The 115,343-nt window shown below is 40.2% G+C and carries 110 protein-coding genes (1 of these 110 running past the window's edge); 13 read left to right on the plus strand and 97 right to left on the minus strand.

The window, feature by feature from the left end:
* Nucleotides 1-127 precede the first annotated feature (127 nt).
* Both DVW06_RS17045 and DVW06_RS06910 read right to left on the minus strand, forming a co-directional pair.
* On the minus strand, nucleotides 128-466 hold the full coding sequence (locus DVW06_RS17045; protein ID WP_148395047.1) for a hypothetical protein: 339 nt from the start codon (nucleotides 464-466) through the stop codon (nucleotides 128-130).
* A 55-nt stretch (nucleotides 467-521) separates the two neighbouring features.
* Nucleotides 522-749, minus strand: a complete 228-nt coding sequence (locus tag DVW06_RS06910; protein WP_003126328.1) for a hypothetical protein — start codon at nucleotides 747-749, stop codon at nucleotides 522-524.
* Between the two features lie 66 nt (nucleotides 750-815).
* Between DVW06_RS06910 and DVW06_RS17050 the strand changes: the two genes are divergently transcribed.
* Nucleotides 816-1,004, plus strand: a complete 189-nt coding sequence (locus DVW06_RS17050; protein ID WP_231455776.1) for a hypothetical protein — start codon at nucleotides 816-818, stop codon at nucleotides 1,002-1,004.
* A gap of 337 nt (nucleotides 1,005-1,341) precedes the next feature.
* On the opposite strand, the gene DVW06_RS06920 is transcribed toward DVW06_RS17050, so the two are convergent.
* The 8 genes from DVW06_RS06920 to DVW06_RS06955 form a co-directional block, all read right to left on the minus strand.
* Nucleotides 1,342-1,884: a DUF3267 domain-containing protein gene (locus tag DVW06_RS06920; protein WP_003126326.1), complete on the minus strand. Its 543-nt coding sequence runs from the start codon at nucleotides 1,882-1,884 to the stop codon at nucleotides 1,342-1,344.
* A 221-nt stretch (nucleotides 1,885-2,105) separates the two neighbouring features.
* Entirely contained in the window at nucleotides 2,106-3,686 is a 1,581-nt protein-coding gene (locus DVW06_RS06925) for a peptide chain release factor 3 (RefSeq protein WP_029486727.1), read from the minus strand.
* 226 nt (nucleotides 3,687-3,912) lie between these two features.
* Entirely contained in the window at nucleotides 3,913-4,719 is an 807-nt protein-coding gene (locus DVW06_RS06930; protein ID WP_003126324.1) for a MetQ/NlpA family ABC transporter substrate-binding protein, read from the minus strand.
* An 8-nt stretch (nucleotides 4,720-4,727) separates the two neighbouring features.
* Complete coding sequence (locus tag DVW06_RS06935; RefSeq protein WP_003126323.1) at nucleotides 4,728-5,396, minus strand: methionine ABC transporter permease; 669 nt, start codon at nucleotides 5,394-5,396, stop codon at nucleotides 4,728-4,730.
* Nucleotides 5,383-6,105 (minus strand): methionine ABC transporter ATP-binding protein, encoded by a 723-nt coding sequence (locus tag DVW06_RS06940; protein ID WP_005471235.1) that lies wholly within the window; start codon nucleotides 6,103-6,105, stop codon nucleotides 5,383-5,385. Before DVW06_RS06940 ends, DVW06_RS06935 begins: the two co-directional genes overlap by 14 nt.
* 32 nt (nucleotides 6,106-6,137) lie before the next feature.
* Nucleotides 6,138-7,151 carry a lipoate--protein ligase gene (locus DVW06_RS06945; protein ID WP_003126320.1) on the minus strand — a complete coding sequence of 338 codons (1,014 nt, stop codon included), beginning with the start codon at nucleotides 7,149-7,151 and terminating at the stop codon, nucleotides 6,138-6,140.
* Between the two features lie 192 nt (nucleotides 7,152-7,343).
* The gene (locus tag DVW06_RS06950) at nucleotides 7,344-8,720 is read right to left on the minus strand and encodes a hemolysin family protein (RefSeq protein ID WP_003126319.1); all 1,377 of its coding nucleotides are present in this window, start codon (nucleotides 8,718-8,720) and stop codon (nucleotides 7,344-7,346) included.
* Nucleotides 8,721-8,821: 101 nt separating this feature from the next.
* A complete protein-coding gene (locus DVW06_RS06955; RefSeq protein WP_003126318.1) occupies nucleotides 8,822-9,946 on the minus strand; it encodes an AI-2E family transporter in 1,125 nt (374 codons plus the stop codon).
* Nucleotides 9,947-10,085: 139 nt separating this feature from the next.
* Between DVW06_RS06955 and DVW06_RS06960 the strand changes: the two genes are divergently transcribed.
* A complete protein-coding gene (locus tag DVW06_RS06960; protein ID WP_003126317.1) occupies nucleotides 10,086-10,526 on the plus strand; it encodes a GNAT family N-acetyltransferase in 441 nt (146 codons plus the stop codon).
* 207 nt (nucleotides 10,527-10,733) lie between these two features.
* On the opposite strand, the gene ntdP is transcribed toward DVW06_RS06960, so the two are convergent.
* The 3 genes from ntdP to recX form a co-directional block, all read right to left on the minus strand.
* Entirely contained in the window at nucleotides 10,734-11,267 is a 534-nt protein-coding gene (gene ntdP / locus DVW06_RS06965) for a nucleoside tri-diphosphate phosphatase (protein ID WP_003126316.1), read from the minus strand.
* A 93-nt stretch (nucleotides 11,268-11,360) separates the two neighbouring features.
* Nucleotides 11,361-12,506, minus strand: a complete 1,146-nt coding sequence (mutY, locus tag DVW06_RS06970) for an A/G-specific adenine glycosylase (protein WP_021149874.1) — start codon at nucleotides 12,504-12,506, stop codon at nucleotides 11,361-11,363.
* Nucleotides 12,499-13,293: a recombination regulator RecX gene (gene recX, locus DVW06_RS06975; protein ID WP_005471227.1), complete on the minus strand. Its 795-nt coding sequence runs from the start codon at nucleotides 13,291-13,293 to the stop codon at nucleotides 12,499-12,501. Before recX ends, mutY begins: the two co-directional genes overlap by 8 nt.
* A gap of 115 nt (nucleotides 13,294-13,408) precedes the next feature.
* On the opposite strand from recX, the gene rlmD reads away from it, so the two are divergent.
* On the plus strand, nucleotides 13,409-14,785 hold the full coding sequence (rlmD, locus tag DVW06_RS06980) for a 23S rRNA (uracil(1939)-C(5))-methyltransferase RlmD (RefSeq protein WP_003126313.1): 1,377 nt from the start codon (nucleotides 13,409-13,411) through the stop codon (nucleotides 14,783-14,785).
* A 99-nt stretch (nucleotides 14,786-14,884) separates the two neighbouring features.
* Here rlmD and glyS read toward each other — a convergent pair whose 3' ends face one another.
* The 5 genes from glyS to DVW06_RS07005 form a co-directional block, all read right to left on the minus strand.
* Entirely contained in the window at nucleotides 14,885-16,957 is a 2,073-nt protein-coding gene (gene glyS / locus DVW06_RS06985) for a glycine--tRNA ligase subunit beta (protein ID WP_005471223.1), read from the minus strand.
* A gap of 1 nt (nucleotide 16,958) precedes the next feature.
* Entirely contained in the window at nucleotides 16,959-17,873 is a 915-nt protein-coding gene (gene glyQ, locus DVW06_RS06990) for a glycine--tRNA ligase subunit alpha (protein WP_147587160.1), read from the minus strand.
* Between the two features lie 12 nt (nucleotides 17,874-17,885).
* Nucleotides 17,886-18,125, minus strand: a complete 240-nt coding sequence (locus tag DVW06_RS06995) for a hypothetical protein (RefSeq protein ID WP_003126309.1) — start codon at nucleotides 18,123-18,125, stop codon at nucleotides 17,886-17,888.
* Nucleotides 18,126-18,609: 484 nt separating this feature from the next.
* On the minus strand, nucleotides 18,610-20,364 hold the full coding sequence (locus DVW06_RS07000) for a glycoside hydrolase family 35 protein (protein WP_081131596.1): 1,755 nt from the start codon (nucleotides 20,362-20,364) through the stop codon (nucleotides 18,610-18,612).
* Nucleotides 20,361-22,373: a beta-galactosidase gene (locus tag DVW06_RS07005; protein WP_137264521.1), complete on the minus strand. Its 2,013-nt coding sequence runs from the start codon at nucleotides 22,371-22,373 to the stop codon at nucleotides 20,361-20,363. The genes DVW06_RS07000 and DVW06_RS07005 overlap by 4 nt, the downstream gene beginning before the upstream one ends.
* Before the next feature lie 110 nt (nucleotides 22,374-22,483).
* Between DVW06_RS07005 and DVW06_RS07010 the strand changes: the two genes are divergently transcribed.
* Complete coding sequence (locus DVW06_RS07010) at nucleotides 22,484-23,290, plus strand: AraC family transcriptional regulator (RefSeq protein WP_003126306.1); 807 nt, start codon at nucleotides 22,484-22,486, stop codon at nucleotides 23,288-23,290.
* Here DVW06_RS07010 and recO read toward each other — a convergent pair.
* From recO to DVW06_RS07060, 9 genes are all read right to left on the minus strand, one after another.
* Nucleotides 23,281-24,057: a DNA repair protein RecO gene (gene recO, locus DVW06_RS07015; RefSeq protein WP_041119729.1), complete on the minus strand. Its 777-nt coding sequence runs from the start codon at nucleotides 24,055-24,057 to the stop codon at nucleotides 23,281-23,283. The genes DVW06_RS07010 and recO overlap by 10 nt on opposite strands.
* A gap of 115 nt (nucleotides 24,058-24,172) precedes the next feature.
* Nucleotides 24,173-25,072: a GTPase Era gene (gene era / locus DVW06_RS07020; RefSeq protein WP_003126304.1), complete on the minus strand. Its 900-nt coding sequence runs from the start codon at nucleotides 25,070-25,072 to the stop codon at nucleotides 24,173-24,175.
* A 27-nt stretch (nucleotides 25,073-25,099) separates the two neighbouring features.
* Nucleotides 25,100-25,489 (minus strand): diacylglycerol kinase family protein, encoded by a 390-nt coding sequence (locus DVW06_RS07025; RefSeq protein WP_029486721.1) that lies wholly within the window; start codon nucleotides 25,487-25,489, stop codon nucleotides 25,100-25,102.
* Nucleotides 25,473-25,949, minus strand: a complete 477-nt coding sequence (ybeY, locus tag DVW06_RS07030; RefSeq protein WP_003126301.1) for an rRNA maturation RNase YbeY — start codon at nucleotides 25,947-25,949, stop codon at nucleotides 25,473-25,475. The genes DVW06_RS07025 and ybeY overlap by 17 nt, the downstream gene beginning before the upstream one ends.
* The gene (locus DVW06_RS07035; protein WP_005471208.1) at nucleotides 25,949-28,150 is read right to left on the minus strand and encodes an HD family phosphohydrolase; all 2,202 of its coding nucleotides are present in this window, start codon (nucleotides 28,148-28,150) and stop codon (nucleotides 25,949-25,951) included. Before DVW06_RS07035 ends, ybeY begins: the two co-directional genes overlap by 1 nt.
* A gap of 21 nt (nucleotides 28,151-28,171) precedes the next feature.
* A complete protein-coding gene (locus DVW06_RS07040; RefSeq protein WP_003126299.1) occupies nucleotides 28,172-29,146 on the minus strand; it encodes a PhoH family protein in 975 nt (324 codons plus the stop codon).
* A gap of 211 nt (nucleotides 29,147-29,357) precedes the next feature.
* The gene (locus tag DVW06_RS07045; RefSeq protein WP_003126298.1) at nucleotides 29,358-29,807 is read right to left on the minus strand and encodes a GatB/YqeY domain-containing protein; all 450 of its coding nucleotides are present in this window, start codon (nucleotides 29,805-29,807) and stop codon (nucleotides 29,358-29,360) included.
* 33 nt (nucleotides 29,808-29,840) lie between these two features.
* The gene (gene rpsU / locus DVW06_RS07050; RefSeq protein WP_002356740.1) at nucleotides 29,841-30,017 is read right to left on the minus strand and encodes a 30S ribosomal protein S21; all 177 of its coding nucleotides are present in this window, start codon (nucleotides 30,015-30,017) and stop codon (nucleotides 29,841-29,843) included.
* Between the two features lie 168 nt (nucleotides 30,018-30,185).
* Nucleotides 30,186-30,617: a Fur family transcriptional regulator gene (locus tag DVW06_RS07060; RefSeq protein ID WP_003126280.1), complete on the minus strand. Its 432-nt coding sequence runs from the start codon at nucleotides 30,615-30,617 to the stop codon at nucleotides 30,186-30,188.
* Between the two features lie 93 nt (nucleotides 30,618-30,710).
* On the opposite strand from DVW06_RS07060, the gene DVW06_RS07065 reads away from it, so the two are divergent.
* Nucleotides 30,711-31,559, plus strand: coding sequence for a pyruvate, water dikinase regulatory protein (locus DVW06_RS07065; RefSeq protein WP_003126279.1), 849 nt, complete (start codon nucleotides 30,711-30,713; stop codon nucleotides 31,557-31,559).
* A 99-nt stretch (nucleotides 31,560-31,658) separates the two neighbouring features.
* Here DVW06_RS07065 and thrB read toward each other — a convergent pair whose 3' ends face one another.
* From thrB to trxB, 6 genes are all read right to left on the minus strand, one after another.
* The gene (thrB, locus tag DVW06_RS07070; protein WP_003126278.1) at nucleotides 31,659-32,528 is read right to left on the minus strand and encodes a homoserine kinase; all 870 of its coding nucleotides are present in this window, start codon (nucleotides 32,526-32,528) and stop codon (nucleotides 31,659-31,661) included.
* Entirely contained in the window at nucleotides 32,525-33,583 is a 1,059-nt protein-coding gene (gene thrC / locus DVW06_RS07075) for a threonine synthase (protein WP_137264522.1), read from the minus strand. The genes thrB and thrC overlap by 4 nt, the downstream gene beginning before the upstream one ends.
* Nucleotides 33,584-33,586: 3 nt before the next feature.
* Nucleotides 33,587-34,822, minus strand: a complete 1,236-nt coding sequence (locus tag DVW06_RS07080) for a homoserine dehydrogenase (RefSeq protein WP_003126276.1) — start codon at nucleotides 34,820-34,822, stop codon at nucleotides 33,587-33,589.
* A 116-nt stretch (nucleotides 34,823-34,938) separates the two neighbouring features.
* Nucleotides 34,939-35,232, minus strand: coding sequence for an ArsR/SmtB family transcription factor (locus tag DVW06_RS07085; protein ID WP_003126275.1), 294 nt, complete (start codon nucleotides 35,230-35,232; stop codon nucleotides 34,939-34,941).
* 230 nt (nucleotides 35,233-35,462) lie between these two features.
* Nucleotides 35,463-37,190, minus strand: a complete 1,728-nt coding sequence (locus DVW06_RS07090) for a phospho-sugar mutase (protein ID WP_005471201.1) — start codon at nucleotides 37,188-37,190, stop codon at nucleotides 35,463-35,465.
* Between the two features lie 146 nt (nucleotides 37,191-37,336).
* Entirely contained in the window at nucleotides 37,337-38,269 is a 933-nt protein-coding gene (gene trxB, locus DVW06_RS07095) for a thioredoxin-disulfide reductase (protein ID WP_003126271.1), read from the minus strand.
* Nucleotides 38,270-38,455: 186 nt separating this feature from the next.
* Here trxB and DVW06_RS07100 point away from each other — a divergent pair, with 186 nt between their 5' ends.
* Nucleotides 38,456-39,841 (plus strand): MATE family efflux transporter, encoded by a 1,386-nt coding sequence (locus tag DVW06_RS07100; RefSeq protein WP_137264523.1) that lies wholly within the window; start codon nucleotides 38,456-38,458, stop codon nucleotides 39,839-39,841.
* Between the two features lie 380 nt (nucleotides 39,842-40,221).
* Nucleotides 40,222-40,695, plus strand: a complete 474-nt coding sequence (locus DVW06_RS07105; protein ID WP_005471196.1) for a glutathione peroxidase — start codon at nucleotides 40,222-40,224, stop codon at nucleotides 40,693-40,695.
* 104 nt (nucleotides 40,696-40,799) lie between these two features.
* Here the strand turns inward: DVW06_RS07105 and DVW06_RS07110 are convergent, their stop codons facing one another.
* The 3 genes from DVW06_RS07110 to DVW06_RS07120 all read right to left on the minus strand — a co-directional run bounded on the left by DVW06_RS07110 (nucleotide 40,800) and on the right by DVW06_RS07120 (nucleotide 45,174).
* Nucleotides 40,800-42,257: a family 1 glycosylhydrolase gene (locus DVW06_RS07110; protein ID WP_003126268.1), complete on the minus strand. Its 1,458-nt coding sequence runs from the start codon at nucleotides 42,255-42,257 to the stop codon at nucleotides 40,800-40,802.
* 73 nt (nucleotides 42,258-42,330) lie between these two features.
* Entirely contained in the window at nucleotides 42,331-43,764 is a 1,434-nt protein-coding gene (locus DVW06_RS07115) for a 6-phospho-beta-glucosidase (RefSeq protein ID WP_003126267.1), read from the minus strand.
* A 33-nt stretch (nucleotides 43,765-43,797) separates the two neighbouring features.
* Entirely contained in the window at nucleotides 43,798-45,174 is a 1,377-nt protein-coding gene (locus DVW06_RS07120; protein ID WP_003126266.1) for a 6-phospho-beta-glucosidase, read from the minus strand.
* 260 nt (nucleotides 45,175-45,434) lie between these two features.
* Here DVW06_RS07120 and DVW06_RS07130 point away from each other — a divergent pair, with 260 nt between their 5' ends.
* Entirely contained in the window at nucleotides 45,435-46,355 is a 921-nt protein-coding gene (locus tag DVW06_RS07130; RefSeq protein WP_003126265.1) for a MurR/RpiR family transcriptional regulator, read from the plus strand.
* Nucleotides 46,356-46,430: 75 nt separating this feature from the next.
* On the opposite strand, the gene DVW06_RS07135 is transcribed toward DVW06_RS07130, so the two are convergent.
* From DVW06_RS07135 to DVW06_RS07200, 16 genes are all read right to left on the minus strand, one after another.
* A complete protein-coding gene (locus DVW06_RS07135) occupies nucleotides 46,431-48,350 on the minus strand; it encodes a beta-glucoside-specific PTS transporter subunit IIABC (RefSeq protein WP_003126264.1) in 1,920 nt (639 codons plus the stop codon).
* Nucleotides 48,351-48,464: 114 nt separating this feature from the next.
* A complete protein-coding gene (gene licT, locus DVW06_RS07140; RefSeq protein ID WP_137264524.1) occupies nucleotides 48,465-49,307 on the minus strand; it encodes a BglG family transcription antiterminator LicT in 843 nt (280 codons plus the stop codon).
* A gap of 415 nt (nucleotides 49,308-49,722) precedes the next feature.
* Nucleotides 49,723-51,504 carry an ABC transporter ATP-binding protein gene (locus tag DVW06_RS07145; RefSeq protein WP_003126260.1) on the minus strand — a complete coding sequence of 594 codons (1,782 nt, stop codon included), beginning with the start codon at nucleotides 51,502-51,504 and terminating at the stop codon, nucleotides 49,723-49,725.
* Nucleotides 51,504-53,255, minus strand: a complete 1,752-nt coding sequence (locus DVW06_RS07150; RefSeq protein WP_003126259.1) for an ABC transporter ATP-binding protein — start codon at nucleotides 53,253-53,255, stop codon at nucleotides 51,504-51,506. Before DVW06_RS07150 ends, DVW06_RS07145 begins: the two co-directional genes overlap by 1 nt.
* A gap of 414 nt (nucleotides 53,256-53,669) precedes the next feature.
* Nucleotides 53,670-53,888 carry a YneF family protein gene (locus DVW06_RS07155; RefSeq protein WP_029486708.1) on the minus strand — a complete coding sequence of 73 codons (219 nt, stop codon included), beginning with the start codon at nucleotides 53,886-53,888 and terminating at the stop codon, nucleotides 53,670-53,672.
* 107 nt (nucleotides 53,889-53,995) lie between these two features.
* Nucleotides 53,996-54,799, minus strand: a complete 804-nt coding sequence (locus DVW06_RS07160; protein WP_003126257.1) for an ABC transporter permease — start codon at nucleotides 54,797-54,799, stop codon at nucleotides 53,996-53,998.
* 1 nt (nucleotide 54,800) lies between these two features.
* A complete protein-coding gene (locus tag DVW06_RS07165; RefSeq protein WP_005471183.1) occupies nucleotides 54,801-55,709 on the minus strand; it encodes an ABC transporter ATP-binding protein in 909 nt (302 codons plus the stop codon).
* A gap of 307 nt (nucleotides 55,710-56,016) precedes the next feature.
* Nucleotides 56,017-57,540 carry a helix-turn-helix domain-containing protein gene (locus DVW06_RS07170; RefSeq protein ID WP_174784171.1) on the minus strand — a complete coding sequence of 508 codons (1,524 nt, stop codon included), beginning with the start codon at nucleotides 57,538-57,540 and terminating at the stop codon, nucleotides 56,017-56,019.
* A gap of 412 nt (nucleotides 57,541-57,952) precedes the next feature.
* Entirely contained in the window at nucleotides 57,953-58,486 is a 534-nt protein-coding gene (locus DVW06_RS07175; protein ID WP_003126254.1) for a hypothetical protein, read from the minus strand.
* A 309-nt stretch (nucleotides 58,487-58,795) separates the two neighbouring features.
* Nucleotides 58,796-58,867, minus strand: a complete 72-nt coding sequence (locus DVW06_RS17450) for a hypothetical protein (protein WP_229073500.1) — start codon at nucleotides 58,865-58,867, stop codon at nucleotides 58,796-58,798.
* A 128-nt stretch (nucleotides 58,868-58,995) separates the two neighbouring features.
* Complete coding sequence (locus DVW06_RS17060) at nucleotides 58,996-59,301, minus strand: hypothetical protein (RefSeq protein ID WP_029486705.1); 306 nt, start codon at nucleotides 59,299-59,301, stop codon at nucleotides 58,996-58,998.
* A 78-nt stretch (nucleotides 59,302-59,379) separates the two neighbouring features.
* Entirely contained in the window at nucleotides 59,380-60,075 is a 696-nt protein-coding gene (locus DVW06_RS17065) for an Ig-like domain-containing protein (protein ID WP_041119674.1), read from the minus strand.
* A gap of 187 nt (nucleotides 60,076-60,262) precedes the next feature.
* Nucleotides 60,263-62,347: an FtsX-like permease family protein gene (locus tag DVW06_RS07185; RefSeq protein WP_003126251.1), complete on the minus strand. Its 2,085-nt coding sequence runs from the start codon at nucleotides 62,345-62,347 to the stop codon at nucleotides 60,263-60,265.
* On the minus strand, nucleotides 62,319-63,092 hold the full coding sequence (locus tag DVW06_RS07190) for an ABC transporter ATP-binding protein (protein WP_137264526.1): 774 nt from the start codon (nucleotides 63,090-63,092) through the stop codon (nucleotides 62,319-62,321). Before DVW06_RS07190 ends, DVW06_RS07185 begins: the two co-directional genes overlap by 29 nt.
* 90 nt (nucleotides 63,093-63,182) lie before the next feature.
* A complete protein-coding gene (locus DVW06_RS07195) occupies nucleotides 63,183-64,130 on the minus strand; it encodes a sensor histidine kinase (RefSeq protein ID WP_003126249.1) in 948 nt (315 codons plus the stop codon).
* Complete coding sequence (locus tag DVW06_RS07200) at nucleotides 64,127-64,822, minus strand: response regulator transcription factor (protein ID WP_021149913.1); 696 nt, start codon at nucleotides 64,820-64,822, stop codon at nucleotides 64,127-64,129. The genes DVW06_RS07195 and DVW06_RS07200 overlap by 4 nt, the downstream gene beginning before the upstream one ends.
* Nucleotides 64,823-64,980: 158 nt before the next feature.
* On the opposite strand from DVW06_RS07200, the gene DVW06_RS07205 reads away from it, so the two are divergent.
* On the plus strand, nucleotides 64,981-65,598 hold the full coding sequence (locus tag DVW06_RS07205) for an FMN-dependent NADH-azoreductase (RefSeq protein ID WP_005471177.1): 618 nt from the start codon (nucleotides 64,981-64,983) through the stop codon (nucleotides 65,596-65,598).
* Nucleotides 65,599-65,691: 93 nt separating this feature from the next.
* Here DVW06_RS07205 and DVW06_RS07210 read toward each other — a convergent pair whose 3' ends face one another.
* From DVW06_RS07210 to tyrS, 4 genes are all read right to left on the minus strand, one after another.
* Nucleotides 65,692-66,078 (minus strand): cytidine deaminase family protein, encoded by a 387-nt coding sequence (locus tag DVW06_RS07210; protein ID WP_029486697.1) that lies wholly within the window; start codon nucleotides 66,076-66,078, stop codon nucleotides 65,692-65,694.
* A gap of 90 nt (nucleotides 66,079-66,168) precedes the next feature.
* Nucleotides 66,169-67,059, minus strand: coding sequence for a deoxyribonuclease IV (locus tag DVW06_RS07215; RefSeq protein ID WP_003126244.1), 891 nt, complete (start codon nucleotides 67,057-67,059; stop codon nucleotides 66,169-66,171).
* A gap of 101 nt (nucleotides 67,060-67,160) precedes the next feature.
* Nucleotides 67,161-68,072, minus strand: coding sequence for an AEC family transporter (locus tag DVW06_RS07220; protein WP_003126243.1), 912 nt, complete (start codon nucleotides 68,070-68,072; stop codon nucleotides 67,161-67,163).
* 89 nt (nucleotides 68,073-68,161) lie between these two features.
* On the minus strand, nucleotides 68,162-69,424 hold the full coding sequence (tyrS, locus tag DVW06_RS07225) for a tyrosine--tRNA ligase (RefSeq protein WP_003126242.1): 1,263 nt from the start codon (nucleotides 69,422-69,424) through the stop codon (nucleotides 68,162-68,164).
* Nucleotides 69,425-69,617: 193 nt separating this feature from the next.
* On the opposite strand from tyrS, the gene DVW06_RS07230 reads away from it, so the two are divergent.
* Nucleotides 69,618-72,077 carry a transglycosylase domain-containing protein gene (locus DVW06_RS07230; protein ID WP_005471175.1) on the plus strand — a complete coding sequence of 820 codons (2,460 nt, stop codon included), beginning with the start codon at nucleotides 69,618-69,620 and terminating at the stop codon, nucleotides 72,075-72,077.
* A gap of 134 nt (nucleotides 72,078-72,211) precedes the next feature.
* Here the strand turns inward: DVW06_RS07230 and ccpA are convergent, their stop codons facing one another.
* Nucleotides 72,212-73,210, minus strand: a complete 999-nt coding sequence (gene ccpA, locus DVW06_RS07235) for a catabolite control protein A (RefSeq protein WP_003126239.1) — start codon at nucleotides 73,208-73,210, stop codon at nucleotides 72,212-72,214.
* Nucleotides 73,211-73,405: 195 nt separating this feature from the next.
* On the opposite strand from ccpA, the gene DVW06_RS07240 reads away from it, so the two are divergent.
* Both DVW06_RS07240 and DVW06_RS07245 read left to right on the plus strand, forming a co-directional pair.
* A complete protein-coding gene (locus DVW06_RS07240) occupies nucleotides 73,406-74,506 on the plus strand; it encodes an aminopeptidase P family protein (RefSeq protein WP_003126238.1) in 1,101 nt (366 codons plus the stop codon).
* Nucleotides 74,507-74,521: 15 nt separating this feature from the next.
* Nucleotides 74,522-75,298 carry an NAD-dependent epimerase gene (locus tag DVW06_RS07245; RefSeq protein WP_137264527.1) on the plus strand — a complete coding sequence of 259 codons (777 nt, stop codon included), beginning with the start codon at nucleotides 74,522-74,524 and terminating at the stop codon, nucleotides 75,296-75,298.
* Between the two features lie 165 nt (nucleotides 75,299-75,463).
* On the opposite strand, the gene DVW06_RS07250 is transcribed toward DVW06_RS07245, so the two are convergent.
* The 6 genes from DVW06_RS07250 to hprK all read right to left on the minus strand — a co-directional run bounded on the left by DVW06_RS07250 (nucleotide 75,464) and on the right by hprK (nucleotide 80,575).
* Nucleotides 75,464-76,144: a YtxH domain-containing protein gene (locus DVW06_RS07250; protein ID WP_003126236.1), complete on the minus strand. Its 681-nt coding sequence runs from the start codon at nucleotides 76,142-76,144 to the stop codon at nucleotides 75,464-75,466.
* A gap of 14 nt (nucleotides 76,145-76,158) precedes the next feature.
* Nucleotides 76,159-76,584 (minus strand): DUF948 domain-containing protein, encoded by a 426-nt coding sequence (locus tag DVW06_RS07255; RefSeq protein ID WP_003126235.1) that lies wholly within the window; start codon nucleotides 76,582-76,584, stop codon nucleotides 76,159-76,161.
* A gap of 173 nt (nucleotides 76,585-76,757) precedes the next feature.
* Nucleotides 76,758-77,678: a UTP--glucose-1-phosphate uridylyltransferase GalU gene (galU, locus tag DVW06_RS07260; protein ID WP_003126234.1), complete on the minus strand. Its 921-nt coding sequence runs from the start codon at nucleotides 77,676-77,678 to the stop codon at nucleotides 76,758-76,760.
* 18 nt (nucleotides 77,679-77,696) lie between these two features.
* Complete coding sequence (locus DVW06_RS07265; RefSeq protein WP_003126232.1) at nucleotides 77,697-78,719, minus strand: NAD(P)H-dependent glycerol-3-phosphate dehydrogenase; 1,023 nt, start codon at nucleotides 78,717-78,719, stop codon at nucleotides 77,697-77,699.
* 74 nt (nucleotides 78,720-78,793) lie between these two features.
* Entirely contained in the window at nucleotides 78,794-79,624 is an 831-nt protein-coding gene (gene lgt / locus DVW06_RS07270; RefSeq protein ID WP_003126231.1) for a prolipoprotein diacylglyceryl transferase, read from the minus strand.
* 15 nt (nucleotides 79,625-79,639) lie between these two features.
* Nucleotides 79,640-80,575 (minus strand): HPr(Ser) kinase/phosphatase, encoded by a 936-nt coding sequence (gene hprK, locus DVW06_RS07275; protein WP_003126230.1) that lies wholly within the window; start codon nucleotides 80,573-80,575, stop codon nucleotides 79,640-79,642.
* Nucleotides 80,576-80,736: 161 nt separating this feature from the next.
* On the opposite strand from hprK, the gene DVW06_RS07280 reads away from it, so the two are divergent.
* The gene (locus DVW06_RS07280; RefSeq protein ID WP_003126229.1) at nucleotides 80,737-82,437 is read left to right on the plus strand and encodes a M3 family oligoendopeptidase; all 1,701 of its coding nucleotides are present in this window, start codon (nucleotides 80,737-80,739) and stop codon (nucleotides 82,435-82,437) included.
* Nucleotides 82,438-82,664: 227 nt separating this feature from the next.
* On the opposite strand, the gene DVW06_RS17660 is transcribed toward DVW06_RS07280, so the two are convergent.
* The 34 genes from DVW06_RS17660 to DVW06_RS07450 form a co-directional block, all read right to left on the minus strand.
* The gene (locus DVW06_RS17660; protein WP_274543591.1) at nucleotides 82,665-86,510 is read right to left on the minus strand and encodes a bacterial Ig-like domain-containing protein; all 3,846 of its coding nucleotides are present in this window, start codon (nucleotides 86,508-86,510) and stop codon (nucleotides 82,665-82,667) included.
* Between the two features lie 114 nt (nucleotides 86,511-86,624).
* Entirely contained in the window at nucleotides 86,625-87,230 is a 606-nt protein-coding gene (locus DVW06_RS17470; protein ID WP_238696168.1) for a hypothetical protein, read from the minus strand.
* 28 nt (nucleotides 87,231-87,258) lie between these two features.
* On the minus strand, nucleotides 87,259-87,984 hold the full coding sequence (locus tag DVW06_RS07290) for a LytTR family transcriptional regulator DNA-binding domain-containing protein (protein WP_003126227.1): 726 nt from the start codon (nucleotides 87,982-87,984) through the stop codon (nucleotides 87,259-87,261).
* Between the two features lie 603 nt (nucleotides 87,985-88,587).
* Entirely contained in the window at nucleotides 88,588-88,947 is a 360-nt protein-coding gene (locus tag DVW06_RS07295; protein WP_003126225.1) for a phage holin family protein, read from the minus strand.
* Complete coding sequence (locus DVW06_RS07300; RefSeq protein WP_003126224.1) at nucleotides 88,947-89,252, minus strand: PspC domain-containing protein; 306 nt, start codon at nucleotides 89,250-89,252, stop codon at nucleotides 88,947-88,949. Before DVW06_RS07300 ends, DVW06_RS07295 begins: the two co-directional genes overlap by 1 nt.
* Nucleotides 89,253-89,303: 51 nt before the next feature.
* Nucleotides 89,304-90,872 carry a daptomycin-sensing surface protein LiaX gene (liaX, locus tag DVW06_RS07305; protein WP_005471173.1) on the minus strand — a complete coding sequence of 523 codons (1,569 nt, stop codon included), beginning with the start codon at nucleotides 90,870-90,872 and terminating at the stop codon, nucleotides 89,304-89,306.
* Between the two features lie 407 nt (nucleotides 90,873-91,279).
* Complete coding sequence (gene phoU / locus DVW06_RS07310) at nucleotides 91,280-91,957, minus strand: phosphate signaling complex protein PhoU (protein WP_003126222.1); 678 nt, start codon at nucleotides 91,955-91,957, stop codon at nucleotides 91,280-91,282.
* Between the two features lie 12 nt (nucleotides 91,958-91,969).
* Nucleotides 91,970-92,728 (minus strand): phosphate ABC transporter ATP-binding protein PstB, encoded by a 759-nt coding sequence (pstB, locus tag DVW06_RS07315; RefSeq protein WP_003126221.1) that lies wholly within the window; start codon nucleotides 92,726-92,728, stop codon nucleotides 91,970-91,972.
* A 31-nt stretch (nucleotides 92,729-92,759) separates the two neighbouring features.
* Nucleotides 92,760-93,566 (minus strand): phosphate ABC transporter ATP-binding protein PstB, encoded by an 807-nt coding sequence (gene pstB / locus DVW06_RS07320; protein ID WP_003126219.1) that lies wholly within the window; start codon nucleotides 93,564-93,566, stop codon nucleotides 92,760-92,762.
* Nucleotides 93,567-93,579: 13 nt separating this feature from the next.
* Nucleotides 93,580-94,464, minus strand: a complete 885-nt coding sequence (pstA, locus tag DVW06_RS07325; protein WP_003126218.1) for a phosphate ABC transporter permease PstA — start codon at nucleotides 94,462-94,464, stop codon at nucleotides 93,580-93,582.
* Entirely contained in the window at nucleotides 94,464-95,384 is a 921-nt protein-coding gene (gene pstC, locus DVW06_RS07330) for a phosphate ABC transporter permease subunit PstC (RefSeq protein ID WP_003126217.1), read from the minus strand. Before pstC ends, pstA begins: the two co-directional genes overlap by 1 nt.
* Nucleotides 95,385-95,502: 118 nt before the next feature.
* A complete protein-coding gene (locus tag DVW06_RS07335) occupies nucleotides 95,503-96,357 on the minus strand; it encodes a phosphate ABC transporter substrate-binding protein PstS (protein WP_003126216.1) in 855 nt (284 codons plus the stop codon).
* Nucleotides 96,358-96,767: 410 nt separating this feature from the next.
* A complete protein-coding gene (locus DVW06_RS07340; RefSeq protein WP_003126214.1) occupies nucleotides 96,768-97,496 on the minus strand; it encodes an alpha/beta hydrolase in 729 nt (242 codons plus the stop codon).
* Between the two features lie 122 nt (nucleotides 97,497-97,618).
* Nucleotides 97,619-99,289, minus strand: coding sequence for a DNA repair protein RecN (recN, locus tag DVW06_RS07345; protein WP_003126213.1), 1,671 nt, complete (start codon nucleotides 99,287-99,289; stop codon nucleotides 97,619-97,621).
* 12 nt (nucleotides 99,290-99,301) lie between these two features.
* A complete protein-coding gene (argR, locus tag DVW06_RS07350) occupies nucleotides 99,302-99,751 on the minus strand; it encodes an arginine repressor (protein ID WP_003126212.1) in 450 nt (149 codons plus the stop codon).
* A 93-nt stretch (nucleotides 99,752-99,844) separates the two neighbouring features.
* Nucleotides 99,845-100,675, minus strand: coding sequence for a TlyA family RNA methyltransferase (locus tag DVW06_RS07355; protein WP_003126211.1), 831 nt, complete (start codon nucleotides 100,673-100,675; stop codon nucleotides 99,845-99,847).
* Nucleotides 100,675-101,559 carry a polyprenyl synthetase family protein gene (locus DVW06_RS07360; RefSeq protein WP_003126210.1) on the minus strand — a complete coding sequence of 295 codons (885 nt, stop codon included), beginning with the start codon at nucleotides 101,557-101,559 and terminating at the stop codon, nucleotides 100,675-100,677. Before DVW06_RS07360 ends, DVW06_RS07355 begins: the two co-directional genes overlap by 1 nt.
* An 8-nt stretch (nucleotides 101,560-101,567) precedes the next feature.
* Nucleotides 101,568-101,786: an exodeoxyribonuclease VII small subunit gene (locus DVW06_RS07365; RefSeq protein ID WP_003126209.1), complete on the minus strand. Its 219-nt coding sequence runs from the start codon at nucleotides 101,784-101,786 to the stop codon at nucleotides 101,568-101,570.
* Entirely contained in the window at nucleotides 101,767-103,119 is a 1,353-nt protein-coding gene (gene xseA / locus DVW06_RS07370) for an exodeoxyribonuclease VII large subunit (protein WP_003126207.1), read from the minus strand. The genes DVW06_RS07365 and xseA overlap by 20 nt, the downstream gene beginning before the upstream one ends.
* A gap of 1 nt (nucleotide 103,120) precedes the next feature.
* Nucleotides 103,121-103,972, minus strand: a complete 852-nt coding sequence (locus DVW06_RS07375; RefSeq protein WP_005471160.1) for a bifunctional methylenetetrahydrofolate dehydrogenase/methenyltetrahydrofolate cyclohydrolase — start codon at nucleotides 103,970-103,972, stop codon at nucleotides 103,121-103,123.
* 261 nt (nucleotides 103,973-104,233) lie between these two features.
* Nucleotides 104,234-105,874 (minus strand): peptide ABC transporter substrate-binding protein, encoded by a 1,641-nt coding sequence (locus DVW06_RS07380; RefSeq protein WP_003126205.1) that lies wholly within the window; start codon nucleotides 105,872-105,874, stop codon nucleotides 104,234-104,236.
* A 15-nt stretch (nucleotides 105,875-105,889) separates the two neighbouring features.
* Nucleotides 105,890-106,207 carry a cupin domain-containing protein gene (locus DVW06_RS07385; protein ID WP_005471157.1) on the minus strand — a complete coding sequence of 106 codons (318 nt, stop codon included), beginning with the start codon at nucleotides 106,205-106,207 and terminating at the stop codon, nucleotides 105,890-105,892.
* 249 nt (nucleotides 106,208-106,456) lie between these two features.
* Entirely contained in the window at nucleotides 106,457-106,909 is a 453-nt protein-coding gene (nusB, locus tag DVW06_RS07390; RefSeq protein WP_003126203.1) for a transcription antitermination factor NusB, read from the minus strand.
* Nucleotides 106,902-107,327, minus strand: a complete 426-nt coding sequence (locus DVW06_RS07395) for an Asp23/Gls24 family envelope stress response protein (protein ID WP_003126202.1) — start codon at nucleotides 107,325-107,327, stop codon at nucleotides 106,902-106,904. The genes nusB and DVW06_RS07395 overlap by 8 nt, the downstream gene beginning before the upstream one ends.
* 202 nt (nucleotides 107,328-107,529) lie before the next feature.
* On the minus strand, nucleotides 107,530-108,594 hold the full coding sequence (locus tag DVW06_RS07400; RefSeq protein ID WP_003126201.1) for a M24 family metallopeptidase: 1,065 nt from the start codon (nucleotides 108,592-108,594) through the stop codon (nucleotides 107,530-107,532).
* Between the two features lie 108 nt (nucleotides 108,595-108,702).
* The gene (locus DVW06_RS07405) at nucleotides 108,703-109,761 is read right to left on the minus strand and encodes an anti sigma factor C-terminal domain-containing protein (protein WP_137264528.1); all 1,059 of its coding nucleotides are present in this window, start codon (nucleotides 109,759-109,761) and stop codon (nucleotides 108,703-108,705) included.
* Nucleotides 109,754-110,266, minus strand: a complete 513-nt coding sequence (locus DVW06_RS07410) for an RNA polymerase sigma factor (RefSeq protein ID WP_238696169.1) — start codon at nucleotides 110,264-110,266, stop codon at nucleotides 109,754-109,756. The genes DVW06_RS07405 and DVW06_RS07410 overlap by 8 nt, the downstream gene beginning before the upstream one ends.
* Before the next feature lie 80 nt (nucleotides 110,267-110,346).
* Nucleotides 110,347-110,586 carry a GlsB/YeaQ/YmgE family stress response membrane protein gene (locus tag DVW06_RS07415; RefSeq protein WP_005471142.1) on the minus strand — a complete coding sequence of 80 codons (240 nt, stop codon included), beginning with the start codon at nucleotides 110,584-110,586 and terminating at the stop codon, nucleotides 110,347-110,349.
* A gap of 72 nt (nucleotides 110,587-110,658) precedes the next feature.
* Nucleotides 110,659-111,024, minus strand: coding sequence for a DUF956 family protein (locus DVW06_RS07420; protein ID WP_005471141.1), 366 nt, complete (start codon nucleotides 111,022-111,024; stop codon nucleotides 110,659-110,661).
* Nucleotides 111,025-111,137: 113 nt separating this feature from the next.
* Entirely contained in the window at nucleotides 111,138-112,049 is a 912-nt protein-coding gene (locus tag DVW06_RS07425) for a PTS system mannose/fructose/sorbose family transporter subunit IID (RefSeq protein WP_003126195.1), read from the minus strand.
* Nucleotides 112,050-112,069: 20 nt separating this feature from the next.
* On the minus strand, nucleotides 112,070-112,873 hold the full coding sequence (locus tag DVW06_RS07430) for a PTS mannose/fructose/sorbose transporter subunit IIC (RefSeq protein WP_003126194.1): 804 nt from the start codon (nucleotides 112,871-112,873) through the stop codon (nucleotides 112,070-112,072).
* A gap of 29 nt (nucleotides 112,874-112,902) precedes the next feature.
* Complete coding sequence (locus DVW06_RS07435; RefSeq protein ID WP_003126193.1) at nucleotides 112,903-113,892, minus strand: mannose/fructose/sorbose PTS transporter subunit IIB; 990 nt, start codon at nucleotides 113,890-113,892, stop codon at nucleotides 112,903-112,905.
* A gap of 70 nt (nucleotides 113,893-113,962) precedes the next feature.
* Nucleotides 113,963-114,457: a PTS system mannose/fructose/N-acetylgalactosamine-transporter subunit IIB gene (locus DVW06_RS07440; RefSeq protein ID WP_029486684.1), complete on the minus strand. Its 495-nt coding sequence runs from the start codon at nucleotides 114,455-114,457 to the stop codon at nucleotides 113,963-113,965.
* Between the two features lie 226 nt (nucleotides 114,458-114,683).
* On the minus strand, nucleotides 114,684-115,343 hold the 3' portion of the coding sequence (locus DVW06_RS07450; protein WP_005471136.1) for a sigma-54-dependent transcriptional regulator. 2,166 nt of this gene lie beyond the right edge of the window; the window shows 660 of its 2,826 coding nt (coding positions 2,167-2,826); its start codon lies off the right edge, out of view; the stop codon is at nucleotides 114,684-114,686.

The raw sequence follows: 115,343 nt of genomic DNA on the forward strand, positions 1-115,343 counted from the left end.
TGTTCGCTAGAGTCTTTAGAATTTCTGTAGTAAAATCGTTCATAGGGAAGTCCTCTCTTCTGTGAATGTGTTGTGGTAACTCTATTCTACAGAAGGGACTTCCTTTTTTCTATTTACACAAAATATTTTACACTCTCTCCAATTTACCTTCAATTGGTAAGAGTTTTACGTACTTCTTTAAATCATAATCTTTATTTAGCAAATTGTTTGTTTCCGCAACATAAGTCATTGAAGTCCTAGTTGAAACAGCGATACTAGGAAAAACCGATACTTCAATGGCATGACTTTCATGATTAGTAACAGTTGCTGTATAAGTATACTTTTGGTTCAGATCAGGCGAAAATTGAATATCTTTTACTATACTTGAATTCTTGTCTGCTTGGATCTGAACTTCAAAAGAAGAGCCAATCGATTCTTCGGCCAATGCTTCTGGACTGAAAAAAAATATTCCTAAGCACAGGAACAAAAGAAACACCCTAAAAGAATAAGATTCATTCTTGTAGCTAGGATATAACATACGATTAAGGAGTGACGTCTGTCACTTCTGATGCAGTTAGTGTGATTACGTAATCACTTGCCTTAGTGTTGTCAAAAGTTGAAGGATCAATTGTATAATCAAAAGTACCTTCTTCAGTCGTTTCATAGCCTTGACTTGCTTCAACTTTGAATACTTCACTCGTTGCAATCGTTAAACCAGGTGTGAGGTTTCTCCAGGAACTGCTGCTGTTATCACTACTTGCTTTGCTCAAAATGACTTATTCGTTAATGTTCCAGATAACGTGAAAGTACCTGTTAGCGGATTCGCTTTCGTTTCTGTGAAACTAATATCTGCAAAATCTACAGTTTTTGTTTCAACAGGAGTAGCTAAAGTAAATGTTGCTGCTCCTTCTGTGACATTTACAGTAACTACTTCAAACTATTTGAATTCTTACAGAATAGTTTTGCCAAAGAAAGTGCCGGAGCATATGATGCCGGAAACAATCAACTCCTTTCTGAATATTTAAGTGACCATTCACCGGATGGGAAAATCATTTTCTTAGCAGCTAATCCTGATATACCTATCAAAGGGCTCGGAACGCGGCTGCTAAATGAACTACAGAAAAGAGTGCAAGGAAAAGAAATTTATCTTTTTACAGATAGTGCTTGTACGTATCAATTTTATGAAAAGCGCGGTTTTCAACGTCAAAAAGAAAAAAAGATTTCATTAAAATTGCCCAACAAAAAAATTGATCTTCAGTGCATGCTCTATAGCAAAGTGATTGACAAATGATAGCCATGCTACGCAACAAAAACGTTTTTCAAATGAGTGCAAAAAAGCACAGCCCTAATGGCTGTGCTTTGCTAATGATTGGAATAAAAATTTATCCCCTGTTCGGTATCTTCTACATAACTATGCGCTGGAGCTTTAGTCACTAAATAACAAAAATAAAAATCCCCAATACAGGCTGACCCATGAAAAGAAGCCAACCAGACAAATGCATAAGGAGAAATTTCCCTATACGCATACAACAGCCATAAGACCAAAGTGATCAAGACAAAAGGAGCAAGCAAAATAAGTAAAAACTGCCACCTTGAATAAAAGGAATTAGGACTTGTTGCATAGGCCAAACCATTCTTAAAACCAAATTTGACTTTTCCTTCCTTATTGAACAGCTTAAAAAAAATCCCGTGAATCAATTCGTGAACGATGATTAACCCTGCCATTGATAGAATGGCAATAACGAGATACATTAAATCGATAGTGACTTCTTCCGTTAACTTTCTATCTAATGTTAAAAGCGTAAATAAAGCAAAGAAAATAACCAATAGAGGAATCGTTAAGATATTCAGTTTCATGATTAGCTTTTTATCGTCAAGCAAATTGACACGCTTGATTAATTTCATAATGACCCCCTTACTCCTATTTGCAACACTATAAGCGCTCGTCTCACGTCATAAATTATTATATCAGTTTTTTTAGACCAAAACAATTCGATTTTTTACTGATACAAAACAAAAAAACATTCTTATCAAAAACGATAAGAATGTTTTTTTAGACAAGAACCAACTCATTTCTCGCTCCCATCATTTGAGAACACTAGCCGTCACAAGTACTAGCAGTGTTTTCACATCAAACTTTTCAATTCGACATCTGGATATTTGTCGGCGAACCAACGCATCGCGAATTGGTTCTCAAACAAGAACAATGGCTGGTCGAAACGGTCTTTGGCTAAGATGTTGCGACTTGAACTCATCTTTTCATCCAAATCTTTAGGATCGATCCAACGAGCAATCTTATGTCCCATTGGCGACATGATCACCTCTGCATTGTACTCGTTCAGCATTCGATATTGAAATACTTCGAATTGCAGCTGTCCAACCGCTCCAATAATGTATTCATCACTGAGATACGTTTTATACAATTGGATGGCTCCTTCTTGCACTAACTGATAGATCCCTTTATGGAATGATTTTTGTTTCATAACATTTTTGGCTGTTACTTTCATAAAGAGTTCAGGTGTAAACGAAGGTAATTCTTCATAGGCGACTTTCAATTTCCCTTCATATAAAGTATCACCAATTTGATAATTTCCGGTATCATATACCCCAATGATGTCGCCGGCAACAGCTTGCTCAATATTTTCGCGAGTGTCTGCCATGAACTGGGTCACATTACTTAATTTCATTTTTTTGCCTGTCCGCTCAAGCGTGACATCCATTCCCCGTTCAAATGTTCCTGAGCAAATGCGGACAAAGGCAATCCGGTCACGGTGTGCGGGGTTCATATTGGCTTGGATTTTGAAAACAAATCCTGAAAGCTCTTGTTCGTATGGACTAATTTCTTCTCCTGTCCTTGTCTTATGTCCGTAAGGTGCTGGTGCAAATTGTAAAAATGTTTCTAAGAAAGTTTGCACACCAAAGTTTGTTAACGCAGAGCCAAAAAAGACAGGGGTTTGATCACCACGAGCGATTTTCTCTTCATCAAAGGAATCGCCAGCTTCTTGTAATAATTCGACTTCTTCCAACACTTGTTGATAGACACCATTTTGATTCAGCGGATGATCTTGGGGAATTTCACCGTTTTGATTAAATGGAATCAGGCGTTCACCGCCATGAGATTCTGGACGATAAATTTCAACCCGTTGATTGTGAATGTCATAAAGTCCTTCAAGCCCTTTTCCCATTCCGATTGGCCAATTCATTGGGTAGGACTCGATTTGAAGCAACTCTTCTAGCTCTTCTAAAAGTTCTAATGGTTCACGACCATCACGGTCTAATTTGTTGATGAAGGTAAAGATCGGGATTCCCCGTTTTTTTACGACTTGGAAAAGCTTTTTCGTCTGTGCTTCGATCCCTTTGGCACTATCAATAACCATCACGGCGCTATCAACAGCCATTAACGTACGATACGTATCTTCAGAGAAATCCTCATGTCCTGGTGTATCCAAAATGTTCACACGTTTTCCTTGATAATCAAATTGCATTACAGAACTAGTGACAGAAATCCCCCGTTGTTTCTCGATTTCCATCCAGTCGGATTTAGCAAAATTACCGGTTTTCTTTCCTTTGACAGTTCCTGCTTGGCGAATTGCTCCCCCAAATAGCAGCAACTGCTCAGTGATCGTTGTCTTCCCAGCATCCGGGTGAGAAATAATCGCAAAGGTGCGACGACTTTCAACTTGTTGTTTTAAATTTGGATTCTCCATGTTATGTAGTTACTCCATTCCTTGAAATTAGAACTCTCTGTGTCTATACAAAGATTTTCTGACCAAATTAGTATATCATGTATCAAGAGCGGAAAAAAGAAAAATTACAGACAAATGCTCTCTATCATTCAGATTCGAAAGTCTAGAGAGCAACTGTTTAAGCAGCTTGATAGCTATTTGTATTTATACGAGAACTGCTGTGAAAGCATGAAAAACACTCAAAAAACTAAAAGGCTGGAATTAATGTATCACTATGCTCATTTTCCAAAAATTCTTTGACTTTATCGCTGGTCATCGCTTTTCGCAAAACATTGATTTTTTCTGAATCTTGATTGTCCTTACGAGCAACTAAAGAGATCGCAAAACGATCATCTATCGTTTTCTCTAAGAACAAGGCATCGTCAGGCTTTAGACCAATTTTGGCGATATAGGTCGGATAGTTGTAGACAAGGGAGACATTTGGTTCATTATAGGCTTCTGCTAGATTCAATAAGTCCACAGACAACCATTCAAAGTTTTTAGGATTCGCAGTAATGTCTTTGATCGTACCATTGACTCCAACTCCATCTTTTAATTCAATCAATCCTTGCTCAGCTAAGATGGCTAATGCTCGTCCTTCATTAGAAACATCATTCGGCAGAGCAACTTTCGTTCCTTCAGGAATGTCTTCAATTTTTGTATACTCTTTTGAGTAAAAGCCCACTTTAGCATTATAAATTTTGTCTAAAGCCACTAAATCTGCTGATTTTTCCTCATTGTAGCGTTGCATATACGGCTCATGCTGCGCAAAGTTTGCGTCTACTTCCTTATTATTCAACAGCTCATTGTATTGAATATTGTCATTTACTTGTACCAATTCAATTTTCCAGCCATCTTCTACCGCATCGGCTGCTACTTTGACAACATCTGTCATAGGGGTCGTTTGAGAAGCGACTTTAATCACTTTATCCTCTGATTGCGACTCATTCCCTGTTCCACAAGCACCAAGAAACATTACTGCTAGTACTAACCCAAAAAATATTCCTTTTTTCATTCCTACTCCTACTTTCTTTTATCAACTTTTTTTGCTAACCCATTCCCAATCAACTGAATACTAAAAACTGCTACGATCATCACTAAAATGGAAAAATACATGACCCCATATTCGTACCGTTGATATCCATAACGGATGGCAAAGTCTCCGATTCCTCCTCCGCCAACGATTCCCATCACTGTGGAATAAGACACCATACTGACGATCGTTGTCGTCAGAGACAGGATTAACCCGCTTCTTGCTTCCACGAGCAAAAATTCTTTGACATATTGATAAGTGGAGACACCTAATGAGCGTGCCAATAGTCCGACATCTTCTGGGACATCCAACAATACCTGCTCGACTAAACGAGCATAGATGACGATTGACACAATACTCAATGGGATACTTGCTGGGATCGGCCCAAACGAGCTGCCTAACAAAAAACGAGTGACGGGAATCATCGCAACAACAAACAGTAAATAAGGAAACGAACGAATGACCGTGATCAGCAAATTTAATATTTGATACAAAATCGTTCCCTGATTGTTGTTTTCACGACTAATAAATAATAGAATACCTAATGGCAATCCAATCAAAACAGCGGCGAAGATAGAGATACTCATCATGATCAGGGTTTCTTCCATCGCCTGCATCAATTCTGGTAAATAGTATTGAATACTCTCAATTATCGTCATGCTTTAGACTCCTTATCACACGATCGACATAGTTTAATTCTTCTTTTTGTAAAAGATGCGGCGTATTCGCTACTTCCGCTACGATTCTTCCTTGTTCCATAACATAGACCCGCTCACAAACTTGTCGAACCGCTGACAATTCATGACTAACAAACACGATTGTAGGCTGGAAAGTGCCATGAACCTTTTGCAATAACGATAAAACATCTCCCTTAGTATCTTCATCCAATGCACTGGTCGGTTCATCACACAAGAGGATCTTTGGTTCTTTGACCAAAGCACGGGCAATTGCTACTCGTTGCTTTTCCCCTCCACTTAAAGAAGCAGGATAAACCGAAGCCTTTTCAGACATACCTACGAAGTCTAACGTTTCCATCACTTGTCGTTGTGATTTTCCAGCTAATTTTAAAGGCAAAAAAACATTGTCGTAGACAGTCAGATTATGGAGCAGATTAAATTGTTGAAAGATCATCGCAATATCTTGCTGTAGACTTCGTCTCATTTTCTTGGTCAATCCTGTCGTGTTCACGCCATCAATCACGATTTCGCCAGCTGAAGGAGATTCGATCAAATTAATCAGACGCAACAAGGTAGACTTCCCGGAACCGCTTTTGCCGACGATACCGACGATCTCATTGCTGATTGTTAACGATACTCGATCAAGGACATTGTCCTGATATACTTGTGAAACCTCTTTTACTTCGATCATATTTGGTTCCTGACGCTCCTCTGCCTTCAAACTCAATTGAAAAGTAGTGATACAAATTGCTCATTTGTCAGTTGATGGATATATTTCGCGACTTCCATCCCTTGAAAATGCTGCCGCAACTCTTCATTATAAGGAAGACCAATCAGCTGTTTTTCGAGACCAGCGATATCTTCTTCGCCAAAAAAATCTCCAGTGATTTGTGCTTCTGTGATTTTCCCCTTTGCCACTGAAAAGCGTAGTTCAACGATACCAACATTTTCAAAACGTTTGCGTTTCGTCCATTGATAATTCGGGGCTTCCCCATAAATCCATTGATCATTGGCATATCGCAATTGATACAACTGATTAATCTTCCGTTGATCTTCAGCCGTTAATTTGATTTCTTTTTCTTGGATTTCCTCAATGTTGTCGACGTCATAAATATGACAGAGCAATTGATCTCTAAATTCTTTCGTTGACAATTGTTGATATTCTTCAGAAAGATAAGGCTTGATGTTGGTCACACTTTTACGCACTGACTTTGTTGCCTTCGAGTCGATCTTTTCCTGTGGAACGTTCAACACTTTTGTCAAAACGCTTAAGTCAACATCGAACATCAATGTTCCGTGGGAATAGCTTCTGTCATTTTTTGTGTACATGGCGTTACCAGAAAATTTCTTTCCTTCAACAAACAAGTCATTTCTTCCCCGTACTTCAACCTCTTTTGCTCCCATCTTCTGCAATGCTTTCAAAATAGGTTGGGTGGCTCCATGATAATCACCAAAATGAGTCACATCTTTTTTAGTCACAAAGCTAAAACTCATGTTGCCTAGATCGTCATAAACTGCTCCGCCACCAGAGGTTCTCCGGGTTAAAACGATGTCATTATGTCGTAAATAGTCAAAATTTATTTCTTCGTAGGCATTTTGGTTTCTACCGATTATAACACAAGGCTTTTGTATGTATAACAGCAAGCATGGTTCTGAAATATCTACGTTATTCATTAAATATTCTTCAGTAGCTAAGTTCATCCGAATATCATCACTTTTCATTCGGTAAAATCTCATTTTCCCACCCCACAATGATTTCTAGTTATCGCACTCTTATCCTCTCTTTAATTCACAAGAAAAGCAAGAAATATGCTTAGTTATTTTAGTTTTTTTATCTAGCTAAATCTGTATCATTTGATTAACTCATTCTGTTCTATATATTATTTTTAGACAAAAAAATGCTTGAAGCATTTGCTTCAAGCATTCATTTTATCGACGAGGTTCGTCTTCTTCAAAATCTTTTTTGAAATAGCGGCGTTCTTCTTCAGGTTCGACAGCTGTTTCTTCAGGATCATGGAAGATAACGCGGATCTTCAATACACGTGACCCTTCCATTTCTTCTGTAATCAGTGTGACGTTATCCACTTTAAAGGATAATTTCTCTCCTTCATCAGGAATCAACCCTAAAGCTGTGATCAAATATCCGGCCATTGTATCAACATCACTCATGTGCAGGCTCATATCAAATGCTTCATTAAAGTCATCAATCAACATTCGCCCTTGGATGATGTACTCATGATCAGAAACTTGTTCATATAATTCTTCTACTTCATCCGATTCATCGTCGATCTCACCAACGATTTCCTCTAAGAGGTCTTCTAAAGTAACCAGACCTACGACACCGCCGTATTCGTCTAATAAGATAGCCATCTGATTTTGAGTCTTTTTCAACTCATAGAGTAAGTCATCAATAAAAACAGTTTCAGGCACAAATAATGGTTCTTGGAGGATTTGTTTAATATCTAATGTTTCAAATCCATATTTATAGGCACATTTCAGCAGGTTTTTTGTATGTAAAATACCTACGACTTTGTCTTTGTCCTCATTATATACTGGGATTCGAGAATAGTTTTCTGCTAAAATTTCTGTCAAAATTTCATCTACTGAATCATTGATATCGACCATAAATGCAGTAGTCCGCGGCACCATCACTTCACGGGCCACCTTCGTATCCAATGAAAAGATTCCTTGTAGCATTTCCAATTCATCTTCTTCAAAGACACCTTCTGTTTCTAACATATACCGCATTTCATCACGAGTCATTTTTGTATCTTCATCATCAAATTCCATTGGTGTGATTCGAGCTAACAAACTAGTTGAAGCGGAAAGCAACCACACAAATGGTTTTGCGATCGTACCAATCACACGTATCACACCTGAAGTAAATTGAGCAACTTCTTCAGATTTGTTCATTGCGATTCGTTTTGGATACAACTCACCAAATACGATCGAAACATAGGTCAAAATCGCTAATACAATGATATTAGCCAGGCTTTTTGCTGCAGCTCCGCCACCTAGAACGGGTGCTAAGCGGGTAGATAGCGTATCTGCCAGTGAGGCCCCTGATAAGATATTGACTAATGTGATCCCAACTTGGATCGTCGACAAGAAGTTGGTGGGATTGTCAATGATTTTCAATAATTTTTGTGATTTGACATTTCCTTCCTCAGCCTTCTGTTCTACACGGTTCTTATTAACTGAAACAACCGCGATTTCTGAAGCAGCCAAGAAAGCATTGATCAATGTCAAAACGATCAATAATAAAATTTGCGCTAATAGCGACTGACTCTCGGGGTCAGCATTCATAATAGCATTCTCTCCTTATTTTTACATTTTCTAAAAAAAATCGTGGGCTATACCCACGATAAAATCGTATCATAAAGCTTTTTTCTTTGCAATAAAAACCATCAGTTATCTAGTTCGATCAATTTCTCTTGGTTTTTCTTGCTTTTATCGTCACGAATCAAACGAATCACAAAAATCACAATCGTACGACAAATGGCGTAGAAAGGTACTCCTAAGAAAATACCCAGTAATCCAGCGATGTTCCCTGCGACTAGCAACACTAAAATAATGGTTAGCGGATGAATCGCCAATGACTTTCCGATTACATTAGGATAGATCACATTACCATCTAATTGTTGAACGACTAACACGACTACACCACATAACAGAGCCCGGAAAGGATCATCAAAGATTGTCACTAAAACTGCCGGAATCAAGCCGAGGTAAGGGCCTAAATAAGGAATCAAGTTAGTGATCCCTGCAATGACACCAAATAAAAAGGCGTAATTGACACCCACTAGCCAGTAGCCGATAAAGGTAAAGGTCGCGACAAAAATACATTCAATCGCTTGTCCGCTAATGTAATTGGACAATGTTTTATTCAGATCACCCAATAACTCGATGATTTGATTTCGTCTTTTTTCAGGTAAAACTGATTGAATATTTGGCACAAGTTTCTCGCCGTCTTTCAGCATATAAAACAAGATGAATGGTACTGTAACAATGATCATCGTTGCTGAAGCAATCGTTCCTACGATCGATCCCAAACTTGTTGACAGCCCACTTAGAAATTGTTGCAGCAATGAACCATAGGAAAGATTGAGATTTTCTAACTGTTGCGCAAAGTCGATCTGTTTAAATACTGGGTCATCTGCTATTTTAGAAATCCAAGTCTCCATATTTTTAGCAAAAGTAGGAATATTTTCTGCAAGTTGTGAAATTTGGTTGATCAGATTTGGAATCACGCTTACGACTGTTAGGACAATAGCTGCTACTAATAAGAGTAAAACTAAAATCACAGCGTAGATTCTTTTGATCTTAGTGGTCTTCATCAGAAAAACGACGATCGGATTAAGCAGATAGTACAAAAAGCCTGCAATTAAGACCGGCGCAAATAATGTCGAAAAAAATGTTCCTACTGGTGCAAATAAGAAATTGATTTTGCTCAATACCAGAGCTAACGTGGCAAGAACGAGAATTTCTAATGACCAGAAGAAAAGTTTTGATTGTTTGAATTTGTCGAACAAACGATTCCCTCCTTTTTTTCACTATTATAGAGTATTTTGCAAAAAAAAGCTTGCGACTTTAGCCGCAAAAGCAATTTTTCTTTTCGTAAAAATGGTATACTTAGAAAATAATTGATGAAATAAGAAGGTGGTTGATTTTATGTTCGTCGCACAAACCAAAGATACATTAAGCGAAATTTATCTGGACTCGTTGAAAATTCGTAATGATGTCTTCGTCAAAGAACAAGGCGTGCCCTTAAGTCTTGAGATCGATCAGGACGAAGCAAACGCGGTCCATTTTGTTCTCTACAATGAACAAAAAGAAGCAACAGCAACTTTGCGGCTGCTTCCTATAGATAGCCACACATTGAAACTTCAGCGTATGGCCGTACCCGTTTCCCATCGCAAAAAAGGCTTCGGACGAATTTTGATCCAAGGGGCGGAGGATTTTGCTCGGAAACAAGGGTTTCAAAAAATCACTTTAGGTGCTCAGCTAACCGCAAAAGGTTTTTATCTTTCTCTAGGCTACCAACCTGAAGGGGAAGAATTTCTTGATGCGGATATGCCCCACATCAAAATGAGTAAATATCTGCAGAACTAAGTATCTTAAAAGCTGTCAATCACTTATAACTCACGTGATTGACAACTTTCGCTTCTTTATAGAACTGGATGAATCTCCTTTAAAGAAGCCCCGCCTTACAAATCAATCACTCGATGACAGGCACTATTTTTTGATACAAAAAGACTCGACTTCGAATTAAAGTCGAGTCTTTTGCACATTGAAGTGACCCTTTACGGCTACTCCTTGCTATTTCTGAGACAACTGCTTGTAGCGATCATACCAAATGTCCACATACCCCTCAGAAAATGGTCCTTTGCCATTATTGATCCAATCTACTAAAATTTTGACATTTTCTTTTAAAATAAAATCAATGTCCTGCGGATAATGCATGATCTTGCTATGAAGCTCATATTCATCCACATCTAGTAAACGTTTCTCACCATCAGGAAATACTTTGATATCAAGGTCATAATCAATATATTTCAAGGCCTCTTCATCAAGCAAATACGGTGAAGCGAGATTACAATAATAGGAAACCCCCTTTTCTCGGATCATTGCGATTACATTAAACCAGTATTTTTTATGAAAATATACAATAGCTGGCTCACGGGTAACCCAGCGTCTTCCATCCGATTCAGTCACCAATGTATGATCATTGACACCAATCATTGAGAATTCGCTCGTCTTTAAGACCATAGTATCCCGCCACGTTCGATGCAAATTGCCGTCATGTTTGTAGCTTTGGATGCTGACAAACTCTCCTTCTTTTGGAACTCGCATAGCAACCCTTCCCTCAGCAAGAAAACTTGCGTTTTGTTTGGGTGTTCATTACACCGATATCGTAAATATTATAGCAATAAAACAACCCTTTGCCTAGAAATGTTTATCGACTTTATGATTTTTCTTCAATTGTTCGACTAATTTCAACTGAGGTTTGGGAAAGACATACTGTTCAAATTCTTCTGGCGCAGCCCATTGACTGTGTTCTAAAGAGAATTCCGACGGTGTGCGTCCATAAAAAAGCAGTATGTGCCATTTCAAATGACTAAAGATGTGAGTAACCTCACCAAGATGTCTTTTTTGCCAAACGACGGGAAATTCAGGGAAAATCGGAGCTGGTTCTTCTGCAACTGCATCCAATGTTAACTGTTGGTCTTGCCAATAAGCCAATAATTGCATATAGGTCGCCTGATCCACTTCCAAAAGCGGAAAATGCCACATTTTGGCTAACAAGCCAGTTTCTGGTCGCTGCACCAATAAAAAGCGGCCATCTTCTTCAATAGCTCCAGCAATGTAATACATATCTTTTGGCTTCGCTTTTTTTGATTTTACGGGAAAGTCGGTTTGTGTTCCCTGCTGATAGGCTAGACAATATTCTTGCAGTGGACATTCCTCGCATAATGGCGAAGTCGGCGTACAAATACTTGAACCAAGATCCATCAAAGCTTGATTGAATTCTCCTGGCTCATCGTGAGAAATGATTGTACGCATTGCTTTATCAAAGACTCCGCGAGAACTTGCTTTAGCTATATCTGCCTCAATACAAAACAAACGACTCACTACACGCATCACATTGCCATCAATTGCAGGTTCCGGCAATCCAAAAGCGATACTGCCGATCGCCCCGGCAGTGTAAGGACCAATCCCCTTTAACGAACGAATATCAGTGATGGTCTGTGGCATCTCTCCATCGAACTCTGCCATGATTTGTTGAGCGGCAGCTTTTAAATTGCGTGCACGAGAGTAATAACCTAATCCTTCCCAAGCCTTCAAAAGCTTCTGCTCTTCTGCACCAGCTAAATCTTTGATGGTTGGAAATTGTTCCATAAAGCGGTAATAATAGCCAATGACGGTGTCCACTCTTGTTTGCTGGAGCATGATCTCCGAGATCCAGATTGCATAGGGATCGTTGGTTGCTCTCCAGGGGAGATTCCTTTTTTCATCATGGTACCAATTCAAAAACTTGTCTTGGAAAGAACGAATGTCCTCTTTTGACCACTTTTCCCACTGTTTATTCATCCATAACTTCCTCATCTAAAAATTGTTGGATCGCATCCAGAGCGAAACCTTTTTGGTAAAGACCTTGTTTGATTTTCATTTTTCTTTTATTCAAAGGCAACCGCTGATGTCTTCGCAAAAGTCGTTGACCCTCTTTTTGCAAAGCTGCGTTTTCCTCTTCGTCGCCTCTATCTGTAGGCAGTTCATCTAAAATTAATTGGATAACTGGTTGTCTAAACCCTTTTTGCATTAGGTGCAGCGATAGTTTCTGCATCATCTCTTTGTGACTTTTCCCTTGGAACCGACGCAATGCTTTTTCGGCAGTATGATAGCCGACATCAAATTGCTTTTCTTCTGTATATAACGGCATCACTTCTTGAATCACTTCTTCAGACAGCCCTTTTTGTTTTAGTTGCTGACTGATGACTGATGGCCCTTTGTCTCCTAAACGGATTTGTGTCCGCAAGTAGCTTTCTCCGTAGGTACGGTCATCAAGTAAATTTAGTTCTTTCAATCGCTGCACGACCAAATGGCGATCCTCTAAATTGATTTCTTTGTCTTTTAGATAGGTACGAACTTCTTTTTCGGAACGTAGTTGGTAGCTAATGTAATTCATTGCTTGCTGCAGCCCAATATCAAAACCGGAGCTTTTTTTGATTTCGGTCAACTCTTCTTCCGTCACTTCTTTTCCTTTTAGAAGACGGAAACGAACCAGAAGATCCTCAGAAACCCGCAAAGATTCTCCATTGGAGCAGTCTACTTCGTAAAAGGGACCTTTTCCCTTACTGATACGAATGATCGTTATCATTTTCTTCACCTCACGAACGTATATTCTAGTTTATCACAAAAAAGGGGAAATTCCTTCAAAAGAGCTATAAAAAGTATGGTAAAATAGAGAGACTATTTATCGATAAGGAGCAATCATGGCAAACGTACAACTTAAAAACGGTCAAAAACTACAACTGACGATCAAACGTTTAGGAATCAACGGAGAAGGAATCGGCTATTATAAAAAATTGATCGTCTTTGTCCCGCGAGTTCTTCCGGGAGAAGAAGTGATTGCAGAAGTGACCAAAGCAACTCCGAGGTTTGCAGAAGCGAGAATGACCAAAATCATCAAGAAAAGCAGCGACCGTATTCTCCCCCCCTGCAAATTTTATGATCGTTGTGGGGGCTGTCAATTACAGCATCTTGTTTATGAAAAGCAGCTAGACTTTAAGAAAGACTTATTAAAACAAGCATTAACCAAATTTAAGCCCAAAGGTTATCAGAAGTATATCTTAAAAGATACGATTGGCATGGAAGAACCATGGCACTATCGCAACAAAGCGCAATTTCAGTTGCGATATGATACAAAATCAAAACGAATCGAAGCTGGTCTTTACGAAATGGATTCTCATCGTTTAGTGGCGATCGATGATTGTCTCGTTCAAGAAAAAGCAACCCAAGATGTGATCAATGGCCTTGTGCAGTTACTGAACAAGTATCAACTCCCAATCTATGATGAAAGAAAAAACAGCGGCATCCTGAGGACTTTGATGGTTAGAGTGGGCAGAGCGACCGGCGAAGTACAAGTCGTTTTTATCACGAACTCTAGCAAACTGCCACAGAAAAATGCGTTGATTCGAGAAATCAATCAACGCATGCCTCAAGTAGTTTCGATCATGCAAAATGTCCAAAGCAAGAAGACCTCGGTGATCATGGGGGATGAAACTTTACATCTCTGGGGAAAAGAAGCGATTGAAGAACGATTGCAGGAATTAACATTCGACCTTTCACCTCGTGCATTCTTCCAACTGAATCCGCAACAAACTAGTATACTTTATGACGAAGCAATCAAAGCACTGGCATTGACAAAAAATGAAACCGTCGTTGATGCCTATTGTGGTGTTGGAACGATTGGACTAAGCCTCGCAAAACATGCAAAGGAAGTCCGTGGGATGGACATCATTCCGCAAGCAATCGAAAATGCCAAAGAAAATGCCCGCCGAATCCAAGCAAATAATACGCATTATGAAACAGGAACTGCCGAAGACTTACTCCCTAAATGGTTTGCTGCTGGTTTTAGACCCGACAGTATTGTGGTTGATCCCCCTCGAACTGGATTAGATGACCACCTGTTGCAAGCGTTAGTTGCTCAGCCCCCAAAGAAAATGGTTTATATCTCTTGTAATGTTTCAACATTAGCCCGTGATTTGGTCAAATTAGCGTCTGTCTTCAAGATTGAGTATTTACAGTCTGTTGACATGTTTCCTCAAACTGCTCGTTGTGAAGTTGTCGTTAAATTGACGCGTATATAAAAAGCCTAGCCATCTTCAAGTAAATGAAGATGGCTAGGCTTTTTTAGGAATTCAGCTAGTATCCAAACACACATTGTTGGACACTAGCTGGATCAAATCTTATTTTGTGACTAAAGCATCAAGGCTGGCTACTGCCAAACTCATTTTGGCGATCTTATCCAATAATGCAAAACGATTGCGACGTATTGCCTCGTCATCTACCATGACCATTGTCTGATCAAAATAAGCTTCGATTAATGGTCTCAATGAAACTAGGCTTTGATAGTTTTGTTCCATCGTTTGTTGCGGGAACTTATCTTCAATGGCGACCACTGCCTCATAAAGCGTATTTTCTGATTCGTTCTCAAACAATTCAGGATTGATTTGTTTGTGTTCAAGATCTGCCTTTTTCGCAAGATTAATGACCCTTGTCAAAGCTTCCATCGAAGGTTTGAAATCAGAATCATTCAAATGTGCTCTCAACATTTGAGCAGCTTCAAACAAAAGACTGATATCGCCTTGACGAGAGTTGATCACTGCTTCGATCACATCATGACGAATGTTTTTCGTTGCTAAGAATTGACGCAGACGTCCGTCAACAAAATCAATGACTTGCTCTTGTCCTTCGTTCAATTGAATGCCATAGACTGATGGCTGTTCATTGATTGCTGTGCGGATTTTTTCCTGTAAACGGGCTAACGGGAAGTACCAACGTTTCTCAGCAATAATCCGAATGATGCCATAAGTTTGTCGGCGCAATGCGTATGGATCGTTCGATCCGCTTGGAATCATGCCCACTGCAAAGAATGACAGTAAACTGTCTAACTTATCAGCAATTGCTAAAATTGCTCCAACGCTTGATTCAGGTAACGCACCTTCAGCAGAGACAGGCATATAATGTTCACGGATCGCTTGTGCCACTTGCGGTGTTTCTCCTTGCAAGAGAGCATACTTTTCACCCATGACTCCTTGTAATTCCGGAAACTCACCGACCATATTCGTTACTAAATCAAACTTATAGATTTCTGATGCACGTTTCAATTCTGTTCTTTCATCTTCAGACAATTCGACGGTTTCTCCAATGATTTGAGCAATAACAGCTACCCGTTGCATTTTTTCATATAAGCTACCGATTTTTTCGTGGAAAGTGACTTGTTTTAGTTTCTCCACACATTGATCGATGGTAAGTTTCTTATCCTCATTGTAAAAGAATTCCGCGTCTTCTAGACGCGCTGTCAATACTTTCTGATTTCCTTTGACTACATTATCGATTTTTACCCGATCGCCGTTTCTTGCTGAAATGAAATGGGGCAACAAAACACCTTCTGGGGTGCGCACATCAAAATACCGCTGATGTTCTTTCATCGAAGTGACTAAGACTTCTTCTGGAACTGAAAGATATTTTTCATCAAAGTCACCGACAAAAGCAGTCGGATATTCTACCAAGTTGTTCACTTCTTCTAAAAGATCTTCATCAAGATCGATCCGCCAGTTGTTTTCTTTAGCAATTGCGTCAATTTGGTCTACGATCAATTGCTGTCTTTTGGATGGATCAGCGATCACGAATTGGCGTTCCATTTGACTCAAATAGTCATCGGCAGTTTCAAAGGTGACTTCTTCTCCAAGGAAACGATGGCCACGGGATTTCCGATCTGTTACTACGTCAAGGACTGTAAATGGTACGACTTCAGCGCCAAACAATGCTACGATCCAGTGGATTGGCCGGATATACTCAAAATCGAAATTTGCCCAGTGCATTGTTACTGGGAACACCAAACTAGTAATGACCTCTTTCAAACCAGTTAAAACTTCAAGCGCTGGTTTACCTTGAATATGCTTGGTGACATAGACATACTCCACACCATTTAATTCTTTGAAGGTAATTGCATCTGTGGTCAATCCTTGTCCACGAACGAACCCTTGGGCTGCTTTTGACCAATTGCCATCGGCATCGATTGCAATTTTTTTGGCAGGTCCTTTCACTTCTTCTTGCGTATCAGCTTGACTTTCCGGAATCCCAGTCACATATACAGCTAAACGTCGAGGTGTAGAATAAGCTTCGATCGAACTGAATTGCAGTGCATGAGCTGTCAAAAACTCCGCCGTTTTTTGTTGTAGCTGTTTCATGCTTGGCGTGACAACATGTGCTGGCATTTCTTCTAAACCGATTTCTAATAATAGGTTTTGTGCCATTTTATTTCCCTCCCGCAATCAATTTTTCCGCTTCTTCTGGTGCTAATAATGGATAACCTAGTTTTTCCCGTTCAGCGACAAATAACTTGGCAACTTGTCGTGCTAAATTACGGATACGAGCCAAATATCCAGCACGTTCAGTTACCGAAACAGCTCCTCGAGCGTCTAACAGGTTAAATGTATGACTGCATTTCAAAATATAGTCATATGCAGGATGAACGAGGTTTTCATCGATACAGCGTTTTGCCTCTGCCTCAAAGCGGCCAAAATTGCTTAACAATAACTCTTGATCGCTGACTTCAAAGGAATATTTTGAATGTTCAAATTCAGGCTGACGGAAAATCTCGCCGTATTTGACCCCTGTCGACCATTCCAGATCATAGACACTTTCAACTTCTTGGATATAAGATGCTAAACGTTCTAGTCCATAGGTGATCTCTGAAGTAACGGGTTTGCAGGCCAATCCTCCAACTTGTTGGAAGTAAGTAAACTGAGTGATCTCCATGCCGTCTAGCCAAACTTCCCAACCCAGACCAGCACAACCCATAGAAGGATTTTCCCAGTTGTCTTCTACAAAGCGAATATCATGTTCTAGCGGATCGATCCCTAGCAAACGCAGACTTTCAAGGTATAATTCTTGAATATTTTCTGGAGAGGGCTTCATCACCACTTGAAATTGATGGTGCTGATACAAACGGTTGGGATTTTCTCCATAACGGCCGTCAGCCGGTCGGCGAGACGGCTCCACATAGGCGGCGTTCCAAGGCTCCGGTCCAATTGCACGTAAAAAAGTATACGGACTCATGGTTCCTGCTCCTTTTTCGGTATCATACGCCTGCATTAGCATACAGCCGTTATCAGACCAGAACTTCTGTAAAGTCAAGATCATTTCTTGAACGGTTAATTTACTCATTATTTTCTTCCTTTCTTACAACGCATTGACTACTGGATAAAATTCAACAACATGACCTGGAATCAATTTTACTTCAACAACATGGTCATCCGTCAAAACATCTGACAAATCATACAACATTTGGTCCGGTTTTGTTGTTAACTCTTTGACTAGTTGATCATCTTGCTTGACTAAGATTTGCAATGGAATACTTGCTAACACTTTTAATTTTTTTTCTTTGAATTCTGATGCAGCAATCGTCATATCAAATGGCATGAGAGTCCCCTCCTTTTCTAAGTCATTGATTCTACCGCAAAGGTTGAGTTTTTCATGAAATAGGACACAGGTACTACGTTCTCCCTGCGAGCCTACTGTTTCACATCTGCTCGTCTCTTCTGTGTTACTCCTGCAGTCACTTCTACCAGCAGGGTTCGCTAACAAGGACTTGTATGTCCTGTTTTACAGGTCGATCACAGTGATTCGAGCAATGGTGAACCACACCAAAAAATCCCTATACCTATACTTGCGCATAGATATAGGGACGATATTCTCGCGGTTCCACCCTACTTCCGATTACTCGGCAGCTTCATTGAGTCATACTCCCGGATGCCTGCGAAAAAAGGATTCAACTTGGCTTTCACTATCCCAAGCTCGCTGGATGACTCTGGCTTCTTTCTTTTTTCCGATCAACGTATTTATTTGATTATCCTTATCATAGTAGCTGTATAGGGACTTTGTCAATCAAAAAATATAAAAGCAATTAATTAGGGCCTAAGTCCGGCTGATCGTGAAAGATGATCATATCTGATACCCGACCGTCACTTTCAAAAATCACAGCCTCGTTGTTTCCTTCTCGTAAATAAGGAGCTGGAATATATAACCGTCTTTGCGGTCCTCTCTCCCAGAAACGACCAATATTATGCCCATTGATCACAATAAATCCTTTGCCCCAGCCCGGCAGTTCTACAAATGTATCTGCGCATTCATCCACTTGAAAGCTCACTTTGGAGAAACTCGGTTGTCCCGTTTGCCAGTGACCGGAAAAATCTACTTGATCAAGATTATCCATCGGTAGACTGTATATTTCCCATTCACTTTGAAACGCACCGTTGACGATCACTCCGTCTTTGATACCTTTGTATTGATGATTCATTTGGACGGAGTAATTGACCCGTCCCATGTTCTCAACCAAGATCCCTAACTCATTTGACTCCTCCGTCAGTGTGAGAGTCTTCTTTTGTCCGATTTCCTGATCATATTGAATAAATTGCAGCTGATTATTAATAAACGTATGGGCTCGATCCTGACAATGGATCAGTCGATAGTCTTCGATCACACGCGATTTGCCAATTTGCGAACGATAATAGACATAGCCAGTAGCTTGATCTAACAGTTCCATCGTTAAAGGATAATTGTGCTTGACTGGTTGACTGATGCTAGCTAGTGTCTCAAAGAGAGAAACTCGCTGACTAACTTTCCAGCTACCATAAGCCCGTTTGGTGATTTTTGTAGTCAAAGGAAAGGATGGGATTTCGGTAATTTCACCTATGACTTGTTGAAATGCTTCATACTTAGGTGTCACATCGCCCCATTCCGATAACAACGCATCATAGTCATAGCTAGTAACGTCTGGTGATAATTTCTCATAATAGTTGGCACCATTCATAAAGCCGAAGTTCGTGCCACCATGGAACATATAAATATTGACGGAGCCAGCTTCTAAGCAGTCCCGCAATTCATTAGCAGCGTCGGTTACCGATGTGGTATGGTGCTTGTCATCTCCCCATGCATCAAACCAGCCTATCCAAAATTCCATGACCATCAATGGCTGCTTCTTCCCATGGAATTCTTGAAGTTTTCTAAAATTCTCCTGAATGTCTGATCCACAGTTGATGGTTGGCAGTGCGATGTCCTTGATCGAACCGTTCTCTAACATATCCAGCCAAGGACCATCTGACGTAAATAAGGGCACGTCAATGCCATTGTGACGCATTAGTTCAGCAGACTTTCGCAAATAACTTTTGTCATTTCCATAACTGCCATATTCATTTTCAACTTGCATCATCAAAATTGGTCCTTCTTGAGTGATCTGTAAATCACTCACTTGAGAAAAAAGCTGTGTAAAGTATCGAGCGATCTTTTCCATAAACGGTGGATAGTCAAAGCGAATCTTCATGAAGGGATCTTTTAACAGCCAATAAGGAAGGCCCCCGAATTCCCATTCCGCACAAATATAAGGTGCTGGACGAAGGATCACATACAGCCCTACCTCCTGTGCAAGCTGAATAAAGCGCCGCAAATCAAGATTATCGCTAAAGTCAAACTTTCCTTCCTGCGGTTCATGCATATTCCAAGGCACATACGTTTCGACTGTATTACAACCCATCAAACGTAATTTTTCTAAGCGATCCCGCCAATATGCAGGCACAACTCGAAAATAGTGTATCGAGCCAGAAATAATTTTCATGGGCTGATCATTTAAATAAAATTCGTCTTTGATTACAAAAGCAGTCATTCGCTTCTTCCTTCCTTGATTACATATACACTGTATTGATTTGCAACGGAGTCTTCAGTCAAATGCTTACCGGACAGTAGGTCCTTCTTTCCTACAAATTGTGCCGGCACCTTTTGCGCTTGCTTCTGAAAATTGATGATAAAATAGTAAACCACTTCTTCCGTACGACGACAGCTGATTTCTAGATTTGTTTCTCCTTCAATCACAGCAGTTAGATTTGCGCTATTGGTTGCCTCATCCAAGATCGTATCTAAAAGATCTTTTTCAAGTTGAGTCCCAATATAATAAACGACACCTTGACCAAATCGATTTTTGGTCACTGCTGGTGAACCGGCATAGAAGTTACTCGTATAGTCCGCTACAGATTCAGCGGTCTCCAAATGGATGATCTCACTGACTAAGTTACTTTCTCCCTGTCTTCCCCCCTTTAATTGGATAACGTTCGTCTGCTCTGGTGCTAATGCATCAATCTCTTCTATCCAGATTCCTGCTAGCTCTCTTAAAGGCCCAGGGTAGCCGCCTAGATGGACATTGTCTGACTGGTCAACAATGCCACTCATATACGTTGTGATCAAGGTGCCTCCTTGTTCCACAAAGGATTCAAGAGCTTCTTTCACACCTGCTTTTACCATGTACAAAACCGGTGCTACCAGCACTTGGTACTTGCTGAAATCTGCATCAACTGACACCAAATCTGTTGCGATATTCTTTTCATAAAAGTAACGATAATATTGATGGATTTGTTGCACATAAGTCAAATCAACTGTTGGTCCGCTCGTATATTCCAATGCCCAATAATTATCCCAATCAAATAGAATACCAACTTCAGCCTTTGTTTCACTACCCAAAACTTCGTTCAGTCGGCTCAATTCTTCTCCTAATGCTGCAGTTTCTTTAAATACACGGGTGTTCTCATGCCCAACATGTTCTATCACCGCACCATGAAACTTCTCACAAGCACCAATGGAGCGGCGAAGTTGGAAAAACTGGATTGTATCTGCTCCATGAGCGATCGTCTGATAGCTTTGCGCGCGCATTTGGCCAGGTTTTTTCAATGAATTATATGGTTGCCAGTTTTGTTGGGATGGTGTTTGTTCCATCAACATAAACGGCGCTTGCTTCAATCCCCGCATCAAATCATGAGTCATTGCAACGAAACTCCATGGTGTATTATACGAAGGATAGTTGTCCCAAGAAACAATATCCATTTCTTTTGCCCATTTGAAGTAATCGAGTCCTTTAAAAGTTCCCATCAAATTCGTGGTAATCGGTGTTTGACTATCGAATTGACGAATAGCGTCCCGTTCTAACTTAAAGTTTTCTAAAAGACTGTCAGAATTGAAACGACGATAATCGATAGAAATTCCTGCAAATGCGGTTTTGTCATGACCGATTCCTTCAGAAAGAGCATTCGGCAGAACGATTTCGTCCCATTCATAAACAGTATGCCCCCAAAATTCCAGATTCCACGCTTTATTCAATGCCTCAAGGGTTTGATACTTATCTTTTAGCCAGACCCGAAAAGCTTTCTCACAGTTTTCGCAATAACACTCACCTCCATATTCATTATTGATATGCCAACAAGTGACTTGCGGGTTACCACCATAGCGTTGTGCCAATTTCCCAGCTAATCGTTGTGCATATTTTTGGTAGACTAAGCTGTTAGGACACGCATTGTGCCGCTGTCCAAATTTATGGTGCCGCCCTTCATAGTCAGTTCGAGCCACTTCTGGATAGCGCTTGAACATCCATGCTGGCAACGCCGCTGTTGAAGTCGCTAATACAATGTCGTAGCCTTCTTCACTCAACATATCAATCATCTCATCCAACTCATTAAAGTAATAATTGTGCTCTGAAGGTTGGATTTTTGCCCAAGAAAAGACATTGATAGTCGCACTATTGATGTGTGCATTTCTAAAAATTCGCATATCTTCTTGCCAGATTTCTTGCGGCCACTGATTAGGGTTATAATCGCCACCGAATAAAAACCGTTCAAAAACTTTTTTCATGTTTGACGCTCCTTTTTCTCATTGATAATTATTATTGTAAGGCTTTTCAAAAAGTTGTAGTATAATAGGATTGTCATGATTCTATAATATTTCGAAACAAGGAGAATTCAATGTCTATCTATTTCTATCAGAACAACCCTCGGCTCCCTGTCAGTATCGAGAGCATTGGGAATCATTGGGCACAAGATGAAGTGGTTCGCCCCACTGGTTATCCATATTATCACTGGTTGCAAACTACCGCTGGCCAAGGGACCGTCCTTTTTAACGATCAATCCTTTGTGTTAACTCCTGGGGCTGGCATTTTGATTTTGCCATTCATCCCTCATCGTTACCATCCTCATAGAGACTGGCAGACAAACTTTGTTACGCTGCAAGGAGATTTAGTACAGGAACTGTTGAAACCTTTTGGCGGAAAGCGCTACTTGATGGGGCAAGATAGCCCTTTATTTTCTTACAGTGAGTGGATCAATCAACGAATCAGCGACGATCAAGAAAAAATATTAGACCCATTGCGCTCTTCCAGCAGTTGCTATCACTTTCTTTTGGCATTGATCCAACAACAAAATGCTGACGCAAATGAAAAGCATCATTTGTACCAACGCTACATTGCGCCTGTACTACTAGAAATCGAAACCAATTATGCTCATCCATTGACCGTCGCTGAACTTGCGGAAAAAATTTTTGTAACTCCGCAGTATTTGTCGCGTCTCTTTCAGCGCTTTTTGGGGCAGTCAACCTCCCAATTTTTGCTGAATTATCGCCTGAATCGTGCCAAAGAATTATTGGTAGGCGAGCCTCATCTGGATATCCAAGATGTCGCTTTCTTGGTAGGAATCCCAGATGCAAGTCATTTCACTGCTCTTTTCAAAAAAAAAGTTGGCGCTACTCCAAAGAAGTTTCGCCAACTTTATCGTTGATCTTTGGGTTTCAGGATATCTTGCCACTGTCCCATTTGATCAATAAATTTTTTGCTTTTCAAATGTAAGCCAACATATTCATCATACAATAAATCAATTACCTGACGAATGGCTTGCTTCGTTTCTGGTTTTAACTTGATCGATGCGATTTGTTCATAAGAGATTTGTGCAAACAAACGAATAAAATGGATTGCCCTTGGATCACCGTGATAACGATGGTCATCTAAGGCCCAATGCTTTTCGCATATGACGCCATTGTATTTCGAGGAGTAATCAAAGCGGCCTTCTGTTTGTCCGCAGACCGCACAGTGGGTCCATATCGGTGAGACCCCAAAACGCTGCAGCAACTGAATCTCAAAAATATTAGTGATGATCTCTGCATCATTATCAGTATCCATCAACTGCAAAGCTTCATGTAAGAAATGATAGAGATTTGGATCGTACACGCGGTCATCGATCGCAGAGTCAGCCAGATTCAATAGATACGTAGCATAGCCTGCAAGAAAAATATCACCTTGGATTTTGCGAAAAGAATGGATATCTTTGGCATTATTCAAGAATGACAAGCCCTCAGAACGAATATTTCCAATATAGGTCGCTTCAGTGTACGAAAGCAAAGCTGGCGTTAAAGGATTATTCTTGCGGTGGGCACCTTTTACATAGAACATTTGCTTTCCAGCCGATTCAGTGAATATTTTGACCAGTTTATCATTTTCTTTATGGTCCCTAGTAAATAACAAGATCCCTTTTGTTTCAACTAAATTCATGAACAACGCTCCTTTCTAAACCAGAAAGCTGAAGCAGCTCAATCCCCTTCGCTTGCTCCAGCTTTCTTTGTCTTTTCTCTCATCAAACTTCTTAGCTGATCTTGTTTAGAGAAGATCAGTAATCATCGTTCCGATAACCGTAGTCTGTCAGGAAGGTTTGTTTGTCTCGCCAGTCTTTTTGAACTTTGACCCATAATTCCAAGTAAACTTTATCGTCTAACAAATGCTCGATATCTAATCGTGCTTTTGTTCCGATTTGTTTCAGCATTTTGCCGCCTTTCCCAATAATGATTCCTTTTTGGCTATCCCGTTCAACGACGATCGTTGCTTGAATATGAATTTTATCATTTTCATCCCGTTTCATCGAGTCAACCACCACAGCGACTGAGTGAGGCACTTCGTCTCTAGTCAGTAACAGCACTTTTTCCCGCACTAATTCCGAAACGATGAAATATTCTGGATGGTCTGTGATTTGATCCTCAGGAAAATATTGGGGACCTTCCGGCATTTGATCAATGACTAATCTCATCAATGTCTCAAAATTATTTCCTTCCGTTGCCGAAATCGGCACGATCTCCGCAAACGTCATTTGAGCCGCATAATCTTCGATAATAGCTAAAAGTTCGTCTGGATGTACTTTATCGATTTTATTGATGACTAGAAAGACCGGTGTCTCGTTTTTCCGCAGCCGCTCGATAATGAAGTCATCGCCCTTCCCCCGTTTTTGATCGGCACTGATCATAAATAAGGTCACATCGACTTCACGAAGTGCACTATAAGCAGTTTCCACCATGAAATCTCCTAAGCGATGTTTTGGCTTATGGATTCCAGGTGTATCGATAAAAACGATTTGTGCATCTGGTGTTGTGTAAACCCCTTGGATTTTATTTCGGGTCGTTTGTGCTTTGTCGCTCATGATAGCGATTTTTTGACCTACTACGCGATTAAGTAATGTGGATTTACCAACGTTGGGCCGGCCAACAATGGCAGCAAAGCCTGATTTATGTGTTGTCATAGGTGATCTCCTCTGTGTATTATCTTTCTAAAAGAACGCTAAAATTTTTGGTATAAAAATGATTGCCGCAACGATCAATGCAAAGAATGCTGTCATCAGGACTGCTCCTGCCGCCATGTCTTTGATTTTTTTGCCAATGGGATGGAAGTGAAAATCGGTAAACATATCAACGACATTTTCAAAGACTGTGTTGACGATTTCCACGATCCAAACCAAAAATACCGACAACAACAACCAGAGCCATTCCATTTGATTTAATCTAAAGACAAATCCCGCAATGATTGCAACGATGCCTAACAAGACATGTTTGCGCATATTGCGCTCTTCGTCAAAGACGGTCTTGATTCCTGTAAAGGCAAATTCAATGGATGTGATAAATTGTTTGTTTTTTTCTGTATTCTTATCTTTTGAGTCCATAGGCATCCAATATTTCCTTTTGCAGACCGAACATTTCTTTCTCATCTTCTGGTGTCATATGATCATAACCATTGATATGCAAAAATCCATGCAGCGCTAAAAAGCCCAATTCCCGATCATAGCTGTGTCCATACTCACTAGCTTGCTCTTTTGCCCGCTCGACTGAAATCATGATATCCCCAAGATTTCTCGGCATAGCTGGCATTTCATCATCAAAGATGATCGGCAACTCTTCTTCCGTTTCTTCTTCCAAAGCAAAACTGATGACATCCGTCGGTTGATCTTTATCACGATAGTCCCGATTGATGACTTGGATAGCGGCATTGTCCATGAAGGTGACAGACATTTCCGTATCCTCAGGCAGCTTCAAATAGTCTGCCGCATACTGCAGCAGTTCATCAATTTCATTGATTTTCTCTTGACTCACTGTATTTGTTTCATCTAAAAAAGCAATCTCCATTACCGATCTCTTCTTTCTTGTTCTTCTTTCATTTTTTCCGCTTCGGACTTCATTTTCGGATATTTGATCCGTGAATGGAATGTACTACACAATCCATTGACTAAGGACTTTTCAATGATACGAATTTCATGCAATGTCAGTCCGGACTCATCTAATTGTCCATCAAGAATCCGATCATTGATCAAATTCGAAACAAATTCCTTGATTTTCTGATCTGTGGGATTATCCATTGCCCGCACAGCAGCTTCACAACTATCCGCGATACTAACGACCCCTGCTTCTCTTGTTTGTGGTTTTGGTCCAGGATAGCGAAAATCGGCTTCTGTCACTTCTGGATTACGTTCTTTCGCTTTGACATAGAAATAACGCATCAAGGTTGTTCCATGGTGCTGGCGACAAATATCCACCACCATCTGAGGCATTTTCTCATTTTCTAAAAGAACCGCTCCATCGATCACATGTCCGAAAATGATCTGCTTGCTGTCTTCCGGAAGCAAAAAGTTATGGGGATTTTCAGCCCCTGCGGGTAAATTCTCAACAAAGAAATTCGCATGCTTTAATTTACCAATATCATGATAGTAACAAGCGACCCGTGTCAGTAAACTTTGTCCGCCGATCTCTGCTACAGCATTAGCACTCAAATTGGCGACCATCATACTATGATGATAGGTTCCTGGTGCTTCTTCCAGTAATTGTTTAAGTAACGGGTGATTTGGATTACTTAGTTCGTTCAGAACGATCATGCTATTGTCTGAGACCAATAACTCAATGTATTGATGCAAACCAATCGTTAGTAGATAGCTAAGTAATGAACCCGCTAAGGCACAAATGATCGTCGTCCAGGTATTGCCTCTCGCGAAATCCATCCCTTGGAAAATCACTAACATGACACTTAATAAGAACGGAAAGACGATGACCCACATAATGGCTGTTCGTCCTTGACTGGCGATTCGTTCCCTTCTGATCATCGTTCCCATCAATCCAGAGAACAAATAGGTTACCAAGACAGTAGTCAGCATATTCGTACCGCTGGAATTAAAATAAATGAAAATCGCATTGATTACTTGAAACATCGCAGCTAAAATTCCCAAACGCCGACTTGAGAATATATTCAAGATCAGCGGGGTAAAGGCAGCTGGAAAGAATAACGGAATGAACGCGATGAGTTCAGACTGAAATAGTTGGAAAAACTTCATCAATAAAATACTAAAAATCATCGCAATGACATAAAAGGTCACAGCATTCATCCGTTTGTCTTCGTTTTTTGTCTGCCGTGTGTAATAAAAGAGCATGAGCATCTGTAAAGCAGCAGTAAAAACTAAAGCAATCAACGGAAATACAGAGAAGGTTTGACTCGTCAGACCGAGAAGCTGCAATTTTTCTAATGCATTTGAATCAATCTGCGAGCCTTCCCGGACAATGATCTCACCTTGATAGATCATAACAGGCTGAACAGCGTCTTTGGCAGCCTGCCGAGCTTCTTCCGTTCGTTTCTCATTAGGAAAATCGTTGACAACGATCCCTTGATTGACTAAAAAGCGTAATGCTGTTGCCATTTCAGAAGTTACATCCAAAAACTGGATCTTTTCTTCGGCTTCTGATCGAAAAGTACTCAATTCAGATTGGCGGATCTGTTTAGCCATTTGTTCATCAACAAGCTGCAGCGCATAATCTCTTACCGTGTTCAGCTGATCACTATTCAATGAAAACAATGTCGACAAAAAATTATTGGTCAGCGCTTGATAAAAATCAAGTTCATCATCACTCATTTTTTCAAATTCTTTTTTTAAAGTGGCGATATACTCTTCTGTATCCGGTTTAGGAACATTTTCATTTTCACCAGCAGCTTTGACCGCAGCTTCATATTTCGTATTGACAGTCTTGTTGACTGTATCAATCAATTCAAACAAATGATTGATCCGTTCATGTTGAACTTGTGCCAAATCGTCTTGATACGTGTATTCAGGCGAGACGGCTTCAGCGGCTAGCGTACGTTTTTGTTCAGTAGCAGTTGTGTTTTCAATCGTTTTGTTGGCTCGGATATTTTCTTCCGCAACCTGCCCCTCGCTATAGTCGACATTGTTTTGTTTTACACTGGAAAACATGATCCCAATAGATAAAACAAAAAAGAGCACCATAAGCAGCGGCAGGTAAAAGCGGCCTAATTTTTCTCGAAAATTCCGTAACGGTTGTATGATCATTTTACCCCTCCTGTCCGACAATCAACGTTGTTCTTTACTATCGGATTCCTCATAGGCACGTATAATGTCTGCAACGACTGGATGACGAACGACATCTCCTGCTTCAAAGTGCGCAAACGCAATTTTAGGAATTGCTTCTAACGCTCGTTGCGCATGAATCAGTCCGCTCGTTGTTCCTTTTGGTAAATCAATTTGACTTGTATCGCCATTAACGATCATTTTTGAATTAAATCCTAGGCGGGTCAAAAACATTTTCATTTGGGCAATAGTGGTATTCTGTGCCTCATCAAGAATCACAAAAGCATCTTCCAAAGTCCGCCCCCTCATATAGGCTAGCGGAGCAATCTCGATCACGCCGCGTTCCATCAAACGATTGGTATGATCCATACCAAAGATTTGATAAAGGGCATCATAAACGGGACGCAAATAGGGATCGACTTTTTCTTTCAGATCACCTGGTAAAAAGCCAAGATTTTCACCTGCTTCAACAGCGGGTCGCGTCAAGATGATTTTTTGAACTTGTCCTTTCTTCAATGCCGCAATGGCCATGACAACGGCAAGAAACGTCTTTCCGGTTCCTGCTGGTCCAACGCCAAAAACGACATCATGGGTTCTGATGGCTTCAATATATTTCTTTTGTCCGGCATTTTTTGCGCGGATCGGCTTACCGTTACGATCTTTGATGATTTCTTCTTCATACATATCTGTGAAATAATCTAAGTTTCCTTTATTTGCCATGTTCAATGCCGTAATAACATCTGGCGTACTGATATTGATCCCTCGTTTGATCAACTCTTGCAACGCATGGATCACGGATTGGGCTTTTTCAGCGGCTGTCTTTTCACCAATGATTTGGATCATTTCTCCGCGGGTATGAATCGTTGTTTGTGTAGCATCTTCGATGACTTTGATATGTTTGTCATGGGAACCCAACAACAAACTAATATCATCATTTTGAGTCAGTTGGATTTCCAAAGAAATACGCTCTTCTGTCAAATAAGTTACAGCTCCTTTTTTAGGCATTCTAGTTTATAATACCACACAATCGCTAAAAGCAAAATTACTTGTAAGCTTCAAGAAGCGTTTTGGCAGCGTTCTTTGCAATTTATTAAAAGTTTGTTTTTCGATCATTGATTCTACTTAAAAATACTCACTAAGAAAGAACAAAAAAGCCGTAAGCATCCAATAAGATGCTTACGGCGTGTCCTTACATTTGCCCTAATAATTCTTTGACGATCGCATTGACTTGGTTGCCGTCTGCTTTGCCTTTTACTTGAGGCATCACAGCGCCCATCACTTTTCCGAATTCCTTCGGAGAAGAAGCTCCTGTTTTTTCGATCGCACCAGCAACGATTTGGCGAATTTCCGCTTCATCAAGTTGTGCCGGCAAGTATTTTTCAACAATTGCAATTTCACCTTTGACTTTTTCAGCCAGATCGGTACGGTCGGCTTTCTCAAATTCAGTCAGAGAATCACGACGTTGTTTCATTTCACGAGACAACACAGTCAATTCTTCCTCTTCGTTCAAGTCGGCACCTTTTTTGATCTGTTCGTTTTGAATCGATGCTTTCAACATGCGAATCACCTGCAACGTTTCCTTGTCTTTGGCTTTCATCGCTGTTTTCATGTCATCATTCAGTGTACTTAGTAGCGTCACACTACCAGCTCCAATTCTCAAAACAGTAGAAAATTAGAATTTTTTACGTTTTCTAGCTGCTTCAGATTTTTTCTTACGCTTTACACTTGGTTTTTCGTAAAATTCACGTTTACGAGATTCCTGTAAAGTACCCGCTTTTGACACGGAACGTTTGAAGCGACGAAGAGCATCGTCAAGTGATTCGTTTTTGCGAACGACTGTTTTTGACATGTAAATTCCCTCCCTCCGAGCTTAAAAAGTAACCGTATTTGTCATTGAAATAAAATCTCAAAAAACAAGACTGTCCTTTGAAAATTATAGCTAACCCCTGAAAAAGTGTCAAGGTATTCTAGTAAAAAAGTCGATGAACTTCCTGATTCAATCTTAGAATCCGAACAATCAGCGACAATCTTCACATCTGCCTAGAATTTCAAAACGATGGCCTTCGATACTGCACCCGGGCAATTGTTCTTGAAAGAAATCCATTGGACAAATATGCAGCTCTTTTGTTTTGCCACAAACCGTGCAAATAAAATGATGATGGTGATGATCTTCCAATTCCACGCAGCAATTATAACGAAATTTCATTTCTCCATTCAATTCAGTCTCTTCCAAGATGCCAATCTCAGAAAAATCATGAAGGTTCCGATAGATCGTGTCATAACTTAGACCCGGGTATTCTTCAGACATGAAATCATGGATTTCTTTTGCCGGCAAATAACGGTTGCGTTTCACTAAATAAGTAATGATAGCTTCTCTTTTTTTGGTATATTTATAGCCATGTTCTTTTAATATCGACATAGCTTGCTCAATCAATGGTTGATTTTTCATCGAATCCCTCCAGTAAATCAAAATCATTCCGATTTTTAGCGATCGTAAGTATGGTATAATGAAATTATCAAAAATGCAAGAGAGGATTTTACTATGAACCCACAAGAAACGATTGTCACGATTTTTGTCTTGTCCGATTCAGCAGGAGAAACGGCCTCCAAATTAGCTCAAGCAACCATGGCACAGTACCCAAGTGTTGAATTCAACTTATTTCGGCGTACCTTTATTCACACCAAAGAACACTTGATCCAGGCGTTGACTGATGCCAAAAAACACGATGCCATTATTTTGCACACACTGATTAACGATGAGCTAGTCTCGCTAACCAATCACTTTTGTGAAGAAGCCGACCTATATCATTTTGATGTATTGACTCCTCCTGTCACCGAGGTAGAAAAACGCACAGGTGTCGCTCCGTCGCGAGAACCCGGCGCATTGCATCATTTAAACAAAAATTATTTCAAACGTATCAAAGCAATGGAATTCGCTGTTAAATACGATGATGGAAAAGACCCACGAGGTTTTCTCGAAGCCGATGTCGTTTTGTTAGGTGTTTCCCGAACATCAAAAACACCGCTAAGTCTTTTCTTAGCCAACAAAAACTTGAAGGTGGCGAATTTGCCTCTTGTGCCCCAAGCACATATTCCTAAGCAGTTGTGGGAAATCGAACCGAGCAAAATCGTTGGGTTAACGAATGATCCCGACGTTTTAAACAGCATACGCAAAGAACGGATGCGTTCTTACGGATTGAATCCAGACACGGCGTATTCAGATATTGAAAAAATCCGGGCTGAATTAGAGTTTGCCAATGATCTTTATCAAAAATTAGGCTGCATCGTCATTAATGTTGCCTCTCTTTCAATTGAAGAGACAGCTTCCATGATTTTGAATGCATTGAATTTGGAAGACCATAGTTACTACACGTCAGAAACAGAAGAATAACCAGCCACATACATTTTAGACAAAAAGATCCCCAGAGTAATGGTCAGCTAGACTGTACCATTATTCTGGGGATTTTTGCTTGTGTCAAATCAGAAAAGTCTAAAAGACTTGGACGCCTTCGCGATCGATCTGCAGCTGTTCGATTGCTGCATTGGTTTCAAGCGCATGGAGAAGGCGGCAGATCTTATCTGCCTTTTCGGGTGGGACAATCGCTAAGACAGTTGGTCCAGCCCCACTCAGGAAGCAGCCATAGCCGCCTTCTTCTTCACAAATTTGGCGGATCGTGGATAAATGCGGAATTAATTTTTCACGATAGTTCTCATGAAAACGATCCGCCTGCATCATTTTACCTGCTAAAGGTAGATTCCCTTTGATCACTGCTGCGATCATCACATTGGCGATTGCACTGGCTTCAACAGCAGTTGAAAAGTCCAGTGTTTTAGGGAGGACATTCCGACTAGCTTCTGTCAACAATTGTTCTTGCGGAATATAAGCAACAATATTGCATTCCGGAAAATGATGTTTAACAACATAAGTTTGTTTATGTTCATGATCAAAGGCCGTAATCAGAAAATCGCCATAAATTGCCGGTGCCACATTGTCGGGGTGGCCTTCAATGGCCGTTGCAATATCAACTTTCTGTGCATCACTTAAGTTCAGGTGTCCTAAACGATTGGCTAATTCGATTCCAGCCACGATAACCGATGAACTGCTGCCTAATCCCCGTGCTAAAGGTATATCTGAGTACATGCGGATTTTACGCGGTGTAAGTGTAGGTGCAAGCTTCAGCGCGACACGTAACAGCAGATTACTTTCATCATTAGGGATTTCACTGCCGAGTTCATGTAAGATCTCCCATCGGTCACTTTCTTCCATAATTTCAATGAATAGATATTTTGAGAGAGCAATCCCGCAAGAATCAAAACCAGGTCCTAAATTTGCACTGGTTGCAGGAACGCGAATCTTCATAGTTGAGACACTCCTTTACGCAGGTGTTGCCGCATTTCTTCTAGATCACTCATCTTATGGATCGCTACTTCGGTAGCCTGAATAGCTGTATCAGGATCTTTCAAGCCGTTTCCAGTAAAGACTGCCACTACGGTTTCACCAGAACGAATTTTCCCGTTTTTCACGTGCTGAATCACGCCTGCTAGTGAAGCAGCCGATCCTGGTTCAATAAAGACACCGTCTTGTGCAGCTACCTTTCGGTAAGCATTCAAGATCTCTTCGTCGGTTACAGCATCGATAAACCCTTTTGATTCATCACGAGCGGCTTCTGCTAGCTTCCAACTTGCTGGATTGCCGATCCGAATCGCTGTTGCGATTGTTTCTGGCTCTTCGATTACCGCGCCTTTTACGATTGCTGCGGCACCTTCTGCCTCAAATCCATGCATTCTTGGTAGTGAAGTCCCTTGTTTGTCATGCCATTCTTTGAATCCTTTCCAATAAGCAGAGATGTTTCCAGCATTTCCTACTGGAATTGCTAGTACATCTGGCGCTTTCTCCAACTGCTGGCAAATTTCGAAGGCAGCGGTTTTTTGTCCTTCCAAACGGTAAGGATTGACTGAATTCACGAGGGCCACAGCTTCTGTTTTGGCAATTTCTCTAACTGCTTTTAGTGCTTCATCGAAATTCCCGGGAATAGAAATAATATCCGCGCCATAAACGATTGCCTGTGCCAACTTGCCCATTGCGATCTTACCATCTGGAATCACCACATAGGCTTTGATTCCTGCTCGTGTCGCATACGCTGCTGCTGCAGCACTGGTATTACCAGTAGAAGCACAAACGATTGCTTTTGCGCCTTCTTCCACCGCTTTGGCTACTGCCATCACCATTCCCCGATCTTTGAAAGATCCAGTAGGATTTAGTCCTTCGTATTTCCCATATAATGTGATACCCAATTCTTCTGATAAGTTATTCAATGGAATCAGCGGTGTGTTTCCTTCTGCTAATGAGATTAGCGGTGTTTTTTCTGTCACCGGTAAATACTCTTTATAGTGCTTTAATAGTCCTTCATACATCTGCTACTCCTCCATTACTTTCATGATTTGGCTAATTCGACCATCTTCAAAAATCGATAATGCTGCTGTTAATTCCGAGGGACTCAATGGCTTCGTCAAAAATGCTTTCTTTTCCAAGATAGATTCTTGGTCGATCCAGTCCAATGTCTGTTGCTGCGCTGCTAATGGTCCAGTCAACGCAATGTAATAACGTTGACGAAGCTCATCTGGTACTGCAATCTGAGTCGGCTGTTCAAAGGTTAGAAATGATTCAGTGATCCCAGCAGATTTATTTTTAGCGATCTCCGTCACATCTGCCAGCACACTCGTTGCAGTAGGACGAGCCCCCGCTCCAGGCCCGTAAAGCATGGAACGATCGATGCCCGTACTTTCGATATACACGCCATTAAACTCATATTTGATTGAGGCTAGCGGATGGGGCTTAGGGACAAGAACTGGACCAACAGAAACAGCGACATGATTTTTTGGTGTCTTTTGTGCCGTACCAATAAGTTTCACTTCATACCCTAGTTGTTGGGCATAAATGATGTCTTCAATTGCTAATCCACGAATGCCGCCGATAGAAACATCTTTCATCTCGATCGTCATACCAAATGCAAATTTTGTCAAGAGGACCATCTTATAAGCTGCATCAATACCGTCCACATCATTGGTCGGGTCCGATTCTGCAAATCCTTTTGCCTGTGCTTCAGCTAGAACTTCCTCATAACTTAAGTTATCTGTTAACATTTTTGTCAGCATATAATTCGTCGTACCATTGACGATGCCAGAAATCGAGGTAATCGTATCGGGTAAATAATGCGTGCTTAATGTTCGCAAGATAGGAATCCCGCCTCCCACGCTGGCTTCATAATACAATGCAACACCGGCTTTTTTAGCAGCGGCAGTCAGTTCTGGGCCATGAGACGCCAAGAGATCTTTATTGGCGGTTACAACATGTTTCTTGTGAGCTAACGCACCAAGAATAAAATCCTTCGCAGGATCGATCTTGCCAATCAATTCCACAATGACATCGATGGACTCATCCTGATAGATTTCCTGAATATCACTAGTCAGTTCAAACCCGTATTTTTGGGCAATTGCGCTTTTATCATCATAAGGAGAGGCCAATGCTTTCGTAATAAAAATCTCGACACCAGTTCGGGCTGCGATTGCCTCTCTTTGTTCCGCTAATAGTTGGCAGACTCCAGTGCCTACGACACCCATTCCTAGTAGTCCTATATTTAATTGCTCTTTCATATAGCCTCCTTACCGAAAACGTTATTAAAAAATCGTTCATCCATTTTTAATTTTCTACTAGCATACCAAAAAGCATAAGAAAAAACTAGGACTTTCGAGAAATTCTCGTCCTAGTTTCAGCGGTGATGGATATGAGCGAATGTTTTTTGTAAGATGTCGACTACGTGCTTGTCATCTAAACTATATAAAATTGTCTTTCCTTGTCGTTCCGATTTTACGATCCGATTATCTTTCAATAGTTTCAATTGATGAGAGACCGCAGATTGTTCCATCATCACTTGCTCTGCGATCGAAGTTACATTACGTTCTCCTTCTTCTAAAGAAAGCAATATCTTCAAACGTGTAGGATCACCAAGCATTTTAAAAATTTGAGTGACTTTTTGGATATCTTCTTGATCTGGTTGAGTCATGCTGGTCTTCCTTTCTTGATGGTGAATAAAATTCTAGCTGGTTCAAGCATTCTTTGTCAAGCCCCATTGAAAACAAGGCGTCAAAATAAATGCAGGATCCACCCAAATACCTGGAAAAGAAGCAGCACATTTTCCTATAATAAGTTCTCCAAGAAGAACTGAATATCAGCAAAATAATCTATCTGATTCTCATCCAAGTATTTGAAAAGGATCTAGCTCTTGTTTATCGCTTAAACTTCTGTAATTTCATTAATGGCAGCTTCAAGTTCAGCAATTTTATTTGCTGCATCTTCAGAAGAGTTTCCTTTGACACCAATGTAAAATTTGATTTTTGGTTCAGTTCCAGAAGGACGAACCGCAATCCAGCTCTCATCTTCAAGAGTATATTTCAATACATCTGACGGTGGTGTAGTCATTTTTTGCATGTGACCATCTAAACCAACTCTTGTCAATTCTTTGAAATCTTCTGTTTGAACGACTGGTATACCCGCGAAAACTGATGGTGCTTTTTCTCGGAATGTTTTCATCAATGCAGTGATTTTGGCTGCACCTTCCATACCGCTCATCGTAACAGAAATCGTTTTTTCGGCATAATAACCATATTCCTCAAAGATATCTTGCAATCCATCATAAAGTGTTTTGTCCGATTGTTTATAAAAAGCAGCGACTTCAGCCAACAAGACAAGTGCTTGGATCGCATCTTTATCTCTCACAAAAGGTTTTACCAAGTAACCGTAACTTTCTTCAAAACCAAACATGAACGTATGGGAATGATCTGTTTCATACTGTTGGATTTTTTCGGCAATGAATTTGAAGCCAGTCAATACATTGACCATTTCAACGTCGTAAGACTGGGCAATCGCTGTTGGCAATTCACTAGAAACGATCGATTTTAGGACTGCTGCATTTTCCGGTAGTGTGCCGGCATTCTTGTGGGCTTCTAGAATGTAACGGATCATCAATGCGCCTAATTGATTTCCTGTCAATACTTGATAGTTTCCATCAGGCATCCGGACTGCAGCACCCAAGCGATCCGCATCCGGATCAGTTGCAATCAACAAGTCTGCGTCTTCTTTTTCTCCCAGAGCAATCGCATATTCAAAGGCAGAATGTTCTTCTGGATTTGGTGACTTGACTGTACTGAAGTTTGGATCCGCAACAGCTTGTGAAGGTTCAATAATAAATTGCTCAAACCCTGCTTGTTTCAAAGCTTTTTCACCAAGCATCCGACCTGTTCCGTGTAATGGTGTGTAAACTAATTTAAGATTTTTCCCTGTTGTCTCGATTAATTTTTGATCGATTGTCACTGTTTTGACTTCTTTTAGATACGCAGTATCGACCTCTTCGCCGATAATCGTGATCAATCCACTATGCTTTGCTTCTTCTTCTGATAAAACTGGAATTTCTAATGGATTTTCAATTTCTCGAACAAAAGCTGTCAAGGCGTCCGCATCTGCTGGAGGCATTTGTCCACCATCTTCGCCGTATACTTTGTATCCATTATAAGCTGCCGGATTGTGAGATGCTGTAATCATGATTCCAGTGAACGTATGCAGATAACGTACCGCAAAAGATAATTCAGGGGTTGGACGTAAGCTTTCAAACACAAAGGCAGGAATATCGTGTTTTGCTAATGTCTTGGCTGCTTCCATCGCAAATTCTGGTGAAAAATGACGAGAATCATATGCGATTGCGACACCGCGGCGACGGGTTTCTGGATCTTGTGTATCCATGAAGCGCGCCAATCCCTCTGTTGCTTGACGGACCGTATAGATATTCATGCGGTTGATCCCAGGTCCTAAGATCCCTCGCATCCCAGCAGTACCAAATTCAAGCGGCATATAAAAAGCATCTTGCAACATTTCTGGATCTTTCTCCAGTTCTGTTAACTGATCCTTCAACCCTGCTTCTAATTGTTGATGATTTTTCCATTGCTCATAAATTTGTTCCCATCCCATACAAAAACCACTCCTTCTAACTTTAAAATGACTATAATTTTAGTATAACACTACTTCTGTTTTTCTCAAAGAATAACCAAACGAAAATGCAAACGCACTGCTATCAAAAACGAATAACGTTTTATAAATAACAGTGCGTTCGATAATTATTTAACTGGTTGCTGGTCTTTTTGTGTTTCTATAAAATCAAATACTTGTTGGCCAGCGATACTGCCGTCCCCGACTGCTGTAGTGATTTGTCGTAAGCCTTTTTCTCGAACATCCCCTACCGCATAGACGCCTGGCATAGTTGTTTCCATCATTTCATTGGTTGGGATCCAACCTGTTTCATTCGTGAGTCCACTAGCTCTGAATGGTTCAGTCAATGGATCTAGCCCAACGTAGATAAAGACACCACCAGCCGCTTCTTCCGTTACTTCATTTGTTTTGACATTTCGCACTTGAACACCAGTTACGACCATCTCGTTGCCTTTGATTTCTTCCACGACAGAATCCCAAATAAATGAGATCTTTTCATTGGCAAATGCTCGTTCTTGGATGATCTTTTGCGCACGTAGCTCATCCCGACGGTGGACAATCGTTACTTCTGAAGCAAATTGTGTTAAGTAGATCGCTTCTTCGACTGCAGAATCTCCACCACCAACTACGATCAACCGTTTGTTGCGGAAAAAGGCGCCATCACAAACTGCACAATATGAAACTCCGCGTCCAGCGAATTCTTCCTCGCCTTTGACTCCTAATTTTCTATGTACACAGCCTGTTGCAATGATCACAGTTTTCCCTTGATAATTCTTGTCTTCTGTGCAGACTTCCTTGTACTCTCCATGATCCGTGATCCCTTGAACGATGCCATAGGCATTCTCCACGCCAAAGCGGATGGCACTTTCATACATTTTAAAAGCAAGTTCTGGGCCTAAGATCGAATCGAAGCCAGGATAATTTTCAACCTCAGCAGTATTATTCATTTGACCGCCAGGAGCTCCCCGCTCAATCATCAGAACAGATAAATTTGACCGTGACGCATACAGCGCTGCTGTCATGCCGGCAGGTCCAGCGCCGATAATAATTACATCATACATAATTGTTCCCTCCATTTTCGACTACCCATACTTTACTTTCAAAAAGAATTTCTGTCGAATGTTCTGCTTACAAAAAATAATAAGATATTCCCGTTTTTTTCTCTGAAAATTACATTGACTTTCTTTTCATTTTTTGTAAAATTTTCACGATACATCTATTATATAGAAAACGGGGAGTCCTTACAATTGAATAAGAAAAAACTTTTGAAAAGATCTGATCGGGAACTATTGTTTCTTAGCTGGCCGATTTTTGTTGAACTATTTTTACGTGTGATTATTGGGAATGTCAATGTATGGATGATTTCCCATTATTCTGAACCAGCAGTCGCTGCCGTCAGCGCAGCAAATCAATTGCTGAATCTGACCGTCTTTATTTATGGTTTCATCACTGTCGGTACGCAAATCATTATTGCTCAACTAATTGGTGCGAAGCAGCGAGATAAAATCCCTACTGTGATCAATACAGCACTTTTTGGTTCTCTATTCTTAGGTATTTTGATCAGCTTGATGTTTATCTTTGGCTCTGATCAATTGCTGCATTTTATGGGATTAGAAGAAGCATTGGTTGATTTGGGTCGCGGCTACCTGCAAGTATATGGCGGAAGCTTGTTTATTTCTTCGCTGACAGCTGTCATTATCGCGGTCATGCGTAGCCACAGCTTTACGAAACCTGCTTTGCTTGTACCGATGTTTGCCATTATCTTAGCTGTTATTGGTAACTACTTTGTACTTTACAGTCCTTTTGGCTTACCTAATTTCGGTGTAACAGGACTAGCTTTCTCCAGTGTCTTCGGCAATACGATTGGCTTGATTGTTGCGGCATTTTTACTGAAAAAACACGTTGGTTTTTCTGTTCTTTCTGCCCGATTGAAGTATTTATCATGGGACGTAATGAAAAATGTCTTAACCTATGGCCTACCTTCCTCAGGAGAATCTTTGTCTTATCAAGGAGCACAAGTGGTAGTAACGATGATCGTTGCGCAATTAGGTTCAAGCGTGCTGATTGCTAAGTCTTATGTTACAGCGATCACTCAATTTGTGTATTTGATCGCCTCGGCGTTAAGTCAGGGAAATCAAATCATGATTGGTCGTCATGTAGGCGCAGGAGAATTTGAGCGAGCACAAAAACGGGGCATGCGCACAATGATCATTGGCATCATCGCTTCTGTTACAATTTGTTTATTGACTTATCTCTTTATCGAACCGATTATGGGAATCTTTACTACCAATGCTGAAGTCATCTCAATCGCTAAAGGCGTATTTCTCGTTGAAATCGTCCTAGAGACAGCACGTGCGGTCAATATGATTCTAGTGGGCTCTTTAAATGCCAGCGGGGATGTTAAATTCCCATTATTCTGCAGTTTGATTGTTCTTTGGGTCATCAGCTTACCATTCTCGTACTCTTTGGCCATCGTCTTTAAATTTGGCTTGATTGGTGTCTGGATCGCTTACGCAATTGATGAAGCATTGCGGAGTATTTTAATGATTTATCGTTGGTATTCCGGTGTGTGGAAAACCAAATCGGTAGTCCATGGAAAAGAAATTGAAGGCGAAGTCGCTTCAGAAATCTAATGACTTGCTAAAAAGGTCATCTTTTCTGCCAATTAGACAATCGAATGTCAAAGCGAATAAAAGAGCGTGAAACAAAAGTAAAAAATACTTTTGTTTCACGCTCTAAACACGTCTAAACAGCGGTAGCCGAAACAATGTCTTCGGAAATAAGTCGAAATACCAAAAAATTGAAAAGCAATTTCCATATATTCCTCCTTATTTATCGAAGTTTAACACTTCTGATCCCAACCTTTTTTTGCTGCCTTGTGTCTATTTACTGCTGAAAGAAAATCAATTATTTTTGGTTTTTCCTCCAGATTGAAATATACTAATTACAAGTTTAGAACTACTGAACAATCAACAATTAGAAAATACTGTCAACTATCGAAAGGAGCAAAAAAATGTCAATTTACGCGTTTCAAGCCACTTTGGAAAACGGTGAAACCTATTCATTAGAACGCTATCGGGGGCAAGCCATCATTGTCGTCAACACGGCGACAAAATGCGGATTGAGCCCCCAATTCAACGAACTTGAAGAATTGTTCCAACGATATCGCGACCAAGGATTGATGGTCTTAGGCTTCCCTTCCAACCAATTCAAACAAGAAGTTCATTCTGCTAGTGAAGCTGCCGAAGCTTGTCGCACAACCTATGGTGTTGACTTTCCGATGCATCAATTGACAGTCATCAACGGAAAAGAAGCTGATCCGCTTTTTCAATACTTGGAGGAAGAAGCCCCAGGAACGATGGGGAAAGCGATCAAATGGAATTTTACTAAATTTTTAATTGATCGCAAGGGACATGTCGTTGAACGTTTTGCCCCTCAGACCAATCCAACCAAAATGATCCCTAGTATTGAAAAGGTTCTTGGCTAATGATCTAACCAGAAAAAACATCCACTCACTCATCGGTTTGCAACAGCAATGAATACTCTCTCACTGCTGTTTGCGCCATGAATGCGGGGATGTTTTCTTATTCTTTAAAGTTGTTCTCCATTTGAAGCAATCACTTCTTTGTACCAATCAAATGATTTTTTCTTTTTCCGGGCCAATGTTCCGTTCCCGTGATCATCCATGTCCACATAAATAAAGCCATAGCGTTTTTTCATCTCACCAGTTCCTGCCGATACAAGATCGATACATCCCCAAGGTGTATAGCCAATCAAGTCTACGCCATCAAGAGTTATCGCATCTTTCATGGCTGCAATGTGTTTTTTGAAATAATCAATTCGATAATCGTCATTGATCGAGCCGTCAGATTCCACTTTGTCTATGGCACCGAATCCATTCTCTACTACAAATAAAGGAAGATGATAACAATCAGACAATTGACACAATGAGATCCGCAACCCTAATGGATCGACCGCCCAGCCCCAATCCGATTCGGCTAAATAAGGATTTTTCACCGCAGGCATTTGGTTGCCGCCAACATACTTGACTGTTTCAGGATTTGCTGAAGAAGCGGTTGACATATAATAGCTAAAACCGATATAGTCAACCGTTCCGTTCGCAATGACCGCGTCATCTCCAGCTTCTTTTTTGATTTCGATCCCTTCACGTTCGAACTCTTTTACCTTGTGGGCAGGATAATAGCCTTTTGCTTGAACGTCAATATAGAATTCTTGTTCCCGATTGAATTGCAATGCAGCTAAAACATCCTCTGGATTAGCTGTCATCGGATAACTTGGAATATACGCCACCATCATCCCAATCATGAAATCCGGGTTGATTCGGTGTCCCATTTGTACTGCTTTAGCACTTGCTACAAACAAGTGATGAGCAGCTTGATACTTATGCTGCTTATCATTTTTATGAATACCAATTTGTGTCCAACTTCTCAAAAAGTTGATCTCGTTAAACGTCATCCAATATTTCACTTTATCTTGGTAACGAGTGAAGATCGTTTCGCAGAAAAACAAGAAATAGTCGATCACTTTGCGATTCGACCAACCATCATATTCATCCGCTAAACACATAGGAATATCAAAGTGATTGATCGTCACCACTGGCTCAATGCCATGCTTCAACAGCTCATCGAAAACTGCATCATAAAAAGCCAGGCCGTCTTCGTTGATCTCTCTGGTTCCTTTTGGACAAATCCGCGCCCAGGAAATAGACATCCGAAAACACTTAAAGCCCATCTCTGCAAACAACGCAATATCTTCCTGATAATGATGGTAAAAGTCTGTCGCCACATGACTAGGATAATACTGCTCTGGATCGATGTACCCAACGGCACCTTCAGGTAATTCGGTATCCCGAGTAACTTTCCCGATCTGGCCGTCTTTTGTTTTATAGGTAATCATTCGCGGCTGATCCATACTGCCTCCTGTAATGGCATCGAGGGTGCTTAACCCTTTTCCGCCAGAAAGATAGCCGCCTTCATATTGGTTCGCAGCTGTTGCGCCACCCCAAAGAAAATTTTTTGGAAACCCCATATTATCCCTCCATCGTAAAGACTATCAGCGGCTTTCTTCTTAGAATTCATCCAAGAAGAAGCCGCAAGCATGATTATTTGTTTGTTAAGTCTTCGCCATTTGAAGCAATGACTTGTTTGTACCAGTCGAAGGATTTTTTCTTTGTCCGTTTCAGCGTACCATTGCCTTCATTGTCGCGATCAACATAGATAAAACCGTAGCGTTTTTTCATCTCACCTGTTCCCGCAGAGACCAAATCGATACATCCCCATGTTGTATACCCTAATAGATCAACACCATCTTGTTCAACGGCGTCTTTCATGGCTTGTATATGTGCTGCAAGATAATCAATTCGGTAATCATCCTCCACATAGCCATCAGCATCTGGTGTATCAACAGCACCCAAACCGTTCTCTACAATGAATAATGGTTTTTGGTAACGATCATAAAGGTCATTCATAGTAATCCGCAAACCTAATGGGTCGATCTGCCAGCCCCATTCGCTTGCTTCCAAATAAGGATTTTTTACTGAAGCAAAAATATTTCCAGAAGTTTGTTCCAATAGCTCAGCATCTGTTGTCGATACCCGAGAAGAGTAGTAAGAGAATGAAATAAAATCAACTGTGTGGGCCTTCAATAACTCTAAGTCGCCTTCTTCCATTTTGATCTCAATCCCGTTACGGGCCATTTCCTTCAATGCATATTGTGGGTATTCTCCCCGAGACTGGACATCAATGAAGAAATAGTTTTCGCGATCTGATTTTCTTGATGCCCAAACATCTTCAGGCTTACTTGTGTAAGGGTAGTAGGCACCTGCAGCCAGCATACAGCCCACTTTATTTTCCGGATCTACTTCGTGAGCGATTTTCGTCGCAATCGCAGATGCCAATAATTCATGATGGGCCGCTTGGTATTTGACCTGCTCCACGTTGTCGCCTTCTTCAAAATAGAGGCCAGCTCCCATAAATGGCGCGTGAAGAATCATGTTGATTTCGTTGAAAGTTAACCAATATTTGACCAATCCTTTGTAACGATTAAAAATAACTCGGCATAAATTCTCATAAAAGCCTACTAATTCTCGTGAACGCCAAGCACCATATTTTTCTACTAAATGCATTGGACAATCAAAGTGCGTGATCGTTACCAGTGGTTCAATACCATATTTATGGCACTCATTGAAGAGATCCTCATAGAATTTCAAGCCGTCTTCATTTGGTTTTTGTTCGTCCCCTTTTGGAAAAATACGACTCCAAGCAATGGACAAACGATAGGTTTTAAAGCCCATTTCTCCAAATAAAGCAATATCTTCTTTGTAACGATGATACATATCGATTGCTTCTTTGGCAGGATAAAAATGATCCTCATCAAAATCAAACATTTTCATCTGTCCTGTGATGACTGGAAAACGATCTTTACCGATCGGTACAACATCGACATTGGCTAAGCCTCGCCCACCTTCGTTGTAACCTCCTTCACACTGATTGGCAGCAGTTGCGCCGCCCCATAAAAAGTCTTTTCTAAATCCCATTATTTCATTCCTACTTTCTTGATATTTTGTTGATTAATTAAGTGATTTTGCCAGTTCGTCTTGAACTTCGATTCCTTCTTTTTCCAAACGCTCAATCGTTGATTTAAAGTTTGGTAGATAAGCTTTGTGAGCAATAAATAATTCATCCATTACGCGTTTAGCTGTTTCTCCTGATGGCACCAATGGGTTAATGGTGAAAGCTTGTAATGCGGTATTGTAATCGCCAGTAACCGCTGCTTCGATCGTTAAAAGCTCCATAGCCTTCATTACTTGTAGCCAGCCTTTTTCTGCAGTCGGCAGCTCGCCAAAAGCCACATTGCGGGCACCTTGTCCCCCAACATACGCGGTAACTTCGACAACACAATCAGCCGGTAGGTCAGGAACAGCTCCCTCATTTTTGGTTGAGACCACGATCTGGGTATTTTTGTTTGCATAAATCGAGGCAATCGTTTCGCAAGCCGCATCTGAATAGTAGGCTCCCCCACGTTGCTGCAGCTGTTCTGGTTTATGATCCAATTCTGGATCTTTATAAAGTTCAAAAAGTTCTGCCTCTGTTTGCTTCACTTGCTGCGCTCTCGTTCCTACAGTCTGATATTCTTCCAGTGCATGCTTCAACATTTCTTCTTGACGATAGTAATAGCGATGATAACCGCAAGGAATCATTCTCATTTGTTCTAATTGTTCACGATAAAACGGCACATCAAAAATATTTTTCGGCAAACCATTATCTTCCTGATACATTTTATCAATAATATCCATCGTCACATCATTTCCGTGTGAGTCAGTGACTTTATGCCAATGGAAATGGTTTAAGCCAGCAAATTTGTAGATTAACTCATCCGGCTCTTTACCGATCAATGCAGGTTCGATCATGGTCGCCATCACAGGAACATTGCAAAGTCCAATCACTCTATCCCATTTCCCATAACGGACAACCGCTTCTGTGACCATGCCGCTTGGATTGGCAAAATTAATCAACCAAGCATTTGGACATAAGCGTTTCATATCTTCTACGATTTCCAGAATAATTGGTACTGTCCGAAATGCTTTAAACATCCCGCCAGGACCGTTGGTTTCTTGACCGATCATGCCATAATAGGCAGGAATACGCTCATCTTTGATCCGGGCATTCAGCAAGCCTACTCGAAATTGAGTCGTAACAAAATCTGCATCTTTCAAGGCTTCTTCTCGATCCAGCGTCATGTGGATTTTCACATCATAAGGAGAAGCATCCCACATTCGCTGTGCCATCGCTCCAACGATTGCCAGTTTTTCTTTTCCTGCTTCGATATCTACTAACCAAATTTCCCGAATTGGCAGTTCTTCATAGCGTTTGATAAAGCCTTCCATTAACTCCGGAGTATAACTACTGCCGCCACCAATGGTAGCGATTTTGATTCCTTTTGTCATTGTATTGCTCCTTTGCTATTTTATTTACACCCTTATTATCATTTATAAAATAATTCGATTCAATGTAAATTTATTATTTAGAAAAAGCGTTTGCAAATCTAGGGATATCTTGCGAGTGATTTGTAAAAAGCATTTACAAATCGAATGATATAAGGAATAATATTTATATCGACAATTATTCAAATACTCAAAAAAGAAAAATTTCCGATAATTTTATTTACAAACAACTATATAAAAATGTAAAAAGGAATGTGGATACCATGTTATTACAAGAAAAAATGCGCCAAATCAAGTTGGCCCCTGCTGAACGATCTTTGATCGATTTTTTATTAGCCAATCCAACTGCGATGGCTGATCAAACCATCAAGGAATTGTCTGAAAAAACCTACGTTCATCCTTCTACTTTTATTCGGATCGCCAAAAAATTAGGCTTCAACGGTTGGCTCGACTTAAAGACAGCCTTTTTGGAAGAGCAAACCTATATGAGCAGTCATTTTACAGATGTTGATGCCAACTTTCCCTTTTCCTCCCATGACGGCATTATGACGATCGCCAAAAAGTTAGCGAAACTCGAACAAACAACAATTGAAGATACGCTTTCCTTGATCCATCACGATGAACTGCAAAAAGCGAAACAATCGCTACTCAATGCCAGCCATATCAAGATTTTCGCAAGTAATGCCAATACCTTGATTTCTCAAGACTTTGTTTTGAAGATGCGGCGTTTAGGAAAAAACATCCATGTTTGTGACACTTTTGGCGAAAGTGCTTATGAAGCATCCAACTGTACTTCTGATACGACAGCCATCTTGATTTCTTATACTGGTGAAAACAAGATGATCAAAGAAATCGGTAAAATTCTTGCCGAACGTCAAGTTTCAATTATTGGAATGACTAGTATTGGCGAGAACGCATTGGCAAAATTAAGTGATTGTGTCTTAAATATCACAACCCGAGAAAGGCTTTACTCAAAGATCGCAAATTTCACAATTAATACGTCCGTTTGCTACCTACTGGATGTGCTGTATGGAATCGTCTTTTCGGAACATTATGAAAAAAATCTTCAGCATTTGATCGATATTGGCATGGCTTATGACAAACGTCCTACTTCCTCAACGATTATCGCTGAACCAACCTACGATAAAAATCTTCAATACAAAGACTCTCTGTTTCCGAATTAAACGGCTGACAAAAAGCGATCGCCCCACATGGCCGATCGCTTTTATGCATATATAGCTCTTTTTAGAAAGTTTTTGCTAAACGAGAGCTGTGATCAAATCATCTGAACAAGCAACTTCATTTTTATCTGATTCAATAATATCTAAGTAATCAGCAGAATTTGTTACCAAAACAGGGGTCTCAATGTTGAAACCAGCTTTGATCAGCGCATCTTTGTCAAAGGTAATCAATTTTTGACCTCGAGTTACTCTATCTCCTTGCTTGACATGCGCTTCGAAGTATTGCCCATTGAGTTGAACGGTATCTAAACCGATATGGATCAACAATTCCAATCCGTTATCTGAGATCAACCCGATGGCGTGTTTCGTTGGGAACAATGTCATAACGGTACCATCAAATGGAGCAACGACTTCCCCTTTTGTAGGATGGATCAAGATTCCTTTACCTAAGATTCCTTGGGCAAAAGCTTCATCTTTGGCACTGCTTAAAGGTGCAACCGTTCCTTCGATAGGAGAACTAATGATTTCTTTACGTACAGACATTGTAGGTTCGCCTTCAGCAATTTCTTCGACTACTGTATTGTCTTTCCAGAATGCCATCGTCAAACCAAAACCAATCGCTGCAGAGATGGCGATAGCAATCAGTGAAGTCCACATGCCACTCGCATCTCCATCCGGTGTGATGAAGTTAAAGATCCCGAAAATACCAAGTCCGCCCATCGTGTAGCCCGTTACACCATTGACCATTAAGAACAGTCCACCGACAGCACCACCGATCATAGAATATATGAAAGGAGTCTTTTTAGGAAGAGTGATCCCATAAATAGCTGGTTCAGTTACACCAAAGATACCAGAAATGATCGCTGGCGGACATAATGCTTTCATCTTTTTGTCTCTTAATTTGAAATACATGGCAACGACAACTGCTGTTTGAGCAAAGCTAGCTCCGAAGGAACCTGTCAACACTTGGCTGAATCCTTGTTGCGTAACTTGCATGATCGCTAGTGGCACAACCGACCAGTGTAAGCCGAAGATAACCAATACTTGCCAGAAGAATCCTAGAATCAATCCATAAACCGCTGGCGAGAAGTCCATTAGCGCTTGGAATCCGGCACTCAAGAGATCTGTCAACATGCTGATGATTGGACCAATGATCAAGAACCCAACAGGTAAAGCAATCAGTAAGACGAAAAATGGTACCAAGAAAGTTTGCACGACACTTGGAATCACTTTTTTAGCAAGTTTTTGAATCTGTGCAGCAAATGCAATAATGAAAATGACTGGTACGACACTACTTGTATAGGTTGCCCCTACCCATGGAATACCTAAGAAAGTTTGATAGGCAGATTGTCCAAGTAAGCTATAAGGTGCTGCTGCTCCTTCTCCGGCAACTGCGGTAAAGGCTGTTTGCAGCGCAGTGCCTTGAATCGTTGGGTAGCATAGAGCGGCTCCAATAACGATACCGACCATCGGATTCAAACGGAATTTTTTTGCAGAAGTATAACCTAAAATAACCGGCATAAACATAAATATTGCATCACCGATCGCATTCAACATTACATATGTGCCTGATTCTGCTGTATAGTTGAACCAACCCTGTGTACCCAAAAAGACTAATAATGCATTAAACCCTTTGATCATACCGGCAGCTGCTAACGCACCTAAGAAAGGCTGGAAACAACCGCTGAGGATATCGATCAGACGATTGAAAATATTCCCTCCGGAACTTTCTTCTTCACTGTTTTCACTGATCCCCGCAACATCCACTACTTCTGCATAGACATCTGGCACATGATTACCGATAACTACTTGGTATTGACCGCCACTTTTCATCACTGTTACGACCCCATCCATATTTTTCAAGATGTCATCGTTCGCGATTCCTTCGTCTTTCAATTTAAACCGCAGCCGAGTGATACAGTGGGTCAAACTATTGATATTTTCTTTTCCGCCCACATTTGCCACGATTTTTTCTGCTAATTCATGATATTTTCCCATTTTTGTTTCCTCCAATTTTTGTTTGATTGAAGGTTTAGCCAACTGAATGTCACTATCCAAAAAATGCTTTACTATTCCCCAGTTTATTCTGGGATGACCTCCTTTCTTTTATGGTTAGCGATTCTTTTGCACCAATCGCGCAATATGAATCGTTAAATACAAACTTTCATCATTGGACATATCGTAACGATAATTCGTTACCAGAAATGATTTGATTTTTTGCACACATTGATAGGCGTTGCGATATTTTATCTTTACCATCTCAAGGAGCTCATCGTCAGTCTCTTCCGCATGGGTAGAGTGGTTCTGCATGCGGGAAACAAAAAAACGCAAATGCGTAGTAAAACGATAAAAATAAACCGATTCTTCATCGAAAGTTGTTTTAAAATAGTATTTGACGATATTGATGATATCTTGCATTGTTTTCGTCAATTCATAAAGATTGCTTTGATCATTGTTTTCTGTTTGAGCGTTTACCAAATGCAGTGCAATGAAACCCGCTTCATCTTCCGGCAACTCAATCCCATAGCGCTCACTAATTTTTTCAATCGTTCGTTTTCCGATTTTGAATTCATCTGGAAAAAATCGCTTGATGTCCCAGAGAAGAACATTTTTGACAACGATCCCTTTTTTGGCACGCTCGATTGCACTATGTAAATGATCAGGTAAAGAAATATAGATCGAATCGTTGATCGGTGAGGACAACTCTTCTCTTGCATATTCGATTACTTGGTTCGAAAGTTCCAAATATTCTAATGGCAAGTCGGCCAATAATTCCTGAAATTGGGAAGCAATTGTACGATTTTCTAAACGATATACTTTATCGATCGTTTGATCACTGATATCGTCACCAACTTTTTTCTTGAATGCGATCCCTCTTCCCATCACAATAATTTCGTTTTGTTTTTCATCAATAGTTATCACGACATTATTGTTTAACACTTTACTGATTTTCATGTTTTACCCCCACTTGATTATTGACGTACTAACCTAGTTTTATACGAGATAGCCATTCAAATCAATTTTGATCCATACTCCTTTTTTCCAGAAAAAAAACCTAATGAGAGCAGACCAAATAGCCTTACTTTCATCAGGTTTAGCTTGTTTTTTCAACAATCACTATCCATACGAATGATTAACTTATCCTTATGATAGCAAACAGAGAAAACGCTATCAATACATTGACCGAAAAAAGGATTCGTTATTTTACTTCCTCCTGATTCCTTTTATAAAATGAATCGATGAAAAACAAGAACCCCACATACCCGCTCCCAAGCCAACACCAACAAAGTGATGGAGTGATGGATACATGGAATTCTAGTAATTAGTTAGTGTCCACTGGAAGGAAACAGCAAAAAATATTCCCGACTAATCACACGTCACTGGACTGTAATTTATACATATCTGCATAAAGGCCTTGCTGTTTTAACAATGAATCATGGTTTCCTCGTTCGACGATACGTCCTTTATCTAAAACTAAAATCAATTCAGCATCCCGAATCGTGGATAATCGGTGGGCGATGGCAATCGTAGTTCTCCCTTGTCGCATATTCGCCAACCCTTCCTGGATCAATCCTTCTGTTTCGGTGTCGATATTGGCAGTAGCTTCATCTAAAACGAGGATTTTAGGATCAGTCACCATCGTTCTAGCAAATGAGATCAACTGTCGTTGCCCGCTGGAGTAGCTAGCGCCCCGTTCAATCACTTTGGCATGATAAGTGCCCTCCAGTTTTTCGATAAATTTATCTGCTTGCACAAATTTCGCTGCTGCTCGGATTTGTTCTTCGCTGATTTCTGGGTTCAATAAACGAATATTGTCAGAAATATCTCCATAGAACATGAAAGCATCTTGTAAAACCAATCCGACTTTTTTTCGTAATTCTTCGATCGTAAAATCGCGAATATCATGATCGTCAATCAAAATTTGTCCCTCACCAAATTCGTAAAAGCGCATTAAAACATTAATGATCGAGCTTTTGCCGCTACCAGTGTGTCCCACCAAAGCGACGGTTTCTCCTGGATAAGCAGTAAAGGAAATATTCTTCAATACATGATTTTCTCCATCATAAGAAAAACTGACATTACGAAATTCAATCTTTCCTTGTTCAATGACTTGATTCGCATCCGGATGTTGTTGTGGGGTAAATTCTTCATTATCCATGATTTTAAGAATACGGCTACCAGCCACCATGCCATCAGTAAAGACGCTGAGAAAATCCATCATCTGTGTCATAGGATTGAAGAAGCCTTGGACATAGGTGGTAAAAGCATAAATCAACCCCACTTCAATCGGAGAATGCAAAGCATCAAACCCAAACAACGTTAATGACATCGCAACTGCAATCGCATAGAGAAAATTGATGATCGGCGATAATAGCAACGAATTAGTACGAATCATTGCATACCTTGTCTTGAGGTATTCATCATTCGTTTCCTCAAATTCTCGGTTCAGACGTGCTTCTTGTCGGAACTGCTGGATAATCTGCATTCCCGAGATCGACTCGTTCAATTTCGTATTCAATTGACTTAATTTTTCTCGCATTTGACGATAGATTCGGGAGCTGAATTTTTGATAATACCAGATGACGATCATCAAGATAGGTAAGAAAATCAGATTCAATAAAGCAATTTTTACGTTGATCTGAAACATGGCGGCAAAAGAAGATAGGACTGCAAAAATACCAGTCAAAACCATCAAAAACACATACCAGAATTCATACAATGTTTCGGTATCATTGCTGACCCGCGACACAATCGAACCTGCTGGAGTCTGATCAAAATACCGCATACCTAAACTATGCAGCTTCTCGAATAACTTGGTCCGCACATATTGATACGTCTGCAAGGAAGCCATCGAGTATAGAAACCATTGAAAAAACCAGATGACTGCTTTGATGACTACCCCAAAGAAATAGAGACCCGCAAAGAAATAGATGATTTGATTGGTTGCTGACTGTTGTGTCAGATAGTTATCCATGAATGTCTGCAGAATTCTAGGCAGGAGAATGTTGACGATTGATAAGAGAAAAGCAAAGAAAATGGCTGCAAAAAATGTCTTCTTGAAGGGTTTTGCAAATTGTAACATCCGCTTGATGATCAATTTTTGCTCTTTAAATGGAATTGATTTTGACCATTCAGATTCTTGACGTTCCATTATACTTCACTCCCTTCAATTTTGGCTTCCAGTTGTTGCTTGTCCCACATTTTTTTGTACCAGCCATTTTTGGCTAACAGGGCTTCGTGGGTCCCTCGCTCGATGATTCTTCCTTCATCGATAACTAAGATCTCTTCGGCATGCTTCACACTACTTAGCCGATGCGCAGAAATAATCGTTGTTTTGTCTTTTCGATAGTCTCGCAATTTGTGCAAAATATCTTCTTCTGTTTTGGCATCGACAGCTGACAAGGCATCATCTAAGATCAGTAATTCTGGATCAACAATCAATGCCCGTGCGATGGACAACCGCTGTTTCTGCCCGCCAGATAATGAGACCCCTCGTTCACCGACCATTGTTTCGTATCCTTCTGGCAATGCTTTGATGTCATCATTGATTGACGCCAAATCAGCAGCCGCTTCAACCGCTTCTTGTGGTGCTTGGGGTACCGCAAAACGGATATTGTCTCGAATCGACATGGAAAAAAGAAAGTGATCTTGGGGAACATACCCGATAGAGCCCAATAACGCATTCAAAGTATAATCTTTGATGCTGTGCCCGCCAAAAAGAATGTCACCCTCATAATGATCATATTCCCGCATCAGCAACTTCAAAATGGAGGTTTTACCTGCACCGGTTTTGCCAACGATTCCTAATGTCTGTCCTTCATGTAAGGTAAATGCTATCTGTTGCAGCGTGATTTCTTCGGCATCATGATAGCGAAAAGCGTCTAACGCCACTTCAATTTTACCTTGAGCCGGCTCTTGGATCGCGTGTTTTTTTTCAACAATATGGGTTCTTTCCCCCAGCAATTCAGATACCCGATCATAGCTGGCATTCCCTCGTTCTAAAACATTGAACAGACGGCCAATGGCGAACATAGGCCAAACCAGCATACCAATATAACTAATAAATGAAACCAATTGGCCAATCGATATCTCTCCTGACATGACAAAACGACCACCCACAATAATCGTTAAGACATATGAGACACCGATAATCAATGTAATGAAAGGATCAAAAAGTGCATCTAAAAAATTGACTTTACGGTTCTTGATGATGGCATCATCAATTTTGGCTTGAAAATCTTGAATATCTTCTGTCTCTTGTCCAAACGTTTTGATGACTTTTATCCCAGTAATACTTTCTTGTGCTTTGTCATTAATCGCTGAAAAAGCTTCTTGCGAATCACGAAAAGCATCATGTAGTTTGCTGCCTAACACTCTAGCCATGACCGCAAGAAATGGCAAAGGAATCAACGCAATCAAGGTCAGACGCCAATCGATAAAAAGGATCATGGCGATGATCGTTGCTCCTCCAGAGATAAACGAATCCGCAAAGGTTAAAATACCCGCCCCAGCAACGTTTTGAATGGCGTTCAAATCATTGGTGGCATGGGCCATCAAATCTCCAGTTCGATGTTTTTGATAGAAAAGATGATCCATTTTGGTGAAGTGATCGAATAATTGACGACGTAAGCTTTTTTCCAAGCGTGCAGCACTCCCCCAAATATTTATCCGCCAGACAAAACGAAAAATATATTGTGCTAATGCAGCGGCAAGCAAAATACCTATCCAAAATAAAATCGTTTCTATCGAAATCTCTTTTTCTGCGATCTCATCAATAATGATTCCAATCACTTTGGGTGGCGCTAATTGAACGAGAGCCACCAAAACCAATGCGGCTACTCCTATATAATAATGTTTCCTTTCTTGTCTAAAAAACCAACCTAACTTTCTAAAAATCGACATAACACCCTCCTATTATTCACTCCTGTTGGCTACGATTTGAATCATCGAAATTTTCGGACTATTTTGGCAATGACTGACCTTCCGATGTAGTTACATTTCAATTCCTCGCGAAACACGTTTTGTTACCTACCCAACGATAGGCACAATTCATTTGCTCATCTACGCTTCGCTTACAGTTCTTCTAAGGGAAAATCACTAAGATGAACTTGCATGCCTCGCTGACGCGGTCAATCGCAGTGACTCGCAACACGAGGTATTCCTCCTCATTTGCTTATCTACGCTCTGCTTCGCTTACAGTTCTTCTAAGCGAAAAGCACTAAGATGAACTTGCATGCCTCGCTGACGCGGTCAATCGCAGTGACTCGCAACAAAAAGCGAGCTGATGGGATCAGCCCGCTTTTTGCGCTAAAAAACCTATTTTTGGTTTTTCATTTGTTGCATCATTTGCCGAATCTTCTTCTCAGAAGGCTTTTGGCCCATTGACATCATCATCGAACGCAACATATCCTCATTAACGGGAGGATTTTTCTTCAGATAATCTTGCATATATTTACGCGCCAAAAAGAAGCCGCCGACAGCGCCTAATAATACCGCGATAACAGCGATCACGATTACAATTCCTAAACTAACCATTTGAAATCTCTCCTTTCTCTTGTACTCTCAATGAATCATTTTACTAGAAAAAAATACAAAAAGAAAGAGAGAAAGCAGGATTTCTCCAAAAACATTCCCTCTATATATCAGCTTAATGCCACATCTCGTTTGTTGAACAACCAGTTTGTCAAAAAGTAGATCAATAAGCTGTATAACAAAAGTCCAATCGTCATTTCCCAATAATTCAAACCCGGATCAATTATTGCATTTTGCATATCCGTTTGATGCAATAATGTGGGAACCGTATCTTTGATATTCATAAAATTAAATGGATTCCACTTCAACCAAGGATATTTTTCTATCGCAAAAAGCATGATGGAGTTGATGATGCTGCTCCCGAACAACACAGCTACTCCTAATCCCACTGCCATACTTTGAGAGCGAATGACGGCAGAGATGAACAGAGTCATGGTCATATAAAATACAATCAACAGTAAATTCGTTGCTGCATAGACAAGAGCCACAACTATAGCTGGCAATTGATTATAATCCGTTGATGTGAAGGGAGATTCAGATACCAAAAACAAATTGCTGGCAAGAAAACTGCTTAGAAATAAAACCAGTGTGCCAAGCAAAGCAAATAAGAGTGTGTTGATGGCTTTTGCGGCTAATATCTGACTTCTTGAAAATGGCCGAATCAACAAAAACTTGATGGTCCCTCGACTAAATTCTTCTGCTACCGCTGAAGCTGCCACAATAACAACAAATAAATTCAAAAATGACGTCATGTCGCTTAGAAAAATAAATAGATCGTTGGCTTTAGTATCAGGCGAGCCTAAGCGGACCACATAGGTGAGTCCGAATGTTAAAACCACCAAAAGTCCCAACATGATCCATGTGGACTTTTTTTTCGTGACTTTGATCCATTCATTTTTTATTAGTGTCCTCATTCTAGAGCCCTCCCTCTTCCGTCCAAGCCAAAAATGTTTCTTCCAACGAAGATTGCTGCAATTTCATTTCCTTTAAACCAATCCCTGCATTAACGAGGGCAGCAGCGATCTCAGAACGATTATCCGTTTCAAGTGAAATCTGTAATCCATCCGTCAAAGCAAGCCCATCGATTTGGAATTTAGTCTTCAAGACATTTAATGCTTCCTGATCGTCATCTGTTTTGATGATCAGTAGGCTTTTTTCTGCCTTCAAGGTATCCATCGCGACTTGATGGGTCACTTTCCCTTTTTGGACAACGATCAGATGATCTGCAATCTGTTCGATATCACTTAATTGGTGACTCGATACTAAAACAGAAACACCCTGTTCTCTTAACATGAGAATCATTTCCCGAAACTCTCTCATACCCTTTGGGTCAAGTCCGTTCATTGGCTCATCTAATACTAAGAGAGTAGGACGATGGATTAATGCCTGTGCCACACCCAATCGTTGGCGCATCCCTAGTGAATACGTTTTGACTTTTTGATTGATATATTCTTCTAAATGAACTTGGCGAATCAAGTCATCCATCTCAACTGCCGTCATTTTTGTCTTCGCCATGCGCTGGTATTGCATCAAATTTTCGTAACCAGTCAGATAATTGTAGAACTCAGGATTTTCTACAATCGCTCCTACCGAGGCAATGGCTGCTTTAAAAGACGTTTCTAGGGAATTCCCCATGATCGTAATTGAGCCTTTATTGTGCTTCATTAAGCCAACGATCATTCGAATAATCGTCGTCTTACCCGCACCATTCGGTCCTAATAACCCGACCACTTGCCCTTGTTCCACTGAGAAAGAAGCATTATCAATGATTTGCTTGGTTCCAATCAGTTTCGATACATTTTTCAGTGTTAGTATTTCTGTCATTTCATCCCTACTTCCTATTCGCTATTTTTTTACTTTCATGATAATAGTTATTACTACCATCCCACTAGAGTATTAAAAAGTCAACAGGAAAAAGAATGATCTTTTCAATTTGGTCTTCTTACTTCCGAATGAACTTCAAAGAATACGAGCCAGCTTCATCAAATTGGGATTTTAAATTAATGACATGATTTAATAAAAAATAAACGTAGTAGAAATCAAATTGTCATTTAACAAATGATGGAATTGGACTGAACATATAAATTTATAAAGAGGTGTTTTCTCCGAAATGTGAATAATTCATCTGCTGCTAGGAAAACTGATGGAAACTTAGGCTGTCAAAAACCTGTTTATGCTTTTCGCTCCGAATTTTATGAATCTTTTCTTTCAAACGTTCCCAGTCACTGCTGGTGGGCTGACCATTCCAATAAAAAATCTCCATTTGTTTGTTTGCCCCTAGCTGGCGATAGATTGGGTAATCACTGATTAGAATATCTGGTTCATCAACTGAAGGAACATGCTGGATTGCTCGATGGGAGGTGTTCAACAATCGATTTTTGATCCATAATTCTTGTGTCTTGTCAAATTTCGATTGAATAGAAAAAGTTACTGGACGCTCATATTTAATAAAGACTGTTCGAACGAGCATGCAGTATTGAAAGATAAGACGATCATTCTTCTTTGCAAACCCGACAAGTGGAGGGATTTCTCTTTTTATTGCGATCAAAAATCGTCTCATCGTTGGGTACATGACTGGGAAATAAGCTTCAAGCTCACTTTCCCTCGTTTGTTTTCCAAACCCATCTATTTTATGTTCTGTTCCAAAAACTGATGAGTAGGAATGAATCATGAGTAAGTTGACCAATAAATAATTTTTTTCTTTCGAAGTGAGTGCCAAATCAAAGTATGCAGACAGTTTGTCAATAATGATCTCCTCAGTCGAATACTGCTCATTATCAAACCAATTCTGATGGATTTCAGTCAGATCCTCTTCCAAATATGTATTCATTACTGCAAACATAAAATAAAGAAAACTGATTTCTTCGTCCGTGAGATCACTCACAGCGTAAACATTTGCCTGAAAAAAAGGTGCCAGTATGCATTCGGTGAACTTTCTTTTAGTCATCAATGGATGCTCGAAAGTCGTTATTTCATCAGGAATTTCTACGATAAAATGTCGCTGTTTGATTCGCTGCAATGAAATAGCCAGCAGAGATAAAAATTTATTGCAATCAATTTTTCGCATGTAAGGAGCGTGACGCTCAATTTGAGTAGCAATAGTTTGCTTGTCCCTTATCGTTGCTAAAAGATCTGAGTCCGTTTCATCAAACAACTGCCAATACATGACATGATAAAAATAACGTATGTAGTACTCTTTTCCTTCAAGTGGATTTCCTTTTCTTAAACTGTATGATAAATGATAATTTGCTAACACTTGATTCAATTCAGTCAATTTTCTTTGAATCGTCCGTAAACTGCTATATGTCTCTTGGCTTAATTGCTCTAATGAGTGGTACTTTCCCTTAAACAACAAATCAAGAAAGGTAAATCCGACAGTTCTTTCCACCAAGATTGCATAAACTTTGCTTAGCAGAAATCTAGGTGAAAATTCTATCTTGATAGTTTTTGATTCTGATTGATAATTAACCGTATACTCAGAATATTGCTCCTGAAATAATTCTACCTGTTGAATAACAGACAATAGCTTGCTAGTTTTATAGTTAAACACAGCCATCAGCTCTTTGGTTGAATAAATTGTTTGATTCCTTTCATAACAATAGGTGAGAAACTGGTTGATTTGTTTTTCTGTTGTGTCAAATAATACATGAAACACTGATTGACCCTCGCTTAAATAGTTATTCAAACTTTGCCTTCATTTAAGTTTGATTTCATCTGGACAACTAAAAAGATCTTACAATATTGTAAGTTAGTGAATGTTTTGCGATCATACCACTTCAAAGGAACGATTGTCAAACTACCCGTCAAAGTCTTTTATTAAAAAATATCAGCTCAACAAATCTTGCGATTTGTTGAGCCGAATAAATTGTAACTGTTCATTTCTGGGGAAGAAATTTCCAATCATTTTGCTTGTTCTGCCTTTTTGCGACAATCTCTCAGGAGAGTTTACATGCCAATCTGACTATTCTTTATTTACTTCATTATCAGCAGCGACCGCTTTTTTATTTACAATATTAAATGAACTTCTTAAATGTCTTTTTCTGTTCTGAGTGTTTGTCCTGCCACAATTAATTTTCATCATTATTATCGTATGAGGAAAGACTATTGGGATTGCTCGTCTCCTTAAGTATACTAGTGTCAATGCTGGAACTCTCAGAAGAAGACGGTAGATCAACAATACTCCATTTACTTGGCTTTAAATTCTCTATAGTTGTAACGTCACCATCGTAAACAATCACTAAATCCACTTTGTTTTTACACTTGATCTCAGACATTGGTAAATCTCCACGAATTCTTAAAAAATTCTCAATACCGGAAACCCATTCTACATTCGTTAAAGTCGTTTCACCAATGACCTTTTTCTCAGTACCCTTACCATCCCAACCATAAGTTAACACTGCTCGAACCGATTTGGCTGATCGTGTTTTATTCGGACGAATAGGTATCGTGATCCACTTTGACTGCTCATCATAAATGATACGGTTCGTTCGTAAAGTCAAAGATAGTTTACCGGGAGCTCGTTCATTTGCCAAACTATCTATTTTAAAGAAAACAATAAGTAAAATAATAAAAAAGGCAATCAACAAGGGGATTTTATTCATTTGCTCACTTCCTAAATCTATTTCAGGTTAACTTGATAATGAGATTATAGTAGTTTTTTTAGTTAACCACGCGCCAAAAAAAAGACAGAATCAGGTGGAAATTGGCATTTTTCAGAAAACAACCAAAAAAGACTGACACAAGAAAGACAAAAAGTCGCAGCGAATTCTTCGAAAAATCCAGCAGCAAACTACCACTAACTAGATCAATATTTTGTCTCTTCTTATGTTCAGCCTTTTAAATCTGTAAGGATATTAGATTTGAAACGATACATTCACACGTTCATCCAATCTCCAATTCATTTTTTCTTTTTATTTTCGTTTATAGATAACGTAAGAAATCAAAAGCATGCCCCCGAGAATCATCCATTTATCATTGGTCATTCCGGTTTGCGGTAATTGAGGATTCCCTCCATTCTTTGGCGGTGCCCCACTCTGACTTACTTTAGGAGCGGATAATGAAGAGTTGTCCACGCTATTACCATTACTGTTGGAAGTCGCACTCTCGCTACTTAACTATTGGTCGTACTTTCGTTACTTGTGCTACTCATTGTACTCTCACTGCTTGCGGTCGTACTTTCACTACTTGTGCTACTTGTTGTACTTTCACTGCTTTCGGTCGTGCTTTCGCTTGAAGTGCTCGTTTCTCCGGTACCACTGCCCCCGCCTCCATATTTCGGCGTGTAGCCAGTAGTTGTGTGGACTGCTGCTGAATCATTGATCAATGCTTGAATGGTTCCCTTGTTTGTATATTGCTCCAAAGACCCATCAGTTTCTGTTTTATAGGTGATATAGATTCTCTCACTCGTATCCCGCAAAGGAATTTCAAAAGTGCCGTCTGAATTAAGCGTAATTGGGACTTGGTCAACATAAGTGGGATTAGTTACGCTTGGACCTTACACCACTCGTGCCGTGGTGCTGATCAATGCTTGATGGGGTCCAAGAGTATCAATGAATCTCCCATTTTTAATTGAAACCTTATTCGTATCATAAGAATTGATATAAATACGCCAATCAATCGTTCGTTTGGGTTCTTGTGTGCCTAGATAAAGCCCTTGTTTCGTAAGTAATGCACCTGTTCCAGTATCCTCAACCCCTCGAATAAATAAAGGAATTGTCTTAATTCCATTAACTGTTTCAAAATCGAGTTGATTGATCTGATCGACGGTAATGTCTTCACTAAATTTTGTCCAAAAGTAAAAATCTCCATGCACATTGTTGTTCTGCTCAACAAACTCAGTAAATACAAAAGTAAGCTGATTCCCAACTTGGGTGAGATTTACTACTAAATGACCGTTCTCATCATACAGTTCATAGCTATTATTGACACCTTCAATCTCTACTGGGAGGATAATCGTCGCTTTGTCCCCGGCCTTTAAGTCACCTAATCCTTCGAGACTCCATTTGAGATCAATTTTGAAAGATTCGTCTTCATCTAAAGTCGTCACTTCTTGATTCTGACTATTGACAACGGATACATCAGTGATTAAGTTTGCCCCCACATCCGTCTCTCCGTATACGATTTCCATACCGGTAAAAATGGGGATAGTTAGCAACAGAGCAACAAGTACTTTTGCAATCTTTGAAAGCATGTGATCCCTCCCTGATAGTTAATAGGTCACCGCCAGTATAATTTACGGAAAATTCAGAAGCAAGTCATACGAACTGTGCGAGTTATATCACAAGGCAGGGCTTCACTTTCAAATTAATCATCTGCTTTTCACAGAAAAAAACCTATCACTCAAACAAAGCGATAGGTTTTGTAAAAAGACTGACTGATTATTCTGTTGGATCTGCATAGCGATCAATTTGTTGATTATAACGTAGTTGACAACAAATATAAAAAATAACTTGGAACAATAAGTAAATACCTACGATTTCACCATAGAACTGCCAAACGGGCAATTCAACTAATAAACGCAGTGCGGTCATCGCAACAGCAAAATGAATCATTGCCACGATAGTTGGCAAAAAATACATAACTTGTAGCTGATGACGCAGAATTTTATGCCGTTCTTTTGGTGAAACACCAAGCACATGCAAAGAGCGATGGTAAGCGCCGTCCTTGTCAAGATCCGCAAACAGGCGGAAATAGATGATTGATGCAGAGAAAATAAAGAAAACGGAGCCCAGTAAAACAGTGATCATTAAAATGAGACCATTGCCTTGACGTGTTTCCTGGAAAACTTTGTATTTTGATTGATAACCAATATGAGACGGAATGCCTTCAAGTGCTTTTGACCACTCTTCATCGGACATCTCGTTGACTTTGTCTGCTCCTAATTCATCGTAGATAGCGGATACTTTTTCATCTGTTTCTTTATTTTCTTGATCGATTTGCTGATTGATACCATCAATTAACGTAGGATCGTCTGCCCACTCGGGGTAATCTAACCAAACAAATCCTCCCGAATCTTCAGAATCACCAATTTCTTTTTGCCACTTCTCAAAAGTTTGATCAGTTACAACACCAAGGCCAAAATAGTTCAACGAAAGCATTGAGGGACTATGAACGATCGTCATATCTTGCTGAAAATCGCTATCTCCGCCAATTTCCAGCGGATACACATGTTGTCGTTGGCTTTGGTCAACCGACAACAGTTCTTTACGTCTTGAATAATTGCTGCTAAGTTCAAGCACTTGATCATCCATAACAGGTTCAGCTTTTTCTCCGATTTGGCTCATCAATTTGCGATAATCACTTTCTCTCATCAATGAAAATGCATTGTTCATGTAATATGGATCAGTAGCAATCGCTGGATTTTCAAGATTTGTGTAGGTCTCAATGAGATCCACTTGTTCCATAACCGGATGATAGCCTTGCGCTTCCAATTTTTCTTTCACTTCAAACGCCTTCGTTTTACCTATTTCATCTTTTTCGTATTCCGAAAAAACATACGCTACACTAATTCCTTGAATCGAAGAAAACGAAGTGTTGCCAATCGCCATCATTACTGCTATTCCTACAAAAGCCACTGATGTACTAATGGCGATCAGACTGTACATTGCCGCATTGTCCCGCATACGAAAAATCCATTCACTAATCGTTAACAAGCGTGTTCCTTGTAAAAAAGAAGGACTTCTTTTAAGTTGTTTCAATAAGTAAACACTAAACTGATAGAAGGACAAGATCGTGCCTGCTACCGTCAACAAAACGCCTAATAAAAGAATCAAAAAACCGTCAGCTTTGAAAGAAAAATAAAACACACATCCGTAGCCGACAAAGAGCAAAAGCACCCCAAGGAATGCATAGATCCGACGACTCACAGGCTCCGGCCTGGGCTTCTCGTTTTCTTTGATCAATGATATGATCTTTTCCCCTTGTAAAGCACGCGTACTAAAAAATGAGATCAGCAGGAACATCAAAAGATACACGCCGATTGTTAATCCCAAACTAGTCAATGGAACCATAAAAGACAATCCGCGATTGAGATGCATTACATTCTGAGCAACAAGCAATAATAGCTTTGTTCCCAAAATTCCTAAGCCAACCCCTAGAAAGGTGGCCAGCGATCCTAATAACGCATTTTCAATAAATAGAATTCTTCGCAAATCCTTCTCTTCAATCCCTAAAATGAGATAGATCGCGAGATCACGTTTGCGACGTTTTAAGAAAACAACAAAGGTGTACCAAAGAAACATCAAAGATAAAAATGCAATTACTACTAAAGCAACCGCTAATCCCATCTTAGCTAGACTGGAAATGGTATCGCTCGCTGACAAGTTTTCTTTTAGTTGCGGATGGAACAAAAGCAGACTAAATATATAAAAAACCATGGCAGCAAATGTACTGCTTACGAAATAAGCAGCATAGGTGCGGAAGTTACCTCTTAAATTACGAATGATCAACTGTCTGAAATTCATGACGGCGACCTCCTAGATGTGCAAGAACATCAAGAATTTTTTGGTAAAATTGTTGCTGATCACTTCCGCGATAGGCCTCATTGTAAAGTTTGCCGTCTTTGATGAAAACAACACGATCAGAGAAACTTGCGGAATAGGGATCATGGGTAACCATCATCGTTGTCACTTGTCGCTGTTTGTTCATTCGGCTCAAAATTTCCATGACATCACGGGCTGCTTTAGAATCTAGATTACCTGTCGGCTCATCCGCAAGCAACAGTTCTGGCTGATGTATCAGCGCTCGAGCAATCGCAACACGCTGCTGTTCTCCACCGGACAACTGATAGATCCGTTTTTTTCTTTTGTCATTGATTCCTAACTCTGTCAAAAGCGCTTCACAGCGCCGTTTCATCTCATCAACCGGTACTCGATCCAATGTTAAGGGCAGCATAACATTCTCTGCCACATTTAGCGGAGACAATAAGTTATAATTTTGAAACACGAAACCTAACTGTCGGCGTCTAAACTCAGCAAACTGTTGTTTTGGCAATGTCAGCGGTTGGGCGCCATTGATGATGACCGAGCCGGATGTTGGTTGATCCAGAGTCGCAACTAAATTCAGCATGGTGGTTTTACCACTGCCAGAAGGACCCATAATGCTAATAAATTCTCCGGCAGGCACTTTGAGATCAATTTGTTTCAACACTTCCACAGATACTTCACCAGTATACGTTTTAGTGATATTTTTCAACTCTAGTAAAGCCATAGCACTCACTCCTTTGCTGTCAGTGTAACAGGTTTTCTGAAACAAACTTATCGATTGTTTGAAAGATAACTTACAATTTTGTAAGTTTCGTTAGCTCTCGGGAAATTTTAATTGCAGGACAGTCCCTTGACCGACTTCAGAAGCAATCGTAACCGTAATCGAGAGTTTTTGACTAATGAGAGAGACTAAATAGAGTCCCATACCGGTAGCTTCTCCCCGCTGCCGTCCATTGTCACCGGTATAAAAAGGTCGGAACACCCGTGGCAAATCTGCCGCTGAAATGCCACAACCTGTATCTGTAATCGTCAGACTTCTGTTCGCATCATCTAATGCAAAAGTGACTGTTGCTTTCGGATTCGAGTATTTGATGGCATTACTGATCAATTGAAAAAGTAGAATCTGCAACCATTTTTTGTCTGTTGTTATCCAAAAATCAGTCTCATCCTTAATTTTCGGATAAATTTCATGCCGGATGAAATTGCGCTTCTGTTCACCGATGCTTTGCTTGATCAATGCTAATAAGGAGGTTGATTCAATCAAAAAGTCTTCTTCAAAATCTTCCAGACGAACAAAATTCAAGGCTGTGGCTAATCCGCTTTTCAAACGATCCGTCTCTGCTAAAAGATCGTAAGGGTCAATTTGACTACTCTCTGCCATCAGTTCTAGGACTGAGACTGGTGTTTTCATTTGATGGACCCAGATATTCATAAATTTGATATGGGTTTGATGATGGGCATCAATCGCTGCTAGTTGCTCTTGTACGTGATGATGGTCGTCATCTAAAAGCTTTTTGACTCTTCTAGCTAAGTAACCAGCGCTTCTTCCAGATAATCCTGTTTTTAGATAGTGGTAGAAACTGCGATTGGCGAGATAATCAATCGTGAAAACTCCTATCGCTAACAAGCCCACTAATAGTAAGCCATAGCCGATCACAAAACCATTGCGATACCCATCTAACCAAACGAGCAAAAGGATCAAAGCAATCGACATCCCAAATAAAGCAATTGCTGGTAATTGAACTTTCAAATATTCTTTCATTCTGGTCTCCCGGCAATAAAAAGAGCATAACCCTTTCCACGAATCGTTTGGATTGGTTCATCAAGACCGAGACTTACCATTTTTTTTCGCAGACGACCAACATTTACTGACAATGTGTTATCATCTACAAAACGTTCATCGTCCCATAATTTATTCAAGATCTGTTCTCTGGAGACCATTTCTGGATAAGCCATCATTAGTAAAGTAAGCAATTCTCCTTCACGAACAGTTAACACTTCTTCCTTTTCTAGATAATTCATCTTTAAAGCCTCAGGATAATAAATCAATTCCCCAGCTTTTAGTTGGCGAGCACGATTGCTCTGTGCATAGTCTCCATATACTCGCCGAATATGACTTTTTATTTTTGCTAAGAGTAATTCATAAGAAAACGGTTTGATCAGAAAATCATCTGCTCCATACTCAAGTGCCATCACTTGATCCATATTACCGTCACGAGCCGAAATAAACAAAATGGGTACCAAGGATTGCTCGCGGATTTTTTGACACCAATAAAAACCATCAAAAAAAGGTAAATTAACATCTAACAAAACCAAATCTGGCTCTATTCTATGAAATTCTTCCAAGATCTTTTCGAAATCCTGCGGAATAAAAGTCTCGAAGGCATAGCGAGACAGCTGACTTTCAATCATTTTGACTAATGACTTTTCATCTTCAATTAGAAATATTTTCACAGTGCACCTCCTAAAGTACTTCTAGTTTACCAAAAGCAACGGATCACTTCCTTAAAAAAATCAGAAAAAGATTGTCCACTTATTTATTGTAAGCAAAATGATTTTATAGTAAACTATTTCTCGTGACATGTTAAATATATCTAAAAGGTGGAAAATTGATGAAAAATGTTTTAGTTGTAAAAGCAAATAACCGTCCTGACGGAGTATCTGCAAAAATGTTCGATACTTTTGTAGAAAATCTAGATCGAACAGCAGTAGATGTAGTTACTTTTGATGTTTACGCACAACCAATGCCTTATATCGGACAAACATTGTTCGAAGCATTCGGAAAATTAGCACAAGAACAAGATTTAAACCAAGAAGAACAAGAATTGATGACCGTCCGTCAAGACGTCATGAATAAATTTGCAGCAGCAGATACGATTGTCTTTGCATTTCCTATGTGGAACTTGACGATTCCTGCGGCATTGCACACATTTATCGATTATATTTTCCAAGCCGGTTTCACTTTCTCCTACAATGAAGATGGATCTATGAACCAATTATTGAAAGACAAAGAAGTTGTCTTGTTAAATGCCCGTGGCGGTGTTTACTCAGGTGAAATGAGCGGCATGGAAAGTGCTGTTACATTTATGGAAAAAGTATTTGGTGGTATGTTTGGCATGACGATCAGCGATGAAGTAATCATTGAAGGTCACAATGCAGACCCTTCAAAAACTGAAGAAATCATTGCAGCCGGCCTAGAAAAAGTGGCAGAAGCAGCAAAAAAATTCTAATAAAAAATTAAAAATCTCAGGAATGATAAGCGAACCAACAATGCGAACTAGCAGTTATGGGACAGCTTTATTCCTGAGATTTTTTTATTACTGTTAAACAAGACCGTCTTTCCAATCAAGTGGTAAAAGCTGAGCAAGCGGCAGACTGCCCGCCTTCGTCAAGACTTGCGCAGAAAGATTGTCTTCAGACAGCTGACTGAGAAACTCGCGGCAACGACCACAAGGTGAGATCGGATGCCCCTGCCAGTCCACAGCCACAACTTTTGCAATGTGATGTTCTCCCGCAGTGATCATAGCTGCTGCAGCTGCATGTTCTGCACAAAAACCCATAGAACAACTAGTGTCAATGCACACTCCAGTAAAAACGTTCCCTTCTCTGGTAAGGATGGCTGCTGCAACACCGCCTGATTCTGCCCAGGGAGACAGTTTTCTTGGTGCAATCTTCGCTTGGGCGAAAGTAATCAATTCATCAAACTCCATCTATTCCTCCTGCTAAACCCATTCTTTCTTCAATAATCGAAACAGTTCCAGACTAGGTTAGACTTTTTTTACGCCATAGGATAATGTGGTTCATTGCTCCATGATCTTAGTCAACAAGTCTGGATCAAACGTTTGTTGCTGCAGCATGGCGATTTCAAAACCATAAGGAGCTTTTTTATTCTTTTTGTCTTCTCCAACATAAGGAGTTTCTAAAATTTTTGGGAGTTGCTTCAATTGTTCATGATGGACGATTTTATTCAATGCTTCAAAACCAATCGTTCCAAAACCAATATTCGCATGCCGATCTTTATGGCTGCCTTGGGGATTTTTGGAATCATTGACATGGATTACTTTTAAACGTTCCAGTCCAATGACCTTATCAAACTCATTTAAGACACCATCAAAATCTTCTTTGACGTTATATCCAGCATCATTGGTGTGGCAAGTATCAAACGTCACCGAAAGCTTCTCATTCAGCGTAACACCATCAATAATTGCAGCAATTTCTTCAAAACTGCGTCCGATTTCCGTTCCTTTACCAGCCATCGTTTCTAAAGCAATCTGAGCCGTTTGCCCTTTTTCCAAGACTTCGTTCAATCCTTTGATGATTTGCTTGATACCTGCTTCTGGCCCTGCACCAACGTGAGCTCCTGGATGCAATGTGATTTGCGTTGCGCCCAATGCCTGTGCTCGTTGAATCTCCGCTTGTAAAAACGACACCGCAAAGCCAAAATTTTCTGGTTTGATGGTATTTCCCAAATTAATGATATAAGGTGCGTGGACAACAATATTCGAAATGCCTGCTTTCGTCATGAAATCTTGTCCAGCAGCAATATTCATCTCTTCAATTTTCTTACGACGGGTATTTTGTGGAGCCCCCGTATAAATCATAAAGGTAGTTGCTTGGTAGCTTGCTGCTTCCTCTGCCGCTCCCAGCAACATTTTTTTCCCACTCATGGAAACATGTGATCCAATTAACATTGATTGTCTTCCTCCTAAAAATAAGTCTTGTCTATTATGCGAAAAAACATTCATTCACGCTAGTTTTTTGCTTGCCGTTTTCTTTGACTTTATCCACTATATTAAGCCAATCCAAATAAAATCAGTACGAGTGTCATGAGAGGCAAACTAATCAAGAAACTGATAGAAGACACAAAGCCGACTGCCTCTTCCTCCATACCTGCCAATACAGAATTGATCACACCGAATAAAGGAATTGGAGCAAATACCAGTAAACACAACACGGGCTTCAAAAAAGCGGGAAGAGGTAAAAAGAAAAAGCAGAGAAATAATAGCAAACCGATTCCATAACGCAAACTCAAAATCTTTCCTACCGTTGCAGCAGCATGTTTCGGTAAACGAAAATCTAAAAACAAACCAATCATGAACATCGATAGAAAGGTATTGGCATTACCGATAGGTTGGACTAGCTGGATCACCCCTTGCGGTAATGAGAGCCCAAAGCTGCGGATCAGCAACATGAATAAATAGCAAGTAAAGGTTGGCGATCGTAATAAATTAAGAATGATTTTTCCTGGCTCAAAAACTGTCCGTTTCCCGATTAGATACTCAATCAAAATGGTGGTGCCTCCTGCCAACATAATACTGTTACCCATATCAAACAATGAAATCAAGGGGATTCCTAATGGATAAAAACTTTGTGCAAAAGGAATCGCGAAATTTCCGATATTGAACCCGGAGCCACAATACATCGAAAACTGACGTAACACATCATTCTCTTTTTTGGTTAGGAAAAAGGCAGTCATAATCTGCACGAACGTGATGATTACCGCAATTAAAATTAATGCCAGTGCGTCCATTTGGATCTGCATATCGGCAAGATTAAGAATGATTGCTGCTGGCAGAGTGACATTGAGGATCATCCGAGACAGAATAGATCCATCCGCTTTTGATAGGACCTTTAGCTGTTTAAGAAAATACCCCAAAAAGATCATTGCAAAGAGACCAGCGGCATTCAAAAATAATTGTCCCATAAACGATCTGTTTCCTCCTCTATTGATTTGAAAAAAAGCGAACCCACTCAGCGGTTCGCTTTTTACTCATTTCACTCTCTAGCAACTAGCTAAAATGTCAACAAGAAATATTTTTTCTTCCCACGGCGAATAACAACATATTTGCCGCCGATACGGTCTTCTTCGTTGATCACGTAATTTAATTCTTGTTGGCGTTCGCCATTCACATAGATTGCCCCGTTTTGGATATCTTCCCGGGCTTGTCGTTTCGATGCTTCGATTTTCGAAGTAGTCAACAATTCTACAATGTTTAACTCATCATCATTCGAGACTTGATAGGTTGGGACCCCTTTGAATCCTTGTGCAATTTCGTCAGCAGACAGTCCTTTGATATCCCCATTGAACAAGCTTTCAGAAATATGAACAGCTTGCTCATATGCTTTTGCACCATGAACTAATGTGGTCACTTCTTTGGCCAACGCTTTTTGGGCAACTCGTGTTTCTGGTGCAGCTAAGAATTCTTTTTCAATTGCTGCAATTTCTTCAAGTGATAAGAAAGTGAAGTATTTCAAGAATTTCACAGCGTCACGGTCATCCGTATTGATCCAAAACTGATAAAATTCGTAAGGTGTTGTTTTGTCGGCATCTAGCCAAACTGCATTCCCCTCAGTTTTACCAAACTTGGTACCATCTGCCTTAGTAATCAAAGGCATCGTCAAACCAAACCCTTGGACTTCTCGTTCGCGACGTAGCAGTTCAATTCCTGACGTGATATTTCCCCACTGGTCACTGCCTCCAAGTTGCAATAGACAGCCATGTTCATCATAAAGATTTAGGAAGTCATAGGCTTGCAGCAATTGGTAAGCAAATTCGGTATAAGAAATTCCCGTTTCAATGCGGCGTTTTACGCTTTCTTTGCTCATCATGTAGTTGATGGTAAAGTTCTTCCCTACATCACGTAGGAAATCGATCAATTTTAATTCGCCTAACCAGTCATAATTATTGGCTAAAATTGCTGGATTCGTTTGATCCTCAAAGTCAATAAAACGAGACAATTGATTTTTGATACTTTGAGACCATTCCTTGACGGTATCTAATGTATTTAATTGCCGTTCTTGGTCCTTGAAAGATGGATCCCCAATCATCCCTGTTCCTCCGCCTACTAATGCAATAGGAACATGTCCTCGTTGTTGGAAACGGCGCAGCATCAAGATCGGTAAAAGATGGCCAATGTGCAAACTATCAGCGGTTGGATCAAACCCAATATATAGTTTCACAGACTCTTCGTTTAATTGTTTGATCAATGCACTTTCGTCAGTAGTCTGATGAACCAGACCACGACTTTTTAATTCTTCAAAAAAGTCTGAACTCATTTTTTTTCCTCCTAAATCATTACTCACTGTTCATATTAACTGAAAATCCGCCTAAAGAAAAGCCTTAATCCCATTTTGGATCAATCCCGTATTTGTTATAATTTGATTGTGATAACGAGCAAAACTATCCAAGTGCGTTGATTTTTGCTATAATACAACGGAATCTATTCTAATATCATTGAGGTGACCATTTTTGCCCCAAAATAAGAAAAAACAACCAAAATCTCCAAGTACGAAAAAGAGCTGGTTTTATTTCAATATCAGCTTGCGCGTGCTCCATTCGCTCTTTTTAGTCGCAATTTCCTTTTTGATTCTGGGCGGTTCACTCGCACTAGGTATCGGTGTTGGCTATTTTGCATTTTTAGTAGAAGATACCGCTGCCCCGTCAAAAGAAGAACTGCAGCAAGAATTAACCGACATCACAGAGACTTCACAGCTAGCTTATGCGGATGGTAGTAAAATCGCCACGATTCGATCAGATCTGATGCGTACATCGGTTTCTTCAGATAAAATTTCTGATTATCTCAAAAAAGCGATCATTGCAACAGAAGACGAATATTTCAATCAGCATAATGGCGTCGTTCCTAAAGCGGTCGTCCGTGCCCTCCTCTCTGAAGCAACTGGCTTTGGTGGTGGCGGTGGATCGACATTAACTCAGCAATTAGTCAAACAGCAAATTCTCTCAAGCGAAACTACTTTTAAACGCAAAGCCAATGAGATTCTCTTGGCGATGGAAGTCGAAAAGTTTTTCTCTAAAGATGAGATAGTCACAATGTACTTAAATATTTCACCATTTGGTAGAAATAATAAAGGGCAAAATATTGCCGGCGTGCAAGAAGCGGCCCAAGGAATATTTGGCGTCAATGCTGCCGATCTTACACTTCCCCAAGCTGCTTTTATTGCTGGATTGCCACAAAGCCCGATCGTCTATAGTCCGTACACGAATACTGGTGAAATCAAAGAAAATCTCAGTGCCGGTTTAGATCGAAAAGACTTCGTCCTCTTTAGTATGTATCGTAATCATGACATCTCAAAAAAAGAATACGACGAAGCAATGGCTTATGATTTGAAACAAGACTTCAAAAAACAAGAAGCCATTGAGCAGACCGATCAGAGTTTCCTCTATTATACGGTTCTCAATGAAGCCAAAGATATCATCGCTAAACAATTGGCGGACGAAGATAAAGTTAGCGCAGAAGAATACAGTAAAGAAGAAACCTATCAGAAATATTTAGAATTAGCACAACAAAAATTAGTCAATGGTGGTTACACAGTTACCTCTACCATTGATAAAAACATCTATAATGCCATGCAAGACGCTGTGTCCAAATATGGCTATATGCTGGATAACTGGGGCGATGCGCCCATTGAAGTTGGGAATGTCATGATGGATAATGCAACAGGCCGTGTGCTTGGGTTCATTGGTGGTCGCGATTATCAGCAAAATCAATTCAATCATGCGTTCGATGCCCAAAGACAAGCTGGATCAAGTATTAAGCCAATGCTCGTTTACGGTCCTGCCATCGATGAAGGCTTGATGGGTTCTGAATCAATGGTCTCTGATTACGCAGCTAAATGGCGCACTGGTGAAAATGCGGATGAACCAATCGTTAACGCGACAAATAAGGGAACCAATACCTTTATGTCGATTCGAGAATCATTAGAAGTCTCTAGTAATATCGCTGCGACAAACATTTTTCAAGACATTTGGGAGCAAGAAGGTGACCCATTCTTCTCTTATAAGAATTATTTGAGCAAGATGAACTATCCTGAAGACAATAGTTGGGCTTATGAGTCTGCTCCTTTAGGAGTCACCAACGTAACTGTTTTAACTCAGACCAATGGATTCCAAACGTTAGCAAACAAAGGCGTTTACCAGGAAGGTTATGTGATCGAATCGATCAAGAACAATGAAGGCGAAGTCTTGTATCAGCATGAACAAAAACCAGTTCAAGTCTTCTCTGAAGCAACAGCATCAATCATGAATGACATGATGCGCAGTGTAATTGACGAACAAAAGACGTCTAACTTTAAATCCGTTGTTAGTGGTCTGGATTGGAACCTTGGAAATGCCGATTGGGTCGGTAAAACAGGTTCGACAAACAATTGGTCCGATTCTTGGCTCGTGGTCTCAACTCCTTCCATTACCATCAGTAGCTGGTCTGGTCGTGATGACAACAAAGCCACCGATAGTAGTGCCGGAACACGTACCGCTCAATACATGGCTTATTTGATCAATCGCATTTATCAATCCGACCAGAAGGTCTTTGGAGTGGATAAAAAATTCGAGTTATCCGATGATGTCAAAAAGATCAAAGTGTCTAAGGCTACAGGAACACTTCCAGGCGGCACGGTCACAGTAGATAACACAAGAAGAACCAATCCAAGCGACACAGTTACTTCGTATTGGACAAAAGGCGGTCCCAAAGAAGCATCCTTTGAATTTGGGATTGGCGGATCGAATGCCAATTATGCAGATTATTGGAAGAAAATCGCCCCTAGCCGAACAACAACATCTACTTCTACCAATACAGCCACGAACAATGGCTCTAGAAGTACCAATAAAGAAGAAAACGCCACGAACAATAACAATAATCAAAAAGAAGCAGAAAAAACGGAAGAAAAGAAAAACGAGCAGAAAGAGGATGACTGATTACGTCATCACAGTCATTTGCCAAAATCTGTTTTACCTGAAGAACGGGAAGCACATCGTTGCTCCTGTTCTTTTTTATATCTATATGTAAATAAAAAAACCGCTCCTAAGAACGGTTTCTTCTTTTTTCTCACTTATTTCGTTGAACTCTTTTCAGAGATACCATATGGTAAAACAATTGTTTTTTGTTCTACTTCTTCTTTGTTCATCATTTTCGTTAGTAAACGCATCGCTACAGCACCCATGTCATATAAAGGCTGTGTCACGCTAGATAAACGTGGACGGGCAGCTTCTGCCAATAAAGAATTGTTGGCTGTAATGATTTCAAATTCTTCAGGTACTTTGACACCTCGGTCAATCAAACCGTCTAGAACACCGATAGCAAGTTCATCGTCTGTTACATATGCCGCTGTCGCTCCACTGTTCATGATTCGTTCAACTAATGCCAAGCCTTCTTTAAAGCTATAAGGCGCTTCAAAAATCAAGCCTTCTGAATAGTCTAAGTTGTTTTCTTTTAACGCTTCTTTATACCCTTTCAACCGGTTTTGACCGTTGATTGGATCAATCAATGCACCGCTGACAAAAGCGATCTTTTGATTGTTTTTGGCTAGTAAACTTACTGCATCTTTCGTAGCTGCTGTATAATCAATGTTCACGCTCCCCACTTGTTCATCGGGATCGATTGAGCCAGCAAGTACCACTGGTGTTTTTGAACGCGAAAATTCGCCACGGATTTCATCAGTGATCCGATGACCCATGAAAATCACACCGTCTACTTGTTTTGCCAAAAGATTGTTCAGTACGTTTACTTCCTTCATACTATCGCCATCGGAATTCGCCAAGATAATGTTGTATTTGTACATCGTTGCTACGTCATCGATCCCACGAGCCAATGAAGAAAAGAACATATTGCTGACATCGGGAATGATTACACCGACTGTAGTTGTTTTTTTGCTAGCCAATCCTCGTGCAACAGCATTTGGACGATAATCTAAGCGGTCAATGACTTCCAGAACCTTCTTACGTGTCGCTGGCTTAACATTTGGATTGCCGTTCACGACACGAGAAACCGTCGCCATCGAAACATTTGCCTCACGAGCAACATCATAAATCGTAATTGTTTGTTTTTCCATGATATATCTCCCTTTATTCTGTTTTCAGAAAATCTTATTTACATTTCTTTGATAGAATAGCAAACTTTTTGCGAATATGCAACCGTTTTAATTCCGCTTTCATGAAAACTTAGTCAATTTTACATATTTACGGACAAGCATTCTCCAGTAAAGCGTGCTAAAATGGAGAAAGAATACTTGAAAGAAGGTTTTTTCATGAATAAAGAAAAAATACAAGAAATGACAACGTGGTTAGCCAGCAATCAAGCTGAGGTCGCTTATATCTCAAATCCTTCAACGATTGCCTATTTTTCAGGTTTCAAGAGTGAACCTCATGAACGCGTATTAGCACTCTTTCTTTCACCTGATAAAGACCCTTTCCTATTTACACCAGCTTTAGAAGTTGAAGAAGCTAAAAATAGTGGCTGGCCCTACGATGTGATTGGTTATTTAGATAGTGAAGATCCTTGGAAAAAAATCTGTTCAGAGCTAGAATCTCGTTATCACCTCAAACGATTAGCACTAGAAAAGAATGATTTGACTGTTGAACGTTTCGAAGCATTGAATGGTTTCCTTCCAGGAACTGATTTTTCACTTGATATCACTCCTGTGATCCAGAAAATGCAATTAACCAAAACAGCAGCGGAAATCGACACATTGCTTGAAGCAGGTAATTGGGCAGACGTCGCTTTTGAGATTGGTTTTTCTGCTGTCAAAGAAGGTATTTCTGAAATGGAGATCGTTGCAGAGATTGAATATCAACTCAAAAAACGCGGCGTTTCCCACATGTCCTTTGATACGACGGTCTTAGCAGGTGCCAATGCTGCAAGCCCTCATGGGGTTCCAGGTAAACAACAAATCAAACCAAATGAACTAGTTCTCTTCGACCTAGGTGTGATCTGGAATGGCTATTGCAGCGACGCAACGCGTACCATTGCCTATCACGAGCCGACTGAATTGCAACGAAATATCTATGATATCGTCCTTGAAGCGGAACTGACTGCCCAAGCAGCTGTTAGACCAGGCATTACTGCGGGTCAACTGGACGAAATTGCTCGTGGGGTCATCGAAAGTCATGGATACGGTGAATACTTCAATCATCGATTGGGTCACGGGATCGGCACAACGGTTCATGAATTTCCATCATTGATTACCGGGAATGATTTGGTGATTGAAGAAGGCATGTGTTTCTCCATCGAACCTGGGATTTACATTCCTGAACAAGTCGGTGTTCGTATCGAAGATTGTATCTATGTTACTGAAACTGGTTGTGTGCCGTTTACAAAAACTGCAAAAGAGCTACTAGTATTGAATTAAAAAAGGAGATGGATTATGACGCAAAATGTATTGGTTTTAGGTGGGACACGCTTTTTTGGCAAACATCTCGTCAATGAACTGCTTACACAGGGTGCGAACGTAACGATTTTGACAAAAGAAACTTATGATGTGATTTACGATAATATCGCCTATACCTCCAATGATATTGATATTTTGATGCGTCATGTCACTACCGAACGCTATATTGTCACAAGCTCTATGTCTGTTTATCCAACTTTCCATGACAATCTGGTCGAAAAAGATTTTGATCCAACAGCACATGCTTATCGTCTTGTGACCTCAGAACAAGTGAACTATGCAGAAGGAAAACGCAGTGTCGAGGAGATTTTAAGCCAAAAATACTCACAAAATTCGGCATTTGTCCGCTTTCCTTATGTGGTGGGAATTGATGACTATACCAAACGGTTGTCTTTCTATATTCAATCCGTTTGTCAAAAAAAAGCCATGTTTATTGACAATCTTTCCCATCAAATGAGTTTTATCGATTCTAAAGAAGCAGGAAAATTTTTAGCATTTTTAGGAACCAGTTCCTTTACAGGCCCCGTCAACGCTGCTGCTAAAGGTACCCTCTCACTGGCAGAAATTTTAGCTTATGTCTCAAAAGAAACTGGCATTGACCCACTTTTATCACCTACCGGAGAAGCCGGAAAATACAATGGCACGCCTGAATATTCGATAAATGTAGCACTAGCTGAAGCAAATGGCTTTCAATTCTCCCAACTATCTGATTGGATCTACTCACTATGTGATCAAGAGATCAAAAACGCTTAACTATGTGCGCCTTCGCTAAAAAAACACATCCAAACTAGAAATAAATGCGTCTGTGATCTGTTTGATCGCAGGAACCGTGTTGTCACGGCTCGGCATTTTATCTTCGTTTGGATGTTTTTTTGCTACCGATTAAAAGCAGCTCCTTTAACTTTCAAAAGAGAAAGATTATGCTTCTGGATTATTTTTTTCCATTTTATCTTTTAATTCTTCTTTGACTTCTTCAAAATCTTCTTTCGCATCTTTGGCTTCTGATTTTGTTGTTGCTTTTACATCAGCCGCTTTTTTATTTGCTTCATGTTTCAATTCGTTTGCCGCTGATTTTGTTTCTTTTGCAGCATCATCTACGATTGGTTTGGCCTCTTCTGCCCCTTCTTTTACCGTTTCCTTCATGTCTGCAGCGGAAGATTTTGCATCAATAAAAATGTCTTCTGCTGTTTCTTGGACGTCTTCATGAAGATCACTAGCAGAATTTTTGACTTCGTCAGCAGATTTTTTGAAGCGCTCAGATAAATCTCCTGCCTGTTTTTTTAATTCTTCAACTGTATCGCTAGAAGAACTAGCTGCATTATCTTTTAAGTCATCTACTTTTGCAGTCAATGAATCAGTAAAACCTGAAGCTTGTTCGCCAAGTTTAGCTGCTTTATCTTTAGCGATCTCCACTAAATCGGTACTTTTATCTTTAGCCATATCACCATAATCAGAAGCTTTATCCAATAAATCATCGGCTTGTTTGGCTAGTTTGTTTCGCAAGTTTTTACCTGACTCGGGTGCTAATAACAGGGCTGCTACCGCTGCTGCTGTCCCACCAATTACTGCACCTAATAGAAATCCACCTTTTTTACTCATTGAAATTCCTCCTCTTATTGTTGTTTGTTACGGTCTTTGAAAAATTTCATTGCTGTTTGACCTACTTTACCAGCAACAGTTGCTTTAGCCGTTGTTCGACCTAAACTGCCAACTCGCGAGACCAAGTTCTTTCCTGAACTATTCAATTCAGAGACGCTGGTACTTAAATCTGCTACTGCAGTAAAGAGCGGATCAATGGTCGCAACTTTGCCATTTACATCCTGCAGCAATTCATTGGTCTTAACCAACAATCCCTCCACTTCTTTTGAAAGGATATCTACGTCTTGGGTGATGACTCGAATCGTGGTATTGGCTTCTTCCACTGTTTTATCCACTTTGGTCATCGTTTTGCTTACTTGCATCAATAATCGTACAACAAAAACGACAAGTACGACGAATGCAATCGCAGCGATCAATGCTGCAATCTCTCCTCCTGTCATAAAATGTCTCCTTCCCCTTTTACTTATATTAAGAATAGCATTTCAAACGGCGTTCTACAAATAAAAGACTAGCGAATTTTGTTTTTTTTACTAAAATCTATCCGCTTTCATACAAAACCAAAAAAATGCCGAACAACTTTGATTGATCGTCAGTTGTTCGGCAAGCGTTCTTCTTACTTGTTCTCTTTTGTTGGTTTTGGCTGGGTTGCTGTTTTTTCAGTTGGTGTTAATTCTTTACTCAATTCAATCAAGTATTCTTTTAGACTGTCTTTGACTTCTGGGTGTTTCAAGCCATATTCAATGCTTGTCTTCAAGAAACCAAATTTATCACCAACATCATACCGTTTACCAGTAAATTGGCGAGCAAATACGCGTTGTGTTTTATTCAACGTATCAATAGCATCAGTCAACTGAATCTCATTGCCGGCACCTGGTTTTTGATTAGCTAAGATATCAAAAATTTCTGGGGTCAACAAATAGCGGCCAATAATTGCCAAATCACTAGGCGCTTTGTCTGGAGCAGGTTTCTCCACAAAGTTCTTCACGTTGTATAATCCTTTATCAACTTGCATGCCAGGATCAATAATCCCATATTTTGATGTGTCTTCATGCGGAACATCCATCACAGCAATCGTTGAAGCATGCGTTGTTTCGTAATCATCGATCAATTGCTTCGTTAATGGGACTTCATCTTCCATCAAGTCGTCGCCAAGCATTACCACGAAGGGCTCATTTCCTACAAAGGCTCTTGCTTGTAGGACAGCATGCCCTAACCCTTTAGGATGTGATTGACGAATGAAGTGAAGATTAACATCTGTGGTTTCTTCGACCAATTTCAATAATTCAGTTTTGCCTTTTTCTTGCAGATTCATTTCTAGTTCTAAGTTTGCATCGAAATGGTCTTCAATTGGGCGTTTTGCTTTTCCGGTAACGATCAAAATATCTTCGATCCCTGATTGTAAAGCTTCTTCAACAATAAATTGGATCGTTGGTTTATCAACGATCGGCAACATTTCCTTAGCCATTGCTTTTGTTGCCGGTAAAAAACGGGTTCCTAATCCTGCTGCTGGAATAACTGCTTTTTTTACATTCATTTGTCTCTCTCCTTATCGTTACTTTTCAAGCGTAAACTCGTTCTCTTCTTTGCCATCTCTCAGCATGATTTCTTTGGCTGCTTGTTCGATTGCTTTTCCTTCATAAAGAACAGAATAAATGGTTTCGGTGATCGGCATTTCAACACCTAAAGCTGCTGCCAGTTCTCGCGCTGCTTTTGTCGTCGATACACCTTCAACGATCATTCCCATGTTTTCTAATACTTCATCCAAACTGTGTCCTTTACCAAGTAAGTTTCCCGCACGCCAATTTCGTGAATGAACACTCGTACAAGTCACAATCAAATCACCAACACCACTCAAACCGATAAAGGTCAATGGATTGGCTCCCATAGCTACTCCTAGTCGGCTGATTTCAGCTAACCCGCGGGTCATGATCGCCGCTTTTGCGTCGTCTCCAAAGCCTAAACCAGCAATTGCTCCCGCACCGATTGCGATGATATTTTTTAATGCTGCACCAGTCTCAACCCCGATTACATCATTGTTCGTATAAATACGGAAATAGTCATTCATGAACAATTCCTGCACATATTTTGCTGATTCTTCATTTTCACTCGCTGCAGTAATGGTAGTAATATCATGGACAGCCACCTCTTCTGCATGAGAAGGCCCGGATAGCACAACAATATCTTGTCGTTTCTCTGTAGGAATCTCTTCTGCCAAAATTTCAGATATTCTCTTGTGACTTCCTTGCTCTAATCCTTTCGATGCATGGATGATCACGGGACGATTGGTTGCCTTTTCGGCAAACTCTTTAGCGACCGCCCGAATTGCTTTCGTCGGTACAACGAAAAGAATGGCATCTGCATCAATGATCGCTTCTTCAAGAGCCTTAACACCTAAAATATTTTCTGGTAGCTTCAAATCCGGCAGATAATGACGATTCGTATGGTACGTATTGATTTCATCGATTTGAGCTGGATTGTTGCCCCAAATTTTCACTTCATGACCATTCTCGGATAACACTTGCGCAAGCGCAGTCCCCCAAGAGCCAGGGCCTAATACGGCTATTTTTTGTTTCACGATGGAAACCTCCTCTGTTCATTTACAATAAAACTTCACTCAATCATTTTACCATAGTTGCCGAAAAATAACTGCTAGATTACATATTCATTTTCTCCATAGGAACGGTTGTAATCTTTTACTTTTGTTTTTTTACGGCGCCAGATCAAGACGATGATTGCACCAAAGAATAACACAGCTGATAAGACTTGCGATACTCGGATCGGTCCAAACAAGTACAAACTATCCGTTCTCATTCCTTCAATGAAGAAGCGTCCAAAACCGTACCAGATCAGATACCCTAGGAAGACTTCGCCTTCTTTTAAAAGTCCCTTTTTCTTACGGAGTAAGATCAAAACAATAAAACCTAAAACATTCCAGACAGATTCGTATAAGAATGTTGGTTGTCGATAAGCTCCATCGATATTCATATTATCAATAATAAAATTAGGTAGATGGAGACTTTCTAGAAAGGAACGGCTGACTTCTGCGCCGTGAGCTTCATGATTCATGAAATTCCCCCAACGTCCAATTCCTTGTGCCAACAACACGCTAGGTGCTGCAATATCCAAAAAGGTCACTGGTGAAATAAAATTGCGTCGGCAAAAGAAATACAGCCATATTCCTCCAGCGATCAAAGCCCCATAGATTGCCAATCCCCCAGAACGAGTATTGAAAATTTGAATTGGATCTTTCAAATAAGGTTCTAAATCAAATAGGACGTAATACAGTCTGCCCCCGATAATTGAAACTGGCAAGCCAATCAACATAAAGTCCGTTACATCATCGGCCTTCAATCCCACACGGACTGCTTCTCTCGTACTCAACCACATCGCAATGATGACACCGGAGACAATAATGATCGCATACCAATAGATCGGCAGACCGAACAACTCAAAAGCAACACGATTTACTAAAGCTAACATATAAACTGTTCCTCTCTAATTTCCAGAATTTTCTTCGATCAACTGTGTCAATCGATTCTCAAACGTTTGTGTCGCATCATAACCCATTGTTTTTGCCCGGAAATTCATGGCTGCAACTTCAATAATGATGGCGACATTTCGTCCGGTTTTTACTGGAATCTTGATTTGCGGGATATCTACTTCACCAATCTGAACAGTTGTATCATCCGTACCTAAGCGATCATATTTTTTATCTTTAGCCCACGCTTCAAGGTAAACTGCCAACTGCACTTGCATATAGCCTCTGACTGCACTGGCACCAAATAAGTTCATGACGTCGATAATTCCGATTCCGCGAATTTCAATTAGATGTTGGAGGATTTTGGGCGGTTCTCCCACCAATGTCAGTTCATCTTGCTTATAAACATCTACTCGATCATCAGCAATCAGCCGGTGTCCACGCTTGATCAACTCTAATGCCGTCTCGCTTTTCCCGATGCCACTATCTCCTTGAATCAAGACACCTAATCCATAAACATCTACCAAAACTCCATGTACGCTTGTTCGAGCTGCTAATCGTCCATCTAAATAGCTCGAAAGTTCACCTAGCAATCGTGAAGTTGAAATAGGCGAACGCAAAATTGCGATATTGTGCTCTGCACAAGCTTGGATCATTTCCTCTGGGATAGCCAATCCTCTGGAAACAATGAATCCAGGTGTATCTTCTGAACACATTTTACGCAAGACCATCAACCGCTCTTCCGGCATCATTCGTTCAGCAAAAGTAATTTCTTTACTTCCAAATAGTTGTAATCGATCATGGGAATAATAATTGAAATAGCCGGTCAATTCCAACCCCGGTCGCGAAATATCCCCGGTGATGATTGTCCGTTCCAAACTTGTTTCATCCCCTTGGACGATCTCTAAGTTCAAAGCCTCAGCCAACTCATTGACCTTGACGGTTTCTGTCATAATAGTCCCTCTCTTCATCTCCATTGATTCTTCAGCTGCTTCTTTTTCGCAAACTGTTCCTCTCTATTTTATCATTCTATCTTAAAACTTACTACACGTGTTATTGGAACTACCTATTTCTTTTTATTTTATGCTATTATTTTTAAAGAGGAGGGATTTAATTGAAATTTTCAGACTATACTTACGTACGACCAGATTTTGATTCTTACAAACACAATTATTTGGAAGCGTTACACAACCTTGAGGAAGCAGCCAACCTTGAATCTGCAAAAACAGCCATCGATGAATTAAATTATTTGCGGGGAACGATCGACACGGCAGTCAACTTGGCTTCTATTCGACACTCAATTGATACGACGGATCCGTATTATGAAGCAGAAGATACATTTTGGAATGAGTACCAGCCTCATTTTGAATCACTGGATTTTCGTTTCTACCGTTGTCTACTCGCTTCACCGCTAGTGGAAGAATTAAAAACTATCTATCCAGAAACGTTCTTTTTATTTGCTGAAAGTCGCGTGAAGTTATTTGATGAATCACTGATCGAATTATTCCAAAAAGAGAATCAACTGACTTCTGATTATGGCAAATTGATTGCTTCCGCCCAGCTGGAGTTCCAAGGAGACAGCTATACCCTTGCACAACTACGCCCTTTTACTGAACACAAAAATCGTGAAATTCGTTTGGAAGCAATAAACATTCAAACAGCATTTTTTGCTGAAAATGAAACGAAATTCGACACAATTTATGATGAATTGATCAAAGTGCGTACAGAAATCGCCCATAAATTAGGCTTCGAAAATTATGTTGCTTTTGCAGATGTCCAAATGAACCGCTGGGATTATGATCGCAAAATGATCGAAACCTATCGAAAGGAAATTTTAGAAAAAGTTGTCCCAATCACTCAAAAGCTGTATGCCCGCCAAGCAAAACGTAATCAGCTATCAAAAGCCACTTTTGCGGATTTGCCATTGGTCTATCCGAACGGAAATGCAACACCGAAAGGCACCGCAAACGAATTAGTGGAGAAAGCCCGTACCATGTATCATGAACTGTCTCAAGAAACAGGTGAATTCTTTGACTTCATGGTTGATCATGAGCTCTTGGATCTTTTAAGCAAAAAAGGCAAGCAATCTGGGGGTTACTGTACCTTTATCCAGGAATATCAATCTCCTTTTATTTTTGCGAATTTCAACGGGACTGCTGCTGATGTAGATGTCTTGACTCATGAAGCTGGTCATGCATTTCAAGCGTTTCAGTCTCGTTGGATCAAAGAGCCAGAAATTCTTTTTCCAAATTTCGAGTCTTGTGAGATTCATTCCATGTCAATGGAATTTATCGCTTGGCCTTGGATGGATGCTTTTTTTGAAGAGGAAACTGCAAAGTACAAGTTCGCCCATCTGGCTAGCAGTCTACTATTTCTACCTTACGGCGTGTTAGTTGATCACTTCCAACAAGAAGTCTACGAAAATCCTGATTGGACTCCAGAGCAACGAAAAACTTGTTGGAGAGACCTGGAACGCCGCTATTGTCCAGAACGTGACTACAGTGAATTTCCTGATTTGGATCGCGGGCTTTACTGGTTTAGACAAGGACATATTTTTGAGTCACCCTTTTATTATATCGACTATACGTTAGCTCAAGTTTGTGCCTTTCAATTTTGGTATCGTTCGATCGTAGCCCAAGATCCTACTGCTTGGCAAGATTATTTGGCCATTTGTCAAGTCGGCGGTACACAAACATTTCTTGAAATTCTCGAAACAGCTCACTTACGTTCGCCCTTTGAAAAAGGTGCGTTAGATGATACTCTGAAGGCTGTTGATGATTACCTAGAGAATGTTTCCGAAGAACAACTAAAATAGACCACACAATCCACGGAACGAACGAATCATCATTGATTTGTTCGTTCCATTTTTCATTGCAGTCCTTTAAATAAACGACATGCAGTCACGAACTAGTCAACCAGGTACGTTAAAAGAATAGTCAGCTCTTTTTTTGCCAGCTGCTAGGACTAACTTACTAAGGACCAACAAAAAAGCAACGAATACTCGCTGCTTTCTTGCTTGGCTATTGAGCCAATTTTATAAGCTTATTCGTTCGCTTTTTTCTTTCTTCTAAAGAAGAAGGTAACAACAAGCCCAATGAATGCAATCCCCACTAATGGATAAACTTGATTGTCACTCGAACCAGTTTTTGGCAAAACTCGCTGTTGACGATCTTTAGCAGTTGCTTTGATCAGTTTACTTCCATCATTTGACTTTGGATCAACTGGTTTAGTTTGATCATTGTTGTTAGATTTTTTTCCATCGTCGGTTGCTGGTTGTTTTTCGATCACTTGAATCGTAGCCGTTGCCGTAACAGTCAATTGTTTGGTTGTCCCAAATATGCGCTCAAACAGCGCTGGATTTGCTACTTTCTCATTTGAAACAACAGAATAGTTCACCTGATAAGTACCGACCTTCCTGGTATCAACAGATCCTTCAATAAGAAGTCGTTCAATTGATAGGGTATTGCCCTCACGATCAGTTGCTGAGACAAAATTGTTCTTAGCCTCCCATTGATCGCCTACATACACTACTGAGTCCTTAACAACTACGCTTGTTTGATCTGCTAAAACTGTGATCGTAGCTATTGCTTCAACTTTACCATTGCGGTAGCTGATTTCATATTTGCCAGGTGTCGTAGTATCGACATCCCCTGTTATATCCAATTCAGCTACTGACAACGTTTTTCCCTCTTTATCCGTCGCAGAGACAAAGTTATCTTCTGCCTGCCATGTGTCTCCTACGTAGAGCGTACTATCTTTGGCTACCACGGTTGCTTGATCAGACACGACGGTGATCGTTGCCACTGACTCGGCGTTTCCATTTTTGTAGGTCACTTGATAACTACCTGCTTTTGAAGTATCAACATCGCCGCTAACAGTTACTTCTGAAAATGTTACGTTATTGCCTTGTTTGTCCGTCGCAGAAACAAAGTTGTCCTCAGCTTGCCATGTGTCTCCTACGTATAATGTGCTGTCTTTTGCTTTGACGCTTGTTTGATCTGCTAAAACTGTGATCGTAGCTATTGCTTCAACTTTACCATTGCGGTAGCTGACTTCATATTTTCCGGGTGTCGTAGTGTCTACCGTACCTGTGACGGTTACATTAGCGAGTGATACTGCTTTTCCGTCTTTATCTGTGACGGATACAAAATTGTCTTCCGCCTGCCAAGAATCTCCCACATAGAGCGTACTATCTTTGGCTACCACGGTTGCTTGATCAGACACGACGGTGATCGTTGCCACTGCCTTAGCTGTTCCATTGGTATAAGTCACTTGATAACTACCTACTTTTGATGTATCAACATCGCCGCTAATGGTTACTTTTGAAAATGTTACGTTATTGCCTTGTTTGTCCGACGCAGAGACAAAGTTGTCCTCGGCTTGCCATGTGTCTCCTACGTATAATGTGCTGTCTTTTACTGAAATACTGGATAAATCTTTTTCTGGTGTGATTCCAATAGATATCTGGTTACCCGTTCGATTGACTTTTACATCCATACCAGATTGAATATCTTCTGGAACAACATATCCTTCAGGAACTTTTGAAACGTATACCTTGTATTTACCTGTATAAATATCTGTCAACTGTGACTCGCCTACTTGATCAGTGGTGGTGTTGATCACAGTTCCAGTCAACTGATTGATTAACATTAATGAAACTCCAGCAATCTTTTTTGTCGGCCTTTCTGTATCAAAGACATCAAGTAAAGCAGACGTTTTATAGATAATCCCTTCCGAATCACCTGCTGAAAATTGCAGATTTGCGATAGTGGATGTCGCGGTGCGCTTTGCTTCGGACAATGTATTAATCGTCTCGGATGAAATGGTGGCTGATGCAGAAATTTGACCAGCGTTTTGAGAAAGGACGGTATAGCTGATCTCCACGTTCTCCTTAAGCACATAGTTTGCAAAAACCAGCTGAATCTCACCATTAACTTTCTCTACTTTATAACTATCATCAGGAACATTTGAGATTCTGATGGAGTTTGGATCGATTTCTCCATTGGTGTTGCCAATAGATTTTAAGCTGAACGTTGGATTTACAACTTTCTTTGTTCCATCATCAATGTTTTTCGTTTTCACAGTGACTTGGGTTACGTTTTTTGCGCTAGTAACTGTCCTTTGACTAATATCGATAATGTCTGTTGCGGTATTAGAGACAGTGACCGTCGATGACCCTTGTTGATTACCATACAGTGGTTCTTTAGCAAATCCCGGTATCAGAATTGATTTCGTTTCCTGCCAACCATTTGCATAATGATAGGCAATGATGTATCTGTGATCAGTTGTCCCAAAATCGAACGTATAATAATTCGTCGCTTCATCATGCGTGATGGTAGGGTAATTCGGATCTGATTCTTTCATGACTTGCGTATTGTATTGCCCCCGAGCCCAGTATTGAGGATAAATCCCTTCCACTTGATCATTGGAGACATCGATAATGGAAAATACGACATCTGTATTCATTGGTACATGTGTTTCTACCTTCAGATCTTTGATGGTATCTTGCCGGGCATTAACTAAAAATTGATTTTTGCTTCCTTGCAACGTTTGTTCTGAATAGTTTTTTCTTCCAGTGGTAACTGTTGTATTGACAGTATCCAAGCCATCCGCTGAGATACTAATCGGAATTTTATCTACTGGGATCCGCGTTGTAGAAGCGAGACTGTCTGGCACATAATTAAATCCAATGTCAAATTGAATTGAACGATTGATTGGCGTAATAAAAGTAACTAAGGACCCTCCCTCAACCTTCTCGATACGGTAATCTTGATCGATCTTGTAATAATAGTTCACTTCTGGAACTTTTCTAAGTGTCAAATAATCTGGATGTTCGACGAAGATTTTAAGATTTTCGACAGGTTGTGTTGTGCTTCCTTCAACGTTGACTGAAGTATCATTTGCATAGGCACCATTTTGGTTGTAGTTCCCCCAAGCTGTCTCAGCTGAATTAGGATATAAAACTGAGATTGGTTGTACATAATCATCCCCAATCACTTTGAATTTTTCATTGGGAATCAAAGGAGTCGTGACATTCATGACGATGTCTTTTTGATCAAAAGGAACCGTAAGATGAATCATGGAAAATGCTAGGTTACTGTCTTTGGTTGCCGTCAAGGTCAACATGCCGTTAGAATTTTCGACTTTAAAGTATTCATCTAAAAGTACATTTTGATAAAAAGCATCATTGACCATTAGTTGCTTCACTGTAAGTTCCTGTCCATTTTCAGCGGATATCGTTATCTGCTGTCCTTTTTTCATTTCAGTTGGCATGCCATGTAATGTTAAATAGTAGGATCCCTTTTCATTGGAATATAAATTTCCACCGGCAACAGCTGTATAATACCTTGATGAAATTTCTTTTTCAGTTTGACTTGTTTTTGCCACAAAAGAAATTCCACGGTACTCCCCAGCCGATGGTTCAAGATTTACTGATCCAAAACCGGTGGTTGGATAGTTTTTGTAATAAGAATACTGATGGTAACTAATTTCAGATATGCTCATCGTGAATTGATAGACAACACCATAAGCCTTTTGCTGATCCATTTGTTTGATCTCAACTGCTGTATTTTGTAAGTCATTAGCTGTAATTGTATAATCTGTGCCAGCGGCTAGCTCCGTTTGCGTTTCTGGCGTGATATTCCCTTTGATATCTACATCATAGCTATAAACCTTTAGTGGTTGCGATTCTATTTTTTTGAAAACTGCTCCTGGGGTGTCAATAAGTTGCAAAGAGAGTGTTTCCGTTCCCGAGAGCTTGCGGTCTAAATTATAATACACTGTACCATCTAGACCAAAAATGTTTTTTTGTTGCTCGTACTTCAATGATTCGACATCTTCATAAAGATCGATCGCATAACTGGTTTTATTTAGATCATCAATTGTCACTTTGATTTGCGGGGTACTTTCTGAATAAAGATAACTCTTTAATTCAAGGGAAAATGTTGCATCGTGGATAGCTTGATTAAAAGTGATCGTTACTTGACGATTGGCACTGTCTACTTACCAAGTCGCATCGATGCCTTGAATCGTCCCTTGATTATCGGTAAATCCAAGGGTGTCCGGCAAACTAAAAACAACAGTTGTTCCAGCTAAGTAATCTTCGTCAATGATTTCAAAATCCAATTTTAGTTTAACTGGTGTATTATTTAGCACTCTTGTTTCCTGTGTTTGGCTGTACTCTTCATCAGCCATCGTAAGCAGTGTTCCTTTCTTTAAAAGTTCTTGCGCCTTTATTTGTCGATTGGAACGAGAAGCATTTTCTTCTTTCTTAACTATTTTGGGATCAGTAGAAGATTTGTTGGTTTCAGTTTCTGCAACACTAGAATCTTTTATACCTGATGTTTCCTCACTTTGATCCACTTCGTTCTCTTCACTGGAAGAAGTATCAACTTCTTCTTGACTACTAGCACTTGAAGTGAATGAGGAAGCTTCTTTTTCAGATGAAGCCAAGATAGGATCTTTTTCTTTGTCTATTTTACTAATTGTTTCAGCTGGCTGATCAGCCTCAGATGTTTCAGCAATCACCAGTATTGGCGTTGTGATCTGAGTAAGACTCAATGCAATAACAACCATACTTTGTTCTATTTTTTTAGTGATTTTCTTCATTATTCTCCTCCAATTTATATATGTATTTTTAATCAATCGCTTTTCTTATTTTCTTACCCACTTCTAATTCTTCACCGCTAAAAAAAGAAAGAATGTTGTTTGTTCGATCAATTTTCCTGATTTGTCCTGTATTGATAATGTAGGATTTAAACACTTTATAATAAGCGGGTAGGTCCAATTGCTTGATGACTTTCAAGGACATCTCAATGTATTCGATCGACTTCTTTTGGTGAAGAACGATTTGGTTGCGCTCTTCTTTGACCGTTGTGATATAGTTGATTGATTCTGCATCCATAACGATCAATTCTCGTTTGTTTTCAAGCTTTAATAAGTGCTTTTTGCCTAATAGTGATTGCTTTATTTCTATTGCTTCAATTAATAAGTTTCTTAGTTGGTGTTTAAACGCTTCTTTTGTATCAATGATCCCTAATGGGCACAGGAGGTTCATTTTTTTCATCTGTATCTTTGAAGCATCTATTCCATAAAAAGCTATTTGACATTTTTTACATTGGCTTCTCAATCTTCCTGCTAATTGAAAACCTCGATCATATCCTTTCATATCAGTGGAAAATAAGAATAAATCATTGATATCGGTAAGGTGTTCATTAATAAAACGCTCAAATTGGTCCGGCAGGAAAATTTCTACTGAAGCACACGGAAGTTGGCATTCTTGGATCGCTTTTTTTAGCCACTCTCCATTAAAAAAATTATCATCTACTACATAAACAGCAAAGTTGCTTAAATTTGCAGACATCTAAGTTCTCCTTTTTTACATCATTTTTAATTGTATTATTAATCAAAAATGCCCGCTTGCACTTTCAAGCGCATTAAAAGAACCTTTGTGCAAAAATTCAGCTGTATTTAAGAACAATATAACTATTCACTTAGTTAGTAGTAGTGGATATTCAGCAAGAATTGTTTCCGTAGATTTTAGAATGGTACTCTAGCGTGGGCGGCTTAACTGCTTAGACTATTCGTTTTAGTGAATAGCTATTAGTCAAAAAAGTGGTGCGATGATACTGCTCGTATTCCCATCGATCCCCTTCATAAAATACTACTTCTATCAATATTTATCACTGCGAAACAATAACAAATGAAACTAATAGACACGAGTATTTTCACAGATTTTTCTACTCAATTTAACATGACACAGCTAGATGAACATGACAAAAAATGGTTATTTCGAAGAAATAATTGGCGGATTTGTCTTTCTTTTATAAAAAATTACAAAAAAAGATGTTTTGCTTTTCTTATTATTACAGTTTGTTTGTTCACATTGTTCTTTAATATTAAACAACAAAAACATCCACACGTTCTTTCAACATAGCTAGCTATGTATCAGAAACGTGTGGATGTTTTATTTTGTATATTTTTCGATATGGTGTTCAGTCACAATCATATTGATCACTGACATAATCAAAGCAACCAGAATCGCTGCACCAAATGAGGAAAAGCCAAAGTTAGCAGCTCCTACAAAAGTTGAAGTCAAATTCAGCATTAAAGCATTGATGACAAAACTGAAAAGCCCAAATGTCAACAGCGTTAATGGAAATGAGATGATACTCAAGATTGGTTTGATCAACGCATTTAAAATAGAGAGAACAAAGCTGGCTACTAATGCCATCATGATGCTACGTACATGGACCATGTTTGGCAGCAATACTGCCAGAGCAACAAAGGTGAGTGTATTCATTATCAGTCGTTGAAAGTAGGACATTAGAAGTCACTCCAGTCCTCATCCTCGACTTTATCTGCTTCTTTGCGCGGACGATTTGTTTCTTTGTTGTTCGCTTTGTAGTACTGATTGTCGTGTCCATATCCACCAGAGCTTTTGCGTCCAGAAGGGATCAAGATCGCCATGATGACATAAAGGGTGATCCCAGGGAAACCAGCTGTCACTAATGATAGAAAGACATAGATCACACGGATGATCGTTGGATCGATTCCTAAGTATTCTGCTAAACCTCCCAGAGTACCTGTAATCACTACATTATTGGTTGATTTCGTTAATCGTTTGTTCATTTACCTTCACCTTCCTTCTGACAATCTATCTATAGATCTGATGGAATCAGATTATTGTTCTGTGTCTTTGATAAAGACATTCCCAGTCGTTGTTGAAAGATCGACTTGTGCTACTTTATCAGCTACGCGGCGGAATTGCAATAATTGGTTCATACGTTCTTTTTTCTCACGCACGATTTCAAAATTGCTCAGCCGTTGATTGATACTTCCTAAGCTGGTTTTTGCCAAGCCTTCAAATCCAACTGATTGTGGTAATGCTACTTTGACATTTCCGTTGACTGAGCTAGCATTTAATTTTTGTAGTCGGTCTTCTTTGTAAGTGATTCGGATATTACCGTTCACTAGAGAAATTCCAGTATTTTGTGGTGTCGCGGTAAGAGTAACATCCCCATTGACAGTTTCAATGATAGCATCAAGGATATCTCCATCTTGAACCAAGATATTTCCATTGACACCTTCAATCTCCAACATCGTAGCATCTACTTTGCGGAAATCGATCGTACCGTTGGTTGATTTCGTATAAACATCTCTTGCCACCAATTCGTCAAATGTTACATTCCCGTTCAACAATTTCACTGCAACATGATCATAGGTACGTGTCGGCAGATAGAAAACCAGATCAGCGCGGATACGCTTGTTTGGAATTTGGAATGAAATGCGTTCATCGTCGACATCAATTTGGCTTCGTGCATCAAAAGCATCGAAAGGTGTTGCAGCATCCATTTTACCATAGAGTTTGATTTTAGCATCCACTTTCACACCCGGTTGATCCCACAAGCGGAATTCAACATTTCCGTTTGCTAGTTTCACATCGATCAATGTTGCTTCTGTTTCAGCATATTCAAAGGTATGTTCAAATTTCGTTGCTGCTACTCCTGGAACTTTCAGATTGATATCTTTCCATTCCATGTTGTCATTCACTGATTCTGAAACAGCACGAACTGTTTTTTTCAAGAATTGTCCAAATTGAGTACCTGCATCAACCATTTTTTCACTGACTTGAGTAAATGTATCAGAGGCTTGTTCTTTCCAGTCATCTGGAATATCAAGTTTTTGGCTGATTTTTTCTTTTGTTTGTGACCATTGGTCTTTGCGAATATTTTTCAACTTCGCATCCAATGTCGCTTTTTCTTCGCTCAAACTATCTAATGAATCTTCTAGAGAAGCGATTGTCGCTTCCGTCTCTTGCCGTGTTGCAAGTTCTTCTTCAGATAATTGATCCAATTCCTCTTTTGTGTTCAATTGCATGAGGACTTCTTGTGCTTCTTTCAGTTCCTCTTTTACACCTTGAATTTCTACATTGATCTCATCTAATTCAGCAGAAGCTTGGTTTGCCTCAGTTGCCAATCCGTCCAAGATTTTTTCAAGATTTTCTTTATCTTGTGCTTCATTTTGACGAAGTTTTTCTTCACCATCAAAAGAAGCTTCTTCTTTCTCGTGGGCTTCTTCAACTTCTTCAAAAAAGTCATTATTTGTCTTATCAGCGGATACTTCAGCTGCAGCTTTGTTGATTTGATTCTCGTCTTTGGCTTTTGCCATTCCTTCCAGCAAATCCAATGCTTCTTCTGTAGAAAGCACACCTTTTTTCACTAAATCCAATACACGTTCTCTTTCGTTCATGGAAATTGCCTCCTTCAGCAAATTTTTGTTTGCAAGTTTAGCTTACGAACCTATTATGCCTGTTTTTCCGCAAACTGTCATAGGTCTTAAGTACCAAGTTTTTATCAATCCGAAGTTCTTTCAATAAAAGAGTAATTGTTCTGCTTGAAATCAGAGAAGATGATTCTTTGTGAAAGGAAAACTTGTGCTTATCAGCTTTATCTAAAAAACTACAAAAAAACTGTACTACAGAAGAACCGAATAGCGCAAGAATAACCTCACACGTTTTCCAATAGTTTATCCATGATCCCAGATCAATGATACGCTATTTTTCATCTCTCTTCTTACAGTACAGTCCGTACAATAATAATATACATTCATGTGAAAGCTGATGAGCTAAATCTATATTTTGAACAAAGATATGCTCACTACATCAGCTCAGAACGATTACTATTTAACTCACTGATCTTACCAGTAGCCAAATAAACGATCCATTCGCAAATATTTGTGACATAATCACCAATCCGCTCGAGATATTGGGCCACAGAAAGATAATCCGTACCACTGACAACTGTCTCAGGATTGGCTTTCATGCTATCGATCGTTTTATAATAGATATCTCGATAGTAATCATTTACCCGCTCATCCATTTGTGCAATCATCCGGGCATCTTCTTGGTCCGTTTTTACATAAGCGACCAAAACATTGTCCACCATTTTTTTGACATAGTCAGACATATCGGAAATTTCTTTCTCAATCTCTGCAATTCGGGTCTCGCCTTTAACACGAATCGTTGACTTTGCGATAGATACCGCGTGATCTCCCATTCGTTCCAAATCGGAACTAGCTTTCATCACAGTGATGATCATTCGCAAATCAGTCGTTACAGGTTGTTGCAAGGCAATCATTTCGAAACTTTTCTTCTCAAGTCGAACTTCCATATTGTTGATTGCTTCATCGTTTTCTATTACTTCTTGAGCGATCTCTTTATCATGCTTCACATAAGCACGAACAGATTTATGGATCGCACTACTTACAAGCATCCCCATTTCATAAAATTGATTGTGAAGATTCAGTAATTCTTCTTCAAATTGTGTACGCAACATTGCTTTTTCCTCCTAACCAAATCTTCCTGAAATATAGTCTTCTGTTTCTTTCTCCCTCGGACTCAAGAATACTTTCTTGGTATCATTGAATTCGATCAAGTTGCCATCTAAGAAGAAGGCTGTTTTGTCAGAGATTCTTGAAGCTTGAGACATGTTATGAGTCACAATGATCATTGTGTATCGTTCTTTTAGTGTCAAAAGGGTATTTTCGATTTTACCTGATGAAATAGGATCCAACGCACTGGTTGGTTCATCTAATAAAATGATTTCCGGATCGACAGCCAATACTCGGGCAATACAAACCCGCTGTTGCTGGCCGCCAGACAAAGAAAGCGCACTTTGATGAAGCTTATCTTTGACATCATCCCATACTGAGGCAGCTTTCAAGCTTTCTTCCACGGTTTTATCGAGAATCTCTTTGTCTTTGACACCCTTTAATTTTAACCCATAAATAACGTTTTCGTAAATCGAAAAGGGAAATGGATTCGGTTGTTGGAAAACCATACCGATTTCTTTCCGTAAATCTACTGTATCTTGTTGCGGACTGTAGATGTCTTTTCCTTTATATACGACACTCCCTGTGATCGTGACACCAGGAATCAAATCATTCATCCGATTCAACGAACGAAGATAAGTCGACTTGCCGCAGCCGGAAGGACCGATCATTGCAGTAATTTCTCCTTTATTGATGGAAAGATCGATTCCTTTTAGTGCTTCTTTTTTTCCATAATATAAATGCAGATCTTTTGATGTGATAATTTCTTCTGCCATTTCTTAGCCTCCGTTTACTGATCGGATCAGATTAGCCAAAGTGACCTGATACATAATCTTCTGTTGCTTGGATTTTAGGACGCGTGAATATTTTTCGTGTGTGATCATATTCAATTGCATTTCCCAAGTAAAAGAACGCGGTATAGTCACTGATCCGTGCAGCTTGCTGCATGTTGTGCGTCACGATAATAATCGAATAATCTTGCTTTAAGTTGACCAATGTTTCTTCAACCGTTCCGGTAGAGATTGGATCTAGCGCACTCGCTGGTTCATCCAAAAGTAAAATATCCGGCTTCATAGCGATGGCACGAGCAATACACAGACGTTGTTGTTGCCCCCCGGACAATGCTAAAGCACTTTTATCCAGGCTGTCTTTGACTTGATCCCACAGAGCGGCTTGTTTCAAACTTGTTTCAACGATCTCGTCTAATTTCTTCTTGTTCTTTTCACCATGACGACGCAAAGCAAATGCGATATTGTCATAAATTGATTTACTGAAAGGATTTGGACGTTGAAAAACCATGCCAATCCGTTTGCGCATTTCATAGACATCGACTTCTTTCGTATTGACATCGACACCCTTGTACATAATTTGACCCGTTACTTTCGTATTCGCAATACCATCGTTCATGCGATTCAATGAACGAAGATAGGTCGATTTCCCACAACCAGAAGGTCCAATCAATGCGGTAATTTTGTTTTTTTCAAATTGCAGATCGATTCCTTTGATCGCTTCATTCGTTCCATACCATACGTGCAGATCATTTGTATAAAGAGCGACGTCTTCTGGTCGATCAAAGGTAATGATATTGCGTTCTTCCCAATTATAATCATTCATACAGTGATTCTCCTTATGCTGACGTCATTTTCTTATACAATCGTTTACCGATTGCACGAGCGCCAAAGTTAAACAATAGAACAGCGATGATCAGGACAGCTGAAGCGCCAGCTGAAACTTGGATTCCATCAGGCATCGTTCCTTCTGTATTGATTTTCCAAATATGGACAGCCAATGTTTCCGCTTGTCGGAAAATGCTGATCGGGCTGGAAACACTCAGCGGGTTCCAATTTGAAAAGTCTAACGCTGGCGCACTCTGACCTGCGGTGTAAATCAATGCTGCGGCTTCCCCGAAAATACGTCCTGAACTTAGGATCACACCAGTCAATATCCCTGGTGTTGCTTCAGGAACGATGATTCGCATGACTGTTTCCCAGCGTGACAATCCAAGCGACAACCCAGCTTCACGCTGTGTATAGTGGATGGCTTGCAATGATTCTTCTACATTTCTTGTTAGTAATGGTAAATTGAAAAACGTTAGTGCTAGGGCTCCTGAAATAATCGAGAATCCGTAACCGAATTGGATAACGAAGACTAAAAAACCAAAAAGACCGACTACAACTGAAGGCAACGAACTAAGAATCTCAATCGATGTTCTCACTACATCTGTAAACCAATTCTTTTTCGCATATTCGGATAAATAGATCCCGGCACCTAATGAAATCGGGAAACTAATGATCATTGTAACCAATAAAAGATACAATGAGTTGAATAGCTGAATCCCAATCCCACCACCTTCTTGATAAGCTTTGGAAGGTGAGGTCAAAAATTCCCAACTGATATGAGGAATCCCTCGTACTAAGATATAAAGCAATAAAGAAGCCAAAATCAAAACAATGATTCCTGCTACAGCATAAAGCACACCAGTCGCAATTTTATCTGAGCGTTTTGCATTCATTATTTCAACGCTCCTTTCTTACCAATCAATCGAATCACAATATTGAACAATAAAGACATTAATAATAAGATCAGCGCTAATGACCATAGCACGTTATTTTCAACAGTCCCCATGATCGTATTTCCGATTCCCATCGTTAGAATCGATGTCAATGTTGAAGCAGGTGTCACCAAGCTAGACGGCATCAATGCCGCATTCCCGATCACCATTTGGATGGCCAATGCTTCACCAAATGCCCGAGCCATTCCAAAGACGACTGCTGTTAAAATCCCTGGAACTGCTGCCCGCAAAACAACTTTGTAAATCGTTTGCCATCTTGTTGCTCCAAGAGCAAGTGAGGCTTCGCGATAGTGTCTTGGGACTGCTCGCAACGCATCGACAGTCATTGTCGTCACAGTTGGCAAGATCATGATAAACAGAACAAATGTCCCTGCCAGAATCCCAAAACCAGTACCGCCAAAAACAGAACGGACCGCTGGAACAATCACGGATAGTCCGATAAATCCGTAAACAACGGATGGGATCCCCACTAGTAACTCGATAACTGGCTGCAAAATCTTTTCACCGTTGCGAGGGGAAACTTCTACCATAAAGACAGCTGCACCAATCGCAAATGGTGTTGCGATAATCGCTGATAAGAAAGTTACCACAAATGAGCCGACGATCATCGGCAATGCGCCGACAAGCGGCTGTCCATCTGGACCAACAGCACTAGGGTTCCATTGTGTACCAAACAAGAAATCAAACACATTTACTTTATCAACGAAAAACGTGGCAAGCCCACGACTTGCTACAAAATAAAAAATTGAGATCACAACCAAAACGATCAATGCGATACAAAGAAAACTAATGAGCTTTCCCCGCTGCTCCATTTTTGCTCGCTTAGATTTTTTCGTTAACACTTCTTTTACATTTTCCACGAGGGATTCCTCCTCAAAAATCAAACTAAATTCACAAATATTAGTTTATCGCTCGAACATCAATTTCTGTTAAACCTTTTGTAAATTTTTCGGCAACATTGTAAATTTTGTGTAAAGGTTACTTGATGACATTTCCTTCCCAATCACGTTCAACTTGCATTCTTGAAATAGGAATATAACCAAGATCCCCAACAATGTGCTCTTGAACTTCATCCGAAAGGATATACTCTAGGAATTCTGCTGTCAGTGCTGTAGGTTCTCCCTTCGTATACATGTGTTCATACGCCCAGACTTTCCAGTCATTTGTCGTCACATTTTCGTCTGTCGGTGCTACGCCATCAATAGAAAGAACATTGACATCATCCGTCACATAAGAGAATGCAACGTAACTGATAGCTCCCGGCGTATCCGAAACAATCGAACGGACCATTCCACTTGAATCTTGTTCTTGCGATGGGATTGCTGTTTCTCCATCCATGATCCATTTTTCGAAGGTTCCTCTTGTTCCGCTTCCTGCCGCACGGTTCAATAGAACGATTTTTTGATCATTCCCCCCTACTTCTTTCCAGTTGGTAATTTCGCCTAGAAAAATCTTTCGTAAATTTTCTGTAGAGATATCAGATACACCGACATTTTTATTTACAATAGGAGTGATTCCTACTACAGCTACTTTATGATCCACAAGTGCTTTAGCATCGATACCAGACTTTTCTTCTGCAAACAGATCTGAGTTGCCGATATCTACAGCACCTGCTTGAACTTGGCTCAATCCTGTACCACTACCGCCACCTTGAACATTAATAAATCTGCCTGGGTTTTCATTTTGGAATTCTTCTGCCACAGTCTCTACTAACGGCTGTAATGCGGATGAGCCGACAGCGGTGATCGATTCCCCTTGATCGATCCATTTTGCACATCCTGATAATAGAATGACCAAGCCTAAAACTGGTCCCAAAAATTTCAATTTTTTCATGATAACGCTCCTTGTTCTCTCCAAAGTTAAATACAATTATTTCCATTTTACCATTTTATGGAATTGTTGAAAATTATTATTTGCTAATATTTCTCACTCCTGACAAAAATTTACTCCATTTCCTACAATCACTTACAGAAAATAACTAAAAGTAAAAAAGTAAAAATTTTTTTCAATTAGTAAAAAGAAGTATATTGTCAATTCTTACTGTGCTATACTGGATAAGAAAACAATTATTAAAAGAACATAATAACCTTTCTTGCTTCCCCAATCAAGAATAGCCCCAAATTATGTTCGACGTTTTCGTGATTTCATCAACATTTCCCCAAATGTATGTTGAATCAAAACGGCGGCAGAAGTGGTCATTTATGTACCAGCTTCTGCCGTCTTTTTTTGTCCAAAATAACGGATTATTGTGTTTTATCCAGGTTATCTAACCATTGTGTGAGTTTCTCAGCGATCTGTTGTTGTTGTTCCTCATTTGAAATCGAGGCAGCTCCGTCACCACGCTGTGAGCCGTAACTACCAAAACCAGCGTGATTGCCTCCTGAGATTGTTTCGAAAATAGCTGAATCCGGCAAATAGGTTTTTGCTGCTTGATAATTCCCTTGATTCAATACCTCGTCATTGCTAGCAGTGAGAGAAAGCACAGGCAAATTAGTCTCTGCTAAACTGCCTTTTTCATCTGGATAACTCGCTAAGAAAAAGACTCCCTTTAACCCATTCTTTTGACTAGCGGCATAACGGCTTGCAATCACGCCACCCAATGAATGCCCGCCAATCACATAGCCACTATGTGGAAATTCGTTTAAAATATTCTCTGCTCGATTTCCCCCAAGGACCGCCATATCAAAGGGCATCTTGACGATTGCAACCGAGTATCCTTTTTCAGACACCTCTTTTGCCCAAATACTGTAACTTTCTGCATCTACTAGTGCTCCCGGATAAAAAACAACGAGTGGTTTTTCAGGGTCTCCAGAGAAATAAAGCGCATCTCGTTTCTCTTGCCCTTTTGAAAGAGCTGCTTGAGCGGCTTCACTTGCCGGATAGTGTAATTTTTGCCAGCCCAACCATCCACCTGCACCGATCAGCAGTAGGCCGATCACTAGACCAAGTAGTATTTTTTGATATTTTTTCATTTTCCATCCTCCAAAATCAACAAAATGGAACCGCCTGAACCAAGCAGTCGCTTCTTAACTAGTTTGAAGGGAGCGGCACTTGCGTTCGCGTTTCCATTTTGTGGGTAACTTCTTTCAAGTATTTACTGATGAGCCAAGGCTAACAATTCACGCGCATGCTCTACTGTCAGTTCTGTGATTTCTGCTCCTGATAACATACGAGCAATCTCAGTCACTCGTTCTTCATAGGATAACTGACGAACTCGAGTCTCCGTCCGTCCTTCTTGGATCGCTTTTTCAATAAAATATTGATAATCAGCTACTGCGGCTACTTGCGGCAAATGAGTGATACACAATACTTGGGAATTCAACGCAATTTTTGAGATCTTTTCAGCAATTGCTTGCGCCACGCGGCCACTGACTCCGGTATCTACTTCGTCAAAAACAATACTCGTGATCCCTTGTTTCCGTGAAAAAATCGATTTCAATGCTAATAAGATACGAGACAGCTCACCCCCAGATGCTACCCGAACCAACGGCTTCATGCCTTCCCCAGGATTGGTCGTGAGATAAAAAGCCACACTATCAAATCCAGTAGCTGTCAACTGCTTGCCATTTGCAAAGCGAACTTCAAACTGTGCATGTTCCATATAGAGGTCGTTCAATTCTTGCACAATTTCTTTTTCTAATCGATGTGCGATTTCTCGCCGCTTGACATGGAGTTGTTCAGCAAGAGCCCAAACAGCATCGGCCTTAGCTGTCAATTGCTCTTCTAACTGTTCCAGCTGGCCTTCAGTATAGGCAGATTCAGAGATCTCCTTACTAATTTCTTCATAATAAGCTAGGATGACGGAGATGGACTCGCCGTATTTGCGCTTCAATTGACGAATCGTTTCCAGTCGGTTGATAACTTCTTCTAGACGTCCTTCATCAAGTTCAAGGTTATCTAATTGTCGTGAAATATCAGAAGCAGCATCCTGCAACAAATAATAAGCGCTCTGGATCGTTTCAGTGATTTTTTCATAGGCTTGATCTAAGTGGGCGATAGATTGGATCTCGGACAGTGCCACACTCACACCGTCGACACTGCTCATTTCTTCTGAAGAGAGCGCACCATAACTTTGCCCCAGTGCATCGACGATTTTCTGATAGTTGGTTAACTTCTCACGTTCTTCGATCAGATTTTCTTCTTCGCCCTCGATTAATTCAGCCTGTGCGATTTCTTCTTGTTGGAATCGCAGCATATCCATCCGTTGAACATATAATTGTTCATTTTCCTGAATATTGCGAACCTGTTTTTCTAAATTGCGGTATTCCTGATAGGCATCCTGATAGTGCAGCAGTTCTTCTTTGAAACCATCATCGCCAAACCCATCTACCAAGCTAAGATGCCTTTCCGGCTGTAATAACTCTTGATGTTCGTTTTGTCCTTGAATATCAACTAAAAAAAGACCAATCTTTCGCAGATTTGCCAAGGTGACCGTACGTCCATTGACACGACAGATTGTTTTTCCTGCTTGTGTGATATCCCGTTGGACGATCAGCACATCTTCTTGATCAATGCCTAATTCTTCTGTCAGTTCTTGAAACTCAGACTGCTGCGGCCATTCAAAAAGGCCTTCCAGTCGGCATTTCTCTGCTCCTTGACGCAAGTAGTCAGTAGATCCGCGTCCGCCGGCTAACAAGCCCATCGCATCAATAATGATTGATTTCCCGGCACCTGTTTCACCTGTCAAAGCTGTCATTCCTTCATGAAAAGAAAGGTGTAAGTGGGAAATAATTGCGAAATTTTGAATGGTCAACTCTAAAAGCATGGATTGCCTCCTCTACATAAATCGTTGAAAATCTTTAAACAAAGTTTCTGCATCTGCTTCTGTTTTAGTGATCATCAATACATTGTCATCATCATTTAAGGTACCAAACAGTTCCTTTGCATATTGTTTATCGATCAAATTTGCCAAAGCGGAAGCATTTCCCGGCAATGTGCGTAAAATAACGAATTTATCCATTCGATCAACAGAAACAAAGGCAGCTTTCAAAATCTTTTCTAATTTGGCAATGACATCTTCTGACGTTTCTTGAGGAATGCTGTAGCGGTAGCCACCTTTTTGTGAAGGGACTTTGACTAGCTTCATTTCTTTGATATCGCGGGAAATTGTCGCTTGTGTGACCGACACCCCTTTTTCCTGAAGCAATTCGACAAATTCTTCCTGTTTTTGAATATCTTGCTCACTAAGCAATCGTGTTATCAAACGATGACGCTCTTTTTTTCTCATCTCTCGTTCCTCCTGATTGAATTCCTACTAATTTTATCCTATTTTTAGACAGAAAGAAAGAGAGCCGGCATGTAAAATACCAGCTCTGCAAAATCAGTAAGTTTTTGGATGATGAAAGGTTTCATGTGCTTCAGCAACGATCTGAGGGACAGAGATTTCGGCTTTCCTTGTGCCATCACCATTCTGCACTTTCTGTAGATGAACCAAAAATTCAATGTTGCCTTCACCGCCCGTGATCGGTGAAAAACTAAGATCAAGAATATTAAAGCCATTCGATTGGGCAAAGTCCAAGATTTCTTCGAGAACCCTTTGATGGACTGCAGGATCACGAACAATGCCGTTTTTTCCGACAGATGCTTTCCCTGCTTCGAATTGGGGCTTGATCAGCGCTATGACTTCTCCTTGGTCTACGAGAATTTCATGTAACGGCGGCAAGATCAACTTCAAAGAGATAAATGACACATCGATGGTTGCTCTTTCTGGTAATCCTTCTAAAAAATCAGTAGGTTTGGCATAACGAAAATTCACACGTTCCATCACGACTACTCGCGGATCTTGACGTAGTTTCCACGCCAACTGATTGTAGCCAACGTCTAAGGCATAACTCATTTTTGCCCCATTCTGCAGAGCTGCATCAGTAAAGCCGCCGGTAGACGCACCAATATCCAGCAGAATTTGGTCTTTCACCTCAAAGTCAAAAATTTTCAAAGCTTTTTCAAGTTTTAAGCCACCACGGGAGACATAAGGTAGCTTTTTGCCTTTGATTTGCAACTGTGTCTCCCCGCTGATTTTTTCACCTGGTTTGTCTAAACGTTCATTTTTCTCTGTGTAAACTAATCCAGCCATGACACCGCGCTTCGCTTGTTCTCTGGTTTCAAAAAGTCCTTGTTGGACCGCTAAAACATCTACTCGTTCTTTTTTCATTACTTTCCTCTAATCTCGAATTGTTTGACAACGGATGTGATCAATCGTTGATCGAAATGTCCATAACTGCTCAGTTCATCTAACACAGCATACGCTTGATTCAATTCATCCTTCAACGCTTCACTAGCGCCATCAAGTCCTAGCAAAGCCGGATAAGTACTTTTAGCTAGTGCATCATCTCGATGGACAATCTTGCCCAATACTTCTGTTGTACTGGTGACATCTAAAAGATCATCGCGGATTTGGAAGGCTAAGCCCATATGACGAGCAAATTGATCGAGCAGCTGGATAACTTCTTCTGTCTGATCCGCTAAAATACCACCTGCAATCACTGCAAAACGAATCAGTTCACCTGTTTTGCGTTCGTGAATGCTGATCAGCTCATCAAGTGTGAGTTGCTGATTTTCCCCTTGGATATCTGCTGCCTGTCCAGCCACCATTCCCGCTGTGCCTGCCGTATGACTAAGCTGCTGCAAAAGCAAAATTTTCTTATCTGGTTCAAGATCAGCTAACGATAACAACTGAAACGCAGCAGTCAATAGACCGTCCCCAGCAAGGATTGCTAGTGCTTCTCCATAGACTTTATGGTTTGTTGGTTTGCCTCGTCGCAAGGCGTCATCGTCCATCGCCGGCAAATCATCATGAATCAGTGAATAGGTATGAATCATCTCTAGGGCTGCTGCAGTCTGGTATACTCCCAAAGTCATTGACTTATGGAAAGAAGCAACGGTCGCTGTCAACAGCAGTGGACGAATTCGTTTGCCGCCAGCATGAATGGAGTAGAGCATACTATCTTTCAACGTTTGATCACTTGTATGCTCTTCTAGAAATCGAACAATCACAGCTTCGATCTCCGAAAGATATTTTTCTTGAAATTGTTGCATGTTATCCATTAGTCTTCCTCATCAAAAAGAACTTCTTCATTGTTTTCAGTCATCATTTTTGTTAATGATTTTTCTGCTTTAGCCAATGTATCTTTGCACTGTTTGCTTAATACCATTCCCTTTTGAAAAGCGTCAAGAGCTTCTTCTAATGGTACATCGCCTTGTTCCAGCCGAGTAACGATTTGTTCTAATTCTTGTAATGATTCTTCAAATGTTGGATTTGCCATGATCTTCTCCTTCTGTTGCAATAACTTTAACAAGCGCTTGACCATCTTGATAATGGACGTTCAACTCATCACCAGCTTCAATATCTGCGATGGTTTTAACGACTTGCTCGTCTTTCGTCGTAAAACTGTAGCCTCGTCCCATGATTTTTAGAGGGCTCAAAAGATCTAACGATTGGAGAGCACTTAAAAATCGCTGTTCTTTTTTTTCAACGCTAAGTTGAATGGCTTTTTCTAGTCGTTGCGTTAAATAAGTAACTTCTTGTCCTGCAGCTGATAGCCGTGCCTTAGGTAGCTGTTGTTCCAAACGATGAATCAACTGACTGGCCACCTTCTCTTTATCATAGAGCTGTGTTTGCAACGATTGATTCATTCGTTGCTGCAACTGATCCAGCTTAATCGCTTGGGCCTCATATAAGCGCTCTGGCTGACGAAAAATATAAGAACCTACTGCCCGTTGGAAACGTTCTTGTTTCCGCTGGATTTGATACATAAATGCTTGTTCAAGCCTTGTTTGCTTCTCTTCGATCCGTAAAATTTCTTCTGAAAGAACTGGCACTGCTAATTCAGCAGCAGCAGTTGGTGTGGCTGCTCGTACATCAGCCACTAAATCAGCGATGGTGGTATCTGTCTCATGTCCCACAGAAGAAATGACTGGTGTCTCGGCAGCGAATATGGCACGTGCAACGCGTTCTTCATTAAATGGCCAGAGATCTTCGATAGAACCTCCGCCGCGGCCAATAATCATTGTATCGAAGGTGCCATCTGCTTCTACTCGTTGGATATTTTTTACTACATCATCTGCTGCCTTGTCTCCTTGGACTACGGTTGGAAACAAGACGATTTCGGCAATCGGATAGCGCCGCTGCGCAGTGGTGATAATATCCCGAATCACTGCGCCACTGGGGCTTGTAAGTACCGCGATTCGTTTTGGAAATCGTGGAAGGATTTTTTTGGGAGCTGAAAATAGCCCTTCTTCTGCTAATTTTTTCTTAAGTTGTTCGTAGGCTTGATACAACGCCCCCACTCCGTCAGGTTCCATGTGTTCAATGTACATCTGATAATTTCCGCTGGCCTCATAGAGTGAAATGCGGCCAACAGCCAACACTTTCATTCCTTCTTCCGGCTGAAATCGCAGCTTGTCAAAAGCTCCCTTGAACATGACTGTCGAAATTTTTGCGCCATCGTCTTTTAAGCTAAAATATTGATGGTTTGGCCGTCTGCGAAAATTGGAGATTTCTCCAGTCAAATAGACCCGTTCCAAGTAAGGATCAGCATCAAACTTGCGTTTCAAGTATTTGGTCAATGCGGTCACAGTTAAATATTGTTGTGCCATGTTATCTCTTTACAGTCTCCTTTGCCGCTGCTAAGGTTTGTGCCATCAGCATCGTGATCGTCATTGGTCCGACGCCTCGTGGAACTGGCGTGATATAGCTTGCGATAGGTTCAACTTCAGCAAATTTCACATCCCCAATCAATTTTCCTGCCTCATCACGATTCATTCCTACATCAATAACGACTGCTCCTTCTTTCACAAATTCTTTAGTTACAAAATGACCGCGTCCAATCGCAACCACTAAGATATCGGCTTGTCTAGCCAATGCTGGTAAATTCTGTGTTTTTGAATGTGCGATCGTGACGGTAGCATTTTTACCGAGAAGCAAATGTGCCATCGGTTTGCCTACGATATTGCTTCGGCCGATCACTAATGCATTTTTACCTTCAAGTGGAATATCATACGCTTCAAACATTTTCATAATACCGTAAGGGGTGCAAGGGATTCGATCGGGAACACCAGCAAACAATTTACCAAGGTTGATAGGATGGAAACCATCGACATCTTTTTCAGGTCGGATAGCTAGCAACACTTTCTCTTCATCGATTTGTTTTGGCAGTGGCAGCTGGACTAAGATACCATGAAAGTCTGGGTCCTGATTGTACTTGTCGATTTCACTAAGTAGTTCTTCTTCAGTTATCGACTCGGGATAATGTTCAACTTTAGATCGTATGCCGATTCTTGCCGCAGCCAGTTCTTTGTTTCGCACATACGTTTGACTTGCTTTATCTTCCCCTACCAGTAGAACAACTAAGCCGGGAACAATTCCTTGTTCTTTTAAAAGGGCGGTTTCTGCAGTAAGATCTGCTTGCATTTTTTCTGCTAATTCTTTTCCATTAATCAAAATACCCATCTTGACAACTCCTCTGACTTTTTTCTATTCTAGCATAGTTCGCTTTGAAGAAAAATGATTTCTGGTAGGAAAATCATCGTTTCCCATCTCTAGTATCATAGCATTTTCTCATTGCAACTGCTTAACCAAAGACTCACACAGAACAATAAAGGCAGCCTCTTTTGCAAAAGGACTGCCTAGTTTTCACTATTTATTTGTAGAAACCTAATCAATTCAAAACCCGCAGTTTTGATATAATGAGTCTGATTGATCAGCTATTCTTCACTCATTTTTCACAAGGTTTCTGAGAGTCATCGGTGCCGCAAAAGTGTGATAGTTTAATCCTGAGATTGAAGGATTTTGTAACACTGAGTTTTGATTTTGGCTGATAACGATCATACCGGCAGTTGTTTCCATCAGTTCTTTTTCGGCTGCAATCATCGTTTCCCATCGCTTGTTCTCATCAAGAGCATAGGTAGTGCTGGCATCATCCAATAAGCGGTCATAAAAAGGATTCGAGTAATGGCGATTGTTTCCGCTATACATCATCTTAAGTGTAGAATAAGGATCTTGGTAATCGGGAGTCCAATAAATTAGGAACAAATCATAGTCGCTTTCACTAGCAAGATTCAACGCTGTTTCGGCTGGCAGCGAGCGCATATTGACCTTCAAACCAGTAAAGAGGTCCTCCAAACTCCATTGGATACTCTCACCCATTTTTTTGTAGGAACCATCATCAGTCGTTAACAGATCAAGCTCGATTTCATCGCCTAATTCTGCTTTTGCCTGTTCCCAATAGGCTAGCGCTTTTTCTTTATCATAGGCCATCAAATCACCGGCTTCCTCACGAAAGTCCACGCCAGTATCAGGATTAGCGACAAAGCCTTCTGTGATCGCGCCATTCAAGGGTTTGGATCCATCTGCCATAATATTATTGACAAGATTCTCTTTATCAATGGCCAATGCGAGAGCTTTTCGTAAATTTTCATTTTGTAAAGGTGTCGGTTGTCCCTTTCTTTCTTGATTTAACCGGATATAATTCATCGTTGCCGAAGGATAAGAGGCAAATTGGTCACTTGACTGCATTTGTTTGGCGATCTCTCCACTGATGATTGCGACATCCAACTGTCCATCTTCATAAAGATTTAGCGCGGTTGCAGATTCTTTTACCACATCATAATGGATCTCTTCTGCCAGAATAGCTTCTTGATCCCAATAAGATTCATTCTTGGCTAAATCCCAATTCATCTCAGTTTGCTGCCAGTTTTTTACAACAAATGGTCCATTATAAACAATTTTGTCGCTGGCTGTCCCATATTCCTGTCCAAATTTTTCGACAACCGATTGATTTTGAGGAAAGAAAATCGGAAAAACCATCAAGGAAGTAAAATACGGAGCTGGTTGTGTAAGACGGACTTCTAATGTATAGTCATCCTTTGCTTCAACACCTAGCGTATCCGCCGACTGATCACCACGGGCAATTTCTTCCGCATTTTCGATCAATCCATTCATCAAGAAACTATACTGAAATGCATTTTCAGGATCAATCATCCGTTTCCAAGCATATTCAAAGTCATTCGCTGTCACCGGATCCCCATTGCTCCATTGTGCATTTTCGCGTAACCTAAAGCGATAAGTTTTGCCGTCAGACGAAATTTCCGGTAAATCAACTGCTACACCCGGCTGCACTTCATCCTTTTCATCCAATAGATATAAGCCTTCAAAAGTGGCTGTTTGAATAATTGCATCTGGGAAGTCCAACATGGCAGCCGGATCCAATGAAGTTAGCTCTGTCATAGACATTAGTCGAATCACTTGAGAGGCTGAATCTTCTTTCTGCTTTGTTGTTGTACCTGCTGTACATCCAGTCAAAAATATCATTGCTACTATCAACCCCAACAATCTGTTAAATCCTTTTCTCATTCTTTTCCTCCTTTTTTATCGTTCCACCAAAAACCACACAACCTCAGCCGTTTCTGTGCCATCATTGTAGTTGATATGCCCTTCTCCGGCTTCGATCCATTGACAGTCTCCCGGATTTCCAGTGAGATCTGTTCCGTCTTCTAAAACTGTATGAGCGCTTCCTTTGATCACATAGGAAAATTCATCTTGTGTGTGACGTGCAAATCCCTCTAATGGTCTTTTCTCACCTGGAGCTAACCGAACCACTCCCATTTGAACCTTTCCGTTGGTTTGATTCAATGAATCAAATATCGTTTCAAATTCTTTCCCATTATCCGCTGAAATAATTTTCATTTTTTCTGACTCCTTTCAATTATTACTTTCAATTAAATCGTCAGAATATTCTAAAGTCAATACTTTTATTCAAAATATCGCTTTTATTTTTATTTTTCAGCTGTTTTTTTGAAAAAATTACTTTTATTAACACTTCTCTCTGTAGAAAGATCCAGTTTTTCACCTCAACCAACTTAATAACAACTATGGCATTGTATCGCAAATAACCAAAAAACAGCCTCAGCTTTTAGCTGAGGCTGTTTTGATTAACTAGTCATTCTTACTTTCAATTTCACTGTTCACATTAGACAAAATACCATTCACAAATTTTCTTGATTGGTCATCACTGAATGTTTTGGCTAATTCAATGGCTTCATTTAACGCGACTCGATTAGGAACATTGTCAACATACACCATTTCATATAATGCAATTCGTAAAATCGTTACATCCATTTTTGATAATCGTTGGATCTTCCAACCGGATTTTAAATGGGACTGGATCACTTCATCCAACGCTTCTTTGTACTGACATACCCCTGCTACAAGTTGATCCAAATACGCTGGAACGAAGTGTTCCTGTTCTTCATCAATCAGCTCATGGTGTTCCAACTCAATTGCATGCATGATCGCATCTTGTTTCGTTAAATCTTTATTAAAATCTAAAGGAAATAAGGCTTGCAGAGCCATTTTCCGAATCTCGTGACGTGATAATTCTTTACTCATTTTCTTCCTCGTCGTTTCCGAATAATTCTTCAATATCAGGTTGCTCAATCTTTTCTGGTACTACAGCTACCACATGTACATTGACTTCCGCTAAGTGAACATCTGTCATGAACAATACTTGCTGTTTCACTCGATCTTGAATTTCCATTGCTACTTTAGGCACAGAAACGCCATAGCTTAGATAGCAATAAAGATCAACCTTGATCCCAGTTTCATCGATTGTCAAGTAGACCCCTTTGCCATGCGCGGAGCGTCCAAGCAATTCAGTCACACTATTGGCTAATGTCCCCCGCATCCCATAGACACCTTCCACTTTAGATGCTGCGATACCAATAATGATCTCGATGACTTCTGGTGCGATCACAATTTCGCCTAATTCAGGACTTGCGTCTAAGACTAGATTTTTATCTTCATTCATAAGTTTTGCCTCCATTCTAAACTTCCACACATTGTTATCTATCCCTTCACGATATGTTTCGTCTCAATAAGTCATGACTTGGATAGACAGTTTCATTTGTATAGAGGTTTCTTCTCGCCCTAAGTTTATCATTTTCTGCACTGAGAATCTATAATAACCCACTATTCTCAATGAATTTTCTGAAATAAACGAGGATGTTGATTTACAAGATGATCAATTCTTTAGGAGAATGCGTCAAAACTTGATTACCAGTTTCTGTGATCAACAAATCATCTTCGATTCGAACGCCGCCGATACCTGGAAGATAAATTCCCGGTTCGTCTGTAATGACGTTGCCCGTAACAAATGCTTTGTCTGCTCGGAAAGAGACGTTTGGTCCTTCATGGATCTCTAGACCGATTCCGTGACCCGTTGAATGTCCGAAAGCTTCTCCATAGCCGAATGAAGCAATATGATCACGTGCGATTGCATCTAATTCAATTCCTGTCATGCCCGGTTTGGCTGCAGCTAAAACTTTTTCTTGAGCTTCAAGGACGATTCGATAAATTTCTTTTAATTTGTCTCCGGGATCACCTACGGCGAACGTCCGAGTCATATCAGAAACATATCCTTGATAGTAGCAACCAAAATCCAGAGTGATCAAATCTCCTTGTTCAATTACTTTTTCACTAGCTACCCCATGGGGCATAGCTGAACGTAATCCACTGGCAACGATTGTATCAAAAGAAACGCTTGTAGCGCCCAAAGAACGCATGAAAAAGTCAAGTTGATTGGCTACTTCTATTTCTGACATTCCGGGACGGATCATTTTCAAAATATGTTCAAATCCTTGATCCGCAATATGGCAAGCTTGTTGGATCAACGCGATTTCTGACTCATCTTTGACTTCCCGCAATGCTTCGATCATACCTGAAACAGGAGCCAATGAAGATTCTTCAATAATCTCCTCCAAGACCGAATAATCAGAAAAGCTGACGTAACTTTCTTCGAAAGCCAAAACATTGATCTCTTCTTTTTCGCAAATAGCCGCAACTTCTTCAAAAATCGGTCCGCTATTTTTTACGATTTCAAATCCTTGTGCTTGAGCAGCCGCTTGCTCTGTATAACGAAAATCAGTAACGAAAAAAGCTTTTTCCAATGTAATGACAGCTAAACCAGTCGTGCCGGTAAAATTAGTCAAATAACGCAAATTGTATGGGCTCGTGATCAAAAAACCATCAACGGCATCTTTTCTCATTGCTTCTCTTAATTTTTCAACTCTTAACATTCTTTCTCCCCACTTTCTTGTTCTGTATTATTATAGCAAACTTCCCAGAAAAGCGAAAAGAATGAAAAAAATTTATACAAAAAAAGACAGATTGCTTTTAGACATTCTTTAATCCTCGTTAATCTGGTCTATCAAAGAAAACAAATTCGTCTCCATCACACGCGCCGTTAAAATGTTTTCACCGCTTTCAAGAAGGGTAATCAGTGCATCTACGGACATGCGTGCTGAAATTCCATAGGTTTGTACACCGTTTTTTTGAATGTAGGTCAACGCTGTTTCAATTTGTTCAACAGATAGAATATCACGCGCGTCATTCGATTCCAAGGCTAAAAAGTCTTTCTGGGTTAGTAAGTATTTCAACATCGATTCAAAATGCGCAGCGGATTGTTCTGTTTCTGAATAGTCTGATTGTTGTTTGCTAGTTGCTTCTGATAAATCCAGAAAAGGAAAGTCTTTTAAAAAACTCTCTTCAAGTGTCTTTTCTTCTGGGACTACACGAGAAAAACTATTGGAAAACCCAAGCGGCTGAAAATCTTGATTTCCAGTTGCCCCCCCTGTTCGAACAGCTGTCCAGAGAATTTCTCCTTTGGGTATTTGATACATCTGCCAGTCTCTCAATTCTTCCAAAGATAAGTCTTTCTCAAAAATTAATGTGGTGATCAATGAAGTGCTTTTGGGCATTTTTTTTAAATTGTTCAAAAGGTTCTGCTTCATTGTCTGATTCTCAGAGAATTCAAGACTCGATGAATCTCGCATACGTGATTCAAAAAGAAAATCTTTTTTTTGCGAATTAGAGAGATAATTCTTCAGCAAGTGATTTTTATCGATCGTTACTGTCTGAATCGTAGAATGATTCTGATCGAGATTTTGATAAACTTCTGTCACCTCATAACTGCCAAAACCTAATGAACGTATTTCATACTTCGATAGAAAATGATTTTGCGTCGTTAACTCGTTATTGATTTGACGATTCATGATGTAACTATCTTGATTTACTTGTAGACTACTTTGCCGAGGATCATAGAAAAAGAGGTCAACAAATTTTGGCATTACAAGTAAAACTGCAATTGTCAGTACAACAGCTGCAAAAAGAAAGAAAATCCCTCGTTTGTAACGTTGTTGTTTGATTTTCCTTTGCAATTGTTCAAAGTGAAATGGTTCATTCATTTGTTAATTCCTCCTTAAGTAATTGTCTTCCTCGATACAAACGATTCTTCGCTTGCGTGTAGCTCCATTCTTTATACGTTGCAATTTCCTCAATTCGCCACTCCAAAAAATAGTATAGTAAAATCACTTCTCGCGTATCTTTAGGTAATTTCTCAATACTGCGATACAATGCTCTTTTTCTCTCTTGTCCTATTATTTCTTCCAATGGGGTAGACAACTGTTGGCTTTCTGCTTGAAAAACGTGTGAAGGAAACTTTCGCCATCGATATGCCACCGTTTGTTTACGCGTCCAGTCAATGAAGCGATTTTTGATTATTTTTAGTAAAAAATAGTTGATTTGCTTTTCGTTTAGCTCATCGAGAGATTCCGCTATGACGAGAAACGCCTCACTGACTAAATCTTGGGCCTGCTCTTTATTTTTTGTAAAATAAAACGCATACAAATAACAGTCTTGCGAGTAATCTTTATATATTTTTGCTAACAGTTCATCTCCCAACTCAGTCACCCCTCCATACCTACTATACGAACTCACAGAGAAAAAGTCACAAAAAAAAAGCCATTCATTAAAAAATGAATGGCTGTAAGTTATTTTCTACGTCCCAAGAAGAACGAAACAACAGCGACAAAAATGACCGCTCCGATAATGGCAGGAACAATTGCCATTCCAGCAATCTGTGGTCCCCATGTTCCAAATAGTGCTTGACCAATCGATGCCCCAACTAGCCCGGCTACGATATCAAAGATACAACCGCGTTTCTCACCAGCGATTGCGCCTCCGATTGATCCGATGACCGCACCTACGATCAATGTCCATAAAAAATGCATAATACCCCTCCTAAACTTTCTAATAAAAGGGTACCACATCAATTATGGTTTGAACAAGAATATGCCTGCATGTTATTTTCTGCGAGTGAACGCCCGCTTTAGCACATCGAAAAAGCCAAGAGAATGAACCATATGATCCGGATCAACATAGACGCGAATCGCCCGCAAAACTTTCTTGGGCTCTTTCGAAGAAAAAGTATAGGTGCCATTTTTTTTCGTCCGAATAGCGTACCTTGGGATCCAACGACCTTTGAACATGACAGAGGCAATCACGTAATCTACATCTTCCCAAGGAATCTGGATAAACTTCCGCTGGTCACGGTCGTTGTAAAATTCAAAAGCCTTGTCGCCGATCATAATTTTGCCATATTCGTTGATACCCAAAAATGAGGTCGCATCGATCGTCAAATCAACTTTGGTGTTCAGGGATTGTACCATAATTTGTTTGCTCCATTTCTACGTCTTATTGTTTCTTATTATACTTGTTCTGATGATTTTTGGCGAATAGATAAAAAGTGCTTGGGTTTCCCCAAGCACTTTTAGTTGAAAGATTAGAACAATCCGATCAAGTGTCCACCGATACCGACTAAGAACAAACCGATAATGATGATGATTGGAGAAACTTTTTTCTTCAATAACCACATACATAACAGAGTAAGTAATAGTGCAGCCAACCCAGGAATCAATTGATCCAAGTTGTTTTGCAAGGTTGTTACTTTCGTATCTGTTAATGCACGGCCTTCAGCGACTTGTTGGAATGCTTGTTGTAACCCTTCTGGACCTGATGGCAATTTTGCCCAATCCACATATGCTCCTTCATCAAGAGGGACACGAGATACAACTGGTGCAAATGAAATTGATACCCAACGTTGAACAAGCGATCCTAATACGAACATCCCTAGGATTGAAGCACCTTTTGTTACGTCTTGCAGCAAACCACCTGAAAGGTCATCTGTGATTTTTGATCCGGCACGGTAGCCAAATTCTTGTGTATACCACATAAATGCCCAACGAATGATATTCCAAGCCAAGAAGAAGATGATTGGGCCTAAGATGTTTCCTCCTAACGCTAGAGAAGCACCTAGAGCTCCTAACATCGGACGAACAGTAAACCAGAATACAGGGTCACCGACACCAGCCAAAGGACCCATCATACCAACTTTTACCCCTTGGATCGCTACATCATCGACAGCGGCTCCATTGGCACGTTCTTCTTCCAATGCTAAAGTTACCCCTAGAATTGGTGAAGCAATATATGGGTGAGTGTTAAAGAATTCCAAATGACGCTTCAAAGCAGCGGCACGGTCTTCTTTTGTTTTGTATAATTTTTTGATTGCTGGAATCATTGAGAATGCCCAACCACCATTTTGCATACGTTCATAGTTCCATGAACCTTGAATGAAGGTAGAGCGCCATGCTACGGCTAAACGATCTTTTTTACTTAATTGAATTTTTTCTGCCATTTTTTTCTCCTCCTTCGATTCTAATAGTCATTCAAGATATCGCCTAGAGGGTCGCCAGTGTTGCTGCCGCCGCCTCCATTTGATGATCCGCCCATTTTGGTGATGTTCAAGTAAATCAATGCAATAGCTACTGCCAATGCACCGATCGCAATCAATGTCAATTCAGAAATCGCTGCAATCACAAAACCAATGATGAAGAATGGCCATACTTCACGAGTTGCCATCATGTTGATAACCATTGCGTAACCTACGGCAACAACCATACCACCACCGATAGCCATACCATCTGTTAACCAAGCTGGCATAGATTCTAGGAAGTTTTGAACAGTTGCAGCTGGAATTGCTAGCAATGCTGCTGCTGGAATCGCAATACGGATCCCTTGCATACATACGGCAATCACATGCCACATTTCGATTTTGCGGATATTACCTTCTTCAGCAGCTGCATCCATAAAGTGAACGATTGGTACAGCTAATGTACGTACGATCATTGTTAAGAACAAACCAGCTACAGCCAAAGGAATCGCAACGGCAATGGCTGTGTCAACACCGCCACGTCCTTGTCCACCTAAAACTAAAATAATTGCAGATGCAACAGATGCCAATGCAGCATCCGGTGCGACAGCGGCACCAATGTTTGCCCAACCTAACGCGATCATTTGTAATGATCCACCTAAAATAATACATGCTTCTAAGTTACCGGTCACTAGACCGATCAATGTACATGCCACTAGCGGTTGATGGAATTGGAATTCATCCAAGATCCCTTCCATACCAGCTAAAAAGGCAACGACTACTACTAATACCATAGATATAATAGACATGATAGACCTCCTATTTAGTTGTATACTTTTTACTTGTTCGACAATTCGTTTTTCGCTTTACGCAAAATTTCATCCATGTTGTCGCGTGAATCGTTTGGTACTTTACGCACATCAAATTTGATGCCCCGTGATTTTAGTTCTTCGAACGTTTCAACGTCTTCAGTACCCATAGACAATACTTTACTTACAACAACTTTTCCGACTGAGTGAGCCATTGAACCAACGTTGACTTCTTGAATGTCTACGCCGCCTTCTACTACTCGCAATACATCTTCTGGATTTTCAAACAATAGCAATGCTTTCGTATTACCAAAACGAGGGTCTTTTGACACTTCGATCATTTTTTCTACTGGAATAACATTGGCTTTTACTCCTGGAGGAGCTGCTTGTTCGATCAATTTTTTACGCAAGTCGTCTTTTGCAACTGCATCTGATACTACGATGATCCGTGATGGATTCACTGATTTTGTCCATGCTGTAGCTACTTGTCCGTGAAGCAAACGAGAGTCAACACGAGCCAATACAATTTTGATCTTGCCATCGCCCAGTACAGTACCTGGAGGAAGTGATCCTTTAGGTTGATCGTCAGCCACAACTGGAGCAGCAGCTTCTGCCGGTTCAAGTTCTTCTGGTTTCACCTTGACCCCTTCTTTAGCTGTTTCAATGATATGTGCAGCAATCTCATGTGCTGTATTCATTGAAAAACGTGAAGCGTAAGCCTCGATGACCATTGGTAAATTCATACCAGCTACGATTGCCCATTTGTCTTTGTGGTCTTCAAACAAGCTGTTTGCTTGGTTGAAAGGTGTACCGCCCCAAAGATCAACTAAGAATAACACTTCTTCTTGATCGTCGAATGTGGCGATTGCTTCTTGCATTTTTGCTTTGATATCATCTGGGCCTTCACTTGGCATCAATGTTACAGCTTTAACATTTTCTTGTTCGCCGAAAATCATTGAACCAGATTGCAAAATGCCGTTTGCAAATTCTCCATGACTTGCTAGGATAATTCCTACCATCTTTTTACCTCCTATTTCAAAATTGATAAATGTGACACTTAAATGAAAGAAAAAAAGCAACGACGAAAAATCAAGTGTGACTACCCTCTTTTTCCAAAATATCCATCAAATAGATTTTACGATCAGCAGGAACTTTTCGAATCTCGACTTCAATGCCCTGTTTCTGCAAATAAAGCAGTGATTCGAGGTCTTGATCATTGACAGAAACAAAATTAGTGATCATCCGCTTTCCTATCGAAAAGCTCATTCCTCCAATATTGATTGAATGAATCGGTAATCCGCCTTTGACTAGTGTGACAACATCTTGAGGATTGGTAAATAATAACATGACTTTTTGGGTATCAAATAATGCGTTATGTGCAACCTCAAGCATTTTCGCCACTGTGACGACATTGGATTTGATTCCTGGCGGAGCGGCTTCTTTCAAAAGAAATTTGCGAAGCTGATCATTTGCGACTTCGTCACTGACAACGATGATTCGGTTAATACCAGTCATTTTCGACCAGGCTGTTGCTACTTGACCATGAATCAAACGATCATCGATTCGAGCAAGACGTATATCCATTCCCATCGTAAAAACCTCCTACATCCATCGATCCGCTGGCTATTTGTGGATCCCTTACTTTTTTCATTCACCTCCTGTATCCACTTATATAGAAGCAAGAAGCGTGCCAACTTTTATACAATACACTAATCTTTGGAAAGGCTTAAGAATCGGCCTCTTGATGATACACTAAAAAGATACACTGAAAAAAAGTGTATCTTTTTTAGTGTATTCTATTCTTAATGTATTATTGATCAGCCAAAACCGTTTTTTCTTGATGATTTTTAATCAACTCTGCTAAGTAATATTCTTCGCTTTCTGGTATTTCTACATTTAACAAGCGCGAGAACGAGCGAACATGGATGTGAAGTTTTTTGTACATCGGCTCTTGCTTCAGTTCAGAAACAAGGGGTTCATCGACAGTTAAAGGTTGCTTTAATACGATCCGTTCGATCATTCCAGCAGAGTGGAGCACAAAATTGATTTGAAACCCTGGTATTGCATCCGTCAATTCTAAATCATTGATCAATTGATGGCCAAATTGCCACAATGGCTCGATAACTTTTCGCGGATTGACAAAAGTCAGGTTTTGCTCCATATATTTAAAACAAATTTCTTCTGCTTGTTCTTCACCAAGTTCAACGTCTTGTTCAAAACTCAGATCATTCTCTAACAAAATTTCTTCCAACAATTGATCTACATCTTGATCAATGAATCGTTCCAGAGAAATAAAAGGCGCATCGATTTTTGGATCTATGATCCCTGTCGTGGCGATCAGTTGATATTGTCTTTGTATGGGTTCTAACTCAGTCTTTAAATCAGCCACTGAAAGTGTCACAACCTCTACATTCTGATTTTGACGTTTCGAGAGGGAACTTTGAATTAGTTCTTTGATCCTCTGAGCCGT

The sequence above is a fragment of the Enterococcus sp. ARL09-542 genome (genome assembly GCF_005234805.1).
Lineage (GTDB): Bacteria > Bacillota > Bacilli > Lactobacillales > Enterococcaceae > Enterococcus_D > Enterococcus_D gallinarum.

Excerpts from the sequence above, each read along its gene's own strand:
- DVW06_RS07385 (WP_005471157.1), bottom strand. The coding sequence starts at position 106,207 with ATGAAAATTATTTCAGCGGATAATGGGAAAGAATTTGAAACGATATTT.
- DVW06_RS07010 (WP_003126306.1), top strand. The coding sequence starts at position 22,484 with ATGTCTATCTATTTCTATCAGAACAACCCTCGGCTCCCTGTCAGTATC.
- DVW06_RS07085 (WP_003126275.1), bottom strand. The coding sequence starts at position 35,232 with ATGACTCAACCAGATCAAGAAGATATCCAAAAAGTCACTCAAATTTTT.
- DVW06_RS07440 (WP_029486684.1), bottom strand. The coding sequence starts at position 114,457 with ATGGATATACGTCTTGCTCGAATCGATGATCGTTTGATTCATGGTCAA.
- DVW06_RS07190 (WP_137264526.1), bottom strand. The coding sequence starts at position 63,092 with ATGGCTTTACTAGAGTTGAAAAATATCACTAAAACGTATACTGGTGAA.
- DVW06_RS07365 (WP_003126209.1), bottom strand. The coding sequence starts at position 101,786 with ATGGCAAATCCAACATTTGAAGAATCATTACAAGAATTAGAACAAATC.
- recO (WP_041119729.1), bottom strand. The coding sequence starts at position 24,057 with ATGAATTTAGTTGAAACAAAAGGGATCTTGTTATTTACTAGGGACCAT.
- DVW06_RS07400 (WP_003126201.1), bottom strand. The coding sequence starts at position 108,594 with ATGTTAAGAGTTGAAAAATTAAGAGAAGCAATGAGAAAAGATGCCGTT.
- DVW06_RS07340 (WP_003126214.1), bottom strand. The coding sequence starts at position 97,496 with ATGAAAAAATATCAAAAAATACTACTTGGTCTAGTGATCGGCCTACTG.
- nusB (WP_003126203.1), bottom strand. The coding sequence starts at position 106,909 with ATGAGTAAAGAATTATCACGTCACGAGATTCGGAAAATGGCTCTGCAA.
- DVW06_RS07000 (WP_081131596.1), bottom strand. The coding sequence starts at position 20,364 with ATGACTGCTTTTGTAATCAAAGACGAATTTTATTTAAATGATCAGCCC.
- DVW06_RS07395 (WP_003126202.1), bottom strand. The coding sequence starts at position 107,327 with ATGAATGAAGATAAAAATCTAGTCTTAGACGCAAGTCCTGAATTAGGC.
- DVW06_RS07215 (WP_003126244.1), bottom strand. The coding sequence starts at position 67,059 with ATGTTAATTGGATCACATGTTTCCATGAGTGGGAAAAAAATGTTGCTG.
- DVW06_RS07255 (WP_003126235.1), bottom strand. The coding sequence starts at position 76,584 with ATGACAGGAGGAGAGATTGCAGCATTGATCGCTGCGATTGCATTCGTC.
- DVW06_RS07060 (WP_003126280.1), bottom strand. The coding sequence starts at position 30,617 with ATGAAAAATCAACCATTGATTGAGCAAGCTATGTCGATATTAAAAGAA.
- DVW06_RS07290 (WP_003126227.1), bottom strand. The coding sequence starts at position 87,984 with ATGTCTGCAAATTTAAGCAACTTTGCTGTTTATGTAGTAGATGATAAT.
- tyrS (WP_003126242.1), bottom strand. The coding sequence starts at position 69,424 with ATGAGTTCAGACTTTTTTGAAGAATTAAAAAGTCGTGGTCTGGTTCAT.
- DVW06_RS07435 (WP_003126193.1), bottom strand. The coding sequence starts at position 113,892 with ATGGTAGGAATTATCCTAGCAAGTCATGGAGAATTTGCAAACGGCATT.
- DVW06_RS07205 (WP_005471177.1), top strand. The coding sequence starts at position 64,981 with ATGAAAAATGTTTTAGTTGTAAAAGCAAATAACCGTCCTGACGGAGTA.
- DVW06_RS07120 (WP_003126266.1), bottom strand. The coding sequence starts at position 45,174 with ATGACAAAAGGAATCAAAATCGCTACCATTGGTGGCGGCAGTAGTTAT.
- mutY (WP_021149874.1), bottom strand. The coding sequence starts at position 12,506 with ATGAATAAACAGTGGGAAAAGTGGTCAAAAGAGGACATTCGTTCTTTC.
- DVW06_RS07145 (WP_003126260.1), bottom strand. The coding sequence starts at position 51,504 with ATGGAACGTCAAGAATCTGAATGGTCAAAATCAATTCCATTTAAAGAG.
- DVW06_RS07250 (WP_003126236.1), bottom strand. The coding sequence starts at position 76,144 with ATGAGTAAAAAAGGTGGATTTCTATTAGGTGCAGTAATTGGTGGGACA.
- thrC (WP_137264522.1), bottom strand. The coding sequence starts at position 33,583 with ATGTATGAAGGACTATTAAAGCACTATAAAGAGTATTTACCGGTGACA.
- lgt (WP_003126231.1), bottom strand. The coding sequence starts at position 79,624 with ATGTTAGCTTTAGTAAATCGTGTTGCTTTTGAGTTGTTCGGTCTGCCG.
- DVW06_RS07355 (WP_003126211.1), bottom strand. The coding sequence starts at position 100,675 with ATGAAAAAAGAACGAGTAGATGTTTTAGCGGTCCAACAAGGACTTTTT.
- DVW06_RS06935 (WP_003126323.1), bottom strand. The coding sequence starts at position 5,396 with ATGACGATAATTGAGAGTATTCAATACTATTTACCAGAATTGATGCAG.
- DVW06_RS07150 (WP_003126259.1), bottom strand. The coding sequence starts at position 53,255 with ATGTCGATTTTTAGAAAGTTAGGTTGGTTTTTTAGACAAGAAAGGAAA.
- era (WP_003126304.1), bottom strand. The coding sequence starts at position 25,072 with ATGACAACACATAAATCAGGCTTTGCTGCCATTGTTGGCCGGCCCAAC.
- rpsU (WP_002356740.1), bottom strand. The coding sequence starts at position 30,017 with ATGTCAAAAACAGTCGTTCGCAAAAACGAATCACTTGACGATGCTCTT.
- DVW06_RS07130 (WP_003126265.1), top strand. The coding sequence starts at position 45,435 with ATGTTATTACAAGAAAAAATGCGCCAAATCAAGTTGGCCCCTGCTGAA.
- DVW06_RS07090 (WP_005471201.1), bottom strand. The coding sequence starts at position 37,190 with ATGGGATGGGAACAAATTTATGAGCAATGGAAAAATCATCAACAATTA.
- DVW06_RS07220 (WP_003126243.1), bottom strand. The coding sequence starts at position 68,072 with ATGGGACAATTATTTTTGAATGCCGCTGGTCTCTTTGCAATGATCTTT.
- DVW06_RS07110 (WP_003126268.1), bottom strand. The coding sequence starts at position 42,257 with ATGGGGTTTCCAAAAAATTTTCTTTGGGGTGGCGCAACAGCTGCGAAC.
- DVW06_RS07295 (WP_003126225.1), bottom strand. The coding sequence starts at position 88,947 with ATGTCCTACTTTCAACGACTGATAATGAATACACTCACCTTTGTTGCT.
- galU (WP_003126234.1), bottom strand. The coding sequence starts at position 77,678 with ATGAATGTAAAAAAAGCAGTTATTCCAGCAGCAGGATTAGGAACCCGT.
- DVW06_RS07415 (WP_005471142.1), bottom strand. The coding sequence starts at position 110,586 with ATGCATTTTTTATGGACATTGATCGTAGGTGCGGTCATCGGATCAATC.
- ccpA (WP_003126239.1), bottom strand. The coding sequence starts at position 73,210 with ATGGAAAAACAAACAATTACGATTTATGATGTTGCTCGTGAGGCAAAT.
- DVW06_RS07115 (WP_003126267.1), bottom strand. The coding sequence starts at position 43,764 with ATGGGATTTAGAAAAGACTTTTTATGGGGCGGCGCAACTGCTGCCAAT.
- pstB (WP_003126221.1), bottom strand. The coding sequence starts at position 92,728 with ATGGCAGAAGAAATTATCACATCAAAAGATCTGCATTTATATTATGGA.
- licT (WP_137264524.1), bottom strand. The coding sequence starts at position 49,307 with ATGAAAATCAGTAAAGTGTTAAACAATAATGTCGTGATAACTATTGAT.
- DVW06_RS07165 (WP_005471183.1), bottom strand. The coding sequence starts at position 55,709 with ATGACAGAAATACTAACACTGAAAAATGTATCGAAACTGATTGGAACC.
- liaX (WP_005471173.1), bottom strand. The coding sequence starts at position 90,872 with ATGAACGAAAGAGAACGTGTATTGGATTTAGTGAAAAAAGGTGTGCTT.
- DVW06_RS06925 (WP_029486727.1), bottom strand. The coding sequence starts at position 3,686 with ATGGAGAATCCAAATTTAAAACAACAAGTTGAAAGTCGTCGCACCTTT.
- glyS (WP_005471223.1), bottom strand. The coding sequence starts at position 16,957 with ATGGCACAAAACCTATTATTAGAAATCGGTTTAGAAGAAATGCCAGCA.
- DVW06_RS06920 (WP_003126326.1), bottom strand. The coding sequence starts at position 1,884 with ATGAAATTAATCAAGCGTGTCAATTTGCTTGACGATAAAAAGCTAATC.
- DVW06_RS07240 (WP_003126238.1), top strand. The coding sequence starts at position 73,406 with ATGAATAAAGAAAAAATACAAGAAATGACAACGTGGTTAGCCAGCAAT.
- DVW06_RS07380 (WP_003126205.1), bottom strand. The coding sequence starts at position 105,874 with ATGAGAAAAGGATTTAACAGATTGTTGGGGTTGATAGTAGCAATGATA.
- recN (WP_003126213.1), bottom strand. The coding sequence starts at position 99,289 with ATGCTTTTAGAGTTGACCATTCAAAATTTCGCAATTATTTCCCACTTA.
- DVW06_RS07080 (WP_003126276.1), bottom strand. The coding sequence starts at position 34,822 with ATGAAAGAGCAATTAAATATAGGACTACTAGGAATGGGTGTCGTAGGC.
- DVW06_RS06940 (WP_005471235.1), bottom strand. The coding sequence starts at position 6,105 with ATGATCGAAGTAAAAGAGGTTTCACAAGTATATCAGGACAATGTCCTT.
- trxB (WP_003126271.1), bottom strand. The coding sequence starts at position 38,269 with ATGTATGATGTAATTATTATCGGCGCTGGACCTGCCGGCATGACAGCA.
- recX (WP_005471227.1), bottom strand. The coding sequence starts at position 13,293 with ATGATAACGATCATTCGTATCAGTAAGGGAAAAGGTCCCTTTTACGAA.
- DVW06_RS17065 (WP_041119674.1), bottom strand. The coding sequence starts at position 60,075 with ATGCTTTCAAAGATTGCAAAAGTACTTGTTGCTCTGTTGCTAACTATC.
- pstB (WP_003126219.1), bottom strand. The coding sequence starts at position 93,566 with ATGAATGATTATAATTGGGAAGAACGCAATATCATTACCTTTGATCGA.
- DVW06_RS17470 (WP_238696168.1), bottom strand. The coding sequence starts at position 87,230 with ATGAAGAAAATCACTAAAAAAATAGAACAAAGTATGGTTGTTATTGCA.
- DVW06_RS06950 (WP_003126319.1), bottom strand. The coding sequence starts at position 8,720 with ATGAATGCTGACCCCGAGAGTCAGTCGCTATTAGCGCAAATTTTATTA.
- DVW06_RS07065 (WP_003126279.1), top strand. The coding sequence starts at position 30,711 with ATGAACCCACAAGAAACGATTGTCACGATTTTTGTCTTGTCCGATTCA.
- DVW06_RS06930 (WP_003126324.1), bottom strand. The coding sequence starts at position 4,719 with ATGAAAAAAGGAATATTTTTTGGGTTAGTACTAGCAGTAATGTTTCTT.
- pstA (WP_003126218.1), bottom strand. The coding sequence starts at position 94,464 with ATGAATGCAAAACGCTCAGATAAAATTGCGACTGGTGTGCTTTATGCT.
- DVW06_RS07430 (WP_003126194.1), bottom strand. The coding sequence starts at position 112,873 with ATGTCTATTATATCTATGGTATTAGTAGTAGTCGTTGCCTTTTTAGCT.
- ybeY (WP_003126301.1), bottom strand. The coding sequence starts at position 25,949 with ATGGAGATTGCTTTTTTAGATGAAACAAATACAGTGAGTCAAGAGAAA.
- hprK (WP_003126230.1), bottom strand. The coding sequence starts at position 80,575 with ATGACAGAAACCGTCAAGGTCAATGAGTTGGCTGAGGCTTTGAACTTA.
- DVW06_RS07155 (WP_029486708.1), bottom strand. The coding sequence starts at position 53,888 with ATGGTTAGTTTAGGAATTGTAATCGTGATCGCTGTTATCGCGGTATTA.
- rlmD (WP_003126313.1), top strand. The coding sequence starts at position 13,409 with ATGGCAAACGTACAACTTAAAAACGGTCAAAAACTACAACTGACGATC.
- DVW06_RS07405 (WP_137264528.1), bottom strand. The coding sequence starts at position 109,761 with ATGAATGAACCATTTCACTTTGAACAATTGCAAAGGAAAATCAAACAA.
- DVW06_RS07300 (WP_003126224.1), bottom strand. The coding sequence starts at position 89,252 with ATGAACAAACGATTAACGAAATCAACCAATAATGTAGTGATTACAGGT.
- thrB (WP_003126278.1), bottom strand. The coding sequence starts at position 32,528 with ATGAAGATTCGCGTTCCTGCAACCAGTGCAAATTTAGGACCTGGTTTT.
- DVW06_RS07025 (WP_029486721.1), bottom strand. The coding sequence starts at position 25,489 with ATGGACTCAAAAGATAAGAATACAGAAAAAAACAAACAATTTATCACA.
- DVW06_RS07425 (WP_003126195.1), bottom strand. The coding sequence starts at position 112,049 with ATGGCAGAAAAAATTCAATTAAGTAAAAAAGATCGTTTAGCCGTAGCA.
- DVW06_RS07035 (WP_005471208.1), bottom strand. The coding sequence starts at position 28,150 with ATGATCATACAACCGTTACGGAATTTTCGAGAAAAATTAGGCCGCTTT.
- DVW06_RS07245 (WP_137264527.1), top strand. The coding sequence starts at position 74,522 with ATGACGCAAAATGTATTGGTTTTAGGTGGGACACGCTTTTTTGGCAAA.
- DVW06_RS07160 (WP_003126257.1), bottom strand. The coding sequence starts at position 54,799 with ATGAGGACACTAATAAAAAATGAATGGATCAAAGTCACGAAAAAAAAG.
- argR (WP_003126212.1), bottom strand. The coding sequence starts at position 99,751 with ATGAGAAAAAAAGAGCGTCATCGTTTGATAACACGATTGCTTAGTGAG.
- DVW06_RS07360 (WP_003126210.1), bottom strand. The coding sequence starts at position 101,559 with ATGCAACAATTTCAAGAAAAATATCTTTCGGAGATCGAAGCTGTGATT.
- phoU (WP_003126222.1), bottom strand. The coding sequence starts at position 91,957 with ATGTTGCGTACACAATTTGAAGAAGAATTACTGAATCTTCACAATCAA.
- DVW06_RS06960 (WP_003126317.1), top strand. The coding sequence starts at position 10,086 with ATGTTCGTCGCACAAACCAAAGATACATTAAGCGAAATTTATCTGGAC.
- xseA (WP_003126207.1), bottom strand. The coding sequence starts at position 103,119 with ATGGCACAACAATATTTAACTGTGACCGCATTGACCAAATACTTGAAA.
- DVW06_RS07420 (WP_005471141.1), bottom strand. The coding sequence starts at position 111,024 with ATGGTACAATCCCTGAACACCAAAGTTGATTTGACGATCGATGCGACC.
- DVW06_RS06995 (WP_003126309.1), bottom strand. The coding sequence starts at position 18,125 with ATGCCATTTGATATGACGATTGCTGCATCAGAATTCAAAGAAAAAAAA.
- DVW06_RS07135 (WP_003126264.1), bottom strand. The coding sequence starts at position 48,350 with ATGGGAAAATATCATGAATTAGCAGAAAAAATCGTGGCAAATGTGGGC.
- ntdP (WP_003126316.1), bottom strand. The coding sequence starts at position 11,267 with ATGCGAGTTCCAAAAGAAGGAGAGTTTGTCAGCATCCAAAGCTACAAA.
- DVW06_RS07210 (WP_029486697.1), bottom strand. The coding sequence starts at position 66,078 with ATGGAGTTTGATGAATTGATTACTTTCGCCCAAGCGAAGATTGCACCA.
- DVW06_RS07005 (WP_137264521.1), bottom strand. The coding sequence starts at position 22,373 with ATGAAAAAAGTTTTTGAACGGTTTTTATTCGGTGGCGATTATAACCCT.
- DVW06_RS07105 (WP_005471196.1), top strand. The coding sequence starts at position 40,222 with ATGTCAATTTACGCGTTTCAAGCCACTTTGGAAAACGGTGAAACCTAT.
- DVW06_RS06945 (WP_003126320.1), bottom strand. The coding sequence starts at position 7,151 with ATGAGATTTTACCGAATGAAAAGTGATGATATTCGGATGAACTTAGCT.
- DVW06_RS07195 (WP_003126249.1), bottom strand. The coding sequence starts at position 64,130 with ATGAAAGAATATTTGAAAGTTCAATTACCAGCAATTGCTTTATTTGGG.
- DVW06_RS07335 (WP_003126216.1), bottom strand. The coding sequence starts at position 96,357 with ATGAAAAAATTGAAATTTTTGGGACCAGTTTTAGGCTTGGTCATTCTA.
- DVW06_RS07175 (WP_003126254.1), bottom strand. The coding sequence starts at position 58,486 with ATGAATAAAATCCCCTTGTTGATTGCCTTTTTTATTATTTTACTTATT.
- DVW06_RS07375 (WP_005471160.1), bottom strand. The coding sequence starts at position 103,972 with ATGGGTATTTTGATTAATGGAAAAGAATTAGCAGAAAAAATGCAAGCA.
- DVW06_RS07185 (WP_003126251.1), bottom strand. The coding sequence starts at position 62,347 with ATGAATTTCAGACAGTTGATCATTCGTAATTTAAGAGGTAACTTCCGC.